Genomic DNA, 110,888 nt, shown 5'->3' with positions numbered 1-110,888 from the left:
CCGATGACGGCGAAGAGCGTTCCCTGTTCAGCCCGCAGGAACTGACGGTAATGAAGTATTGGATGGCGGAAATGCCCAACTACCGCATCGCGAAAAAGCTGCAGATCAGCTCACATACGGTATACGTGCACAAGCGCCACATCACGGAGAAGATCAACGCGCGCAACCGGCTGGAGTTCTACTCGCTGTATAACGTGCTGCGTTATTTCTACCCGCCGAACACGCCAACGAACTCGACGCCGTTGGCGCTGCTGGCGGTATGACATCAAGCCTGCGATAACGCAGGCTTTTTTATCGCCATTCTTCCAGCACTCATGCGCGGCGCGCTATAAAAGACGCCGAGAAAAGGACTATAATCAAAGGTCTCTTTCTTCTGGCGGCTGAAATGTTAAACCGAATACTGGCGGCTATCGTCAACAACGTGCGTGAGCACCTGGTGCTGTATCTTTGCCTGTGGCTGGTGCTGCTGGCGCTGGATGTCTACTTTTTCTTCGTACTGTAACCCATGCCGTCGTCATTTCCCCGATTGAGCTTCAACCGCTTCGGCGATCCCGCCCAGGTGCTGACGCTGCAGCAGGTGAACAGGCCGCCGCTGCGCCCCGGCCGGCTGCTGCTGCAGATGCGCTATGCCCCGATCAATCCTTCCGACCTGATCCCGATTCACGGCCAATACGCGCACCGTATCGCCCTGCCGCAGGTGCCGGGCTATGAAGGCGCAGGCGTCATCGTCGATCCGCAGAGCGGGCGCTCGACCGGCCGACGCGCGCTGGCGGTAGCGGGTGACGGCAGCTGGCAAACCTTCGTCACGCTGCCTGAGGATCGGGTGGTGTGGGTGCCGGACGACATCGACGACAACGACGCGGCGCAGATTTACATCAACCCGCTCACCTGCTGGGTGTTGCTGACGCAATGGCTGCCGCTCAACGCCGGCGACGTGCTGTTGCTCAACGGCGGCGGCTCCGCCGTTAGCCTGCTGTTGGCGCAGCTGACGGCGCTGCGTGGTATTCGTCTGGCGGTGGTGGTGCGCAACGCCGCCCATCGCCAGGCGCTGCTGGCCGCCGGCGCCTGGCGCGTTATCGAAGCGCCGCAGTTGGCGCAAATGACCCATTTTGGCGCCCGCGCCGCCATCGACTGCATCGGCGGAGAAGACGGATTGCAGCTGGCGCGAGCGGTTCGCTCCGGCGGCGATTTCGTGGCGCTGGGTCTTTTAGGCGGGCGCCAGGTGGACTGGCGGCGCGTAGTGGACGAGTTAAAGCTGCGCGCTTCGCTGTTCCACCTGCGTAAATGGAATGCGCAGGCGGCGCCGGCGCAGTGGCAAACGGCGTTTTATCAGCTATTCCAGCTGCTGCGCCGCGGCCAGTTGGCGCTGCGCCCGCCCGCAGCGATTTACCCTCTGCATCAGTACGCAGCGGCGCTGCAACACGCCGCGCAGCCCGGCGTCAGCGGAAAAATCTTCTTCACTCCGGCGCCGCCGGAGGCTGGCGCGGCGGGCGGCCGTCCCCCAGGATAACCGCCAGCCGATAGCCGCCCTCGGTGGTCTCCAGCGCGATGCGCGCCACGATCGTCAGCGGCACCGACAGCAACATGCCCACCGGGCCGAGCAGCCAACCCCAAAAGATCAGCGACAGGAACACCACCAGCGTCGACAACCCCAGCCCGCGCCCCATCACCCGCGGTTCGAGGATATTGCCGATCACCATGTTGACAGCGATAAAGCCGCCCGCCACCACCAGCGCATCGCCCAATCCGTTGAACAGCAGCGCCTGAATCAACGGTGGAATGGCGGCCAATACCGAGCCGATATTGGGGATATAGTTGAGCAGAAACGCCAGCAGCCCCCAGATAAAGGCGAAGCGCACCCCGACCGCCGCCAGGAAGATCCAGACGATCACGCCGGTGGCCAGGCTGATGATGGTTTTAATCACCAGATAGCGCGTCACGCCGTCCAGCGCCCGCCGCATCGCGGCGAGGCCTTCGTTCGGCTTATCCAACGCCTGCTGCAGCTTATAAGGCAGCAGCTGCACTTCAAACAGCATAAACACCACGGTCATCAGCAGCAGGAAGACGTTGGTCATGGCGCCAGACAGGTGCCCCAGCATGCGGGTAACCAGATTCATCGCCGCGCTGGGATCGACATACTGCAGCATCGCTTCGCTGGAGAGGCTGATATTGAAGCGATCGGCGTAATGCTGCAGCTCGCGCAGTTTCTCGATCATCATGCCGCGGTACTGCGGCAGCGAGCGGGCGAACTCGTTCAGCGAAGCGCCCAGCATGCCGATAAACAGCATCACGACCACGATCACCGCCGTCACCAGCAGCGTCACCCCAAGGATGCGCGGCACCCGGCGGCGTTCCAGCATCGTCACCAGCGGGTTCAGCACCATGGCGAGGAATACCGCCAGTAGAAACGGCACCACGATGTCGGCGGCGGCTTTCACCCCGGCCAAAATGATCACCAACATCGCCAACAGGACGGCCAAACGCAGGCTGCTGTCGGTTACTCGGGTTCGGCCCATGACGTTTCCTTGTTATTTCACTGGGTTAACCGGCCACAAAGAGCCGACTCTTGGCGCTAATGGTAGCAAAGTCGGCCGTCACGCCGCAGAGGATTTAGCGTAACCGTTCGAATAATTTAATCTTTCCGCCCTGCTCTTCGCCGCAAGAAATAGGCATAACCTTTGCCAACCAATAATCCCGCCCAGCAATCCATGAACGGTTTACGTAAAATGACAAAAGCTGACATTAATAGATAATAAGCCTAATTTTCAACAACTAGCATAATCGCCACGTGAAAGAAATCATATCATCTTCAACGATTTATCTGATGAACCCCGAACATCTCAAACAAATTCACTGACTAATATTTCTAAGAAGTAACATAGTTAAATTTATTATTGATTTTATGTTTCCTAAAGTTTAATTATTGCAGCCAGCCAATCGGTAATCGAAGGAAACAGGATGCTCTGGAAAAATACCGCCGATCGTTTCGGCCATGTGTCAGTGTTGATCCACTGGCTGGTGGCGCTGACGGTGTACGGCATGTTCGCCCTCGGCCTGTGGATGGTCACGCTGGGCTATTACGACGTCTGGTACCACCAGGCGCCGGAGATCCACAAAAGCATCGGCACGCTGCTGTTCATCGTGATGGTGATCCGCGTGATCTGGCGCTTTGTCTCGCCGCCGCCCAAGCCTCTGGCCAGCTATGGCCGCCTCACTCGCGTCAGCGCCATTCTCGCGCATCTGGCGCTGTATGCCGTGCTGTTCGGCATTCTGATCAGCGGCTATCTGATCTCGACCGCCGACGGCCAACCGATCAGCGTATTCGGCTGGTTCGACGTACCCGCCACCGTGACCGGCATGGCGGAGCAAGCCGACACCGCCGGCGCCATACACCTTTACCTGGCCTGGGCCGTGGTAGTGCTCTCGGTACTGCACGGGCTGGCCGCGCTTAAACATCACTTTATCGATCGTGATGTCACTTTGAAACGGATGCTGGGTAGCAGCGCCGATTAACCTTTGGATTTATGGAGATTGCTATGTTGAAAAAGACCGTATTGGGCCTGACCGCAGGCGCCCTGCTGCTGAGCGCCGGTTCCGCACTGGCGGCGGACTACAAGATCGACAAACAGGGCCAGCACGCCTTTATCGAGTTCCGCATCCAGCACCTGGGTTACAGCTGGCTGTACGGCAGCTTTAAAGACTTCGACGGCGGCTTCACCTTCGACGAAAAAGATCCGTCCAAGGACAAAGTCAACGTGACCATCAATACCGCCAGCGTCGACACCAACCACGCCGAGCGCGACAAGCACCTGCGCAGCGCCGAGTTCCTCAACGTGGAGAAGAACAAGCAGGCCAAGTTTGAATCCACCGAAGTGAAGAAAAGCGGCGACGGTTATGCGGTGGTCGGTAACCTGACGCTGAACGGCGTGACCAAACCGGTTACGCTGGACGCCAAACTGATTGGCCAGGGCAACGATCCGTGGGGCGGCTACCGCGCCGGCTTTGAAGCCAACGGCAAGATCAAGCTGAAAGATTTCGGCATCACCACCGATCTGGGCCCGGCGTCGCAAGACGTTGAGCTGATCATCTCCGTAGAAGGCGTGCGCGAGAAATAAGTAAAAAAGCCCGGCTTGGCGGCCGGGCTTCTCATTTCCTCAGGCTCAGCGGGCTGGGCCTTCTTCTTCCGGTGCCGGAATGTGCATCGTAGTCTGCAACAGGCCTTTCGACTTATTGAAGATCTTGACGCCGTTTTCACGGCCGGCACGGCGCGCGCGCTGCTCTTCGCGCGGCAGCTTCAGCTCTTCGCGGCAAATCTCGCTGCAGCACCCTTCAAACTTGGCGGCGCAGCTCGGGCACTGAATGAACAGCAGGTGGCAGCCGTCGTTTTTGCAGTTGGTGTGGGTATCGCACGGCGCCCCGCACTGGTGGCAGTTAGCGATCACATCCTCGGAAATGCGCTCGCCCATGCGCTCATCGAACACGAAGTTTTTGCCGATAAACTTCAGCGGCAGCCCCTGCTCTTTCGCTTTGCGGGCGTACTCGATGATCCCGCCTTCCACGTGGTAGATGTTTTTAAAGCCGTTGTGCAGCATATAGGCGCTGGCTTTTTCACAGCGAATGCCGCCGGTGCAGTACATGACGATGTTTTTGTCTTTGCTGTCCTGCAGCATCTCCACCGCCATCGGCAGCTGATCGCGGAAGGTATCCGACGGCACCTCGATGGCGTTTTCGAAGTGACCGACTTCGTACTCATAGTGGTTGCGCATGTCGACGAACACCGTATTCGGATCGTCGATCATCTGATTGACGCGATCGGCCTGCAGATATTCGCCGACGTTGCTTGGGTCAAAGCTCTCGTCATCGATGCCGTCGGCCACGATGCGCTCGCGCACCTTGAGGCGCAGCACCCAGAAGGATTTGCCGTCGTCTTCGAGCGCGATATTCAGGCGAACCTGATCCAGCGCCGGGTGCGAGGCGAACAGCGCGGCTTTGAACGCGTCGAAGTTATGCTGCGGCACGCTGATCTGCGCGTTGATGCCCTCTTTCGCCACGTAGATGCGGCCGAACACCTTCAATTTTTCGAACTGAACGTACAGGCTGTCGCGAAACGCTTTGGGATCGTCGGTGGAGAAATATTTGTAAAAAGAAACTGTGGTGCGCGGCTCGGTTTCCGCCAGCATGCGCGCCTTCAGTTCCTCATTAGAAATTCGGTTATGTAACACTGGCATGGTGTACTTTCCTGTCTTTCGGGAGGTGACTGATCATCGCGCGCAGCCTGCCGGCCCGCGCGCGGCGCACATCATACCCGAAAAACCGCCGCCGCGCAGCCCTGGCGCAAACGCCCCGTTCAGCGTCCGCCGCCTTCGGTAAACGCGGAAGCCAGTATACCGAGCGCCATCATCACGCCGGCGAGCGCCAATATCGCGTTCACCTGCAGATGCGCGCCGACGCTGCCGACCGCCGCGCCCAAAACCAGCAGCCCCGCACTGATCCATGGTGCCAACATATTTACCCTCTGAATAATTACCAGCAATAATATCGCCATTATCTTTGGCAGGAAAGATTGTGGAAAAATTCGGCATTCGATGCATATTTAACGCCCAAAAAGGGATTTTAATGCGTTGTGTTTTCCCGGATCGCCAGAAAAATGCCACAATAGTCGCAAACAAACGGCAGAAACGAACCTTGCCGCCGAGCTCACCCGGCTGCCAGACCATGCTATGACTCTGTCATTACACTTAAACAACCGTATTCAAACAGAGAACCCATGACTCAAGTTCCTACTTTCAATCGTTCCTTATTGCACCCGCGCTACTGGCTGACCTGGGTCGGCATCGGCTTGCTGTATCTGCTGGTGTTGCTGCCTTATCCCGTCATCTACTGGCTCGGCACCTCGATTGGGCGATTTTCCATGCGCTTTCTCAAGCGACGCGTTGCTATCGCCCAGCGTAACCTCGAGCTCTGTTTTCCCGACATGCCGCAGGCCGAACGCGATGCGCTGGTGATAAAGAATTTCGAATCGGTCGGCATGGGGCTGTTTGAAACCGGCATGGCGTGGTTCTGGCCCAACTGGCGCATCGAGCGCTGGTTCAAGGTCAGCGGCCTGGAGCACATCCAAAAGGCGCGCGACAACCAGCAGGGCGTGTTGCTGATTGGCCTGCACTTTTTGACGCTGGAGCTGGGCGCGCGCATCTTCGGCATTCACAACCCGGGCATCGGCGTTTACCGCCCGCACGACAACAAGCTGATGGACTGGCTGCAAACCTGGGGCCGCATGCGTTCCAACAAATCGATGCTGGATCGCAAAGACATCAAAGGCATGATCCGCGCCCTGAAACAGGGCGATATCATCTGGTATGCGCCGGATCACGACTACGGCCCGCGCAGCAGCGTATTCGTGCCGCTGTTCGCGGTAGACAAAGCCGCCACCACCACCGGCAGTTACGTGCTGGTGCGGATGGGCAAACCGGCGATCATTCCGTTCACCCCGCGCCGCCTGCCGGACGGCAAAGGCTATGAGCTGATCATGCAGCCGGCGGTGGAAAACTTCCCGCTGGATAACGAACTCGATGCCGCCGCCTTTATGAATAAAGTGGTGGAAAAAGAGATCCTGATGGCGCCGGATCAATACATGTGGCTGCATCGCCGCTTCAAGACCCGCCCGGAAGGCGAGCCTTCGCTCTACTGATAAAGCAAACCCGCCGCCGGCGGGTTTTTTATTGCGCGCCTCTTGAGAATCGACGGCGAGGGTGGGATGGTAAAGCCTTTGCCGCCAACCCCGGAGCCGCCATGTACATTGTCAGCCTGACCTACCATCGCCCGATCGCCGACGTCGACAGCCACCTTGACGGGCACATCGCCTGGCTTAAGAAATATTTTCAGGACGGCACCTTCATCGCCTCCGGCCGCAAGAATCCCCGCACAGGCGGCGTGATCCTGGCCAAGGGCATTGAGCGTGCGCGGCTGGACGCCATCCTGGCCGAAGATCCGTTTAACGCCGTGGCCCACTACGAGATCACTGACTTTAGCGCCACCACCACCGCCGCCGGTTTCGAGGCGCTGGCCGGCCTATAAAACGCTGAAAATTCCGCGCGCCAAGCGCGGAATAAGGTTTAAGCGTCATTTTTAAAACTTTATTTCATTTTTCGCCCTATTTCCGTCCTCTGGTTTGCCGTAGCCGCGCCGGCGGCGCATACTTATCAGGCTAACTTTCACGTTTTGCCCCTCATCTTTTTGCCGCCGGCAAAACGCGTCACCTTTCGGCAATGGACATTTATGGCTTCGGCAGCAGAACCCGTTAACTGGAAACGCAACCTTTTCGTCGCCTGGGTAGGGTGCTTTCTCACCGGCGCCGCCTTCAGCCTGGTGATGCCGTTTCTGCCGCTGTACGTCGAGACCCTGGGCGTAACCGGCCATCAGGCGCTCAACATGTGGTCCGGTCTGCTGTTCAGCATTACCTTCCTGTTTTCCGCTATCGCCGCGCCTTTCTGGGGCGCCCTGGCCGACCGACGCGGCCGTAAACTGATGTTGCTGCGCTCGGCGTTGGGCATGGCGATCGTCATGGTGCTGATGGGCATGGCGCAAACAGTCTGGCAGTTTCTCGCGCTGCGGGCGGTGCTGGGGTTGCTTGGCGGGTTCATACCCAACGCCAACGCGCTGATCGCCACCCAGGTGCCGCGCAACCGCAGCGGCTGGGCGCTCGGCACCCTGTCTACCGGTGGCGTCGGCGGTGCGCTGGTCGGCCCGCTGATCGGCGGCCTGCTGGCCGATCTGTACGGCCTGCGTCCGGTGTTTTATATCACCGCCGCGGTGCTGTTCGTCTGCTTCGTGCTGACGCTGCTGTATGTTAAAGAGCAATTCACCCCGGTGCAAAAGCGCGACATGTTGCACGCACGGCAGGTGTTCGCCTCGCTGAAGAACCCGAAGCTGGTGCTCAGCCTGTTCGTCACCACCATGATCATCCAGATCGCCACCGGCTCAATTGCCCCGATCCTGACGCTGTATGTGCGCGATCTGGCCGGCGCGACCCATAATCTGGCGTTTATCAGCGGGCTGATCGCCTCGGTGCCCGGCGTCGCGGCATTGATAAGCGCCCCACGGCTGGGCAAGCTGGGCGATCGCATCGGCCCGGAACGCATTCTGGTCTTTATGCTGATCGTCTCGGTGCTGCTGCTGATCCCGATGGCGTTCGTGCAAACGCCGTGGCAGCTCGGCGTACTGCGCTTTCTGCTGGGGGCGGCCGACGGCGCGCTGCTGCCGGCGGTACAGACCCTGTTGATTTATAACTGCACCAATCAGGTCGCCGGCCGAATTTTCAGCTACAACCAGTCGTTCCGCGACGTCGGCAACGTCAGCGGCCCGCTGCTCGGCGCCGCGGTCTCCGCCGGCTACGGTTTTCGCGCGGTCTTCGCCGTCACCGCTTTGGTGGTACTGTTCAACGCCGGTTATTCCTGGTGGTGTCTGCGGCGGCGGCCGGGCTATATGCGGGAAGACACGCTGCAGGAAGAGTAATAGCTGCATTTATCGCCAATTTCCGCGATTGGCCGGATCAACCTCGCGTTTCCCCTACTTTTAATAATGCTTCCTGCGGGCCGGCGAATTTTCGCCCCAATCGGAATATTCTTACTACAACATCTTGTTTATCAACAATTAATTAACCTTCAGCGCATAAAACCCGCTGTCAATCATATTCCTGCCACAACCAACAGAAAAACCAGAAAAGGAGATGCTTGTCGACTTTTCGTCTAAAAAATGGGATACAGGTACTAGACAAAACCAACGACCAGTTATCAAATGGTTAAATAATATCATGCCAGATGTGAACCATCGGCCAAGTGAAGAAAAGGTCAGCACGCTTTCCACGGTTTATCAGCGTTGCAGCCGCGGTTTTGTCGGGTAATCCGCATTGGGCGGATCGCCTTCATTAAATACACATACAACCACAGTACGGGCTGCAGCCATGCAGCGCCTTTTTATTGGGAAATCGTTATGCAATCCTCTGTCAATAAGTCAGAAAGCCGGACCTTCTTCGGCCATCCCTATCCGCTGGGTTCTCTGTTCTTCACCGAAATGTGGGAGCGCTTTTCGTTCTACGGCATCCGTCCGCTGCTGATCCTGTTTATGGCCGCCACCGTATACGACGGCGGTCTGGGTCTGGCGCGCGAGAACGCGTCGGCGATCGTCGGCATCTTCGCCGGCAGCATGTACCTGGCGGCGCTGCCGGGCGGCTGGCTGGCGGACAACTGGCTCGGCCAACGCAAGGCCGTTTGGTACGGTTCGATTCTGATCGCCCTCGGCCACCTGTCGATCGCCCTGTCCGCGGTGATGGGCACCAACCTGTTCTTCATCGGCCTGATGTTCATCGTGCTCGGTTCCGGCCTGTTCAAGACCTGTATCTCGGTGATGGTCGGCACGCTGTACAAGAAAGGCGATGCGCGCCGCGACGGCGGTTTCTCGCTGTTCTACATGGGCATCAACATCGGTTCGTTCATCGCCCCGTTGATCTCCGGCTGGCTGATCAAGTCACACGGCTGGCACTGGGGCTTCGGCATCGGCGGTATCGGGATGCTGGTGGCGCTGGTGATCTTCCGCGTGTTCGCCGTCCCGGCGATGAAACGCTATGACCGCGAAGTGGGCCTGGATTCCACCTGGAACAGCCCGGTGGCGAAGAAAAAAGGCGTCGGCGCCTGGCTGCTGGCATTGGCGGTAGGCCTGGCTGCGGTCATCGTGCTGATCGCTCAGGGCACCATCGTCATCAACCCGGTCGAAGTAGCCAGCGTGCTGGTGTACGTGATCGCCGCGTCGGTCACCCTGTATTTCATCTATCTGTTCGCCTTTGCCGGCCTGAGCCGCAAAGAGCGCGCTCGCCTGCTGGTGTGCTTTATCCTGCTGATCTCCGCCGCGTTCTTCTGGTCGGCGTTTGAACAGAAACCGACCTCGTTCAACCTGTTCGCCAACGATTACACCAATCGCATGGTCGGCGGCTTCGAGATCCCGGCGGTGTGGTTCCAGTCGATCAACGCCCTGTTCATCATCCTGCTGGCGCCGGTGTTCAGCTGGGCCTGGCCTGCACTGGCGCGCAATAACGTGCGCCCGAGCAGCATTACCAAGTTCGTGATCGGTATCCTGTGCGCCGCCGGCGGTTTCGGCCTGATGATGCTGGCCGCGCAGAATGTGCTGAGCAACGGCGGCGCCGGCGTATCGCCGATGTGGCTGGTGGGCAGTATCCTGATGCTGACGCTGGGTGAGCTGTGCCTGAGCCCGATCGGCCTGGCCACCATGACGCTGCTGGCGCCGGAGAGAATGCGCGGGCAAATGATGGGGCTGTGGTTCTGCGCCAGCGCGCTGGGCAACCTGGCGGCCGGTCTGATCGGCGGTCACGTCAAGGCCGACCAACTGGATATGCTGCCGGATCTGTTCGCTCGCTGCTCAGTCGCGCTGCTGATCTGCGCCGCCGTGCTTATCGTGCTGATCGTGCCGATTCGCCGCATGCTGGAAAATACCCAGACCAAGAGCGCGCAGAAACCGGCGACCAGCGCCTGACGGATACCCCTTTTTTATCTCGCAAACCGGCGCTCAAGGCGCCGGTTTTTTTTATCCTTGCCAGGCCTGATGTTGCAGGACCACCCGGTAGCCGTCAGGATCTTCAAAGGTTTGCCCCGCCCTATCCCAATAGGGGTTATAGGCGGTGACCGCCAGGAATCCTGCCGCCCGCATCCGCTCGCACGCGGCTCGCCATGCGTTCTCATCAGGCAGATAAAACACCAGCAGATGATCCTGCGTCGGCGCCTGCCCGACCCGCACCCCGCGATGCTGCGTGAACTCCAGATGATAGGCATGCTGCGGATGGCCGATCATCATGCCGTCAAAGCCCTGATGATCGACAAACTCGCCCAGCTTTTCGAACCCCAGCCCGCGACAATACAGCGCGGCAATCTCTTGCAACCGATCGGTCGGGCGCGCGATGCGCAACACCGCCTTGGCTATCGACATGTACGCCTCCGCCTCATGATAATCTCATACAGCGCCATGCCCGCCAGCATCGCCAGCAGGAACGGCCATACCCGCTGTATCTCCGCCCCCGCCAACACCCAGGCGGGGCCAGGGCAAATGCCCGCGATGCCCCAACCGACGCCGAACAGCGCGCTGCCCGCCAGCAAACGGCGCTCCACACGCCCGGCGGCCGGGATCTGCAGCGGTTCGCCCAACAGGCTCCGCTCGCGTCGCCGCGCCCACAAGAAGGCCGGCGCCGCCACCGCGATCGCCCCAACCATCACCAGCGCCAGCGAAGGATCCCACTGGCCGGTAACGTCGAGAAACGCCAACACTTTGGCCGGATTGGCCATGCCGGCGACGATCAGCCCCAGACCGAAAATCACGCCGCTCAGCAGCGCCAACAGGGATTTAAACATCTCACCCTCCCAGCAGGTGGCGCATCAGCCACACGGTCGTAAAGCCCAGCAGCATAAACACCGCCGTGGCGGCCAGCGAACGCGGCGCCAGCCGCGCGACGCCGCACACGCCGTGCCCGCTGGTGCAACCGCTGCCCAATCGTGTCCCCACCCCCACCAATAGCCCCGCAACCGCCAGCCCGCCGCTGCCGGCCGCGATCTCAGCAGACGGCAAAGCCGCTGCGGCAGCATACAGCCAGGGGGAAATCAGCAACCCGCCAAGAAATGTGGCGCGCCAGCCCCGCTCGCGGCCACCCGCGCTCAATAAACCGCCGGTAATGCCGCTGATGCCGGCGATCCGGCCGTTGAACAGCAGCAGCAGCGCCACCGCTGCGCCGATAATGGCTCCGCCCGCCAGCGCGGAATACGGCGTGAAGTGTTGCCAGTCAATGGTCATCGCGGTTCTCCGGCTGTGGGCAATAGAGTTGATACAGGGTATGGAGCAGCGCCAGCGCTTTGGCGTCGGCCACCGCATAGTAAATCTGCTTACCGGCGCGTCGGGTGGAGACCAATCCCTCCTCGCGCAGCACGCCAAGCTGCTGGGACAGCGTCGGCTGGCGGATATCCAGCGCCTGCGCCAGCTCGCTCACCGCCATCTCGCCCTGGCTGAGCCGGCACAGCAGCAGCAGCCGATCTTCGTTGCCCAAGGTGCGCAGCATCGCGCCAGCCTGCGCCGCCGCCTTGCGCATCGCGTCAATATCCATTGCTCCTCCATCAATTTATAAAATTATATAATATTATTTTATAAACCATTTCGCCGTACCGCGCCACAGACTGGTGTGAAACAGCGCCGCATGGCATGCTGTCTTCCCCCTTTTGCCGCGCGGAGCCTGCTTACCATGCTGTTGTTTCACGACGTTCTGCCGCCCGACCAGCCTGTCCGGCCGTTGGCCAAGGATTATCGCCACGGCGACAGCGAGCCGGATCACTACCATCACTGCGCGCAACTGATTCACAGCCTGAGCGGCGTGGTGCAGGTCACGACCCGGCTCGGCAGTTGGGTGGTGCCGCCCGGCCGCGGCGTCTGGGTGCCGGCTAAGGTGGTGCATAGTCTGCGCATTACCGGCCAGGTGGCGGCCAGGACGCTGTTCGTCGATCCGCTGGCGCGCGCCGATCTGCCGGCCCAATGCCAGGTGGTGCAGGTTTCTCCGCTGCTGCGCGAGTTGATTATCTGTGCGATGGAGATTGCGCCCGATTACCCGAGCGGCGGACGCGATGAGCGCGTCATGGAACTGATTCTGGATGAGTTGCGGATGCTGCCGATCCTGCCGCTGCACCTGCCTGAACCGCGTGAGGCATCGCTGCTCGCCCTGTGCCGCCATATCCAGGCTACGCTGGCGCAGCCCTGGACGCTGGAACAGGCGGCCGCTCATCTCAGCGTCAGCGGACGCACCCTGTCGCGGCGCTTCCAGCGCGAAACCGGGCTGCATTTTAGCGATTGGGTGCGACGCGCCCGTTTGCTGGCGGCGCTGAACGCGCTGGCGACCGGCCGCTCGGTGTTGGAAGTGGCGCTGGATCTCGGCTATGACAGCCCCAGCGCGTTCAGCGCCATGTTTCGCCGGGTGCTGGGGGTCGCGCCCAGCGACTATTTCAGCCCGGCCGCGCCGACGTTGACGCCAGATAGCGCCCGGCGACGTTGAGCAGCGCCTGCAGCGAGGCGCTGGCGGAGTCGACGTCGATGCCAACGCCGTAGGTCGCCTCACCCTGCGGCAACGAGCAGCGAATATAGGCCACCGCCCGGCTGTCGCTCTGGTGCCCCAGCGTATGCTCGTGGTAATCCTCGATCGCCAGCGGCAAGCCGAAGCGCTGGCGCAGCGCATCCACCGCGCTGGAAAGCAGGCCATTGCCGGCGCCCTGCAGCCGCAGCGGCTCTCCCTCACAGGCAACCCGCGCATTGAAGCTGTAGGCCTCTACGCCGTGGCTTTCCGTCTGGTAGCTCAGCAGCTGCAAGCGCGGTTGCTCCACCAGCCCATAGGTGTCGCGGAATAAGCGCCACAGCTGCGCGCCGCTCATTTCCTTGCCGCTGCCGTCGGTCGCGCGCTGCACCACCTGGCTGAAATCAATCTGCAAACCGCGCGGCAACGCCAGCCCGTGATTTTGTTCCAACAGCCAGGCGGCCCCGCTTTTGCCGGACTGGCTGTTGACCCGGATCACCGCCTCATAGCTGCAGCCGACATCGGCGGGATCGAGCGGCAGGTAAGGCACCTGCCACCAGCCATCCTGGCGCTGGCGCTGGGCGGCGAAGCCTTTTTTAATCGCATCCTGATGCGAACCGGAGAAGGCGGTAAACACCAACTCGCCGGCATAAGGATGGCGAGGGTGCACCGGCAGCTGATTGCACAGCTCCACCACCTCCACCACCTGCTTCAGGCGGCTGAAGTCCAGGCCCGGCGCCACGCCCTGGGTATAGAGATTCAACGCCAGCGTAACCAGATCGACATTGCCGGTGCGCTCTCCGTTGCCGAACAGGCAGCCTTCGACCCGATCGGCGCCGGCCAACAGCGCCAGCTCCGCGCAGGCCACGCCGGTGCCGCGATCGTTATGCGGATGCACGCTGATCGTTACATCGGCGCGGCGGCTGAAGTGGCGACAGAACCATTCAATCTGATCGGCATACACGTTGGGCGTGCTCACTTCCACCGTCGCCGGCAGATTGATGATCATCGGCCGCTGCGGCCCCGGTTGCCACACCGCCGCCACCGCTTCGCAGATCTCCAGCGCGAACGCCAATTCAGTAAAACAGAAGGTTTCCGGCGAATACTCGAAGCACCAGGCGGTATCGGGCTGTGCCTCGCACTGCCGGCGAATGCGCCGCGCGCCGTTCACCGCCAGCGCCACGGTGGCGGCCTTATCCTGGCGGAACACGATGTCGCGAAACATCGGTGCCGTGGCGTTGTACAGATGCACGATAGCCCGTGGCGCCCCCTGCAGCGCCTCGAAGGTGCGGTCGATCAGATCGTCGCGCGACTGCGTCAGCACCTGAATCGTGACGTCGTCCGGGATCAGCTGCTCGTCAATCAGCGTGCGCACAAAATCGAAATCCGTTTGCGACGCCGAAGGAAAAGCCACTTCAATTTCTTTAAAACCACACTGCAACAGCAATTGATAGAACTCGCGCTTGCGCGCGTTATCCATCGGTTCCGCCAGCGCCTGGTTGCCGTCGCGCAGATCGCTGGAGCACCAGCGCGGCGCCTGCCGCAGCGTACGCGCAGGCCATTGGCGGTCCGGCAAAGCCACCGGCGGGAACGGTCGATATTTGCTTGAAGGGTCGATTAACATGGGCTTCTCCTGACGCCTGAATGAACGATGACGCCATTATTTCCCGCCCTCGCCGCCTCTTCTCCCGCTTTGCGGACAACCATCGTCGCAATGCGGACAACAAAAAAATTTGCATCCTGCGCCAGTGAGACAACAATTAGGTTTGACGTTTCCCCCACCGCACCGGCAGTGCCGCCGGGCGCTCTACTCTCATTGTCAACGGAGGCGAACATGAGCCTGTATGCAACCCTGGAAGAAGCCATCGAGGCCGCACGCGAAGAGTTTATCGACACCGCCGAAGGCGGCGGCGATGACGAACCGCCGGTGCCGCAGCAGTTCAATCTGCAAAAGTACGTGATGCAGGATGGCGACACGATGTGGCAGGCCGAGTTCTTCGAGGAAGAAGGCGAAGCGGTGGAATGCCTGCCGCTGCGCAGCGGTGCGGCGGCGCAGGCGATCTTCGACGGTGACTACGACGAGGTGGAGATCACCGCCGAGTGGATAGATGAAAACACCCTGTACGAATGGGAAGAAGGCGACTTCCAGCTCGAGCCGCCGCTGGATACCGAAGAAGGCCAGGCCGCGGCCGATGAATGGGATGAACGTTAACCCGCACTACGCACTCATCGCCAAGGAGGCAGCATGAATATTCGCCGGGCTCGCCCCACCGACTACCCCGCCATTTTGCAGCTGCAGGGGGAAAACGTGCCGGAAGCGCTCGACGAGCGCCAAAAACGGCAGGGATTTATCGTATCGCGCATGAATGAGGTGCAGCTGGCGGCGATCAACCGCGGCATCGGCATACTAGTGGCTGAACAGGAAAACCAACTGGCGGGCTTTGTTTGCCTGATGCCCGCCGACGTGCAACCACGCCCGCCGGTGGTGGACGCGATGCTGGCGACGCTCGCCACGCAATCCTTCGCCGGACGCGCGCTGAATGAACTGCGGGTGTTTCTCTACGGCCCGGTCTGCCTCGCCGCCGCCTGGCGCGGCAAAGGCGTGCTGAAGCGCCTTTACGCCGCGGTCAAAGCGCACACCAGCCATGACTACGACGTGGGCGCGCTGTTTATCGACGACGACAATCCGCATTCGTTGGCCGCTCACGTGCAAGGGCTTGGCATGACGGCGCTGGCGCCTTTCCATTGCGGGCAGAAAGGCTATCAGCTGGTGGTGTTCGCCACCCGCTGAGCGGGTTTATTCATAGGGGCCGTGCTGCGCATCGAACGGCAGCATAAAGGTGTCCACCACCATCGACAGCGGCACGTCTATCACCGTGACGTAGCGCCAGGGCGTATCGCGCAGATCCCACTGCACGCCGGGATAGTACTGGTGGCCATGCCCCGCGCCGGGCACGGTGCGGCTGATAATGCTGCCGCAGCCGGTCAGGGCCATCACGCCGGCCGCCACGCAGGCCAGCCGAAGATAGGAAGAGAGATTCACAACATTGACTCTGAGCAAGGGGGTTGTTTCGCGAGTGAACAACGCATCGGCCGCAGTCTACCACAGTTCCCTTTCTCCGCCGGCACCGGCGCACGTAAGCAAAAGGTAAAAAAACGGGGAATGCGCCATGCACATTCCCCGTCTGGGCGTTGCCGTTCAGCGATTAACGCCGGCCCGTTGGGTGCGCCAGCGGGTTGTGCGGCAACTGCTGATAGTGCTCACGCCAGGCGGCGCCTTCCGGCAACAGCCAGACGCGCTGGTGCAAACGAGCCAGCGTGACCGGATCGCTCAGCAGCTCCAGACGTTTGCCCTTCGCCAGCTTCTCCGGCCCCAGCTGCAGCGCTTCGTTCACCCGCTCCTCGCGGTTGCGATCGAGCGTCGCGCGCAGATGGTGACGCGCCGTCGCCAACGCCGTCGCCAGCGCGTTGAAGGACGGGTTGACCACCGCATGCATAAAGCCGTTGGTCAGCGCGCGATTGCGGTTGAGATGCAGGTATTCTTCCGTCGCCAACAGCTCACGCGGCGGGTTGTACTCTTCCGGGATCAGGAACAGCTTGGCGCGTTTGCTCTTCATGCCCAGCGTCGCGCGGCTCGACAGCACCGACACGAACGGCGACAGGATCAGCGAGAACACGATCGGCGCCAACCACCACAGGAAGCGCAGATCCAACCACGCCATGCCGCCGGCCCACACCAGGCCCAGCAACATCTGCGAGCCATGGCGGCGGAAGGCTTCGCCCCACGGCGTATCGTCGTCGTCACGCTGCGGCGAATTCCACACCACTTCCCAACCGAGGAAGGCGCTCACCACGAACACGGTATGGAACAGCATGCGCACCGGTGCCAGCAGCACCGAGAACAGCATTTCCATCAGCATCGAAATGAACAGCCGGAACGCCCCGCCGTACTCTTTCGCGCCCTTGGCCCAGATCAGCACGATGCTGAGCAGCTTCGGCAGGAACAACAGCACCAGCGTGGTGGAGAACAGCGCTATCGCCAGCTCGGGCCGCCACTGCGGCCAGACCGGGAACAGCTGCCGCGGCTGCAGGAAGTATTGCGGTTCCATCAGGGTGTGCACCACCTGCAACGCGGTGGAGAGCGCCAGGAACATGAACCACAGCGGCGCCGACAGGTAGGACATCACGCCGGTGAGGAACACCGCGCGGTGCACCGGGTGCATGCCCTTCACCAGGAACAGGCGGAAGTTCATCAGGTTGCCGTGGCACCAGCGACGGTCGCGTTTCAGCTCGTCCAGCAGGTTTGGCGGCAGCTCTTCGTAACTGCCCGGCAGATCGTAAGCGATCCACACGCCCCAGCCGGCGCGGCGCATCAGTGCCGCTTCAACGAAGTCATGCGACAAGATTGAACCGGCGAAGGAGCCCTCGCCCGGCAGCGGCGCCAGCGCACAGTGCTCGATAAACGGCTTCACGCGGATGATGGCGTTATGGCCCCAGTAGTGCGACTCGCCCAACTGCCAGAAATGCAGGCCGGCGGTAAACAGCGGCCCGTAAACGCGGGTAGCGAACTGCTGCACGCGCGCATACAGGGTATCCATGCCGGACGCCTTCGGCGCGGACTGGATGATGCCGGCGTTCGGGTTGGCTTCCATCAGACGCACCAGCCCGGTGAGGCATTCGCCGCTCATCACGCTGTCGGCATCCAGGATCACCATGTAGCTGTACTCACCGCCCCAACGACGGCAGAAGTCGTCGATGTTGCCGCTCTTGCGTTTGACGCGGCGGCGGCGACGGCGATAGAAGATGCGGCCGTGGCCGTCGACATCGCGGCACAGCTCCATCCACGCCTTTTGCTCCGCCACGCAGATGTCCGGATCGTAGCTGTCGCTCAAGACGTAGATATCGAAGTGTTCCAGCTGACCGGTCGCGGCGACGGACTCATAGGTCGCACGCAGGCCGGCGAAAACGCGTTCGACGTCTTCGTTGCAGATCGGCATGATCAGCGCGGTGCGGTGCGCCGGATTGATCGGCTCATCGCCCTTGATGGTGGAGGAAATGCTGTATTTGTCCTTGCCGATCAGCAGCTGCAGGAAGCCCATCAGCGCGGTCCAGAAACCGGCCGAGACCCAGCAGAACAGTATGGCGAACAGGATCAGAATGCCGGTTTGCAGCACATATGGCAGCAGTTGCAGCACCGACTGCATCAGATCCTGATCCAGCATGGCGATAGGATCGATCAGCGCCCAGCCCTGATAAGGCAAGATGGTTTTCATGTACCAGGTGGCGATGCCGGTTTGCACCAGCATCAGCACCAGCAGCACATAACGGCGCATGGAGCCGACGGTACGCCAGCGGTTCTCGGCCTCGGCCTCCTCTTTGGTGGCGTGCCGGTTGTGCGGCGAACGCCCCAGCAGAGAATCCCAGAAGCGCGCCACCGGGTTGGTGCGCCAGGCTTCCGGGAACATGGTGGTTCGTTTGATCGGCGGCGTCGCCTTCAGAATGGCGCGCCCTTCGGCGTCGGTATCGAAGTCGTCATCGCTGACCGCATCCGGCCAGGCGTTTTCGATACGCGGTTTGACCGAGGCCAGCGCCACGTCATCCGCCGACAGGCTATTGACGTTGGCGTCGGCGGCGCCCATCTGCCGATGGAGCGCCTCCAGTGCCTGAGCGTCATCCGCCGTTTGAGGGTTGAGCGCCTCCGACCGCTCGGCGGTCAGAGGCAGCGCCGCAAGATAATCCTGGGCGGGTTGAGTAGGCTTATTCATTGGCAGGTAGCTGATAGCTCCAGGTTTCCGACAGAGTCTTATCGCCATTGACCAGCGCCGCGCGCATTTCTACCGGCTTCTTGTCGTCTTTCACTTTCAGACGCACCGTCAGGCGCCAGCCTTTGGTCACTGGGTTATAGCGGACGTTGTTTTCCACCATTTCACCGTTGTCGCCGATGCTGATCTGAGAGGCGACCGGGGTATTGGCGTCCAGCCCTTTCAGCACCGGGCCGACGAAGTCGACCAAGAAGGCCACGCTGCCGTCTGGCTCGCGAATCAGGTTGGACTGTTTCACGTCACCGGTCGAACGCATGGTGCGGGCCACATAGGCGATGTCCTGCGAATGCAGTTTGTCTTCATCGCGGGTGAAGTTCAGGCGGTAGCTCAGCGTCAGCGGCTTTTTGGCTTCCGGCAGCGTATCCGGTGTCCAGAACGCGACGATGTTGTCGTTGGTTTCATCCGCCGTCGGGATCTCCACCAGCTCAACCTTGCCTTTGCCCCAGTCGCCCTTCGGTTCAATCCAGGCGCTCGGACGCAGATCGTAACGATCGTCCAGATCTTCATATTCTTTGAAGTTGCGGCCGCGCTGCAGCAGACCGAAGCCTTTCGGATTCTCGACGGTATAGGTGCTGACGGACAGGTGTTTAGGATTGTTCAGCGGGCGCCAGATCCACTCGCCGTTGCCGGCATGGATAGACAGGCCGTTGGAGTCGTGCAACGCCGGACGATAGTTCAACGTCGGCGACGGCTGGTTCGGCCCGAACAGGAACATGCTGGTCAGCGGCGCCAGGCCCAGTTTGCCCACCTTGTCGCGCAGGAACACTTTGGACTCGACGTCCACCGTGGTGTCGCGGCCCGGGATCACCGTGAAACGGTAAGCGCCGGTGGCGCGCGGGGAATCCAGCAGCGCATAGATCACCAGGTGCTTGTCGCCCTGCTTCGGACGCTCAACCCAGAATTCGCGGAAACGCGGGAACTCTTCGCCGGACGGCAAAGCGGTATCGATGGCCAGGCCGCGAGCGGAAAGCCCGTAAACCTGCCCTTTACCCACCACGCGGAAATAGCTCGCGCCAAGCAGGCTCATGATCTCATCGTTTTTGTCGGCGCTGTTGACCGGGTAGAGCACCTTAAAGCCGGCAAAACCGAGATTTTTCACCGATTCAGGATCGTGTTTGACCGAACCGAAGTTGAAGTAATCCGGGCTGTACTTGATCTGTTTTACGCTGGTGGAGGTGACTTCATTGATTTTCACCGGCGTGTCGAAATACATCCCCTGATGATAAAACTCAAGCTTGAAAGGGGTTTTCAGCTTGCTCCAATAGGCTTTATCGTGATTGAACTGAATCTGCTGATAGTCTGCGAACTTCATCTCGCGGAACTGAGAAGGAAGGTTGCTCTTCGGGGCTTCGAAACCTTTCGCCGCCAGATCCTGCGCCTGCTTGGCCACATCATCAATAGAAAAGGCCCATGCCGGCGAACTGAACAGCGTGAACAATACGGTAGCACCTAACCAACGAACGCTCGCGGCGCGTGGTTGTCCGGATAATATATTAACTAGCACATCCCCCCCTATTCGTGTGCTCAAATCATTTAAATCCATATTAATGGATTACTCAGCTTTCCGACAACATGATAAATGGATGGTTCATGTTTACGGCTCATTGTTTAAGCAGCTGATGGAACACCAGCGTAGCAAGCCGCGCAACAAGACGCTATGGAAAAATGCGGGGGGCTATAGTAGGGTTCCGGATAACAATTTAACGTTTGACGACTTATTAAGCGTGTTAATGAACACTCGATTAAATCACCAGCGGTAATCTATGACTAAAGGCAGCAAACAGCGCGAGTTTTTTCTCGACTCCATCAGAGCCTATTTGATGTTGCTCGGCATCCCGTTTCACCTCTCCCTGATCTATTCCAGCCACGCCTGGGCGGTGAACAGCCCGTCGCCCTCTTTCTCGCTCACGGTGCTGAACGACTTCATCCACGCCTTCCGCATGCAGGTGTTCTTCGTGATCTCCGGCTACTTCTCCTACATGCTTTACGAGCGCTACGAGCGCCACCAGTGGCTGAAGGTCAGGCTGGAGCGGGTGGCGATCCCGCTGTTGAGTTCCATCCCGCTAATCACGGTGCCGCAGTTTTTCATGCTGAAATATTTCACCGATAAATTAAACGGCTGGGATGAGTTTTCTCTCTATCAGAAAATAAATGTAACAGTTTGGGAATTGGTGTCTCATCTTTGGTTCTTATTGACCCTGTCATTGTTAACCTGCGCCTGCTTTTATGTGTTCCGCAACATCAAGCGTCAACCCCGTGAACATATTCCTGCATTAATAAACAGAATGCGTGGATTAGGAAACATCTCACTGTATTTCTTTATTTATGCGATATGCTATTCGGCCGCGCACCGCATTATTTTAATTTTTGCACCGCAGCTATTATCCAACGGCCTGTTCAATTTCGTGGTGATGGAGACGATGTTCTACCTGCCGTTCTTCATCCTCGGCGCTTATGCGTTTAAGTATGTGTGGCTTAAGGAGATTTTTCTGCGCCGCTCACCGCTGGCGCTGCTCGGTTCGCTGCTGCTGTTTATCGCATATATGCTGAACCAAAAGCTGCTGGCGCACAGCAGCTATATGTTCGAGCTGGAAGTGGTGATCAAAACCCTAATGGGGATCCTGATGACCAACGTGGCGTTCTCTTTCGGGCATAACCTGCTGAATTATCACTCGCCGCGCATCACCTATCTGGTCAACGCCTCGCTGTTTATATATCTGGTGCACCATCCGTTGACCCTGATATATGGCGCTTTCGTGACGCCTTATATCGGCAACAACCTGTTGGGATTCTTGCTGGGCCTGCTGTTTGTGTTCTCGCTGGCCTTCGCGTTATATGAACTGCACAAACGCGTTCCGCTGCTGCGCTTCCTGTTCTCCGGCAAGCCGCAATAACCTTGGCCCCTGTAACCCAGAACATTTGCAGGGGCTTTCTGTCATATTACCGCCGCGCAAAAAGCCTATACTGGTCGTTTGCATGCAGAGCACACATTGCTCAGCCTGACGTCGCCCGTTAGGGCAAAGTGATACGGCTGCATAGATAACCTAGCCGTTATAACTGCAATGCATAAGTAGAAATCCGGATCCCTGCCTTACGGTAGTGATTGGGCTCAACACCCCCGAAGGGCTGCGCGATCGTTTAATTCATTCGATGGCGTTAGCTGCATCTCCCTTCCGTCACGACAGAGAGGATTTTGAATGACCGACAAGAACACCCCGGCTCAGGAAGCCATAGCGGAAAACGCCACCCTGCTGAAGATCCTCGGCAGGTTGCTGTCCGCGCTGGACGCTTCGATCAGCGGCAAAGAACGCAGCATTCTGGTCGCTGAGCTCTCCAACTTCAATCTCGACGGCATTTCCGAAGCGGAAAGCAAGCTGGCCTCCGAGCTGATCAAACGGGCGCTGGAATCGCTCGATCATTAATCCTACCGCGCCTGCAAACCATTAAGCCTGCCTGCGCGGGCTTAATGGTTTTTCCCTCAGCCACGATCGAACATTGTTGCCGAAGCAGAAATACAGCAGCCTGATAATGTTGGATAAAAGGCAGGAATCTCCCTCTTCTCCTCACTTTCTTCGTTTAATCACACCAAAGGGCAATAATTGATCGGTTGTTTTCGCAATCAGCCTTGGCGTTTTACCCACTAAACACGTTATCATCGACACACTCGCAGTGCCCCCTATCCCCCAGCCTCAGGAGAGCGATATTTTGGATGCCAGCACCATTAACAGTTTGTTCGTCATCGGTGCCGTGCTGGTGGGGGCAAGCATTCTGCTCAGCTCATTTTCTTCCCGGCTCGGCATTCCGATCCTGGTGATCTTCCTGGCGATCGGCATGTTGGCCGGCGTCGATGGCCCCGGCGGCATCGTCTTCAGCAATTACCCCGTCGCTTATCTGGTCAGCAACCTCGCGTTGGCGGTGATCCTGCTCGACGGTGGCATGCGTACCCGGGTCAGCTCTTTCCGCGTCGCCCTATGGCCGGCGCTGTCTCTCGCCACCATCGGCGTGGTGATCACCGCCGGTCTGACCGGCATGGCCGCCGCCTGGCTGTTCAATCTCGATCTGCTGCAGGGGCTGCTGATCGGCGCCATTATCGGTTCCACCGACGCCGCCGCGGTATTCTCCCTCTTGGGGGGCAAAGGTTTGAACGAACGCGTCAGCGCAACGCTGGAGATCGAATCCGGCAGCAACGATCCGATGGCGGTGTTTCTCACCATCACGCTGATTGCGATGATCGCCGCCGGGGAAACCGCGCTGAGCTGGGCCTTCCCGCTGCATCTGATGCAGCAGTTCGGTATGGGCATCGTCTTCGGTCTGGGCGGCGGCTGGCTGCTGCTGACGCTGATCAACCACATCAAACTGGCGGACGGCCTCTATCCGCTGCTGGCGGTGAGCGGCGGCATTCTTATTTTTGCGCTGACCACCGCGCTGGACGGCAGCGGCATTCTGGCGGTGTATCTGTGCGGCCTGCTGCTGGGCAACCGGCCGATCCGCAACCGGCACGGCATCGTACAAACCTTCGACGGCCTGGCATGGCTCAGCCAGATCGGCATGTTCCTGGTGCTTGGCCTGCTGCTCAACCCGCACGAGCTGCTGCCGATCGCCATCCCTGCCCTGCTGCTGTCGCTGTGGATGATCCTGTTCGCCCGTCCGCTGTCGGTGTTTATCGGCCTGCTGCCGTTCCGCAGCTTTACCCTGCGCGAGCGCGGCTTTATTTCCTGGGTCGGCCTGCGCGGCGCGGTGCCGGTGATCCTGGCGGTGTTCCCGATGATGGCCGGGCTGCCCAACGCCCAGCTGTTTTTCAACGTGGCGTTCTTCGTGGTGCTGGTCTCCCTGCTGCTGCAAGGCACCACGCTGTCGTTTGCCGCCAAAAAAGCCAAGGTGATCGTGCCGCCGGCGCTGACGCCGATCTCCCGCGTTGGGCTGGACGTGCACCCGGAGAACCAGTGGGAACAGTTCGTGTATCAGCTTTCGGCGGAAAACTGGTGCGTCGGCGCGGCGTTGCGGGAGCTGAAGATGCCACCCAATACCCGCATCGCCGCCCTGTTCCGCGGCAAAGAACTGCTGCATCCAAGCGGCAGTACCCGCCTGCGGGAGAACGATATTCTGTGCGTTATCGGCCATGAGCACGACCTGCCCATCCTCGGCAAACTGTTCAGCCAGGCGCCGGCCGTGACGCTCGACGAGCGCTTCTTCGGCGACTTTATCCTGCAGTCCGATGCCCGTTTAAGCGACATCTCGCAGCTTTATGGCCTCAATCTGCAAGACGACGTGGACGAGCAGCAGACGCTGGGCCAGTTCGTCATTCAGCTGATCGGCGGCGAACCGGTGATCGGCGACCAGGTGGAATGGGACGGCCTGACCTGGACCATCGCCGAAATGGACGGCAATCAAGTCAGTAAGATAGGCGTGCGGATCGTAACCGACTGACGCTGCCGCACCGGCTGCGCTATCAGACGAGGGAACTTCTGGCCTTAAGAACGTTCTTAATCACTATCATGATGCATGAAATAGGGCGTCGCTGAATTATATCCCTTTGATATAAAAACTTAACAGCGGCGTCCACAGGGATTAAGGACGTGAACGGCAAGACTCGATTTCTTTCGGTAATGATGCTTATGGCGCTGGGCGTAGCGGCGCTCGATCTCAGCATCGCCGGTTTAGTCCATAGACTTTTAATTGGATAATTTCAACGTGACGCAGCAGGAACAAGAAAAAGACATTCTGGGGAAAATACTGGTGACGGTGTCCGCGCTTTGCCTGATTCTGGTGGCGACGTTGCTGATCTGGGGATTCGTGCTGGATTGACACCCCACGACGCTCAGACATAAAAAAAACCGCCGCGGCGGTTTTTTTTATGGGGCAGGCGATCAGATCTTGCAACCTTCGCAGTCCGCTTCGTCTTCGAGGAACTCAGGGACCTCTTTTACCTTCTGCGCCGCTTTTTCTTCGGCTTTCGCCAGTTCGGCATCGATATCAAAATCGAAAATATCATCACTCATCGCTTGATCCTCATTCTGCTTCGCGTTCAAACGCTGAGTATAATCGACAAGCCGCCGGCCGGAAACCTTTCAGTTTGCCGCCGCCAGCTGCGGCTGCTCATCCTGCGGCTTTTTTCCGTACGCCATGTCGTACACGTCGTAGAAGTCGATTTCGCCCTTGTTGCCGATGATCACGCGCATCTTCTGTTTCAGCGCGGCGCCGATGGACGGCTCCTCCAGCAGTTGCTGCACCGCATAGGGCGACAGCGCGCGGGTAAAGTACCACTCGCCGTTGTAGCAAACCCGCAGATCGAGCACCCCGATGTCCTCGAAGCGGTATACCGGCCGGATCTCGATCAGCAGCATGGCGAACATGAACAGCACAAAAGCGGTGAAGCCCAGGAAAGCATATATCCCCATGTACGGCACCTGGTACATCACGGCGATCACCGCGAAATAACCGGCGAACATGGCAAGGCACAGATAGCGGTGAGTGCGAGCGAATTCGCTGTTGAAGCGCGGCTTGCCGTCACGCCCTTCGCGCCGATTGATCTGTTCAATCTCTTTAACCAAGATGCTTTTAATCGCGTCCATCGTTACAACCTTATGCTGGAAACAGCATTGCCATCAAATCTCACCGCTAAAAGTACCACAAGTACAGTTTCGCCAGGTAGATCAGTTAGCCAACTTAATGGCTGCAACTGTTATAGTTCGGCTTCAGCGCGGTTGGGCGGCCTTGCCTTGCGCAAACATGAACATGCGCTGGGCCACATCGTCGGCCTGTTTGATTTTCTGCTTTTGCGGTTCGTTGCTGCGTTGAATGGCGCGGGCGTAGGCGATTTCATGGGCCTGATCGATCATCGCGATGATCCGATCGCGTTCGGTCTTTTCCATATTGCCCAACATGGTGGTGATAATCGCCTGATAAGCGTTGGACGCGGCGCTCAGCGCTTTCTCTCTCGCCTCGAGGGCGGCGACGCGTTGCAAGAGTTCCTGCAGTTGCTCGGAGTGAGACATATCGACCTCCTGTTGCCGGGCAGCAAGCCTGCCTGATTACAGTTTAGCAAAGGATCGAAAGAGAAAGAGGAAGGAAAGCCAGCGGTTACGGTAAAGCACACCCGAAAATCCCAACGAGGAGCCGATAGTGCAAATCAACCCGGGTGCGCTTTACGGTAAGCGCGGTGAGATGAAGGGAAGAAAGCTGGCGCGCTATGCAGGACTCGAACCCGCGTCTATCAATTTTCAAGCCAAAACAAGCCATTATAAAACCAATCACTCTGCCAACTGAGTTAATAGCGCGTTCCTTCGCTTCGGGGCGTCATTATCCATAACAACATTATGGACTCAAGCTATTTTAGCATAATGCGCTGAATTTACAGATAAGTCTTAGACTATCGACAGCGTTATGGCATTACGGCAGCTCAATAATCCGATAATTGCCGGCCATGAGCGGCTTGCACAAAATCTTGTAGCCATCGCTGTCAAAATGGCTGGCCGCACTCTGTAGCCGCTGCGCCTGCGCCAGGCTGCTGACCGAGCCCAGATAAAACCAATTGTGAATCACATGGTACTGACGCAGCGTCTCGCCCTGTTCTTCCAACGCCACGCGCCCGGCGAATGGCCAACAGGCGATGCGCAGCTGTTCAAGCACCGCGCTGAGCCGCCGCGCATGTTCCTGCGCCGACTCCACGCCGCAGCAGGCGCCGGCGCACTTGCGCAGGCTGTAGCGGAAGCAGGCTCGCCCCGCGGGCAGCTTGTCGATCCCCAGCTTGCCATAACATAAACGATGCTCGTCGGCGATGGCGCGCAGTTTTTCCAGCGCGGCATGGCGATTGGCAAACAGCCCGTAGAGGTGGGGCGTGACGGCGAAATCGATCTCTTTGGCGTGGGCAATCGTCACCGTGTCCGCCTGCAGACGCAGCGCACACAGCTGTTTCGAGCGCCGCAGGCGTTTGTTGAACAACGGTTGTTGCTGCTTGATCAACTGCGCCTCCAGCAGCAATGCGCCCAACTCGCCGGCGGTCTCGATAAAGCTGATGCGCCGGGTTTGGCGCAGCATTTTCGCCTCGTCCTGCGCGCGAAAATGCGCCATCACCCGGCTGCGTACGTTGACGCTTTTACCGATGTAAAGCGGCAGGCTTTCGCTCTCGCCGTGGAACAGATAGACGCCCGGCCCCTTGGGCAACGGCGCCAGACAGGCGCGCAGGTGCTCCGGGTATTGGTAAATGTCGAGTTCCGGCTCGAGGCGGTTTGGCATCATGGCGGCGGCGTTATCCTGCTGATGAATGAATACTGGTTTTTTACCCAGTATAACGCGCCACACAGCCGGTTGCACCCCGAAGGATAATAACTCGCCGTGATCTTTAGCGGGAAAGCCTTTACTATCTCCTTTCCAGCGGGAAAGCGCCTCACGTTTAGCGCCAGTTCAAGCTGGCGCTGCCATGATGGCAGACTGGAACCGCCGCTTTTATCGTTATGGAAAACCTGGGCATGACTTCACTGAAACTCACCCCCCGTCGTCTGGCGTTGATCGCCGTCATCATTTTCATCTGCGTCGCCATCGCGCTGGCCCTCTATTGGCAACGCCCGCCGCAGCAGGATTACGTTACCGCAACGGCCCGCCTGGGCGATATCGAGAACGCCGTGCTGGCCACCGGGCGACTGGATGCCGTCGAACGCGTTAACGTCGGTGCGCGGGTCTCCGGTGAAGTGAAATCGCTGAAGGTCAAACTGGGCGATCGCGTCACCAAAGGGCAACCGATCGCCGACATCGACGATCTGCAACAGCGCAACGATCTGCGCAACGCCGAGGCGGCGCTGAACGTCATCAAGGCCGAACTGCAGGCCAAACAGGCGCAGCTGAAACAGGCCGAGTCGCGTTTCAAACGCCAGCGCCGCATGCTGAACGACGAAGCCAGCTCGCGGGAGGACTTCGAAACCGCCGAAGCCACGCTCGCCACCACCCGCGCCGAGCAGCTTTCGCTCAATGCCCGCCTGGTGCAGGCGCAGATTGAAGTCGACAAGAAAAAAATCGATCTGGGCTATACCCGCGTGGTCGCGCCGATGGACGGCATCGTCATCGCCGTGGTTACGCAGCAGGGGCAAACGGTCAACTCCAGCCAAAGCGCGCCGACCATCGTCAAGCTGGCGCGGCTGGATATGATGACCATCAAGGCGCAGATCTCCGAAGCCGACATCACCCGCATTTCACCGGGGCAAAAGGCGTACTTCACTATTTTTTCCGATCCGGATAAACGCTACGACGCCACGCTGCGCACCATCGAACTGGCGCCGGAATCGGTAATGAAAGACGACTCGCTCGCCGGCACCAGCTCCGCCTCCGGTTCCGGCACCTCGAACGCGTCGGTCTATTACAACGCGCTGCTGGACGTGCCCAACCCGGAAAACCGCCTGCGCATCGCCATGACCGCGCAGGTGTCCTTGCTGCTCGGCGAAGCGAAGCACACCCTGCTGGTGCCGATCCAGGCAGTGCATAAAATCGATGGCAAAGAGCAGCAGGTGCAGGTGCTGACCCAAGACCAGCGGCTGGAAACGCGCCAAGTGACCACCGGCATCACCAACAACGTCGACATTCAGATCCTCAGCGGCCTGAAAGCCGGTGAAACCGTGGTGCTGTCGCAGCCCGCCGCCAAGCCGGCTGAGGATGGCATCTTCCTGTGAACGCGATCATCGAGCTAAAAGGCATCAGCCGAACCTACACCAACGGCGGCCAGGCGCTGACGGTGTTGAAAGACATCGATTTGACCATCGCCGCCGGCGAACTGGTGGCGATCATCGGCGCCTCCGGTTCCGGCAAATCGACGCTGATGAACATCATGGGCTGCCTCGACGTGCCGGATCGCGGTGACTACTACATCAGCGGTCAGAACGCCGCCCACCTGTCGCCGGACGAACTGGCCCGCCTGCGCCGCGAGCATATCGGCTTTATCTTCCAGCGTTACCACCTGATGCCCGATCTCAGCGCGCTGGGCAACGTTGAAATTCCGGCCATCTACGCCAACGCCCGGCGCGATCAGCGGCGGCAGCGAGCGGCGCAACTGCTGGCGCGGTTGGGCCTGGAGGGGCGCGAAGACCACAAGCCCGGCCAGCTTTCCGGCGGCCAGCAGCAGCGCGTCAGCATCGCGCGCTCGCTGATCAACGGCGGCGAAATTATCCTGGCGGACGAACCGACCGGCGCGCTGGACACCCAATCCGGCCAGGAAGTGCTGGCGATCCTCAGCGAGCTGAACCAACGCGGCCACACCGTGGTGATCGTCACCCACGATATGAAAGTGGCGCAACATGCGCAGCGCGTCATCGAACTGCAAGACGGCAAAATCATCGCTGACAGCGGCCGCCAATCGGCACCCGCCGTCGCGCTACCGCCGCCGAACCGCAGCCGGCAAAGCGGCTGGCAAAGTCTTATCGACCGCACCCGCGAGTCGCTGCACATGGCGCTGAAGGCGATGAACGCCCACCGCCTGCGCACCGCGTTGACCATGACCGGCATTATCTTCGGCATCGCCGCCGTGGTCACGGTGGTGGCGCTGGGCGAAGGCGCCAAACAGCGCACGCTGGAGAATATCAAGGGGCTCGGCACCAACGTGGTGAGCATCTATCCGGGGCGTGACTTCTTCGACGACGCCATCGACAGCATCCGCACCCTGGTGCCGGCCGATGCCGACGCGCTGGCGCAGCAAAGCTTCGTCGACAGCGTCAGCCCGGAAGTCAGCGCGTCCGACAGCATCCGTTTTCGCAGCAAATCCGCCACCGCGTCAATCACCGGCGTCGGCCGCGACTATTTCCGCGTCAACGGCATCACGCTGGTGCAAGGCGCCACCTTCCGCGACGATCGCAACGCGCTGCAGGAAGTGATCATCGACGACAATGCGCGCCAGGCGCTGTTCGGCGATTTCGGCGTCGAGCCGCTCGGCCAGATCGTGTTTCTCGGCTCGGTGCCGGCACGGGTGGTCGGCGTCGCCAAAAGCGAACACAGCTACGCGCCCAACCGCATCAGCGTTTGGATGCCCTACAGCACGGTGATGTACCGTATGGTCGGCAAAACCACGCTCAGCGGCATCACCGTGCGCTTGAAGGATGACGTCGCCAGCGAAGCCGCCGTCAGCGCCATCACGCAGTTGCTGACTCAGCGCCATGGCGTAAAAGATTTCATGACGTTCAACCGCGATCAGTTCCGTAAATCGATCGAGCGCACCTCGATGACGCTCAGTTTGCTGATCCTGATGGTGGCCTCGATCTCGCTGGTGATCGGCAGCCTGGGCGTGATGAACATCATGCTGGTCTCGGTGACCGAGCGCACCCATGAGATCGGCGTGCGCATGGCGGTCGGCGCAAGGCGCGGCGACATCATGCAACAGTTCATGATCGAGGCGGTGCTGGTCTGTTTGATCGGCGGCGCATTGGGCATCGCGCTGTCGTTCGCCGCCGGGTCGCTGTTCACCTCGCTGGCGGGCGGCATGTTCACCGCCATCTATTCCTGGCAAGCCGCCGCGACGGCGTTTTTCTGTTCAACCTTAATCGGCATGATCTTCGGTTATCTCCCCGCCCGCAAAGCGGCAAGGATGGATCCGGTCGTTTCATTGGCCAGCGAGTAACCCATGAAAATTTTATCTCCCCTGGCGTTAAGCCTCGCCGCCCTGCTCACCGCCGGCTGCGGCAATGCCCTGAAAAGCGACTACCGGGCGCCGCAGGTCAACTATCCGACGAGCTGGCAGCACGCCGCCGACAATGCCGCGCCGACGCCGTTCGACTGGCGCGATTTCCACGATCCCGAGCTCGATCGCTGGCTGCAACAGGTGATGGCCAGCAACAACGATCTGGCCGTCGCCGTGCTGCGCGTCTACCGTGCGCGGCTCGAGGCGGAACGCGTCGGCATCAGCACCGCCCCCGACGTCAACGCCTCGTTGAACAGCGGCATCAATCGCCCGCTGTCGGAGTCCTCCGCCTGGAATAAAACCAGCGGCGCGACGCTCTCTACGAGCTATGAAGTCGACCTTTGGGGCAAACTGGCGCGCCAGCGCGATGCCGCCGAGTGGGCCAGCCAGGCTTCCGCGCAGGATCTGCAGACGGCGCGCCTGACGCTGCTGGCCAACGCCGCCACGAATTACTGGCGCATCGGCTTCCTCAATCAGCAGATCGGCGTCAGCCAGGCGAGCATCGCCTACGCCAAACAGACGCTGCGGCTGGCCAACGCCCGCTACCGGGCCGGCAGCATCTCGGCGCTGGACGTGGTGAACGCGGAACAAAACGTGCTGACGCAGGAAAGCCGGCTGCTGGCGTTGCAACACGATCGTCAACAGGCGCTGAATGAACAGGCGGTGCTGCTGGGCGCGCCTACAGGCCAGGCCACCATCGCGCCCGCACGCCTGCCGACGACGGCGATGCCGCAGATCAACACCGGCATTCCCGCCAGCGTCTTGAGCCGGCGCCCGGATCTCAGCGCCAAAGAGCTGCGGTTGCGCGCCGCCCTGGCCAACGTCGACGAGAAACGTCTGCAGTACTATCCCGCGTTCAGCCTGACCGGTTCGCTGGGCGCCAGCAGCAGCGCGCTGCTGGAGTTCCTGCGCAACCCGACGGGCAGCCTCGGTGCCAGCCTGACGCTGCCGTTCCTGCAATGGCGGCAAATGGGGGTGGATATCAAGATCGCCCGTAACGACTACGAACAGCAGGTGCTGGAATTCAGGCAGGCGCTGTACAAGGCGATGGGCGATGTGAATAACGCCCTGTCGCTGCGCGCACAGCTGCGGGCGCAAGAGACGCAGCTGCAGGCCTCGCTGGCATTGGCGCGCAAATCGGAGCGGCTGAACGAGGTGCGTTACCGGCAGGGCGCCGTCACCATTACCGACTGGCTAAATGCTCAGGAGCAGCGCCGTCAGGCGGAACTGGCGGTGGACGAGAACCGCTTCGCGCAGTACCAGAACCTGGCGAAAATTTATCTGGAATTCGGCGGTTCGTCGGCACCCTAAACCAAACAGCCTGGCCATCCTCCGGCCAGGTGATTTTTTAGCGGTGAACACATCAATTTTTCCTGTTTTATCTCCCGTACTCTCTATACTTCAAACATTCCTAATCAGACGAAAAACCGTCAAATCGCACAATTATTAGACCATTCTCGCACCAAATCGGTGCAAACACTTAAGTTAAACTGCTGGATTTGATCGGCGCAAGATATAACGTTAAGCTATAGATGCAAAATAATTAGTCACCTAAATGACATAACCTTGGTATAAACGACGATATTTTGTGATCCACATCCCAACTTAAATGTGGATAATGAATCGTCTTGAACCGCGATTCGATTAGCCGATTTGATAACTCGAAAACAACAGTGAACGGAGATTACGCTTTCACGAACAACGAATAATTCATTAAGGGATGATTATATGAAGTTAAGAAAAAAACGACATAAACCGATGCACATTAACGACATCACCATCATCGATGACAGCAAACTCAAGAAGGCGATCACCGCGGCGGCCCTGGGCAACGCGATGGAGTGGTTCGACTTCGGCGTATACGGCTTTGTCGCCTATGCGCTTGGCCAGGTCTTCTTCCCAGGCGCCTCTCCCGGCGTGCAAATGATCGCCGCGCTGGCGACCTTCTCCGTGCCCTTCCTGGTGCGTCCGCTCGGCGGCCTGTTCTTCGGCGCCATGGGCGACAAGTTCGGTCGCCAGAAAGTGCTCTCGATCACCATTATCATTATGGCGGTCAGCACCTTCTGTATCGGCCTGATCCCGTCCTATGCGTCGATCGGCATCTGGGCGCCGATCCTGCTGCTGCTGGCCAAACTGGCGCAGGGCTTCTCCGTCGGCGGTGAATATTCCGGTGCGGCAATTTTCGTCGCCGAATACTCGCCGGATCGCAAACGCGGTTTTATGGGTAGCTGGTTAGACTTCGGCTCCATCGCCGGCTTTGTGATGGGTGCAGGCGTGGTGGTGCTGATCTCCAGCATCGTCGGCGAAGCCAACTTCCTCGACTGGGGCTGGCGTATCCCGTTCTTCATCGCCGCACCGCTGGGCCTGATCGGTCTCTATCTGCGCCATGCGCTGGAAGAAACCCCGGCGTTCCAGCAGCACGTGGACAAGATGGAAAAAGATGACCGCAACGCCATCGAAAATCCGCCGAAAACCTCGTTCAAAGAGATCGCGGCCAAACACTGGAAAAGTTTGCTGGTGTGCGTCGGTATCGTCATCTCCACCAACGTGACCTATTACATGCTGCTGACCTACATGCCGAGCTACCTGTCGCATAACCTGCACTACTCGGAAGATCACGGCGTTCTGATCATCATCGCCATCATGATCGGCATGCTGTTCGTACAGCCGGTGATCGGCCTGACCAGCGACCGCATCGGCCGTAAGCCGTTCATTATCGGCGGCAGCATCGGCCTGTTGGCGCTGGCGATCCCGTGCTTCATTCTGATCAACAGCAACGTGATTGGCCTGATCTTCGTCGGTCTGCTGGTGCTGGCGGTGCTGCTCAACTCCTTCACCGGGGTGATGGCCTCGATTCTGCCGGCGATGTTCCCGACGCACATCCGTTACAGCGCGCTGGCGATTTCGTTCAACATTTCGGTGCTGATCGCCGGTGCGACGCCGACCGCCGCCGCTTGGCTGGTCGAAGCGACCGGCAACCTGTACATGCCGGCCTACTACCTGATGGTGGTGGCGGTGATCGGTCTTATCACCGGTCTGTACATGAAAGAAACCGCCAACAAGCCGCTGCGCGGCGCGACGCCGGCCGCTTCGGATCGCTCAGAAGCGAAAGAGCTGCTGCAGGAGACCTACGACAACATCGAACAGAAAGTCGAGGACATCAACGCGCAGATCGCCGAATTGGAAAAGAAAAAGCAGATCCTGATCGACCAGCATCCCAAGCTGGATTGATCGGCGCGAAAACACAAAAGCCACCCGTTTGGGTGGCTTTTTTACTTTGATTTCAAAAGGAATAATGCGCAGCGCATTTTATGGCAAGCGGGATTGGTGGCACGCTTTGCCGCACACCTTTATTAATGAAGAACATAATCATGAGCACGATGGACCTTTCCATCATCATCGGCATCCTGGTTATGCTCGCCCTGTGGCTTGGCGCACTCTTCAACATCGGTGATATCACCTTGAGCATTTCACGTCTGTTCCACTGGATTGAAAGCCAACGCGGCTAACCCCATGCCGACGGCGGAAAACATCGGCTATGATTGAAAGACCTTACCGCCATTTTCCGAGACTGTCGCTCGCGATAAAGAGGACCGCATCATGACCGACTATGCGTTCTACAATCAGATCCTGACCCGGCTGGCCGCCAATCACCCCGGCACGCTGGATGAAAAAACCTATGAACTGTGGAAACAAGACGCCACCAGCCCGCACGCCTTCGCCGATCCCTTCTCTTATCTCAAAACCAAGGGCCTGATACAGGCCTATGTGATGAGTGACATCGACGAGAACAACTATGATATCGACCCGCATCAAACGCGGATCACCGCCGCCGGTCTCGAGTTCATTCGCAACGGCGGGTTCAAATAAGGGCGACACGCGCCAACAAAAAACCGCCAGACGGCGGTTTTTTTACTCTAAAAGCCGGCGAACCGGCTCAGGCGGGGAAAGGCCGGTAAAAAATGCGCAGCACTTCGTTGTCGCCCTGGCGTAAAAAACCGCCTTCCGGCTGCCAGCGCAGATCGCGCGCCAGATTGAGATTTTCCCAGCCGACCGCGCCCCCCACGCCGATGCAAAGATTTTTATTGCCGGCGGCAAAGCCTGCACCGGTGCCGATCATGGCATGCAGCAAGCGGGGCGCCGTCGCGTCACGCAGGGAAAATATGCCGATAAAACATCCCTGCGGCGCGCGCAACATATCCGCCATGGTGCGGATCTCGGTATCGTCCGGGCTGACGAAATGTTTGTATTGCTTATCGAATACCGTCTGCCACAGCTGCTTGTATTTCGCCTTGCTGAGCGCGCCTGAACGGTGGGCGCACAGCACCACCGCATCCCAGCACATCTCCCCGCTCAGCGAAAGATACTCTTCCGTATCGGCTTGCGGCTTGTCGGCGTAATGCCGCGCAAATTCAGCCGCATTCAAATGCGGCGGCACGGCCTGTTTGGCAACGTCACTCTTGTAGCGTTTGAAATTCAACCAATGCATGGGAAGTATCCTCTTCATCCGCTAGATTTATGAAGCTGAAGCCGTGAACGAGACGAGCCATCAAATCCAGGGCGTCGTCGGCGATGGCCGTTTCGTCGTCATTCAACCCCTGTTCCACCGACCGCTCAATCGCGTTCATCACCGCCGGAGCGCTGGTTTCCTCCCCCTGCGCCACCACGTCTAATACGGCTTTGCCGATCGCCAGACAAAGCTCATGATCAAACTCAACCTCTTTATACGGCTGCATAATCACTCCGATAAATTTTTACTCAAGAATACTAGACCACAATGGCGTATCGCGCCTGTCATCGTAGCGTAGCAATCTATGCAGCCGAAGAGAAATGCATCGGGCCCCGGGTTGATAGCCCGAAGCCCGATAACGAGCAGGTTATTGCGGTGCTTGTTCGGTGGGGCGAATGATAAAACAAGTGGCGGTTGCCGAAGCCAGCAGCTTCCCTCCTGCCGTTTTGAGCGTGCCTTCAGCGAAAGCGACGTTCTTCGCCGCATAGACCAGACGCCCCTCGGCGATCAGGTCACTCTCCTTCGGCACAGGGCGCAGCATTTTTACCTGCAGATCGACGGTGCCGTAACCTACGCCTGCGCCCAGCGTACTGTGCACCGCGCAACCGGTCACCGAGTCCAATACCGTGGCGGCAAAGCCGCCATGTACGCCACCCAGCGGATTCAGATGGCGCCCGTCTGCCCGCGCCACGATGCGGATATACCCTTCTTCCACCGCAACCGGCTTCATGGGCACGGTTTCAGCGATCGAGGCCGCTGGGATCTTGCCGGCCATTGCAGCCTGTAACAGCGCCAGCCCGGTCATTTTTGTCGGGTCCATGGTTTTCTCCTCGGATCAGTAAACCTTTCATATAGTAGAGGTCTGACCTGTTGGCTTGCTTTTTCGTGCTGGTGGCTTCTTCCCCCTTGATTCACTGAGTGTGAGCACCATCACTCTTTAGCGTTAATAACCACAATTTTTTAGCGCCTTTAGATTTAAAACAACTTTCTGTTGTAACCGCCGCCGGAAACTGAACGCAGTTAAGTTCAACATTATTAAGGCGCATCTATCATGGATTTCTTTCTGCAATTAGCGGTTATATTGGCATGCCTGCTGTATGGGGCGCGCAAGGGCGGCATTGCGCTGGGGTTACTGGGCGGTATCGGGTTGATGATCCTGGTGTTCGGCTTTCACCTGCAGCCCGGCAAACCACCGGTAGACGTAATGCTGGTGATCATCGCGGTGGTGGCGGCCTCCGCCACCCTGCAGGCCTCTGGCGGGCTGGACGTGATGCTGCAAATCGCCGAACGGATGCTGCGGCGCAACCCACGTTACGTCTCGATCATCGCACCGTTCGTGACCTGCATTCTCACTATTCTGTGCGGCACCGGGCACGTGGTGTACACCATCTTGCCGATCATTTATGACGTGGCGATCAAAAATAACATCCGCCCGGAACGGCCGATGGCGGCCAGTTCGATCGGCGCGCAGATGGGCATTATCGCCAGCCCGGTTTCGGTAGCGGTCGTTTCACTGGTGGCGATGCTCAGCAGCTATACCTTCAATGGCCGCCATCTGGAATTCCTCGATCTGCTGTCGATCACCATTCCTTCCACCCTGTGCGGCATTCTGGCGATCGGCATCTTCAGCTGGTTCCGCGGCAAAGACCTGGACAAAGATCCGGAGTTCCAGAAATTCATCTCGGTGCCGGAGAACCATCGCTACGTCTATGGCGATGCCGCCACCTTGCTGGACCGGGTGCTGCCACGCAGCAACTGGATCGCCATGTGGATTTTCCTCGCTACCATCGCCCTGGTGGCGGTGCTGGGGGCATTTTCCGAGCTGCGGCCCAGCTTCGGCGGCAAGCCGCTCTCCATGGTCCTGGTGATCCAGATGTGCATGTTGATGGCCGGGGCGCTGATCGTCATCATTACCCGCACCAACCCGGCGTCTATCTCTAAAAACGAAGTGTTCCGCTCCGGCATGATCGCCATTGTGGCGGTGTATGGCGTCGCCTGGATGGCGGAAACCATGTTCGGCGCGCACCTGGCGCAGATCGAAGCCACCCTGGGCGTGCTGGTGAAAGAGTACCCCTGGGCCTATGCGCTGATCCTGCTGCTGGTGTCGAAATTCGTCAACTCGCAGGCCGCCGCGCTGGCGGCACTGGTGCCGGTGGCGCTGGCGATCGGCGTCAACCCGGCCTATATCGTCGCTTCGGCGCCGGCCTGCTACGGCTATTACATTCTGCCAACCTATCCCAGCGATCTGGCAGCGATCCAGTTCGACCGCTCCGGCACCACCCGCATCGGCCGCTTCGTGATCAACCACAGCTTTATTCTGCCCGGCCTGATCGGCGTTAGCGTCTCCTGCGTCTTCGGCTGGATCCTCGCTGCGGCGTTCGGTTTCTTATGATTGGTACTGCGGAGCCCTGCGGGGCTCCCTGCAAGCAGGATGACAATCCATGGGCATGGGGTATGACAAAAAAGGGAAGAATACAGGTGTAACGCGAATTTCAGGCACAAAAAAACCGCCTCTCGGCGGTCTACGACATTACTATTTATTGCTTTGATTATTCGGTATTTTCGTTCCCTGGTACCCGGGGCGGGACTTGAACCCGCACAGCCATAAGCCGAGGGATTTTAAATCCCTTGTGTCTACCGATTTCACCACCCGGGCTCGGGAAAGTTGGAGGCGCGTTCCGGAGTCGAACCGGACTGGACGGATTTGCAATCCGCTACATAACCGCTTTGTTAACGCGCCTTTATTCTGTTTGCCTTTTCAGGCCAAAGCCGGTGATTCACCCACTTCGTTTTGTTCTTTTGATCGGCGATGTTGAAATCGCTTATCTTAATCATCTGATTCTTAAGTAATTTATTTCGTTACCGCCGAATCGATGGACTGCATTATGGACTAAACCCCCCACCTTGGCAACCCCCCGAAATAGCAAAAAGTTCTCTAACGCTTTCAACTGCTTATTTTGTGGGCGCACTGTTCACAATGCCAACGGAAAGGCAAGCGAAATGTTGATTTTATATGCATCGGTTCAGGGATTCACGGGCAAATCGGATCTTTTTTCTCGGCAGGAATCGCTTACCCGCGCCCTCTGCGGCTTTTCACTTGCTTATGGTGATGGGATATCAGGCATAACATTATCATGAATCTCCGGTGCCGCTGCCCCGAACGGCCAACGCAACTGCAAGGCTGGAGACTGACGTCAGATTGTACACCGTACGGCGCCCAATCAAATGTGCCTGATTGCACCATGCAACGGATGCATCCTGGGTATGAAAACGACAGCAGATATAGTGGCAATAATCGAGGTAGCAGGATGAAGAAGGGTTTCACCGGACGGCAAAGGAATAGAAAACGAAAAAGGGGCCGAAGCCCCTTTTCGCTTACCTGCCGAATCACGGGGATTCAACAGGATAATGTTTGGAGCGGGAAACGAGGCTCGAACTCGCGACCTCAACCTTGGCAAGGTTGCGCTCTACCAACTGAGCTATTCCCGCATTACCAGAACTGACTGATTTATTTGCTATCTTTCGGCAATTCATCGTTGTCGTCTGATGCGATGCATTCTACTTGCCTGACGTGATGAGTCAATAAAATTGTTGGCTCATCACGATCGTTTGCCGATTTTTGCAGCGTATCGATCACGGTTCCAGCAGATCGTTGCGCGCCGCTTTCAAATATTGGAACATCGACCAGAAAGTCAGCACCGCCGCGATATACAGCAAGCCAATCGCCACATACTCTACGGAGCGATCCGGCCGCCACAGCAAACCCACCAGCGACATCATCTGCGCCATGGTTTTCACTTTGCCGATCCAGGATACCGCCACGCTGCTGCGCTTGCCAATTTCCGCCATCCACTCGCGCAGCGACGAAATGATGATTTCACGGGCGATCATGGTGGCCGCCGGCAGCGTGATCCACCAGCTGTGGTAGTGCTCCGCCACCAGCACCAGTGCCACCGCCACCATCACTTTGTCCGCGACCGGATCCAAAAACGCCCCGAAGCGCGTCGTTTGTTTCCAGCGGCGTGCCAGAAAGCCGTCAAACCAGTCGGTGACGGCGGCGAACACAAAGATAACGGCGCAAACCATCGGAGCCCAGTTGAACGGCAGATAAAACGCCAGCACAAAGAATGGGATCAGAACTACGCGAAACAGGGTAAGCCAAGTCGGTATATTCAATTGCATAATGCTACGGTAACTATCTGGCTAGAGTGGAAATTAAGAGTATGTTGCTACATTGCCCTCAGTGTTTCAATGCATTGTAGATCTTTTCTGCCAATGCTTGTGAAATACCCGGCACTTTTGCAATTTCCTCCACGCTGGCGTTCAACAAAGGTTGCAGTCCGCCCATATACTTCAACAGCACCTGGCGCCGTTTCGGCCCAACGCCTTCAATCAGCTCCAATGCGCTGGTATTTCTGACTTTCGCCCTTCTCTGCCGGTGGCCGGTAATCGCATGATTGTGCGAATCGTCGCGGATGTGTTGGATCACATGCAGCGCCGGCGAATCCGGCGGCAGCGAAATCCCCTCGCCTTCCGGCACGAAGAACAACGTTTCCAATCCGGCCTTGCGATCAGCGCCTTTGGCGATGCCAATCAGCAGCGGCTTATTCTTGTCCCAGGTGACGTTCAGCGATTTGAAGACGTCGATCGCCATGCCGAGCTGCCCTTTACCGCCGTCGATAAAGATGACATCCGGGATCTTTTTCTCTTCCAGCGCCTTGCCGTAACGGCGCTTCAGCACCTGCGTCATCGCCGCGTAGTCATCGCCGGGAGTGATGCCGCTGATATTGTAGCGCCGATACTCCGCTCGCACCGGGCCGTTACCGTCGAACACCACGCACGAAGCCACGGTCTGTTCGCCCATAGTGTGGCTGATATCGAAGCACTCCATGCGGTTGATTTCAGTCAGGTTCAGCACCTTGGCCAATTCCGCCAGCCGCTGATGAATAGTCGACTGTTGCGAAAGCTTGGTGGTCAACGCCGTTGCCGCGTTGGTACGCGCCAGCTTCAGATAACGGGCGCGGTCGCCGCGCGGTTTGCTTTGAATTTGGATCTTGCGCCCCGCCAACTCGGAGAGCGACTCCGCAAGCAGGTCTTTTTCCGGCAGGCTGAAATCCAGCAGGATCTCACCGGGCAGCGTGCGCGCCTGGCTGCCCTGCAGATAGAACTGACCGACAAAGGTCTGCACCACTTCGCTCATATCCGTGCCGCCCGGCACTTTAGGGAAATAGCTGCGGCTGCCCAGCACCTTGCCCTGACGGATGAACAGCACGTGCAGGCACGCCATACCGGCATCGAACGCCACGCCGATCACGTCCAGATCGTCGCTGTCGCCCGACACGAACTGCCGCTCGGTGACGCGGCGCACGGCCTGAATTTGATCGCGAATGCGCGCCGCCTCTTCGAAATTAAGCAGTTTGCTGGCTTCTTCCATACGCGCAATCAGCTGGTGCAATACCTGCTGATCTTTGCCCGAAAGAAACAGCCGTACATAGTCCACCTGCTGCCGGTATTCTTCTTCGCTCACCAGGCCGGCAACACAAGGCCCCAGACAGCGGCCGATCTGATACTGCAGGCACGGGCGCGACCGGTTGCGATATACGCTGTTTTCGCACTGGCGGATCGGGAACAGCTTCTGCAGCAGCGCCAGCGTTTCGCGTACGGCGTAAGAGTTGGGAAAAGGCCCGAAATATTCGCCCTTGGCGTGTTTGGCGCCGCGATGCACCGCCAAACGGGGATGGGTATCCGCACTGAGAAAAATCAGCGGGTAAGATTTATCGTCTCGCAAAAGAACATTATATCGCGGTTGGTACAATTTAATGTAGTTATGTTCCAACAGCAGCGCTTCCGTTTCGGTGTGGGTAACCGTTACGTCTATTTGCGCGATATTTTTAACCAGCGTCTCGGTTTTACGGCTGCTGACCTGCTGCCGAAAATAGCTGGCGAGACGCTTTTTCAGGTCTTTGGCTTTACCGACGTAGATCACCGTACCCGTGGCGTCGTACATACGATAGACGCCGGGCTGGCTGGTGACGGTACTCAAGAAGGCTTTGGCATCAAAACGGTCATTCACTGCTTAACAACGTCTCCGCATTGAACAATCCATGTCGGATGGCCAGGTGAGTCAATTCGACGTCGCCGCTGATATTCAGTTTGCTGAACATGCGGTAACGGTAGCTGTTCACCGTTTTCGGGCTGAGACTCAGTTGCTCCGAGATCTCATTCACCTTTTTGCCTTTGGTGATCATCAACATGATCTGTAACTCGCGTTCAGACAGGCAGCTGAACGGCGTTTCAGCCTGCGGCTCCAGCTGACTCAGGGCCATCTGCTGGGCGATATCAGACGCGATATAGCGCTGCCCCGCATGCACGGAACGCAAGGCGTTAATCACTTCCTGCGGCGCGGCGCCCTTGCTCAGGTAACCGGCGGCACCCGCCTGCATCACCTTCGCGGGCAAAGGATTTTCAGTATGGATGGTCAACATGATGACTTTGACGTCGGGTGCATAACGCACAATCTTGCGCGTGGCTTCCAGCCCGCCAATGCCCGGCATATTCATGTCCATCAGCACGATATCGACAGCGTTGCCACGGCACCATTTTACGGCGTCTTCACCGCACTGAGCCTCACCGACAACTTTTATACCTTTGATATCTTCAAGAATGCGTCGTATCCCTGCGCGCACCAGTTCGTGGTCATCAACAAGAAGAACGCTAATCAAGGAAAAATCTCCAAAAAAAGGGAGTAACGCAATCGGCCTCTGTTTTCGCCAGAGATATTACTTGTTTTTCAGACAAGAATGAACACAGATTAATACATACTTTCGAATAACTTTGCGGAGCAGAGCTGATTTTTCAATTTTAGCCGTCTATGCCGCCGATAAATCGTCACGTTGGAAAAGATCGGACGACGAAAATAATTGCGCGGCGCTGCACCAAACACAGGATAGCGCGACAATCATGTTGCGCGTGAGAAATCTGTGTAAGCAATCGCGACATGCATAATATTAACACGGCCATTGGCTGTTTGTAATCATTTGATATTTAAAGGCGTAACGAAATCCGCCGCCAACGTGGGTTTGGCAACCCGCGTTCGAAACTATTATTCTCGGCAAACGCCGGTAAAATCGGTGTTCCCCGCCCAAATAATTATAATCCCCCCCATTGTTCAACAATAACGTGCCGGACAAATACTTGTTAACCACCTCGAAATAACTGGCCGACAGCGGATGATTCAGCATGGCAATGAGCGAACGTTGCCCGCCCGCATGACCGGAGCAAGCCCGGTGCAGATGACGGACGCATGCTATGCTATACTCCGCGCCCAGTTAAATTCGCCGCTGCGCGCGGGGCAACGTTTAGCCCGCGCGCGGTGCGCCAAAGCAGCTTGTATCAGGCTACGGCCTCAAAAAATCAGGAGAGAAAATGAGCAACGTTGATTTCACTACGTCTGCAAACCCGGAAATCTTGGCGACCGAGGTTGCCTGCCTCAAAGCTACGCTGACGCTGATCTTGAAGTCGATCGGCCAGGCCGACGCCGGGAAAGTCATCATCAACATGGAACGTTTCATCGCCCAGATTGAAGATCCTACCCAGGCGGAAATCTTCAAGAACAGCATTCAGCAAATCAAGCACGCTTACCGTCAGTAAGCGTTGCGTCCCAGACCCGCACTTCTTGTGGGTCTGCTTTTCACCGCGCTACGCCACACCCCATTGATCTTGCACGTGCTTTCGGGCAGTGTGTTGACTTTCCCCCACACCCGAGACCGTTATGGCCATCCTTGTCAAAGCGCTGATCGGCGCGCTGGTCGTGGTTCTGATCGGCCTGTTGGCCAAAACGCGCAACTATTATATCGCCGGTTTAGTCCCGCTCTTTCCCACTTTCGCCCTGATTGCGCATTACATTGTCGGCAACGAGCGTTCCATTGCGGCGCTGAAAACCACGCTGATTTTTGGCATGTGGGCGGTGCTGCCCTACCTGGTGTATTTGATCTCGCTGTATTTCCTGATCAACAGTTTGCGGCTGTCGTTGGCTCTGGGGGCGGCGGTATTGTGCTGGATTGCGGCAGCGTGGCTACTCATTACGCTGTGGGGATGGTGGCAAGGGCGTTAACGCCCTTGCCAGGGCAGATTACGGTCGCCCCGCCTGCAAAACAAAGCCACGCTGCCGATCGCCGGCGATACGCAGATAGCGGCTTTCACCGGCGCGTAGCGTCATCGGTATACTGCCGCCGGTCTCACGCCAAATACACAGGTGATTCTCGATCATATCTTGCCCGATACTGACCGAAACATTGCCTGGCGGCACGCGAAACTCTGCTTTTTCTTTCGCCTCCAGCGAAGCGGCAAACTCCCCATTCACATAGACGCCGGTGCGGCAGCTGCCCGCCAGCATTCCGCTGTCGCGCACCACCACCACCGTGGCGTAAGGCGTATCCGGGATATTCTGATAGAGCATCAGACGGCTTGGGGGGGGCAACTCAGCCTGTTGCGGCGGCACGGCTTGGGTCGCACATCCCGTCAACAGTGCAGAGGCAAATAACAACGCGGCGTAATGCTTCATCCTTGGCTCCTGAAGAAAATAATGCTTATCGTAACAAGAGAATAGCTGTCTCCAGTAGCATTCATACCGCAGAGACGAAAAAATCGGATAACTTCCCACTCCTCCCACGAACCTGCAGGGATAAGAAGATTCTGCATTAAAGCCATTGAAATGAAGGCGATTCTTGCAGATTTAAAACTTGATCATGCCACGTTGAATATCTGCAGCAAAAGCGCCACTGACGTAACTGAAACCATCCTGCGTGACGTAAACCCGGGTATGGCCGGTCTCTGATAACACCGCCACCATATATCCCAGGGCGATCATTTCATGAGACGGAACGTTCATCGGAGTTAGAAATCCGCGGCTACGGCACCACTGATAAAAGCGAGTTCGCCCATATCCCAACACGGAGCCAACATCGGAGAGGTGCTTAAAAGTATCATAATCCTCTGATGGTGCAGGTAAACCGTCATGACTTTCAGGCGTTTTCTTTATCCCTGACAAAATAAACTCCTTTTTTGTAGCTGTCGCGAACGGTTATCCTTCCTCTGAACTGAATTTAAAAAATCCAAAATTAAAATGCAAATGAATTCCCTGTAACTAAAAATTCTCTTCTGGATAAAATCCGAAAATAAAACCCCATTAAAAAAACAGAAATAAAAAAATAGGGTATTAATACCGAGAATTAAATCCTTGGCATGGGTAAATATCCTAAATAAAGATAATATTCAAACCAGCTAAGAACATGCTTAGCCTGCATATTATTTCTCTACTCATAACGATGCAATGATGCTCGGATCCTTGCGGCAAAAAGAGAATGAATAAAACCAGCGCCACATCGGCCTGCCCTCGCCATGAGGTCGCCGCTTCCTACAGACTTCACTCAATGCGCCACATCCTCTCTCAACGCGGCACTTCCTCAATCATACCTAAACAATAACCATTATCATTTCCAATTATTGCGCCAGTTTATTACACTGCCCTACCTCACCGGTTAGGAACATTCCTAGTCAGCGAGCCTCAGGATAGAGAAAGAGTTAGGGACACCATGAAGAATTGCCGTTGTTTGATTGCCTTACCGTTATTGATGTTGACCGCCTGCACCCAATGGGAAAGGCCCGGCGCGGTTGAGAGTACCCGAAATGCCGAATATGCCGAATGCCGCAGTCGCGGCTACGAACGTTTTCCGCCGGACGTGGTGCGGGACGTGGAGTTCAGCTACGAAAACAAATACATTCCTTGCGAGAAAAATAAGAAAGACTGTCCATCGGGATACCGCTATGACAAGGAACCGTCGATTAAAACAGTGCAAACCGATCGCAATCAGTCCGCACGAGACGCCACCATCGAAGCCTGCATGTACGGCAAAGGCTGGCGAGAGAAAACCTACTATTGGCCGCAATGGTGATATAGCGGCGTTTGCCGGGTGCGGAATGCCCGCTAACCCATTCAGCCGTCGTCGTCATCGCCAAGCAGCCCCAGCGCAACCAACGTTTCCGCTCTGACCGGCGTTAAAGGCACACGCGGCGGCGGCAAAGGCCAGCCAAAAAGCTGCCTCGCCGCCGTCGCACAGACTTTACCCTGACATGCCCCCATGCCACAGCGGCTGCCCAGCTTGGCCGTGTGCCAATCCGGCTGATGACGCACCTGTTCCAGCATGACGTCTTCACAGCGGCACAGCAGCGTTTGTGGTTTGGCCAGCGAATCCAAGCGCTCATCGAGAGCGAAGGCACTGGCCGCCGCCGTGGCGAAACGCTGCCATCGCCGCCGCTGCGCCGCCAGGCGATCCGCCTTTTCCCGTTGCCCGGTGGCAGCATAACCGGCAATGGCGCCCTCGGTGAGCGCCAATTCACTGCCGCCGATGCCGGTACATTCCCCAGCAGCAAAAATTTGCACCTGGCTGGTTTGCTGCCAATGATCCACCGCTACGGCGTCGTGTTCTATCCGACACCCCAGCAGCATCGCCAACTCAATGTTCGCCACCAGACCAAAACCGCAGGCCAACCTGTCGCAGGCGATCGTTCTTTCCCGCCCGCCGTTATTGACGCGCACCGCGGTTAAACGTTCTTGCCCCAACGCCGCCTGCACCCGGCTACCGGCACGGTAACGATGCGGCATCAGAGAAAACGCCTGACGCAGCTTGCCTGACCAACGCCACAGGCCGCCGGCGAACGCCGCCAACCGCCAAAGCGGCGCCTGCTCAGCCACCAGCACCACCTCGCCTCCGGCCTGTTTCACGCTGTTCGCCACCGCCAACAGCAGCGGCCCGCTGCCGGCTATCGCCACTCGTTCGCCGCGGATAGCCAGCCCCTGCTTGATTTGCGCCTGTAGACCACCAGCGCCGGTCACCCCCGGCAGCGTCCAGCCGGGGAACGGCAGCAGAAGTTCACGCGCGCCATTGCATAGAATCAGCTTTTGATAGCGAATCACGCCGCAGCCTTCGGCGTCTTCATATGCCAATCGGTTAGCGCCACACTGCGCCACCAGCTTGCAACCGTGCTGCAGCGCAATATTTTCCTTCGTCGCCACCGCCTGCCGATAGCGGTTCGCCGTTTCAGGCAAAACCACCTGTGGCCCATCGCGCCAAATTTGCCCGCCGGGATGCGGATTATCATCAATCATTCGCACTTGGCCACCGCTTTCCGCCGCGGCCAGCGCCGCCGCCATGCCGGCCGGCCCGGCACCGACGATCAGCACCTCACAGTCTAAGTTACTCATCATCGCTCCTCTCAATGCGCATGCCGGCTTGGCACAGCGTTTGGCACGCCAGGCGACGCAGACCGTTAATGGTCACACGGCATTCCTGACAAACGCCCATGCCGCAAAAGGGAGCGCGCGGTTGATGTGAAACAGACAACCGACAACGATCGTCGCCGCACAGGCTGAGCGCCGCAGCAACGCTGAGACCAACCGGCACCCGCCGGTGCTCGCCATCGATGCTCAACGTGATCGTGTTTTGTCTTTCATTCATACAGGCAGCTCCTCGGCGGCAAACGCCCGCGCCGCCAAATACGGGGAATCGTCAATCTCCGGCGTTTGCCGGCCGATCTGCGCAGCGATCAGCGCAGCGCTGCCGAGGGCGGTCGTGACGCCCAATCCCTCGTGCCCCAGTGCCAGCCACAGCCAGGAATACCGTGGATGCGCGCCCAACAGCGGCAGCCCGTCGGCGGAGGCGGCGCGCAGCCCGGTCCAGCAGCGAATGATGTTCATCTGCGCCAGTGCGGGCAAGAAATGCTGCGCACGCGCAAGCATCGCCGCCAACAGCGGCATGTCCAACGCCGAATCGACGGCGCCGAACTGGCGAGAAGAACCGATCAGCCATTGCCCGGTGGGCCGTGCCTGCACATTGAATGCCACCGACGTGCCGTCGCTGGCATGCGCGCTGGCTCCATACCCCAACTCCACCAGTTGATGCCGCACCCGCGGTGGGTAGCGATCGGTGATCGCCAGATGGCCCTTTTTGGCGTACAGCAAAGTCTGCGGCAATAGGCCATTGGCCCCAAGGCCGCAGGCCAGGAGCACCACCGGCGCGGCCAGGCGCCTGCCGTCCGCCAGCCGCACGGCTCCCTCTTCCAACGCTGCCGCTTCGCCGTGCACCACGTCGATTGCCGCACCACCGTCGGCCAACAGCCAGCGAGCCGCGAGCGGCGCATACAGAATGCCGTCGCCCGGCACCCGCAGCCCACCGGCCAGGCCGTGCCGCAGCATCGGCTCCATGGCGGCGATCTGTTCCGCCGTCAGCAGTTCCGCGGCCACACCCTGCTCCGCCAGCCGCACCCGCTTTTGCTCGGCGATGGCCATTTCATCCGCTTTATCCGCCAGCCATAGCGTTCCGCAGCCGCGCCAGGCACACGCTTGCGGCATGCGCCCCGTCACTTCACGCCATAACCGCAGCGAATAAGCGCTCAACGCCAGCTCGGCCGGATTATCGTCCATGCACACCAGATGCCCCATGCCGGCGGCGGTGGTGCCGGCGCGGCGATCGTCCACCACCGAGACGCGATAGCCTTCCCGCGCCAACCGCCAGGCGCAGGCGGCGCCGATGATGCCGGCGCCGACCACGATGACATCGGCTCCCCGCTCGGCGCCCATCAGCGTATTCCCCAGACGAAGGGATCGCGTTCGTCGAGCAGCAGCTGGCTATCGGCGCACACGTAGGCCTGCCCGCGAATAAAGGGGGCAATGCGATCGCCGTTCCAACGATAATAGGCCTGGAATTCGCTGCCGATCACGCTGGCCTGCCGCCACTGCGTGTCCGGCGGCAGTTTGCCGTCCGCCGCCAGACACGCCAGTTTGGCGCTGGTGCCGGTGCCGCACGGGGAACGATCATAGGCTTTACCGGGGCACAGCACGAAGCTGCGGCTGTCGGCCTGCGGATCGTCACCGAACAGTTCGATATGGTCTATCGCTCCGCCGTCTTCACCGTGAATGCCCGCCTGTTCCAACGTCTGCCGCACCGCCCAGGTGAACGCGGTCAACGCCTCCAGATTTTGTTTATCGATGGGCAACGGCGACTCGCCGATCAGGAAGAACCAGTTGCCGCCCCAGGCGATGTCACCGGTCACCGGCCCGTAACCCGCCACCTCAAGCCGCACCTGGCGGCGGTAACGATAAGCCGCCACGTTCTCTACCGTGACGCTGCCGTCCTCGTGCAGCGTGGCGTTTACCGGGCCGACCGGGGTCTCTATCAGGTGACGCCCGGCGTGGATGCGCCCCAGGTGCGCCAGCGAAGCGATCAGCCCGATAGTGCCGTGCCCGCACATGCCCAGATAGCCGCTGTTGTTAAAGAAGATCACCCCGGCGGTGGCCTGTGGCGAGCAGGGTCGGCACAGCAACGCCCCCACCAGCACGTCATTGCCGCGCGGTTCGAGCATCACCGCGCAGCGCCAATCATCATAATGTTGCGCGAAGCGCGCCCGCCGTTCCGCCATGCTGCCCGCGCCGAGATCGGGAAAACCTTCCACGATCAGGCGGGTCGGCTCTCCGCCGGTATGAGAATCGATCGCCCGCAAAGCGGTGATATGCGCAGAAAGTGCCATCGGCGTCTCCTGAGTTAATGAGATGTTACCAATAGCGTTAGCCTGAACGAATGTGGGCTTAACGGCTTGATGCGTTTCGGCGCGGCGAATGAAGAAATCAGCATAGTGACAAAAGTCAGGCCTGACGCGTTGCGGGCATGATATTAACGAATGCCATAACAATAACTTATTTATCATGGCGTTACTTTCATGCTAAATCTCCGCATGACGAGAAACGCCGCAGTTTTCAAGCAACCGCCACGCGCCGTCCGGCAAAAGTATGCGGCAATCCGCATATTTGGCAGGTGGCCGGAAATAGCGCTTGATTCGTTACAGAAAAGTTAATATTGATGCGAAGACATCAACCTGACCCGCCTGTTTTCCCGGCTAACGACCGAAAAGGGACTGCTATGAGATCCACTTCAGACTATCAGCCTCCGGTTTCTCTCTCGCCGCCTTCACTCGTGGGGCTGCCGGAGCAGGAGGACGTTTTTGCCGTCGAACATCTGTCACGCCTGTGCGACGGGCTGGCGCAGCAGCGCCCGAACAACCTGCGCGATCTGCTGAATACGCTGGCGCTGATCGCGCCGTTGCTGAACGCGATCCCCAACGTGGTGTTCTTTATCAAAGACGCCCAGGCCCGCTACCTGCTGGCCAACCTCACGCTGGCCAGGCGCTGCGGTTTCAAAACCGTCACGCCGCTGCTGGGCAAAACCTCCGCCGACGTTTTTCCCGCTCAGCTCGGATCCGGCTATACCGAACAGGATCTGCGGGTATTGCGCCACGGCGTGCTGATCCAGGATCAACTGGAAATGCACCTGTACAACGGCCGAGAAACCGGCTGGTGCCTGACGCAAAAGCTGGCGCTGTATGATGCGCAGGGAAAAATCATCGGTATGGCGGGTATTTCTCACGATCTGCAGGAGGCCAGGGCCAATCACCCGGCCTACCAACGGCTGGCGGCGATCGACGTACACATCCGCCGCCACTATGCCCGGCCGATCGCGCTTGAGGAGCTGACGGCGCTGACCGGGTTGTCGGTGGCGCAGATCGAACGCTACTGCAAACGTATCTTCCACCTCACCCCGCGCCAGATGATCCATAAAGTGCGGCTGGAAAAGGCCACGGAACTGCTGGCCGGCGATCTGCCGATCACCGACATCGCGCTGCAGTGCGGCTACACCGATCACAGCGCCTTCAGCCGTCAGTTCAAAGCGATAACCGGCTCCACGCCGCGCGATTTCCGCCTGACGCTTTCCGCTTAACGCGCTGATTTATCTGGTTACCCCCCTCTTTTCACGGTGCGCCGGCGCCCGGATTTTTCACGCCCGCGTTCCGCCGGCATTGTGCCAATTTCGTCGCGGCAATCGGCGAAAAGCGTCAAGCCTCCCTGCGCAATACCGGTCAATCTGTCGGTGAGCCTTACCAAAGATTCACTTTTCATTAACACTTACGGACGACAGGACAAAGACGATGAGCCATAAAGCCATAAGCTGGAGCGGCGTATTCCCGGCGGTGACGACCCAGTTCCGCAACGATTTCTCTCTGGATCTCGACGCCACCCATACAGTGATCAAAAACCTGGTGCGCGACGGCGTCTCCGGCCTGGTGGTGTGCGGCACCGTCGGTGAAAATACCTCAATGACGGTGCAGGAAAAGCTGGCGGTGATCGAAGTGGCGAGAGACGCCGCCGACGGTAAAGTGCCGGTGATCGCCGGCATCGCCGAGTTCACCACCGCCTTCGCGCAGAATATGGCGCGTGAAGCGCAAAAGGCCGGCGTCGACGGGATTATGGTGATGCCGGCGCTGGTCTACTCCGCCAAGCCGCACGAAACCGCCGCGCATTTCCGCAGCGTCGCCGGCGCGACCGACCTGCCGATCATGGTCTACAACAACCCTCCCATTTACAAAAATGACGTCACGCCCGACATCCTGACCTCGCTGGTCGACTGCGAGAACATCGTGTGCTTCAAAGACTCGTCGGGCGACACCCGCCGCTTTATCGATCTGCGCAACGAAGTCGGCGATCGCTTCGTGCTGTTCGCCGGGTTGGACGATGTGGTGCTGGAAAGCATCGCCGTCGGCGCGCAAGGTTGGATCTCCGGCATGTCCAATGCCTTCCCGCGCGAAGGGGAAACCCTGTTCCGGCTGGCGAAGGAAAAACGCTATGAGGAAGCATTGGCGCTGTACCGCTGGTTCATGCCGCTGCTGCACCTCGATGCCCGCCCTGACCTGGTGCAGTGCATCAAGCTTTGTGAGCAGCGAGTCGGCCGCGGCAGCGCCGTCACTCGTCCGCCGCGCCTGGCGCTGCAGGGGGAAACGCTCAGCGAGATCAACGCCATGATCGATAAAGCGCTGGCCACTCGCCCGGCGCTGCCGAACGTCGGCCTGTAACGCCTTCACCGCCCGGCCATGCCGGGCGTCATGCTTTCTCTACCGGGGGAACCGATGCCCAACGCTCGCTATGCCGCCATCAGCGGCCAACAATTTATCGGCGGCCAGCGCCGCGCCGAAGGGGAAGCGGCGCTGCTCAGCCTGCGCGCCGACGACGGTCAGCCGACCGGCTACCGCTTCCACCAGGCCACGGCGGCAGAAACCGCCGCCGCCGCCGAAGCCGCCGCCGCGGCTTTTGCGCCCTATTCGCAGCTCAGCGCGGAACTACGCGCTAACTTTCTCGACGCCATCGCCGAGGAGATAGACGCGTTGGATGATGTTTTCTTCGCCTTCGCCATGCAGGAAACGGCCTTGCCCCAGGCGCGGTTGAGCGGCGAACGTGCCAGAACCAGCGGCCAGATGCGGCTGTTCGCCACGCTGCTGCGGCGCGGCGACGTCGAGGGCGTGCGCATCGACTGCGCGCTGCCGCAGCGTTCCCCCCTGCCGCGCCCCGATCTGCGTCAATACCGCACGGCGCTCGGCCCGGTGGCGGTCTTCGGCGCCAGCAACTTCCCGCTGGCGTTTTCCACCGCGGGCGGCGACACCGCCGCCGCGCTCGCCGCCGGCTGCCCGATCGTGTTCAAGGCGCACAGCGGCCATATGATCACCGCGGAGCTGACCGCTCAGGCGATCGAGCGCGCACGGGAACGCACCGGGATGCCCGCCGGCGTCTTCAACATGATCTTCGGCAACCGCGTGGGGGCCGATTTGGTACAACATCCGGCGATTCAGGCGGTGGGATTCACCGGCTCGCTGCAAGGTGGCCGGGCGCTCTTCGATCTGGCGACGCAACGCCCTCAACCTATCCCGGTCTTCGCCGAAATGTCGAGCATCAACCCGGTAGTGATCCTGCCCAAGGCGCTGGCGCGGCGCGAGCAGCGCATCGCGCAGGAACTGGTCTCTTCCTTCACGCTCGGCTGCGGTCAGTTCTGCACCAAGCCCGGCGTGATAGTCGCGCTGCGCGGCGCCGCCTTCGATCGGCTGGCCGAAACGATGAGCGCCCTAGTCAACGCCGCCGAGCCGCAGCCGATGCTGAATGCCGGCACGCTGGAGCACTACCGTCACGGGCTGGCGGCCCTCGATGCCCACCCGGGTATGCGGCATCTGGCAGGCCGCAGCGAAACGCCCGCTCTTCGCGCGGCAGCGCAGCTTTATCAGGCGGAGGGGGCGCTGCTGCTGCAGGCCGACCCGCTGCTGCAACAAGAGGTCTTCGGCCCGGTCAGCATCCTGGTGGCGATGGATGACGAAGCGCAGCTGCATGCGGCGCTGGCGGCATTGCAAGGCCAGTTGACCGCCACGCTGCTGGCGGACGACGACGATCTCGCGATGGCCGCCGGGCTGACGTCCCTGTTGGCGCGCAAAGCCGGTCGGGTGCTGTTCAACGGGTATCCGACCGGGGTGGAGGTGTGCGACGCCATGGTGCACGGCGGCCCTTATCCGGCCACCAGCGACGCGCGCGGCACCTCGGTAGGCACGCTGGCCATCGAGCGTTTCCTGCGGCCGGTCTGTTTGCAAAACACCCCCGCAGCGCTGTTGCCGCCGGCGCTGCAGGACGCCAACCCGCTCAACCTGCTACGGCTGGTGAACGGCGTTTACACCCGAGATCCCCTGGTTTCACCTGCCCAAAATTAGCCCGGCCGCATCTGCCTGCCACTCAATAACAAAAGGGTAATACCATGACAACCCAAGGCAAATTCAAGAAGCAGCTTACGCTCACCGATCTGACGTTCATCGGTCTGGGCGCCATCTTCGGCTCCGGTTGGCTGTTCGCCGCCAGCCATGTCTCCTCCATCGCCGGCCCGGCCGGCATCTATTCCTGGCTGATCGGCGGCCTGGCGGTGCTGCTGCTCGGCATCGTCTACTGCGAGCTGGGCGCCGCCCTGCCGCGCGCCGGCGGCATCATTCGCTATCCGGTATTCTCACACGGCGAACTGATGGGTTATCTGCTGGGATTTATCACGCTGATCGCCTTCTCCAGCCTGATCGCCATCGAAGTCGTCGCCGCCCGGCAGTACGCCGCCGCCTGGTTCCCGTTCCTCAGTCAGCCGGGTTCCGGCGACCCGACCCCGGTCGGCTGGCTGGTGCAGTTGGCGCTGCTGTGCTTTTTCTTCGCGCTCAACTATTACAGCGTCAAAACCTTCGCCAAATCCAATAACCTGATTAGCGTGCTGAAGTTTCTGGTGCCGCTGCTGGTGATCGTGGTGTTGTTCAGCTTTTTCAAACCGGAAAACCTGCACAGCCAGGGCTTTGCCCCCTTCGGTTCCGCCGGCGTTGAGGCCGCCATTTCCGCCGGCGGCATCATCTTTGCCTACCTCGGCCTGACGCCGATCATTTCGGTCGCCAGCGAGGTGCAACGGCCGCAGCGCACCATTCCCATCGCGCTGATCCTGTCGGTGGTGCTGTCCACCATCATCTATGTGCTGCTGCAGATAGCGTTTCTCGGCAGTATCCCCAGCGAGATGCTGAGCGGCGGCTGGGCCGGCATCAGCCAACAGTTCTCCCTGCCGTTCCGCGACATCGCCATCACGCTCGGCATGGGATGGCTGGCGTTTCTGGTGGTCAGCGACGCGATCGTTTCGCCGAGCGGCACCGGCAACATCTATATGAACGCCACGCCTCGCGTGATCTACGGTTGGGCACGCGCCGGTACCTTCTTCAAACTGTTCACCCGGGTGGATGGCGACTCTGGCATCCCCCGCCCGGCGCTGTGGTTGACCTTCGCTCTTTCGGTATTCTGGACGCTACCGTTCCCGTCGTGGGAAAAGCTGATCGGCGTGGTGTCCGCCGCCCTGGTGCTGAGCTACGCCATCGCCCCGGTCACCGCCGCCGGGCTGCGGCGCAATGCGCCCGATATGCCGCGTCCGTTCCGGGTGCGCGGTTTCTGCGTGCTCGGCCCGCTGTCGTTTATCATTTCGGCGCTGATCGTCTTCTGGTCCGGCTGGGACACCGTCTCCTGGCTGCTCGGCTTGCAGATCCTGATGTTCTTCATCTACATCCTGTTCAAGAATCAGGTGCCGACCCATGCCGTTAGCCTCCGGCAGCAAATTTGGTCCTCGCTGTGGCTGATCGTCTTCTATGCGCTGGTGATCGGGCTTTCCTATCTCAGCAGCTTCGGCGGCATCGGCGCTATTGCCCACCCGTGGGATACCCTCACCATGGCGGTGATTGCGCTGGCGATTTACTACTGGGGCGCCTATACCTGTTTACCCCAGGCCAATTTTATCGGCGATGAAGAAGAATGAACTCGGGGAGGACATCGAAATGACATCCATGCACGTGCTGTCGCTGGAACAGGCTTATCAACTGGCGTTGCGTACGCTGCGCAGCAACGGTTTCAATCCGGCGCATGCCGAGGCGGTGGCGCAAAATGTCACCCAGGGCGAACGCGACGGCTGCGCTTCTCACGGGCTATACCGGCTGTTGGGCTGCGTGCGATCGCTGCGGGCAGGCAAGGTCTCTGCCGATGCGATGCCCAGGTTGTTCGACCAGGCGCCGGCCATCTTGCGCGCCGACGCCGGCGGCGCGTTTTCCCTGCTGGCCTACCGCACCGCTCTGCCGGTCTTTATCGAGAAGGTGCGCGCCAATGGCATCGCCGCGCTGGCGATCAACCGCTGCGTGCATTTCTCCGCGCTGTGGGCCGACATCGAACCGCTGACCGAACAGGGGTTGGTGGCCTTGGCCTGCACACCCAGCCACGCGTGGGTGACGCCGGCCGACGGTTCGCGACCGCTGTTCGGCACCAACCCCATCGCCTTTGGCTGGCCGCGTGCGGATCGGCCGCCGTTTTTGTTCGACATGGCCACCAGCGCGGCGGCGCGCGGCGAAATCGAACTGCATCGCCGCGCCGGCACCCCGCTGCCTGAAGGCTGGGGCATTGATAAGGCGGGCAATCCGTCCACCGATGCCGCCAGCGTGCTGGAGGGTGCAATGCTGACCTTCGGCGGGCATAAGGGCTCGGCGCTGGCGGCGATGGTTGAATTGTTGGCCGGGCCGCTGATCGGCGATATGACCAGCAAGGAATCGCTGGCCTATGACGACGGCACCGGTTCGTCGCCTTACGGCGGTGAGCTGATCATCGCGTTGGATCCCGAGCGTTTTCTCGGTGCGGATAAGGCGAAATATTTCGCCGGAGCAGAGGCGATGTTTGCCGATATGCAGGCGCAAGGCGCACGCATCCCCGGCGAACGCCGTTATCGGCAGCGGCGCCAGAGCGAGCAATACGGCGTGGAAATCCCCAGGACGTTGTACGACGAAATCGTGGCGCTGTGCGATTAGCGCCGGGTTAATGCCCCGCGCCGGCAACCCGGCGCGGGGAAAGGCTTATCCTGCCTGAGCCAGATCGCTGTGCAGGCGCTTGCGCCACACCGGTTTGGTATCCCAGCGGGCAAAGTGTTTCGCCTCTTTACCCGGCTGCACCTGATGCCACATATCTTCTTGCCACCGGATCGGTTCCTTTCCTCGCAACGTTGGGCGGGTCTGCTTAATCGTCCGTTGCAAGACGCCCGCTTCCTCAGCGGTAATGGGCGGCGCCTGTCTGGCGGCATCCAGCGCCCGGCTTCCCAACGGCGCCATCACCTGATACAACACGTTGACCTGCTGCAGCGTCGCCTGCTGATTAGTGCTCATTCCCTTACCCGACCAACCGTCGAAGTTTTCGCCGGGATCGTCCCCCTGCGCGCGATATTCGTTACCTGGCCCCTCGACGATATTCCATCCTTGCCAGGTCACCAGAGTGTGTAATCCATCGCGATCCTGCAGATTTTTATTCTTGATCTGTTTGAGCACCTCGGCGCGGTTTGGCACACCGATCAGGTTCATAAACTCGTCCAGCGCGTCCCAATGCTGCCCCGCCACCAGACCATTCCAGACATTACGCAAACAGTTCCAGGGAATGGTGTGATGCCAGGTCAGCGTAATAAGCGGCTTGGTTGACGCATGTTGCCAACGGCTCGGTTCACTGCCCCGATCGCCCCTGATAATCCCATCGACTTCTAATGGCATAGCTGCCCCTCTTCTGGCTGAGATGAAGAATATGCGCAAGGCCGGTGGCCCGGTTGGCATAAAAACGTCAGCTAAAATCGTAGCAGCTCAGGCTGAGATGGCAATAAAGCGCCAGGCACGCTCTGCTGCCGGCCGGCAACCGCAGAACGCGCCCGAAAACGGTGGGCTTAAGACGGATTATCTGACCACCATTACCGAAATATTGGCATGGCGAACGATAGCGGCGGCGTTAGACCCCAGCAGATAGGTTTTCACGCTCGGGCGACGCGAACCGATGATGATCAGATCGGCGTCGATCTCTTCCGCCAGTTCCAACACCTGATCGCGTGCAGAGCCGAAGCTGACGGTATAATTGAGGCGATCCAACGGCAGATCGATTTCCGACATGATTTTCTTCAGTTTATCCACCGCCTTCACTTCCGCCTGATTCTCAAACTCCTTGAGACCGAACGAATAGGCAGTAACAAAAGCCGAGGCATCCGGTAGCGCATGGAAGAAATGCACTTTAGCGCCGGACAGCTTCGCCAAATATTCCACATGCTTCAGCGCATGCTCAGTCAACAGATCCTCTTCAATATCGATCGGCACTAAAATAGTCTTGTACATATCACGTCCTTTCTATGTAAACCGGGTGCCTACAGAATACTGCCGCGCACGGCCGCGGTGAATCGCTTTATCACGCTTTTGTGATCGGGGGGTAAATACTGAATAAGGACAGTTCTTAATTTAACAAAATATAAACATCACGCCGATAACGGATAGGGACTTAATTATTTATTACTCAAGATTAAATCAGCTGCAAATAAACCGCTTTGGCGGTGGCGGCGGTCTTATTAGCGACAGAAAGTTTTTTAATCGAGTTGCCGATATGGAAATTGATCGTGCGCTCGCTCACCCCCATCAACAGCGCGATCTCTTCCGCCGTTTTCCCTTCGCTGCACCAGCGTAAGATGTCTTTTTCGCGCAGCGTCAGCACATCTTTTATCGCGTCGTCGTTCACCGAGATCAAGGCTTCACGCAGCGTTTTATGGGCGGTTTGCGCCAGCCAAAGGAAGAAGGTTTCATTTGCCGCCCGCGCTTGCGGCGTTTGCTCGGGTAGCGCTTTGCCGGCAAACGTCAGGATCCCCAGCCGGCCATAGCAATCCTTGACCGACTGCGACCAACCGGCGCACAGGCCGAACTGCGCCATATGCCGCCAAAGCAGCGGCCGCTCGTGATAAAAGCTTTCGTCCCACTGAAACTGCAGCGTGGAATGGTGAGCGCGCTCAATAACCGGATCCTGCAAATACACCCGCTGCCGCCGATAATCTTCGAGATAGTTCGCTGAAAAATTCCCTTCGATCAGCATTTTGGGGCGGCTGGCCGGATAACAGGAAAACACGATGTAAGAGAAATAATCAAACCCCAACGCCTCAGCGCAGGGCCCCAGTTGCGTCAGAAAACGTTCTCGATCGGCCAGGCTGCCAATCACCTCCGCCATGAGCCGTTGAATGCGGGTATCCATAACGCAGGTTCTCCAGATAGCGATGCCGATTTATCGATAGGTCAGACTCACTATAGAATATCGCCGTCCGGCGTCAGTAGCCGTTTCATATAATAAAAAATACCAACGCTATAACGAAAACAGCTATTCCCCTTAAAATAAGCCTTTTTATTGCGCCGCACAGGAAAACTACGCGAATAGCATAATATCCTCGGCGCGTAAACCTGTCATTTCTACCGTTAGACAGCCAAGGCACCGCCAATTACTTTCCAGACAGGCACCCGGTGCCGCCGTAAATCCAAAGAGATAATAAGCATTTGCGAATTTCGCATGGCATACAGTGACGGGGATTTTCTATGGCAGAAAGTAATGCGGCAATTCAATCGGCTGCGATTATCGGCGCGGGAACGATGGGCAGAGGCATCGCTTATCTTTTCGCGCAAAAAGGCATTCGCACGGTGCTTTATAATCGCAACGGCAATACCCTCAATCAGGCTCGCGAATATATCGTGCAAGACCTGAACAAGAAAGTCGAACAGGGCAAGATCGCGCTGCAGGATAAAGGCGCAGTGCTGGCCAATCTGGTGTTCACCTCGGTGTTTGAGACCATTGCCGACAGCGAGCTGGTGATAGAAACCATCGCCGAGCAAGAGCAAACCAAACTTGAGGTGCTGGCGGCCATCGCCGCGGCGGTCAAGCCCGACACGCTGATCGCCACCAATACCTCCTCACTGTCGCTTAACAAGCTGGCAACCGCGGTGACGCACAGCGAGCGGTTTATCGGTTTGCACTTTTTCAATCCCGCGCCGCTGATGAAACTGATTGAAATCATCCCGGCCTACTTTACCGCACGCGCCACCACCGAACGTTGCCGTCAGCTGGTAGCCGCGTTGGGGAAACGCGATGTCGTCTGCCAGGCCACGCCGGGGTTTATCGTCAACCGCATGGCCCGCCCCTACTACCTGGAAGGGTTCCGCCTGTTGGAAGAACACGTGGCGCGCGCCGCAGATCGACCGCGCCCTCAAGGCCGGCGGGCACTTTCGCATGGGGCCGCTCGAGCTGACCGATTTTATCGGCCAGGACATCAACTATCAGGTCAGCCGGCAAATCTGGCAGGACATGCAATACGATCCGCGCTATACCCCCGGCCATCTGCAGCGTTCGCTGGTCGATGCCGGTCTGTTGGGGAAAAAGAACGGCCGCTCCTATTTTGCCGCCGAAGAAAACGCCTTACCGGTAACGGCCGCCACCGATGCAGACGTCGAGACGCTGCGCGTTTACGGCGAACACCCTTTTTTTACCCTGTTGCAACAGCGGGCCGCGCTTCAGTGGCCACGGCTGCGCGTGGAGCAACGGCCGGCCTTACCGGGCCTGGGGCCGGCCGTCCAGATCAATGAGGCTTTCACCGTCAGCGTCACCGATGGCCGCACGGCGAGCCAGTTGGCGGAGCTGACGGCGGCGGATGCCTTTGTGGTCGATGTCGCCCTGAACTACGCCGACACGGCGTATCTGGTGGCAGCGCACAACCGCCACGCCTCTGCGGCCAATAAGGCGCTGTTTTTACGCCTGCTGCACACGGCAATCCCGCAGGTTGAATTTATCAAGGACTCCCCGGCGCTGATCGTCGCCCGCGTCCTCAGCAGCCTGATCAACGAGTCGGTGATCATGGTGGAAAGCGGCGTCTGCAGCCGGGAAGACATCGATGTCGCCGCCGTCGCTGGCGTTAACTACGCCGACGGCATTTTCGGCTGGCTCGATAGCCTGGGGGAGAAAAACGTCAGGACGACGCTGAGCAACATGGCGCAGCTGCTGCACGCGGCACGCTATGCGCCGCATTACACCCTTCTGCACGCCGCGCAACCGGCGCTGATGACCACGCCTTAAGGATCCATGATGAGCATTAACGATGACGGCGTTTATCTGATCGACGGCACGCGCACGGCGATTGGCGCCTATGGCGGCAGCCTGGCGCATACCCGCCCCGACGACATGGCGGCAACAATCATTCGCAGTCTGCTGCAGCGCCATACGGCGGCGGAAGCGAAGCTGGACGAAGTGGTGCTGGGCTGCGCCAACCAGGCCGGCGAGGACAACCGCAACGTCGCCCGCATGGCGGCGCTGCTTTCCGGGCTGGATCCGTCGGTGCCGGCCATCACCCTCAACCGCCTTTGCGCCTCTGGGTTGGATGCGGTGATCTACGCCGCGGCGAAAATCCGCAGCGGCCTTAGCGAACTGATTCTGGCCGGCGGCGTGGAAAGCATGAGCCGCGCGCCCTATGTGCTGAGCAAGGGCGACACGCCGTTCGACAAGGGGGTGAAGCTGTATGACACCACGCTGGGATGGCGCTTTGTTAACCCGCGGCTGGCGGAGCGCTACGGCAGCGATCCGCTCGGCATCACGGCAGAAAACGTGGCTCAACGGCAGCACATCTCGCGCGAGGAGCAGGATCTGTTCGCGCTGGCCTCGCAGCAAAAGGCCCGCCGGGCGATCGACAGCGGCCGGCTGGCGCGGGAAATCACGCCCGTGGACGTGCCGGCGGATCGCAAGACCACGCGTACATTCGCGCAGGATGAGTTCCCGCGCCTCAGCACGCTGCAGCAGCTGCAGGCGCTGAAACCGGCGTTCTCCGCCGGCGGTTCGGTCACCGCGGGCAACGCTTCCGGCATCAACGACGGCGCCGCCGCGCTGCTGCTGGCTTCCGGGCGCTACGTGAAACGCCAAGGGTGGCAACCGCTGGCGGAGATCGGCGACAGCGCGGCCGCCGGCGTTGAACCGGCGCTGATGGGGCTGGGGCCGATCGCCTCCACCGAGCGCTTGCTGCAGCGCGGCGGGTTCACCTTGAACGACTTCGACATCATCGAGATTAACGAAGCCTTCGCCTCACAGGTTCTGGCGGCGCTGAAACACTGGCGCATCGACGCCCACGACGCGCGGGTCAACCCGAACGGCGGCGCCATCGCGCTCGGTCACCCGCTGGGGATGTCCGGCGCGCGCCTGGTGCTGTCGGCGGCGCTGGAACTACGCGATCGGCAGGCCGGCAACGCATTGGTGACGATGTGCGTCGGCGTCGGTCAGGGGCTGTCATTAAACCTTAAAGCCGTTTAACACAAGGAACATACGATGAGCGTACTGAACATTCTTGAAGAAAAGCTGGCGGAAACCAAAAAACAGGGGCGTTTTCGCGAGTTCCTCAACCTTGAACGCGGCGTGCAGGACAAACCCTGGGCCACCAGCCACGGGCACCACGGTGAGCGCCGCCTCAACGTCTGGTGCTCGAACGACTATCTGGCGATGAGCCACCACCCCAAAGTGCTGCTGGCCACCACCGAAGCGGTTAACCGGGTCGGGCTGGGCACCTGCGGCGCCCGCAGCATTTCCGGCACCTCGGTCTACCACAGTGAGCTGGAAACGCTGTTGGCCAGCGCCTACGGCAAAGAGTCGGCGCTGCTGTTCACCACCGGTTTCGGCGCCAACGACGCCACCTTGTCCACCCTGTGCGACGCCATTCCCGATCTGATCGTGTTCTCCGACGAGCTGAATCACGCCTCGATGATTTACGGTATCCGCTACAGCAAAGCGGAGAAAAAGATCTTCCGCCACAACGACGTGGCACACCTTGCCGAACTGCTGCAGGCCGCCGATCCGGCGCGGCCAAAGCTGATCGCCTTCGAGTCGCTGTATTCCATGGACGGTGACTTCGCCCCGCTGGCGCAGATCGTGGCGCTGGCGGAGCAATATCAGGCGCTGACCTATCTCGACGAGATCCACTCCGCCGGCGTCTATGGCGAACGGGGGCTGGGCTACGCCGAACAGCTGGGCCTGCTGGATAAAATCACCATTATTCAGGGTGGGTTCGGCAAATCTTACGGTGCGGCGGGCGGTTATATCGCCGCGCCCCGCTCGGTGGTGGAGGCGGTGCGCAGCTGGGCTCCGGCATTCGTCTTCAGCACCTCGTCGCCGGCGCCGGTGGTGGCCGCCGCGCTGGCCAGTTTTAAATACAACCTCGAGCATGACACCCAGCGCAAGCACCTGCTGGCGATCGTCGATCACCTGAAAACCGGCCTGCGCGCCGCCGGCATCCCGCTGGTGTCGGCCGACAGCCATATCCTGCCGCTGCGGGTCGGCGATCCGCACCGCAACAAACACATCAGCAAAGTGCTGCTCGATGAGCATGATATTTACGTGCAACCGGTCAATGCGCCGACGGTGCCCGCAGGCAGCGAGCGGCTGCGGGTGACGCCGACCTCGGCGCACTCCCATGCCGACGTGGAGACGTTCCTGGCCGCGCTGGGGCGGGTCTGGGCGGCGAACGATCTGCGGAGGGCGGGATGACGTTAGCGGATTATAACGGCCATCTGGTCACGCTCTGTCTGATGGCGACCGGCACGTTCGCCATCGGCACCGACGCCTTTATCGTCGCCGGCGTGCTCAGCGACATTTCCGACACCTTTGCCGTCAGCCCCGCGCAAGCGGGGCAGTTGATATCGGTATTCGCACTGGCTTATATGCTGTTCGCGCCGCTGACCGCCTGGCTGCTGGGCAACGTCAACCGCAAGCATATCCTGCAGCTGGCGCTGGTGCTGTTCATCGCCGGCAACCTGGCCTGCGCCTGGGCCACCAGCTACCTGCAGATCTCGCTCGGCAGAGTGCTGGCCGCATTGGGAGCAGCCTGTTACACGCCGCAGGCCGCCGCCGCCGCGGTGGGGCTGGTGGCGGAAAAACGCCGCGGCCTGGCCATTTCCATCGTCTATGGCGGCATGACGTTGGCTATTGCGCTCGGCATTCCGTTCGGTACCTTTCTCGCCAAACTGATCGGCTGGCGTGAAATCTTCCTGTTCATCGCCCTGCTGGGGGCGATTGCGCTGCTGGGCCTGTCGTTGGCGCTGCGCGCCATCGCGCCGCCGGGCAAGCATTCGCTGAAAGAGCGGCTCGCCCCGCTGCGGCAAAAGGCGGTGCTGACCACGCTGCTGATCACCTTTTTCGCCGTTTGCTCGGAACACATCGTCTATAGCTACGTCAGCGTATTGCTGAAAAACACCCAGTTCGGCCCGCAGGCGATCCTGCCCCTCGCGCTGCTGGTGTTCGGCATTGGCGCGGTGATCGGCAACTTTGCCTCCGGCGCGTTAACCGATGCCCTCGGCAGCAAGTTCGTGCTGCTGTTTTCCGTGGCGATCCAGACGCTGTCCCTGTTTCTGCTGGCCTTTTATGTCACTTCCCCCTGGTGGGTGCTGGCCATCTTCCTGGTCTGGGGCATCACCGGCTGGATGTACCTGGTGCCGATCCAGCATCACCTGTTGTCGCTGTCGAAACGCTTTGGCGCGCTGACCGTGTCGCTCAACAGCTCGGTGCTGTACGCCGGCATCGCGGCGGGCGGCATGCTGGGCGGCCTGACGCTCTACGCGCTGCCGGCCCATTACCTGCCGCTGTTTTCGCTGCCGCTCGGCGCCATCGCCCTGCTGCTGACACTGCTGTTTTTCCGGGGAGAGACCGGCAATGAGTAAAGCCCTTCCGGTGCTTTATGAGCGCCATGGCGAGCAGGTTGCGGTCATCACCCTCAATCGGCCGGAAAAAAAGAACGCCATCAACCTGCAGATGGCCGAGCTGATCCGCACTTACCTGCGGCAGGCGGATAACGATGACTCGGTGCGCGCGATCGTTCTGGCCGGTCAACCGGCGGTATTTTCCGCCGGCATGGATGTCGACGCCTTCCGTCAGGGCGAACTGCCCATCGTCACGCCGGAGGGGTTTGGCGGGCTGATCCATGCGCAGATCGCCAAGGTGATCATCGCCGCCGTTGACGGCATCGCGTACGGAGGCGGCTTTGAGCTGGCGCTGGCGTGCGATCTGATCGTCGCCGGCCAGAACGCGCGCTTCAGTTTCCCCGAAACCGGGCTCGGGTTAGTCGCCGCACAAGGCGGATGCGCGCGCTTGCCGACGCGCATTTCCCCCTATGTCGCACTCGACTGGCTACTGACCGGCAGAACCGTCAGCGCACGGGAGGCGCTGTCACACGGCGCCATTTCCCGTATCAGCGAGGGGGCGGCCCGGGAAGAGGCGCTGCGCATCGCCGAACAGATCGCCGCAAAAGATCTTGCCGCCAGCCAAACGGTGAAGGCCATCGTGCGCCAGGGGCTGGCACGGCAAGAAGCCCCCTCATTCGCTTTTCAACAAGGCCCGGTCGAGCGCCTGCGCCAGGCTGCCGCTCGCCGATAATTCTCCCGCCGGTTCGCCTGAACCGGCATTTCCCGCTTTTCCGCCACCGCTCATTTTACGCAGCCCATCTCTCGGTGCCGGGCTACACTGCCGTTAGCCCTAATGCGCTGATAAGGAAAAACAATGCGCCATTTGCCTCTGCTGACCCCCAGACTTCGCCTGCGCCCGTTCACCGCCGACGATCTGCCCGACTTTACCGCCTACCGCAGCCACCCGGACGTGGCGCGCTATCAAAGCTGGAGCGACTACAGCGCCGCCGATGCGCAGGCCTTTTTCGCACAGCAACGGCGGCTCGAATTCAACCGTGACGACAGCTGGTTTCAACTGGCGGTCGAGCGCCGCGAGGACGGCGCGTTGCTCGGCGATATCGCGGTGCATTTCTTCGATGAGGGGCGCCAGGCTGAACTGGGCGTGACCTTCGCGCCCAGCCACCAGCGTCAAGGGCTGGCGCGCGAGGCGCTGAACGCCGTCATCGCCCTGCTGTTCGGGCCGCTGGCGAAGCACCGTATTACTGCGGTGGTGGACGCGCGTAATCTTGCCGCCGCCACGCTGTTCGGCAAACTGGGTTTTCGGCGCGAGGCCCATTGGCGGCAAAACGTGTTTTTCAAAGGCGCGTGGGGCGACGAATTCGGTTTCGCTCTGCTGCAAAGCGAATGGCGGGAGAATGCAAAGCATGACGCTGCTGAATAAATACCTTGGGCAATACCAGTTCTCGGAGCGGCATGCGATCGCCATCGCCGCGCCACAGGCACGGATCCTGGCGGCCGTGGCCGCTTACGATCCCAAGCACGACCGTTTTTTCCGCAGCATGATAGCGCTGCGCGAGTTGCCCGCGCGGCTGATGCCACGCAATAAACCCAGCCCGCCGCCGTTTGGCCTGCATAACTTTTGCCTGCTTGAGCAAGATGACAGCGCGTTGGTCTATGGCCTGATCGGCCGCTTTTGGCAGGCTGAATACGGTCTGGAGCAGGTCGCTGACGGGGCGGGCTTTCTGGCCTTCGTTAAGCCCGGCGTCGCCAAACTGGCGCTGGGTTATGTCGTGAGCCCTCTGCCGGACGGCCGCTGCCGCCTGGTGACGGAAACGCGCATCTTCTGCCCCGACGACGCCAGCCGGCGGCGGTTTACTCCCTATTGGTATGCGATTCGCCTGGTCAGCGGGCTGATACGCCGCCGTATGTTGCGCGCCATTAAAACAGTCAGCGAAAAGCCGGCGGTGAATCATTCACCAGGCTGATTTATTTAAGAGCATTCTTAGAGAATGAAAATCATTATCAGCCTATTTTTTAATCACAACAAGATAGTAGTGAGAAGCCATTGACCCCGCCCCCTGCGGGGATTTTTTCGCCTATTTATCACCTGTTTCAGGAAATACCTGCATAAACAGGAAGGTGCAAGGCTTGCGCTGATGCTGGTTGATCTGCGGCACCAGCCGGGTGAAATGCTCGGTCTGGCAATGCGCATCCAGGGCGGCGCGATCCGGCCAGCTTTCGATAAAAATAAAATGCCCGGGATCCTGCTGGTCGATACACAGCTCATAACTGATGCACAAAGGTTCCTGCCGGGTTTTCTCCACCAGCTCGCGATACCATGGCATAACGGTTGCAATGTGTTCCGGGTGGATAAAATCTTCAGCGATAACCTTCAGCATGTAGCGCTCCTGTATTTTGTTTTGCCGCGTTTCACCTTATATCCCCCCCTCACGAGATGAAAGCGCCTTTCTCCGGGTCTACCACCGGGTTGCCAATTCGGTGATAGCGCACACAGATCGCGATCAAAGCGCTTGAACGCGCCATAGCCCTGTGTGAACTTTTAATTAACAAGAAAGCAACACACCATTCACCGTGGTGATGTCTGCACCAACCTGCCGGCTCGATACGCGGCGTTTTTTTCGCCCCTAAAGGCCTGACCATTAGTCCTTTAGACCTTTAAGGCTCACGAAAAAATCCGTGGTTACCGCCGTGTTGCGGGCAACGGCATCAGGACGGTCCTGTGACCGACGTTTGTCATTCTCAGAAGAGAGGTTATCGCCAGTGAATCACGCCACCTATGCCGCTCCAGCGCTCAACGCCGCCATCCGCAAAACCTGGCGCAGACTGGTGCCCTTGATGTTCGCCATGTACTTCATCGCCTTTATCGACAGGGTTAACGTCGGCTTTGCCAAGGACGCGATGGCCATCGATATCGCGCTGTCGCAATCCGCCTTTGCCCTGGGCGCCGGGATATTTTTTGCCGCCTATGCGCTGTTCGGCATCCCGGCCAACCTGCTGATGAACCGCTGGGGCGCCAAACGCTGGCTCAGCGCCACCACCGCGCTGTGGGGGGCGCTGTCGGCCTGTACCGGGCTGGTGACCAACGAACAGCAGTTTATCGTCTTGCGCTTTCTGCTGGGGATCGCCGAAGCCGGCTTTTACCCCGGCATCCTGCTGCTCGCGTCGATCTATTTTCCCAATAAGGTGCGCGCCTCGGTGATCGGCATTTTCGTGCTTGGCGTGCCGGCGGCCCTGACGCTCGGCTCGCCGCTGTCGGGAGCCTTGCTGGAGATGCACGGCGTGCTGGGCAAACCCGGCTGGTTCTGGATGTTCGTGCTGGAGGGGCTGCCGGCCGTCGCCCTCGGCGTCTTCGCCTTTTTCTATCTCGACGATAGCCCGCAGCAGGCCCGCTTTCTGACCGAGGAAGAGCGTGCGGCGCTGGTGGCACAGTTGGCCGCCGAACAGCAGCAGACCGAAACCAGCAGCGTCAAAGCGGCGATGAGAAGCGGCAAAGTTTGGCATCTGGCGTTGATCTACGGCACCCTGCAAATCGGCGTGTACGGCCTGATGTTTTTCCTGCCGTCGCAGGTCGCCTCGCTGATGGGCACCCATCTCGGCTTCAAGGCCTCGCTGGTGGCCGCCATTCCCTGGGCGTTCTCCGCGCTGGGCGTCTATTTCCTGCCGCGCTTTGCCGACAGAAACACCGCCAGAAGATTACCGATCGCCGTCGGCTGCATGATCGCGGCGGCGCTGGGGTTGGTGGTCTCTTCCTATGCCGGCCCTTTGCTCGCTATCGTCGCCCTGAGCTGTTGCGCAGTCAGTTTCCTGGCGGTACAGCCGATTTTCTGGACGTTTCCCGCTCAGGTGCTCACCGGCCCGGCGCTGGCGGCCGGCATCGGCTTTTGCACTACGCTCGGCGCCGCGTTCAGCTTTTTAGCCCCGCTTATCCGCACCGAGGCGGAACAGCGTTTTCACAGCCCGCATGCCGGGCCGCTGGTGCTGGCCGCTTTCTCGCTGCTGTGCGCCGCGCTGTTGTGGGCGCTCAGAAACCGGCGCGCCGAGGTAAGCAAGCAAGACGCAGAGATTGCCGGATAGCGGCGCGTTATTTAACCCTTATTGAACCTGCGGATGGGACACTGGCACTCAGCCCCCTCGCCCGCAGGTGTTAAATGGATGAATTGACGCACATTATCGCCAAATACAGTCCGGAGCCGGAGATGTTGCTGCTGCTGATTTTCCTGTTTGCGCTGGGTAAATCCGTGATCTTCGTTTCCTCCATCCTGCCGCCCGCTTCGGTCACGCTGCTGATGGGCATCGTTGCCGGCAAGCACGCGCTGCCCCTCGGCGCCGTTTGGGCGGCCATCGCCCTCGGCGCCGCGCTGGGATCGATCTTGTCGTTCCACTGCGGCGCGCTGCTATGCCGCCGCGATCTACGCCGCCGGCTGCCGGCACGCTTTCACGCGCCGCTGCGCAAAGCCCAGCGCGCCTTGCAAAAGAGAGGGCTGCCGCTGCTGTTCGCCTCGCGTTTTCTGGCGGTGATGCGCTATACCGTACCGCTGATGGCCGGCATGCTGAAACTGCCGCTGGGGCGCGTCTATGCCACCGCCGCGCTCTCGGCTGCCGCCTGGGCGCTGATCTTGATGTCGGCTGCGCATATATTCCCCGTACCTTGACCTGAAAGATTCTTGGGCAAATGTTCGGCCCATGCGCCGACGTTGCGCCAGCGCACAGCCTCTCTTGCCGTATAAACTGCGGTGCAACATCGCAGTTTGCGCCAGATCACCTTTCTGAACATCAGTCGAAAAATGCGAATTTTTTTGCAGAATGCGCGCTTAAAACGGCGCAATGAGGAAACAAACAGAGAAAAGTCCGAGCGTAACACGCTGATTTGGTTGGCGGGTCGTACAGAGTTCGAACCTGTGACCCATTGATTAAAAGTCAACGGCTCTAGCGACTGATCGAACAACTCAACGCGCTAAACTGTCTTACTCGCCGGCGCCGCTGTCGAACGCTTACACCCATTACTTTTTCTCATGCGAATTTTACAACCCTTTGTTTAATCAACGAGATAAGCCGCATAAGGTCTGTTAATCCCACGTTTTGAAGAGTAATCTTCCGCTCCCTGAACGTCCGATTTGCCTCCTCCGTGTAAAGATTGATCGACTTTTATCCCGCGTATAAATGTTGTAAACATGTTGCACAAAGGTGGCGTTATTGCACTACCTTACTAAAGCCGGACCAACCGGATAAATGTATAAAAAAGAGCCACTTCAGAGCTCGCGACTTCACTAATGACAGGTAAAACAGGACATCATCAGATGGTAGATCACTCTAAAATAGCGACTGACGCGACGCCCGCTTCAGAAGATCATCTACGGCGAAACCTCACTAACCGACATATTCAACTGATCGCCATCGGCGGCGCCATCGGCACCGGTCTGTTTATGGGCTCCGGTAAAACCATCAGTCTGGCCGGCCCTTCGATCATCTTCGTGTACATGATCATCGGCTTTATGCTGTTCTTCGTGATGCGCGCCATGGGCGAGCTGCTGCTGTCCAACCTGGAATACAAATCGTTCAGCGATTTCGCCGCGGACCTGCTCGGCCCGTGGGCCGGTTTCTTCACCGGCTGGACCTACTGGTTCTGCTGGGTGGTCACCGGCATCGCCGACGTCGTGGCGATCACCGCCTACGCCCAGTTCTGGTTCCCCGAGCTGTCGCAGTGGATCGCTTCGCTGCTGTGCGTGCTGTTGCTGCTCGGCCTTAACCTGGCGACGGTGAAAATGTTCGGTGAAATGGAGTTCTGGTTTGCGATGATCAAAATCGTCGCCATCGTCGGGCTGATCGTCGCCGGGCTGGTGATGATCGCCATGCAGTTCCAATCGCCGACCGGCACCGTGGCCTCATTCACCCATTTGTGGAATGACGGCGGCATGTTCCCGAAAGGCATCAGCGGCTTCTTCGCCGGCTTCCAGATTGCGGTATTCGCCTTCGTCGGCATTGAGCTGGTGGGCACCACCGCTGCGGAAACCAAGGATCCGGAAAAATCGCTGCCGCGCGCCATCAACTCGATTCCGATCCGCATCATCATGTTCTACGTGTTCGCCCTGATCGTCATCATGTCGGTGACGCCGTGGAGCTCCGTGGTGCCGGACAAGAGCCCGTTCGTTGAGCTGTTCGTGCTGATCGGCCTGCCGGCCGCGGCCAGCGTGATCAACTTTGTGGTGCTGACCTCAGCCGCCTCTTCCGCCAACAGCGGCGTATTCTCCACCAGCCGCATGCTGTTCGGGCTGGCGCAGGAAGGCGACGCGCCGAAATCGTTCGCCAACCTGTCCAAGCGCGCGGTGCCGGCCAACGGCCTTACCTTCTCCTGCATCTGCCTGCTGGGCGGCGTGGTGCTGATTTACCTGATCCCGAACGTGATGACGGTCTTCACCCTGGTGACCACCGTATCGGCGATTCTGTTCATGTTCGTCTGGACCATCATCCTGTGCTCGTACCTGGTCTACCGTAAACAGCGCCCGGCGCTGCACCAGAAATCGATCTACAAGATGCCGGCCGGCAAGCTGATGTGCTGGGTGTGCATGGCGTTCTTCGTGTTCGTGCTGGTGCTGCTGTCGCTGCGCGAAGACACCCGCCAGGCGCTGATCGTCACCCCGCTGTGGTTCATCGTGCTCGGCCTGTCTTACGTGTTCCTGCGCAAGAAGAAAACCGCGTGATGCAAAAGGGGCGGATATCTCCGCCCCTTCCTGCTTTCTATGTCTCTGCGCTAATCCGCTTCCGTCGCCACCGCCGCTTTATCCCTGCGCCGCACGCGCAGCTCGCTGACCACCACCCCGATTACAATTAACGCGCCCCCCAATAACGCCACGCCCGGTAAACGCTCGCCGGCCAACCGCCCGACGATGCCCGCCCAGACCGGTTCGCCGGCGTAAATCACCGTGGCGCGCGTCGGCGAAACGCTGCGCTGCGCCCAGTTCATGGTCAGCTGAATCAAGGCGCTGGCCAGCCCCAGCCCAATGGCGCTGTACAGCAGGTAATCCGAATACGGCGGCGGCGACTCGCCGGTCGGCGCCATCATCAAAAAGGAGGCCAGCGAGGCGGTCGCCAGCTGCACAATGGTCACTCGGCGAATATTGACCTTGCCGGCGAAGGCGCCGATCAGAATGATCTCTGCCGCCATGCCCAGGGTGCCGGCCAGCGTCAGAATTTCACCGAGGCTCAGCGTCATGTCGGTGCTGCTCGGCGCCGCCAGCAGCATCAGGCCGGTGAAGGCCAGCAGAATGCCGATCCACGACATGATGCCGGGGAAGCGCCCCAGCACCAGCCATTGCAACAGAGGCACGATCGGCACGTACATGGCGGTGATAAACGCCGATTGGCTGCTGGTGATGGTCTGTAGGCCGACGGTTTGCATGCTGTAACCGAACATGATCGCCAGCCCGATCAGCACGCCCGCCTTCAGTTCATACCGGGTCAGGCCGCGCAGCACGCGCAGCGAAAACAGCGTCAGCGCCAGCGTGGCAGTGGCGAAACGCAGGCCGACGAAAAAGAACGGCCCGCTGACCTGCATCGCGTGATGCACCGCCAAAAAGGTGCCGCCCCAGATCATGGTGATGAAAATCAACACCGCTTCCGGCAACCTGATTTGCGGAACCACGGCGGAAATAAAGGATTTTTTTGCTGCTGACACCGGCTTGCCCTTCCTGCTGAGTGCAATATAATGCACAGATCCTGCCAGTATGAGATAAAGTCCGGCGATGAGCAATACGGCGCATAACGCAAAAACCGATCCCCCCAAGGTGCTGCAATACCTGAGCAGCAATCTGCGCGGCTACCGCCAACGGGCGGGCCTGAGCCAGATGGCGCTGGCCGAGCTTTCCGGCGTCAGCCGCCGCATGCTGGCGGGCATCGAGGCCGGCGATCGCAACGTCAGCCTGGCGGTGCTCGACAAGATCGCCGCCGCCCTGGCGATTTCTTTCACCGATCTTATCCAGGCGCCGGAAGCGCGCGGCAGCCATCTGGTGGGCGAGTTGGCCTGGCAAGGCGCGCAGCCGGGCAGCCAGGCGCTGTTCGCCGCCAGCGTGCCGGCGCGGCAACGTGCCGAGCTGTGGGAGTGGACGCTGATGCCGGGCGAGCGCTATGACTCTGCCCCGGACGCCGAAGGCTGGAGCGAAATGATCTACGTGATTGCCGGTACCCTGACGCTGGAGCTGGAACAAGGCACGCTGACGCTCAGCGCCGGCGCCGCACAAACCTTCAACAGCGATCAACGCTACGCTTACGCCAACCACGGCAACCTCCCCCTGCGCTTTATCCGCAACGTCGCCTTCTGACCGCCCGCCGACCCGCGCCGGCACGCTGGCAGGAACAGCGGCTGGCGCACAAGCTGCGGCGCTTGCCCTGAATCCGCCATCCAACAAAACCAAGTTCGTCATTCGCTTCTATGCTTATCAAGGGTTTTTGTTAATCATCTGAGCGGGAGTACGGAACATGACGAAAGTGTTGGTGCTTTATTACTCAATGTACGGCCATATCGAAAGCCTGGCGCAGGCGGTGGCCGAAGGCGCGAATCGGGTTAACGGCGTGGACGTGACGATTAAACGCGTGCCGGAAACCATGACGCCGGAGGCCTTCGCCAAAGCCGGGGGCAAACAACATCAACAGGCGCCGGTCGCCACCCCGCAAGAGCTGGCGGACTATGACGGCATTATCTTCGGCACGCCGACCCGCTTCGGCAATATGGCCGGGCAGATGCGCACCTTCCTCGATCAGACCGGCGGTCTGTGGGCTTCCGGCGCGCTGTACGGCAAGGTAGGCAGCGTCTTCTCCTCCACCGGCACCGGCGGCGGCCAGGAACACACCATCAGTTCCACCTGGACCACGCTGGCGCACCACGGTTTCATCATCGTGCCGATCGGCTATGCGACCCCGGAGCTGTTTGACGTTTCGCAGGTGCGCGGCGGCACCCCGTATGGCGCCACCACCATCGCCGGCGCCGACGGCTCGCGGCAGCCGAGCAACGAAGAGCTGACCATTGCCCGCTATCAGGGCGAGCACGTGGCAAAAATCACCGCCAAGCTGAAAAGTTAAGTCCCCTCCTGCGCCTGTGATTCAAAGGGCCGCGCATTCGCACGGCCCCATCTTGTTGCCGACACGCCGCAAGGTTAGAATGCCCCTCCCCCGGCCATTCAGCGTCTGAAGGCCAGGCCCGAATTCGTTCTGCCCGTCGCTCATCCGCTTTCAGCCCGAGGACGGGCGTTCTGTTTTTTGCGCACAGCGAAGGGAATAAGTCAGTGTCTAAAGATTTTGATGAACTAATAAGAGACATGGATCTTATTATTGAAAATGTAGACAGCTTCAAGGCTCTGGCTCCGCGCGCGCCCGAGCCGGCTCCGGCCCCGCCGCCGCCGGTTCATCACTACGACTCGTTCTGCGAGAACATCGCGCTGAAAGTGGTCTTGAAGGTGCTGCTGTCTTCGGTGGACAAAATAGTCAAAGTGCAGATCGCCAACAAGGTCGAGCAGGAGATTACCCAGATCGAACAGCAGGTGGTGCGCGCCGGCGGCGGTCCGGTGTCGCCGGACGATCTGGCGCAGATGACGCACTATGTGCGCCGTACGGTCAACGACCTGCTGGAATAACGCCCCCGCCATACTTATTAGGCGATATGAATTTTTACGTTATTTTTATATCGCCTGCTTTATGCTTGATACACTTCAATAAATTGACGCATTGTCGGCAGGCATTCCGAGCAACAGTATGGTCAGAACCAAACAGATCCTGGTCGTTATTCATCTTTGCAGCTTTTTGGTCCTTCTTTACAGCCTTTCAATGATCCCGCCCCTGCTGATGGGGCTGTTGTATAAAGAAAAAAGCGCCTTCTCATTTTTCTATACCCTGGTGGTGGCCGCCACGCTCGGCGGATTGGGCTGGTTCAGCACCCGGCAGTCGAAAGTGCAGCTGCGCACCCAGGACGGTTTTCTGATCATCGTGATGTTTTGGCTGCTGTTTTCCGCGATCAGCGCCCTGCCGCTGTGGCTGGATGACACGCTGAACGTCCGGCTGGTCGACGCGATGTTTGAGGGAGTCTCCGGCATCACCACCACCGGCGCCTCGGTGCTGAATGACGTCTCGAACGTGCCCAAATCGTTCCTCTATTACCGTTCCCAGCTCAATTTTATCGGCGGCCTCGGGGTTATCGTGTTGGCCGTAGCCGTGCTGCCGCTGCTGGGCATCGGCGGCGCCAAACTTTACCAGTCGGAAATGCCCGGCCCGTTCAAGGAGGAACGCCTGACGCCACGCCTGGCCGATACCTCGAAAAACCTGTGGTTGATCTACCTTGGGCTGGGGTTGGCCTGTACCGTCGCCTTTCGTCTGGCGGGCATGCCGTGGTTCGATGCGCTGTGCCACGGCATTTCCACCGTGTCGCTCGGCGGATTTTCCACCCGCAACGAAAGCCTGGGGTACTACGACAGTTCGGCGGTGGAAATGGTCGGCGGCATTTTCTCTATGCTGGCGGCGGTGAACTTCACGCTCTATTTCATTGCCGTCGGCCGTCGCAGCCTGAAACCGCTGTACCGCAGCCCCGAGCTGCGCTTTTTCCTGTTGATTCTGGCCATCGTCGTGGCGATCGTGTGTATCGAGCTGTACCGCTCGGGCATGTACGGCGTCAAAGACGCCTTCGTGCACGGCTTTTTCCTCACCAGTTCGATGATGACCGACAACGGTCTGGCCATCGCCGATTACACCCGGATCCCGTCCCACACCATCATGCTGCTGCTGGCGGCGAGTTTCTTCGGCGGCTGCGTCGGCTCCACCTGCGGCGGCATTAAAGCGCTGCGCTTTCTGATCATGTACAAACAAAGCCGGCTCGAGATCAACCAGCTGGTGCATCCCAACGCCATGTACACCATCAAGGTCGGCAATGCGCCGATCCAGGATCGGACGCTGCGCTCCGTCTGGAGCTTCTTCTTCCTTTACGTGCTGTTCACCTGTCTGTTTATCTGGCTGCTGAACTTGATGGGCTATGATCTGGTCACCGCTTTCGCCACCGTCGCCGCCTGCATCAACAATATGGGGCTGGGGTACGGAGAAACCGCCGCCGGTTTCGGCACGCTGAACGACGCGGCAAAATGGCTGATGTGCGCCGCCATGCTGCTCGGCCGCCTCGAGATCTATCCGATGTTGATCCTCTGTTCACGCGCGTTTTGGCGTTTTTGATAGTCCGAGCGGCGTACAGGGTGCCGTTCCGCTCTGTCAACGCCGACACATTCACAACATGAATGTGTTGCATTGTTGTATTCGTTTCACTGCGATAAGTTTAATTCACTGTAAATATATACAGTATTTTTTAACTTATTGAGGATATGAATATGCGTTTTAACAACAAGATGTTGGCCCTGGCCGCCCTGCTGTTCGCCGCGCAGGCGTCGGCCGACACGCTCGAATCCATCGACAACTGCGCGGTCGGCTGCCCGACCGGCGGCAGCAGCAACGTATCGATCGTGCGTCACGCTTATACGTTGAACAACAACAGCACCACCAAGTTCGCCAACTGGGTGGCCTATCACATCACCAAAGACACGCCGGCCAGCGGCAAGACGCGCAACTGGAAAACCGATCCGGCGCTCAACCCGGCGGACACTTTGGCGCCCGCCGATTACACCGGCGCCAATGCGGCGTTGAAGGTCGATCGCGGTCATCAGGCGCCGCTGGCCTCGCTGGCGGGCGTTTCCGACTGGGAGTCGCTGAACTACCTGTCCAACATCACGCCGCAAAAGTCCGATCTGAACCAGGGCGCCTGGGCGCGGCTGGAAGATCAGGAACGCAAGCTGATCGATCGCGCCGATATTTCCTCGGTCTATACCGTGACCGGGCCGCTGTATGAGCGCGATATGGGCAAACTGCCGGGCACCCAGAAAGCGCACACCATCCCCAGCGCCTACTGGAAAGTGATTTTCATCAACAACAGCCCGGCGGTGAACCACTATGCCGCTTTCCTGTTCGATCAGAACACGCCGAAGGGTGCCGATTTTTGCCAATTCCGCGTGACGGTGGACGAGATCGAGAAACGCACCGGTCTGATCATCTGGGCCGGTCTGCCGGACGACGTGCAGGCCTCGCTGAAGAGCAAGCCCGGCGTCCTGCCGGAATTGATGGGCTGCAAAAACTGACGAAAAAACCCGCCGCGGCGGGTTTATTTTTCATACGGGCGCCGGCGGTTTATTCCGCCAGCGCTTTTTGCGCCGCGGCCAGTTCACGCTGCCGGGGCGACGCCACCGCGTGATCGCGCGCCAGCAGCGTATACACCGTCGGCAACACAAACAGGGTGAACAGCGTGCCCACCAGCATGCCGGATACGATCACCAGCCCCAGGCCGAAGCGGCTGGCGGCGCCGGCGCCGCTGGCGAACAGCAGCGGAATCAAGCCGAACACCATCGCCCCGGTGGTCATCAACACCGGCCGCAGGCGAATTTGCGCCGCCTGCAAAATCGCGGCGCGGCGCGTCAGCCCCTGATGCATCTGCAACTCGTTGGAGAACTCCACCATCAAAATGCCGTGCTTGCTGATCAGCCCGATCAGGGTCACCAGCCCGACCTGGGTATAGATGTTCATCGTGGCGTAGCCCAGCGCCAGCGGCAGCAAGGCGCCGCAGATCGACAGCGGCACGGTGATGAGGATGATCAGCGGATCTTTCAGGCTCTCGTACTGCGCCGCCAGCACCAGATAGATGATCACCAACGCCGCCAGGAACGCGAATGCCAGCGCGCTGCCTTCCTGGGTATATTGGCGCGAATCCCCCTGCCAGTCGTGGCTAAACTCGGCCGGCAGCGCATTGGCCTGCCGTTCGAGGAAGGCCACCGCTTCGCCCATCGAAACACCGGGCGCGGGAATGGCCTGCAGGGTGGCGGCGTTCTGCTGGTTGAACTGGGTCAGCTTGTTCGGCTCGACCTTAACGGCCACCGACACCACGGTGGAGAGCGGCACCAGCGTATTGTCCTGCGTGCGGACGTACTGTCGCGCCAGCGCCTGCGGCGTCAGCCGCTGTTCGCGCAGGCTCTGCGGGATCACGTCATAGGCGCGGCCGTCCATGCCGAAGCGGTTGAGGTAGTTTTCCCCCACCAGCACCGCCAGCGATTCGCCGATGTCGCTCATGCGGATCCCCAGACTGTTGGCCTTGGCGCGATCGATATGCACCTCCGCCAGCGGGTTGTTGTAGTCCAGATCGCTGTCCACCACCATAAACAGGCCGCTGTTTCTGGCATTCTGCTTCACCTCTTCCAGGGTGCGATACAGCTGCGGATAGTCCTGCGGCGTGCGCAGCACCATCTGCACCGGCAGCCCGCCGGTGGAGCCCGGTAAAGCGGGCAGTTGGAAGGCGAAAATGCTGGTGCCTTCGACGTCGTTCACCGCCCGTTGCAGATCGGCCTGCACCGCCGACGCCGAGCGCTGGCGCGCCTGCCACAGCGTCAGGTTGATGCCGCCGATGCCGGACGCCGTGCCGTCGCTGCCGTTGATGATCCAGCGGCTTTCGGTTTCCGGCATGCGGTTGTAAACCTCGTCCAGCTTGTAGGCAAAGCGTTCGACATAGTTCAGGTTGGCGTGCTGCGGCGCCTTGATGGCGGTCAGTACGATGGCCTGATCCTCGGTCGGCGCCAGCTCGCGCTGCGGCATCAGGTACAATAGCGGCAGGCTGATCATCACCAGCAACGCCAGCGCGCCGGTCAACCAACGGTGGCGCAACGAAAAATCCAGCGCGCGCGCATAGCGCCGCGTCAGACCGCCGAAGAACCACTCGGCGGCGTGCGCCACGCGCCCTTCGCTCTGTTTGGCCGGCAGCAGGAGCGAGCTCATCACCGGCGACAGCGTCAGCGCCACCACGCCGGACACCACTACCGCCCCGGCCAGCGTCAACGCAAACTCGCGAAACAGCGCGCCGGTCAGCCCGCCCATCAGGCCGATCGGCGCATAGACCGCCGCCAACGTCAGGGTCATGGCGATCACCGGCCCCGCCACCTCGCGCGCGCCGATCATCGCCGCCGCCAGCGGCGTTTTCCCCTCTTCGATATGACGATGCACGTTCTCCACCACCACGATGGCGTCGTCCACCACCAGGCCGATCGCCAGAACCATCGCCAGCAGCGTCAGCAAATTGACGCTGAAGCCGAAGGCCAACATCAGCCCGGCAGCGCCAAGGATCGACAGCGGAATGGTCACCACCGGGATCAACACGGTGCGCAGCGACCCCAGACACAGGTAGATCACCGCCACCACGATCACCAGCGCTTCGAGCAGGGTATGCACCACTTCATCGATCGAGGCCTGAATAAAGCGCGCGGTTTCGAACGCCAGCGCCATCTTCACGCCCGGCGGCTGCATCTTGTCGATCGCCGGCATCAGGTGGCGAATGCCGTCGACGATCACCAGCGGGTTGCCGGTCGGCGTAGGGAAGACGCCGAGGAACACCGCCGGTTCGCCATCCATCAGGGCGCTGGTTTCCGTGGCCGCGGCGCCCAGCTCCACGGTGCCGACGTCTTTTAAGCGCACCAGGCCATTGCCGTCGTTGCGCACCACCAGATTGCGAAATTCCTCAACGCTGGTGAGATCGGTATTCACCCGCACGTTGGCAACCACATACTGCCCTTTCACCTTGCCCGGCGCCGCCTGGTAGTTGTTGCGCCGCACCGCGTCGGCCACGTCGGCGGCGGTCAGGCCGCGGCCGGCCAGCCGATCGCTGTCCAGCCACAGGCGCATCGCCATTTTTTGCCCGCCGAACACTTCCACCTTGGCGACGCCGTCGATGGTGGTGAACATCGGCTCCACCACCCGCGTCAGGTATTCGCTCAGCGCCGGCGTGGACAGCGTTTTACTGGAAAAGCCGACATAAGCCACGGCGGTGGCCTCACCGGCGGAACGTTCAATCACCGGATCGTAAGCCTGCTCCGGCAGCTTGTAGCGCACCTGATTGACCTTGGCCATCACTTCGGTCAGCGCCTGGGTGGAGTCGCGGTTCAGCGCCATGCGCACCGTCACTACGCTGCGCCCCTGCACCGAAGAGGAAGAAAGGTAGTCAACGCCCTCGACGGAGGACACCGCCTGGGCGATCGGCTGCGTGACAAAGCCCTGCATCAGCTCGGACGACGCGCCGGGATATTCAGTGCTGATGGTAATGGTCGAGTTTTCCAGCAGCGGGTATTGGCGGATCGGCAACTTGCTGAGCGCCAGCGCGCCGAACAGCAGGATCAGGGTGCTGACCACCAGCGCCAGCACCGGCCGACGCACGAACAGATCGGTAAATGTCATCGGTCTCTCCTCAGGAACCGGCCTGGGCGGCGTTCAGGGTATCCTGCGCCACCGGCTCGGCCGCCATGCCGTCGCTCAGCTTGAGCTGGCCCGAAGTCACCACCCGATCGCCTTCCTGCAGGCCATTGACGATCTCGACGCGCCCGTCGTTGCGCTCACCCACGGTGACCGAAACGCGCTTGACCGTCATGCCCTTTTCACCCTGCTGGGCCAGAAACACGGTATCGCCGTAGGCCGTGTAGGTCAGCGCCGTTTCCGGCACCGTCAGCACCGCCACGCGCTGCTGCTGCGTGACGCGAATGCCGGCGTACATGCCGGCCTTCAGCAATCCCTCACGGTTGGTCAACGTCGCCTGCACCTGCACGGTGCGGGATTTGCCGATCATCGGGTCGATAGCGGTAATGACGGCGGGGAAAGCGCGATCGGGATACGCCCCAACCTGCACCGACACCGCCTGGCCTGGCGCCAACCCGGCGCTGCTTTGTTCGTCCAGCGAAAAGTTGACGCGCAGCGTATCGGCGTCCACCAGGTTCGCCACCGCCTCGGCGGCGTTAAGATATTGCCCTTCATGCACGCGGCGAATGCCGATGACGCCGGAAAACGGCGCGCGGATCGCCTTCTGCGCAATTTTGGCCTGCGTTTCCCGCACCGCGCCAAGCGCCATATCCCGCTCGGCCAGCGCATCGTCCAACTGTTGCCGCGCAGTGGCGTTGAGGTTCATCAGTTTTCGCATGCGCCCCAGCAGCAGATCGGCGTTGCGCAATTGCGCCTGCAGACGCACCAGCTCAGCCTGTTCGACCGCATCGTTGAGCTGCACCAGCAACTGCCCCTGCCGCACCGTTTGGCCGGATTCGAACAGGATACGCGTGATGCGGCCGCTGGTTTCCGCCGCCACCTCCACCTGGCTGGCCGCCTCCAGCTCGCCCACGCCGGCGTAGCTGCGCGCCGCCTGTTCACGCAGTGCGGGCGCCAGCGCCACTTTCACCGGCGGATAGGCCGGCGCGCCTTCGCTTTGCCGCGCGGTGGAACGCATCGCTACCGCAGCGACGACGAGTACCGCCAGCAGCGCCGCGATAATGAGATATCGTTTCATCATGCAGCCTCACGCGTGTTGGCCAGACGTTGACGCAAACGGCTGGCGATGGCCGTCACCCACAGCCCGCCGATCACCGTGATGTGTTCCAGCGCGAAGTAGAGAGAAATCTGCATATTGGGAGCGGACATATTCCAGAAGGTGTGGACGATCGCGATAGTCAGGATCAGAAACACCGACAGCATGCCGGCGCCCAGCCACACCCACCGGTTCAGCAGGATCAATACCGAACCTGTCAGCAGCACCGCCGCCGACGCCAGGTTGAACAGCCAGGCCGGATGCAAACCGGCGGCGCGCATCTCCGCCAGGCTCCCTTCGATGTCGAACAGCTTGGCGAGCCCCGACGAGATGAAAATCACCATCAAGCACAGACGTGCGAGCAGCCAAAGCCAATAACTGTCCAGAGCGGTGTTGATAAAGCGTTGCATAACGGTTTCTTCCTGATTTTACAGCCAAAGCCATCCTTCTCCCCAATAAGACGGGGGCAGGTCTCGAGAGATGCCGGTTGCCAAGCCCGGCAGGCTGAACTATAAAACCTCAGGTTAACTTGAGGTCAAGTTGAGGAAGATAAAATGGCAAGAAATGAACCGATTGACGCCAATCGGCTATTGACCGTCGGGGAAGTGGCGAAACGCAGCGGCGTGGCGATATCCGCGCTGCACTTCTACGAGAGTAAAGGGCTGATTCAGGCGACGCGCAACGCCGGCAATCAGCGGCGTTATCCGTCGGTGGTATTGCGCTATATCGCGGTGATCAAGATCGCACAGCGCGCGGGCATTCCGCTGGAAGAGATCCGCGCCGCGCTGAGCCGTTTCCCCATCGGCAGCAAGCTGACCTCAGAACAATGGGGAGTGCTGTCCTCCGCCTGGCGCAAAACGCTGGATGAGCGTATTCAACGGCTGACGGTACTGCGCGACCATCTCGATAGCTGCATCGGCTGCGGCTGCCTGTCGCTCGCCGACTGCCCGCTGCGCAACCCGAACGATATATTGGGCCGGCAAGGAGCCGGCGCGCATATTTTCGAACACCCGGATGGGCAGTGACAGGCGGCTAGGCAACCGGCATCATCGAGAGGCGGCGATTGGCTTCGGCGAATACCGCGACGCTGTGATCGATAAACGCCCGCACCGGCGGCAACAGGCCTTTGCCGCTGGTGAACACCAGATGAACAATGCTGCTCGGCGCACGCCACTGTGGCAGCAGACGCAGCAGTTGACCCGTTCGCAATTCGTTGGCACACAAATGGATCGGCAAAAACGCGACGCCCATCCCGGCAATCGCCGCACTATGCAACGTGCTGTAATCCCCGCAACACAGCCGGGGGACGTGAACGAAAGTACGTTGATTGCCTGCATTATCCTCGAATTCCCATCGATCGCGATCCAGCCACTCCCCCATCGACAACGTCGGCAAGCTGGCCAGCTGTTCGAACGACTGCGGCAAGCCGCCGGCTTTCTCCACCAGCTGCGCGCCGGCGACCAAAATGCGTTGCCGTACGCCAAGATCGCGCTTTATCAATGATTGATCCTGGTCGAAATGACTCGTAATGCGAAACGCCACATCGATCTTTTCGTTGATCAGATCCACATGGCGCTCATGGATCAACAGTTGTACGCGCACGTCCGGGTAACGCGCCATAAACCCCAACAGCAGATGGGAATTATAATACTGCATCAAACCGGGCGGCGAACTGATGCGCAGGCAGCCGCTCACTTCGTCGCGCGCACGGGCGACAATGGCATCGGTCGCCTCCAACCGCTCGATAATCGCCTCACACTGCCGATACACATCGCGGCCAATATCCGTGACGCGGAAACTGCGCGTCGAACGTTCGATTAACCGCGCACCGTAACTCGCCTCCAGACGAGCCACGCGTTTGCTGAGTTTGGATTTGGCTTCGCCGCTCGCCCGCTCGGCTGCGGCGAAACCACCATGTCGCACCACCAAAGCAAACAGTTGAAGATCGTTCAAATCCTGCATGCCCCCTCCTTATCGTTTCCAGTTTGGAAACGATGCATTACGCTTTCAGGCACTACCGCGCCGACACCTCGCTGCTTATCCTTTAGCATAACGAAACAAAAAGATTCAACCATAGCAAAGAACAAGCGTATTGCGCTTGGGGAGAACATCATGAAGAACGTCATGTTGAAAACGATGCTGCTAGGGGCTTTTGTCTTTTCAGGCGCAACAGTCGCGGCAACGCAAATCAATAGTCAACAGGCGGACGCCCTGACGCCGCGCCAGGTGATTACCGTTAGCGGTGCCGCGAATCTGAGCGATGCGGAAAAGATGTTGGCGGACAAAACCGCCAAGGCTGGCGCCCGTTACTACAAAATCATCGCGATCGTAGGCAATAACAAGCTGCACGCCAGCGCGATGACTTATCAATAACCAACCCCGGCAGCGGCGGCTGCCGGTTTTTTTGCACCCGCCCATTCATCAGGGATAAATAATGTTCAGCGTGGCCGAGGTGTTGATTTCACCCTGCGTCACGCCATCGCGCTGATAAGGGTAATAATAAGCGCCCATGCCGATGATAAAGTGACTGTTCAGGCTGCCGCCGGCGGCGACGTGAAACAATGAGGTGGCGCTGCCGCGATCGACATTGGAGGGCGACAGTATCACCGGCGAGCTCGGCATATCGCGTTTGACCAGGCGCAGCCCCACCCCTTGCGCGCCGCTCGCGTTGGCATTGGTCAGCACGCTGGCGTCGGAGGCCAGCAGGTTATTGCTGGACAGGAACATCTCGACGGTACGATCGGCGATACCTTCCTGCTGCATGTTCTGGCAGCTGATGTTCAGCGAGAACGGCGTGTAGCCGGGTTGGTTGTTATTCAGCACCTGCGCCACGCCCATTTTCGGCAATCTGACCGTCAGGCCGGCGTTGTCGAAACGGCAGGTGGTGGTTTTGGGCGCGTATTTGATGTTCATCGGCTGGCCATACATATCGCGTTCGTCATAAGGCCAGTTGCCGGTCAGGAGCCAACTGAGTATTTTCCCGACTTGCTGCAACAGCCAAATCGGCAATTCCCATATCTTTATGCCGGTAATGTCCGAGACCATCAGCGCGTCATCCAGCATCAGCGTATCCCCCGGCACCACACGGCCATTTTTGGGCTTCGATTCTAATGAGTAGCGCACGGTCATCGGCGTATTTAACTCGGCGGCGGAATGTTCGCCGCGCTTTGACAGTTCACGATCGCCAATCTTATTGACGATTTGCGCGCGTATCCACTGCGTGCCGTTGTTAAAACCAAAAATAGCCGCATTCTTATTATCGGGCGACAGCTTGAGCGTATAGGTAAATTTGCTCTTTGAAGAACTGCAGTCGAAAGTGCCGACATATTGGGTGCTGTATTGCTCCTCCCACACCGGGGTGTTGGCATTCAGCTTATCGGAGAGATCGACATTCAAAGCCGGTGCAAATGAGATCCCTTTGCCAAAACAGGTGGCATAGCTATAGCCGCTGAACAGTCCGGACAGCAGCAGCAAAAAAATCAGCCTGATCATAGGTTCGGTTATCCTGTATTAGCGGCAAACGCCGGGCGACGCGTCGAGCGCCAGAGTCGGTTTGGCGATGCGGCAACGGCCGTCGCGCAGTTGCACCGTCAACGCCGTTGGCGGCTGTTCGACGCGCAGGTACAGCACGCTGGCCTGGCCGACAAAGCCTATCGACCGGCCGTTTTCATCCAGCACTTCGGCGCCGAACGGCAGCGGTGCACCATCGGCGCGCTGCGCCCGCAGCTGGAATGGCTGACGTTGATCGGTTTCGAATTTCAGGTAGCTGACCGCGCCGTAGTAAGGCACGTGGTTGGCGACGTTGCCGCTGATTTCCGCCCCGCTGCTGTGGCCGGTATCCGACAGCGTGACCGAGTTTTGCCGGTATGGCGTGGCATAGGGCACCAGCGCCAGGCCCTGGGCGTTGGTCACGATGCTTTCATCACCGTTGACCATCAGCCCTTCGGCCTGCGGCGCCTCGACCACCGTCATGGTGTTGCCGATTTCGTTCGACGCCAGCACATGCCAGGGGATCGCCACCAGGCTGCCGCGCGCACTGAGGCCACTCTGGCGATAATCGTTGCCTTCGCTGTAGGAGACGCCAAGCGTCGAGACACGGGTGCGGTAGGCCGCATTGACGCCGGCCATGTTGTCGCCGCCGCTGCGATTGCTGCCGTTCAACGAGTAGCTCAGACGGTTGGACTCCAGCGCGTTGCCGCTCAGGCTGACCGTGCTTTGCTGATAGTGAGAGTCCGTCGCCGACAGGCCGGTGCTGAGGTAGGCGTTGTTGTCGAACACCGACAGCGGCAGGCTGAACGACAGGTAATAACGCGTCTCTTCCTCACGCTGGCTGTTGCGCACCCGGCTGGCGGAAACGGAGTAGCTGACGCGCCCCAGATTGTTGGAGTACCCCAGCTGGTATTCGCGGCTTTTCGCGTTGGCCGTCCAGTAATCGCGCTGGGAGCCGGAGAAGAACAGCGTGCCCCACCCTTCGTTAAGACGCTGGTTCAGGTTAAGCGTAAAGGTATTTTTCGGCCGGGCGGACCGTAGCGCATCCCAGGTGTTCATATCCAGTTCGGACAAACCCTCCTCGTCGCGCCAGCGGTCAAACTGCCGTTCCAGCTGGCGGTAACCGTCATTAGAGTAAATGGCGTCGGTAAAGCTGTAGTAACCGCGGGTGGAGTAACGGTAGGCCGCCAGCGTGAAGTTGGTCGCGGTGGCATCGAGAAATTTACTGTAGGCGATACGGAAGCTCTGCCCGCTTTCACGGCGGTTTTTCAGGCGGGTATCGGCATGCGTCAGGTCGATGGACACCGCCCCTATCGGCAGGTTCCAGCCGCTGCCGAGCAGCCAGGCCTGATAGTCGTCGCTCAAAATGCTGCCGGCATAGCCGGTTACCAGGTTGTTGAAACCGTACTGCAGGGTGCCCTGCACAAAGCCGGGATCGTAATCGGTATTGCTTTCGTTCACCTTGCCGGCCAGCACGCTGTATTGGCTGACGCCCTGTTTCAACATGTTGGGTACGGCGGAAAACGGCACGCTGAACGACTGTTCACGCCCATCCGCCTCTTTGACCGTTACCCACAGATCGCCCGCCGAGCCGGTCGGCTGAATGCTGTCGAGGGTAAAGGCGCCCGGCGGCACGTTTTCCTGGTAGATCACGTTGCCGTTCTGCACCACTTTCACCAGGGCGTTGGTTTGCGCCACGCCCCGCACGATCGGTGAAAAGCCCTGCTGCGAGTTGGGGCGCATGCTGATGTCCGACGCCAGCGCCACCCCGCGGATGCGCACCGAGTCGAACAGATCCCCCGGCGAATAAAAATCGCCGGCGGTCAGGTTGGATTTGATGTCGGCGAAGCCGCGCTGCAGATAGCGCGTGTTATTCTGCCAGTGGCTCCCCCGCCCGCTGCCGTGGCGAAAGCTGCTGCTGTCGCGAAATTGCCAACCGGCCAGATTGATCCCGGATTCCAGCCCGGTATAAAAATCGTCGTTGTTGCTGCGATTGCCGTCGCCGCGCGCCTCGGCGTGGTAGTACGTCGCGTTGTAGGCCAGCGTCAATGCGGAGATGCCGCGATTCCAGAAGGCTGGATCCACGTATCCCGCCTCCGATCGGTTGACCCGCGCCTGCGGCACCGTCAGCCGCAGGCTCAGCGCGCCGACGTCCATATCGAACCGGCCGCCCTGCACCAGCGTGGCGATCGACAGCGTCGTCTGGGGCGCCTGAGGCGTCGGCAATTGACTCAGATCGATGCCCAGCCGCTGCGCATCCTGGTAGTCGATTTGGATATCGTCGCGTTGGGTGCCAAACAGCAGCGCATAGCGCCCTTTCCAGTCATGGTTGACATACACATCGATCTCCTGCCGGCCGGCAGGCATGTCATTATTGAGGTAAAAACGCGAGAGATCGGAATCGCGCGATTCGCCGGCCAACAGCGACGTATCGAACGTCACCGTCCAGGCCGTATCCGGCAACAAGAATGAAGAGGCGGTCAGCAGCGAGAGGACTTTTTTATTCAGCTTCATTGTTGTTCTTTCAGGTTAGTGTGCGGTGATGGCTTTAGACTTGTAAGCCCCCAGATCGTCGATATACATCAGGTCATAACGGGCGTTTTTGCTAACCGCTCGTTTGCTGGCGGCAAACTGGGTGGAAAACGGCGCGACCATCAGCGAATCAACCAGCAGATGCTTGTCCGCACCCTGGCCTATATTCGCTACCGTAATGAAATACGGGCTTTTATTGATGACGTTGAAGCCTTTGCCATTGGCTTGCAGCGTCAGTTCTTCCAACGCATTTTCCACGCCGCGGGTTAACGCCTGCGGGCGGTAGAACAGTTTGATGCGCGACTTGATCGCCAGCTGCAGCGTATTGGTGCCCTGCAGGTTTTCCGGCGTCGGCGGGATATCCAGCACGTTGAGGTAGAACACCGATTCACGATCCGCCGCCAACGCGGCGCCAACTTTCTGAATACGCAGTTGCTGCCCGCTGTTGCCGTTCACTTTCACCACCGGCGGCGACAGCAAAAACGGCACATTGGCGGTTTCCGGGGTGGAATTGATATCGCCGTCGTCGATCCAGGCCTGAACCAGCGAGGGGTCGGTACCGTTATTCAGCAATTGGACAATCACGTCCTTGTTGTTTGCCGGGTAGATCACCCGCGTGCCGTTAACCACCACATTGGCCTGCGCGCCAACGGAACCCAGCAACAGCGCCGCTATCATCATGTATTTTTTCATCGTTCCCCCGGGTGGCCAGGCCCTATCAAGGGCCTGGCTGTCAGCGCGATTACAGGTAAGAAATGGTGTAAGTCACGTTGGAGCTCAGAGCGCCCACTTTTGCCGCTTCGGCGTTGGTTTTGTAGTAGTACGCGTCCAGCGTCAGGGTTTCTGAATCCGGCGCCTCTTTGTCGCCCATGATGTCGGTGACATAAGGCACGTTCAGCTGGATCGGGGTGGAAGAACCGGTTTCCGCCAGAGAGAAGCCTACGTTCTTCGCGACGGAAGCGTCGTTCTCGTTGACCGAGTTGTTCAGCAAATATTTGCCGTCGGTGGAGATGTTATCCGCGGAGGAGAAGTAGATTTTCAGCGGGGTGCCTGCGGTACCGGCCGCCGGCGAACAGCCGGAGAAGGTCAACGAGAAGGACTTCTTGTTCTTGGTGATTGGCCCGACGGTGTTACCCGCGTCGGTCACCGAGATCGGGCTCAGTGCTACGGTGAAATCCGCGCTCTTGCCGCCGTTAATCGTACAGGTGGTGTCGGTAATGGCGCCGGTAAAGTTAATCACGCCACCGGCGGAATTGTCTTCAGCAAAAGCCACAGGCGCAGCGACCGCGGCCGCCATGATTGCAACAGAAAGCATCTTCTTCATCATGAGATAAAACTCCATAACAGTTTGGTTTGAGAGAATAAATAAAAAGCAGCCGCTGCTGGCGGGATGAAACAATCCCTCCCCGTAATACAGAGGCAAAAGGGTGAACACATTCCTGTTTTTATAAAATCAAGCCATAGCGTTATTCATCAGCCGATAATAAAAGCGACAAAATAACGAACTCCTAGATAACCGCCGAGAAACCGGATGAAATGTCCAATAAATTGTGCACCCGATTCTTCAATCCCATTTTGCGTAATGCACTGCATTTCTGCGTGCTGACCGTTTTTACGCTTTTATCAAGCATTCGGGATACCTGGGTCACCGTATAGCCGAAAGAAAGCAAATGAAGCGTTTTCACTTCACTTTCAGTCAGGCAACTTTTCGTATTGCGGGCCGCCCCACCCTCAACGTTTCCATTTAATGCAGAATGCTGCGAAATATTAGCCAGCAGCAAAGACAATTCCTTATTCATGTCGGGAACTCGCACTCTTTTATCGAGCACCACCACATCACGCGTGACAGAAAGAAATAACAGACGACGCTTCTCTTCTGTCGTCAAAAAAATTTTCACGCCATGAATAGCAGACAATAACGCTGCCGCCATGCTGAAACGCAACAGGCTTTTTATCGCATCATCGACGATCAGAATATCCTGGCAATTTCGCCCCATGGCCAAAGGCAGATCGTCGTAGTAAGCAATAACGTGATCCTTATGAAAAATCCTTGGCGCCAATATCCTTTTCATCGCCTCTCTGAAAAAGATGTTTTCAGATACGATACCGATACTGAGCATACTTCCTCCATCCATGGCTAAAGAAAACGGCGATGCCTTGCACTAAATACCTGCCGTTTTCTTGGAAAAATCGCATTGCCGTTTGGGAGCCATCAATAAGCGCCCGGCACATAAGCAGGCGCCGTAAAACACTAAGATAATTCTGCATCAAATCATTAACAACAGGAACATTATTTTTATTAACGCAAATTTTAATTATTATAATCTAATAAATTAGATTTTTTCAGAATTTAACTCTGTTAAGCATAATAAAAAGAGCAATGCACCATGCATTCTGTTCGTCGAAGAAATAAAAAACACCCTGAATTATTTATGTTTCCCTCCCAGAACCTTGACCTGACCGACGTTTCACTAAATACTAGCCGCGACCTGGAAGCCTATACCATTATAAAAACCTGAATACATGAAATATATTATCGACCTCTGCGTAATCTATGACGCAAATGCGTGTCGTCTCCAACTCATTGATAACGATGAGTCATCGATACGGATATCCAATCCGGCCTCGCGCCTGTTAATTGAAATGCTGACTCATCCGAATATCCCATTGAAACGTGAGGTATTGATAAAAAAGGTATGGGAAGAGTATGGTTTTTCAGGCTCATCGATCAGCCTCAATGTAGCCGTCAGTGAAATAAGGAAAGCGTTCAAACTGCTGGGGAGAGAAACCTCCCCGATAAAGACCCTGGCGAAAGTCGGTTTTTGCTTTACCGCCATGATTGATATTTACCCATCACCGCAGGCAACCGTTAACGAAACTCCCCCTTATTCCGCCTCAGTGCCGCTTTCGTCTTTCCCGTCGGTTGCCGAATCACATAACACGCCGCCGCAGAAACAGGTAAATATTCGCGCTATTGCCGCTATCTGCGGCGCATTTATTCCGCTGTTGTTCGTCGCGGCGTTCTATCCTGTTGAACCGCCTGATCAACCCAGAGAAAATTTAATCTCGTTAGGGAAAAAAGACCGCTGCACCTTGTATTCTCTGGATGCAGACAAGCATATTGATGACGAACTGGAAAAGCGCATGGTCAACCAGGCGCTAGAAGATAGCGGTGTGGATTGTATAGCCAGTAAAGCGGACATCTATTTTTCCTCCGTAAAACACACGTTGACTTATAACACCTTCCTCGGTGTGTGTTATCTCGGCTCACAAGATCGATATACCCAGTGTGTTACCTACAAAATTCTCAACGGAAAATAAATGGCCGCATTGCTCAACCCCAAAATGCTGACTATCGGATTTTTGGCAGTGATTCTCTTCATTGTGCTGTTTCGCATTTTAACCCCCGCCGCGCCTGTGCATATGAATTGCCAGGCCGATACGATCACTAAAAAACGATTAGCTTCAGGCGATGACCTGGAATTAAAAGTGACGGGTAGTTTATTCATCTATGACGAACATCATGCCATGATCGTGCAGCGTGGGGACATCACCGTGAGAGGAAAAACCTACAGCCTGGATAGGAAAATAAACTTTGATATAAAGAGGTTAGATCACGGGTTTTACATGACCACCCACCGAGAAATCAGTAAAACGCCCGACGACAACGCGCCGGATGAGCTGACCCAGGAAATCCCCATGATCTCTCTCGGCATTAAGAACGGCGTTTTTTCGATGCGTAAAGCTCGGCAAGATGCGTACATCGTTCATGGCGTGCTTTTCCCGGTAACGCTATGCCGTTAACCTGAGAACAGAATGCCATAGAGAGACAGCGAAGGATCGCAATGGGGCGCGCTTATGGCAAACACGCCCCAGATACCGATTGGGGAGGAAGGGCTATTTTACCGACATATCCGTACGGACGATGCCATGGTTTTTCATCACCTCTTCCATGGTGAGGTTCTCATCATACGGCGTATCGTCCACCACGACGTCTTGCGGGCGCACATAAGGTTTGGTCGCGCGTTTGAACATCCACCACCACACGAATACCAGGAAAGCGCCGGACTTCAGAAAGATCATGGTCCATAGGGCGACTTGATACCAGTTCATCTCTGTCTCCATAAGAGCATTAAGCGAAATCGATAAGGCAGCGTTGTTTATCACCCCGGCGGTGCCTGACAGCAGCAGGCATCCGAGCAGCCAACCTTGATGACCGCATAATCTCACCGATGCGTGGCCCTTATCAATAGCCGATCGCGTTTCCTGCAAAAGCGCCTCGGTTTCTGCGCACGCAAAAACAAAAACCCCGTGCTCAGTGAGCACGGGGTCAGAATGTATGGCGGAGGAGCAGAGATTCGAACTCTGGAACGGTTTCCCGTCGACGGTTTTCAAGACCGTTGCCTTCAGCCACTCGGCCACCCCTCCGCAACGACGCGCACTATAAACAGACCTCATTCGCTTGTAAAGCCCGGGCGCGTTCAACCGCGCGAAAAATCGGCGAAGACGCAGCAAACGGCGAACAAACGCGCGTCCGCTCCTCCCTGCTGTTGCAACAATGATAACTAAGGGTAAAGATTGGTAAACAAACTTTAATCAAGCGCTTGCGCTGCCTATCATCGGGATTATTTTGTGATGGCTTGATAAGAGAGAGCATTATGGACCGCATTGTCGTCTCATCTTCTTCGCGCGACTCGCTGCTCAGCACGCATAAAGTCCTGCGCAACACCTATTTCCTGTTATCCCTGACGCTGGCTTTCTCGGCGCTGACCGCGACCGCCAGCACGATGCTGGGGCTGCCGGCACCGGGCTTGCTGCTGATGCTGGTTGGCTTCTACGGCCTGATGTTCCTGACCCATAAACTGGCCAACAGCCCGGCAGGCATTCTGGCGGCGTTTGCGCTGACCGGTTTCATGGGGTATGCCCTCGGCCCCATTCTCAGCTCGTTCCTGAACGCCGGCGCGGGCGATCTGATCATGCTGGCGCTGGGCGGCACCGCAGCGGTGTTCTTCTGCTGCTCGGCGTATGTGCTGACCACCCGTAAAGACATGTCATTCCTGTCCGGCATGATGATGGCAGGTTTTGTGGTACTGCTGGTGGCGGTGATCGCCAACCTGTTCCTGCAGATCCCTGCCCTGCACCTGGCCATCAGCGCGCTGTTCATCCTGTTCTCCGCCGGCGCGATCCTGTGGGAAACCAGCAACATCATTCACGGCGGCGAGACCAACTACATTCGCGCCACCGTTAGCCTGTACGTGTCGCTCTACAACATGTTCATCAGCCTGTTGAGCATTCTGGGCTTCGCCCGCAGCAACTGATCGCACGTTACACCAGCTTTCCAGGCCCCGCTCCGGCGGGGCTTTGTTTTTTGCGGCTGAAAAAATTTGCTAAACTGGCGGCCGTTCCGAATTATCCGTTATCGAGGCAGTATGTTGGAGTTTGAAGGTCAGGTTATCGACACTGACGCGCAGGGTTATCTGAAAAACAGCGCCGACTGGCATGAAGGGCTGGCGCCGCTGCTGGCCGCGCAGGAAGAGATCGTGCTCACCGAAGCACACTGGGAAGTGGTGCGTTTCGTGCGCGACTTCTATCAGGAATTTAATACCTCACCGGCTATCCGCATGCTGGTCAAAGCGATGGCGCAGAAATACGGCGAAGAAAAAGGCAACAGCCGCTATCTGTATCGCCTGTTCCCGAAAGGGCCGGCCAAACAAGCCACCAAAATCGCCGGATTGCCGAAACCGGTAAAATGCATTTGACCGCTCTGCCCGCAGCGCCGCTGCAGGCGAGCGTTTAATAACGAATGCCAAACCCGCTGTAATCAGCCAGGCCCTGCGGCTCCACCAGCACGCGTTCGACGCGCGCGCTGCGCGGGCCGCCCTGTTTCAACCACTCCAGCAGCTTGTCCACCTGCGCCTGTGTGCCGCAGGCCACCACCTGAACACTGCCGTCATCGAGATTGCGCGCATAGCCTGTCACCCCCAACGCCTCGGCCTGCCGCTGGGTGGAATAGCGAAACCCAACCCCCTGCACCACGCCATACACATACGCAGCAATGCAAACTTGTGTCATAATCGCCCCCTGTTATCTTGTCTAAAGAATAAGTATGTATTGAGTATAGAAACTCAATCAAAAGATAAAGAGGCAAGGAGCCAGAGGACAACAATTTGTATAATAGAGGCTTACGTAAAAAGTAGACGGCCGAGCTCCCTCGGCCGGGACAGACTTGCTATTTTTCGGCAGGTAGCCAGTTGGCCCTTTCCCCGTAAAAGAAAGAGTCGATAAATCTGCTTTTGCCACGCAAGCGGATAAATATGATGACCAGAGCGAAAATAATGGCCGTTACGCTGAGATAAAAACCTAGCGTATCCTTATCGACCATTGCTCCGACAAGCAAAATGGGTAACACATGCCAAAGATAAATAGGTAGAGATACCTGCCCCATTTTGACCACAAAGCCCTCAATTCTCAGCTTCAGGCGTTTACACAAACTCACCATCAACAGCAACAGCGCAGCATTAAAGGCAAACCATGAGGCTGCATCCAGCAGTGCCTCGTTCGGTTCATAGTACCCTAATATGCCTACGACCAACGCGATAGCGAACAACGCCAGCGGGTTACCGTGAAAATTCTTATCCCCGACCAGGAAACCTAATAAAAAGAAGGAGTAGTAATAATAGAAACGCTTATCACCAATGAATTTCAGCCAGGCATATTGGTTTTCCAGCGTGTCGGTGTAACAGTACCAGACAATAGATAACGCCGCGGAAGTGAACAGAAAGAAACCAATTAAGAAATTACTCTTGTAAATGACCATAGTATATAGCACGAATATGATCACTGCTGGGATATACCAAAGATGATAGTAGGGGTAAAGAAATAGACCGATGAACTGCTTTAAACCGACTTCTTCTGAGGAGTAAAGAGAATAAACGCTGTAAACAACGAACGCCAACATATAAGGAATTATCATGCGCCACTGATACTTTTTCAGCACGCTAATCACACCGCCATCAAGAAAATAACGCCGAACAAAGTAGCCCGTCACCCCTAGAAAAAGCGGCATATGAAAATAATATATTGCCCCACGCAAACCGACATCAGCGCTGCCTGGCAATAAATGTCCCACGATGACGAGCAAGATAAGCAACCCTTTCAAAAAATCAAACGACAAGCTTCTTTCTTTAGACATTTAAGAAAAATCCTAATATCTGCATAATAAACATCAGGTGCTCAATAACAGATTAAGTTAAGATTTTTGCCAATGAGAAAAACCCTAAAACTCACAAAAAACCTACAAATCACTTACAACTCCATCAACCAGCAGATAGATTTCCCTTCGTGAGACAAACGGAAACCTGTAGCCAATCACTCACAATCGTGCAAAAAAAAACACTAACAATCAGTCGATTAAAAAATGGTGATTTTCAATCCACGTTCTTGAACGATGAGATTGCTTACTCACAAGAAAGTGCCGTCACCCTGTCATCGTTGTTCGCACCTGACGTCGAGCTGCCACGTGACAGCGCTATTCCGCTTTCAAGTTACAGACGTCTGCCCTATCATCACTTATGGGAGAGATGATAATGGTTTTTATTTTTCAAGTTTTCAATGGGTGTTGTAACATCTGAAAAATCAATCGACTTGCGAACGACTTTCGTTTTAAAACGATCATCGTATTCGACCTGAGCACTCTTTACCTTTAAGAGCATTTCAATCATTCTGTCCGCTTGATTACCGTCGAATCCAAAAGAGCGGTTGCCGTAAAATCGCTCACCATTAATCGACACAGAACCTGAATTAGGGTTGGCAGAGGGAGGGAATGAAATCTTATAATGTCCACCCTGGACAGAAACCTTTAATACCCCATCACTTATAGCATTTTCATCTTCAATAAAAACCCACTCGTTAGCGAATGCTATGTTAGCCGAAATCAAAAAAATGAAAAATAAAAAAAATCTCACCGGTACATTCCCTTTACGTTATATTGTAAAAACATCCAAAATCTTTTTTAACGCGAATAAAAATATAACTCTTCAGCCTTACTTTCTCTACCCCCTCCTGCCGAATACTGATGGCTATAGGCAACGAAGCACCTTCACACGATAATCAACGCACCGTCATCTCTGCTTCGCTATCATACACCCATTTAAGCTGCCATTTCTTCAGTTTGAAGGCTGCACTTTCTCTCTCTTCGGTGCGACGCCCGCAGAGATAACGCGATACAATCCGAGCCAACGCGGTAGTGAACGCTGTCAGATTCAGCTATGATGACGAACTTATTTTGGCAAACGCTTAATCCAGCCAATTAACCCATTGAATAAAAAGTAGTTTAACCATGCGCTTATATCTCGCCAAAGGACGTGAAAAGTCCTTACTCCGTCGCCACCCTTGGGTGTTCTCCGGCGCCGTTCAACGCGTTGAGGGCAAAGCCCACTCCGGTGAAACCATTGATATCCTCGACAGCCAGGGTAAGTGGCTGGCACGCGGCGCCTATTCGCCCGAGTCGCAGATCCGCGCACGCGTCTGGACCTTCCAGCAAGATGAAGAGATTAACATCGATTTCTTCATTCGCCGCCTGCAGCAAGCGCAAAGCTGGCGCGATTGGGTCGCACAGCGCGACGGTCTGGACGGATACCGCCTGATCGCCGGCGAGTCCGACGGCCTGCCGGGCATCACTATCGATCGCTTCCAGAATTTCCTGGTGCTGCAGCTGCTGTCCGCCGGTGCCGAATACCAGCGCCCGGCCCTGCTTTCCGCCCTGCAGCATTGCTACCCGGAATGCTCGATCTACGATCGCTCCGACGTTGCGGTACGTAAAAAAGAAGGCCTGCCGCTGGCACAGGGCCCGGTATTTGGCGATCTGCCGCCGGAACTGCTGCCGATCACCGAACACGGCATGAAGCTGCTGGTGGACATTCAGCAGGGGCACAAAACTGGTTTCTACCTCGACCAGCGCGACAGCCGCCTGGCGGCGCGCAATTACTCCGCCGGCCGTCGGGTGCTGAACTGCTTCTCCTACACCGGCGCCTTCGCCGTTTCCGCTTTGATGGGCGGTTGCGCGCAGGTGATCAGCGTGGATACCTCGCAGGCGGCGCTGGATATCGCCAAACAGAACGTCGAGCTCAACAAGCTGGATCTGAACAAAGCGGAGTTCGTTCGCGATGACGTGTTCCAGCTGCTGCGCAACTACCGCACTCAAGGCGAAAAATTCGATCTGATCATCATGGATCCGCCGAAATTCGTCGAGAACAAGAATCAGTTGGCCAGCGCCTGCCGCGGCTACAAAGACATCAACATGCTGGCGCTGCAGCTGCTGAATCCGGGCGGCATTCTGCTCAGCTTCTCCTGCTCCGGCCTGATGCCGACCGACCTGTTCCAGAAAATTTTGGCCGACGCCGCTGTAGATGCCGGACGTGATGTACAATTTATAGAGCAGTTCCGACAGGCTGCCGATCACCCGGTGATCGCCACATACCCTGAGGGGCTGTATCTGAAAGGATTCGCTTGTCGGGTGATGTAACTTGAAATGCGCTGCCCTGCCCCCATATATGAGCAAGGCATTGTTTCTCAGGAGGTCATCATGATTGCCAGCAAATTCGGTATCGGACAACAGGTTAGGCATAAACTGCTGGGGTATTTAGGCGTCGTGATCGATATCGACCCGGAATACTCTTTGGAACAACCCAAAGCTGACGAAATAGCGGCGAACGATGAACTGCGTTCAGCCCCTTGGTACCACGTGGTGATGGAAGACGAGGAAGGCCAACCGGTACACACCTATCTGGCGGAAGCGCAGCTGGATAGCGAAGCCCAGGAGGCACACCCCGAGCAACCATCGCTGGATGAACTGGCGGAATCCATCCGTCACCAGCTACAGGCGCCACGCTTGCGCAATTGACCGCGCCAAGACCTGAGAAACCCGAGAGGGCCCGGCATCGCGCCTGGCCCTTTTTATTTAGCGCTCCAACCCTAAGCGCGGGATTTCGATTTTCGGACAGCGATCCATCACCACACGCAACCCGGCCTGTTGCGCCAGCGCTGCCGCCTGCTCGTTAATCACCCCTATCTGCAGCCAGAGCGCCCTGGCGCCGATCGCTATCGCCTCTTGCGCTACGCCGTAAGCCGCTTCTGAATTGCGAAACACGTCAACCATATCCACCGGCTGCGGGATAGCGGCCAGCGTAGGGTAAACCTGCTGCCCCAGCAGCGTCTGCCCCGCCAGTTTTGGGCTGACCGGGATCACCTGATACCCTTGCGCCAACAGATACGCCATCACCCCATAGCTGGGCCGCGATGGGTTATCGCTGGCACCGACCAGCGCGATAGTTTTCACCTGTTGCAACAGCTCAACAATCTCTTGATCTTGCATCTTCAACTCCCGTTTATCACTGCGTCACTTTCCATTTCGAGTGTAACCGATCGGCATTCGTTCGGTTAAACGCAACGCAAGGGAAACTTCACCGCAATCTTATGGTCAGAGGCTGTCGCGGTTCAGCTGCGCATGGTCATGTCTAATCGCGATAAAATATGTAAAAATGTAAACAAAATACCCGATTGAAAAATTTTGACACAACCTATGCCGTGTTCAACACTTAGCGTTACGCCACTTTATAAGGAGATAATGATGAAATTTGGTCTGGTGGTTGCGGCGTTGCTCAGCATCAGCATCAGCATGCCTGCCGCGGCTACGACCCTGAAACTCTCCCCGGACATCGACCTGCTGGTGGTCGACGGCAAGAAAATGACAGGTTCGTTGTTAAAAGGCGCCGACAGCCTTGAACTGGATGGCGGGCAGCACCAGTTGCTGTTTAAAGTGACCAAAACCGTACGTTCCGGCCAGCATACGCAGGCCTATGCTTCCTTGCCGCTGGTTGCCACCTTCAATACGCAAAAGATCAGCCAGGTGGCGATCGAACTGCCACGCATCGAGAACGATCGTGATGCGCAACGCTTTGACAGAACGTTGAATTATCTAGTGGTCGATAAGGACGGCAACACCCTGCCGTTCCGGCATGATGTGCTGCATCCCGACAGCGTCACCTTCAATACCGATTTGGAAAAGGTGATGACCGATTACAACCGCCAGAACCGCCCGGCCTCCGTTCCGAGCTTTGTTCAGGCGAACACGGGCAATGCCTCAGCCCTCGCGTTGGCCGGCGCGCCGATAAACGCCCCGACGGTGACGTTGAAAGGTGAAAACGTGTCGGAACAAATGCTGCAATACTGGTTTCAACAGGCCGACAAGGAAACACAGAAGCGTTTTCTGCGCTGGGCCAATAAACAACCGATTCGCTGATCCCTCCCGGCGCCTTTCCCCGTAAAGGCGTCTTTTCTTCGCATTTTCAAGCGCAAACGCTAGGCAGTGAAAAACAGTTTCAGTAATCTGTCGCACATTCCCCGATTAGCGAAGGACACCGAGATGGAATTGACCACCCGCACTATCGCCGCGCGCAAACACATTGCGCTGGTGGCGCACGATCACCGCAAACAGGCCCTGCTGGAGTGGGTAGAAAGCCACAAGACCATTCTGGCGCAGCACCAGCTGTACGCCACCGGCACTACCGGTAATCTGATCCAGCGCGCCAGCGGCATTCCCGTCACCAGCATGCTGAGTGGCCCGATGGGCGGCGATCAGCAGGTTGGCGCACTGATTGCGGAAGGCAAGATAGACATGCTGATCTTCTTCTGGGATCCGCTGAACGCGGTGCCGCACGATCCGGACGTGAAGGCGCTGCTGCGGCTGGCGACCGTATGGAATATTCCGGTGGCCACCAACCGCTCGACCGCCGACTTTCTGATCGACTCTCCGCTGTTCAAAAGCGAGGTGGAGATCGCCATCCCCGACTATCAGCGCTACCTGCAAGACCGCCTGAAATAGTCCTCGCGGCCTGGCAGCCGCCAGGCTCAGGCTTACGGTTTTTTCTGCACCGGTACGCCAAGATCTTGCAGGTGTTCAACGAACACCGAAGGACGTTCACGATCCTGCAACAGCCATACCTGATGTTTAGCGCGCGTCAACGCGACATACAGCAGACGGCGCTCTTCGGCATCCGGGAAATCCTCCGGCTGCGGCAGCAGCACCTCTTCCAACACCGACTCGCGCGCCACGGCGGGGAAGCCGTCACGCCCATCATGCAAACCGGCGATGATGACGTATTCCGCCTGCTGCCCCTTGCTGGCGTGGATGGTCATAAATTCCAGATCCAGCTTGGGCCAGCGGGTGGCCGCCTTCGCCAGCGCTTCCGGTTTCAGATGATGGTAGCGCGCCAGCACCAGGATGCGCTCATCCGGCTTGGCGTAGCCGCTCAGTTTATCCAGCAAGGGCTCCAGCTGCTCGTGCGGCAGGATCGCCACCGACTTTTTATTGCCCTTGCTCAGGCTGTTGAGCGGTTTTTTCAGCTGGTGCGGGTTCTGCTGCACGAACCGGTTGGCCACCTCACCGATACGTTCGTTGAAGCGATAAGTGGTGTCCAGCGCGCACTGCGCCCCTTCGCCGAAGTGGGTGGCAAAAGCCGTGGTTAACGTCAACTCTGCGCCGCTGAAGCGATAAATCGCCTGCCAGTCATCCCCCACCGCAAACAGGCAGGTCTGCTTGTTCTGCCGACGCAGCGCCGCCAGCAACAGCGCACGCTGCGGCGAGATATCCTGAAACTCATCGACCAGAATATGTTTCCACGGGCTGACGAAGCGCCCCTTGTCGAGAATGTTGACCGCCTGATGAATAAGGCCGGAAAAGTCCACCGCTCCTTCCTCTTTCAAGGCGCTTTTCCAGGCTTTCAACAGTGGCGCCATCAGCCGGATGCGTTTCGAAAACAGATCGCGGATTTCTTCATCCGCCTGCTCAATCATTTCCGCCTGGCTGCCGCCGTGCATGCGCATCAGCCCCAGCCAGCGTTCCAACCGGCCCGCCAGCCGGTCCGCCAGGCGTTTATCCTGCCAGAAGTCGCCTTCCGGCACGTCCCATTCCAGCTCCTCGGTCAACCATTGACGCCACCCCTTCGCCTGGGCTTTTTTCTCTGCACATTGCTCGCGCCAATGGGCAATCAGCAACGCTTTGCGCGCGCTGGCATCGGTTTCCAACCGGCTGATCGCCGGGGCTTTGCGGCTGCCTTGTTGAATGATCTGCAGCGCCAATGCATGGAATGTTTTGGCCTGAATACCTACATCGCCCAAACGTTCTTTGATGCGATCATTCATCTCACTCGCAGCCTGACGGCCGAACGCCAACAGCAAGATTTGGCCCGGCTCCGCCTCCTGACGGCGCAGCAGCCAGCCGGCGCGCGCCACCAGCACCGACGTCTTGCCGCTGCCGGCCCCCGCCAATACCAGGACGGAATCCTCGCCGTTGACCACCGCACGGCTCTGAGAGTCATTGAGCGGTGAGCTCTCGACGGTCTGGAAGAAGTCGTGATGTTGCTCCAGCATGCGATCGGCCCACTGCCGGTTGCGTTGGTCGACACTGCGTTGCCCCTGCTGCAGCCATTGCAGACACAGATGGTAATCGACCCGGCAGTTATCGAATTCCTCCAGGCGCACCACCGGCATTGGCAGCGCGGAGAAGGCTTCACGGATTTGCTGCTGCAGCTTGCCCAGCTCAGACTTTTTGAACCATTTATCTTGCTGCTCAATGCGCTGAATCTGTGCCACCTGCTGTTGCAACACGCCGGCACTGACCTCACTCATTTCGGCGCTCCACTGCTGCCACGCCTGCTGCAGATAGTGATAAAAACGCTGCGTTTCCTGCCACTCGGTGCCGTGCAGTCGCACCACTTTTTCGTCCGGCAATTCAAATTCCAGCTCGCCCCAGACGATGCCGCGCTTGCACCTGACCTGAATCAGTTGATTGAAGGGGATCAGGTATTCATGTTTTTCCCCGCTCACCTCAACGCCGGCGTGCAGCAACCGCACGCGGTTATAAGGGTGCTGAGCCAGGTGTTTCCCCAGCGATGTCGCTTTAAGTTCCATATCGTCGCGCCATGACTATGTTGAGATTAAATAACGGATATCTGCCAGTTTACCTGCGATAAGCAGTGGCACTCTAGCGCTAAAAAAAGGGTAGAATAGATTTTGCGTTTTTATCGTGAATACGCCCGCATCGCGGTTTGGCCAACATTAGAGCAGAATGACGTCTATGCGTACTGTACTGAATATTCTTAATTTTGTGTTGGGCGGTTTCTTCACCACGCTGGGTTGGCTCATCGCCACGGTGTTCAGCGTGCTGCTGGTCATCACGCTGCCGCTCACCCGCTCCTGCTGGGAAATCACCAAGCTGTCGCTGGTGCCGTTCGGCAATGAGGCAATCCACGTCGATGAGCTCTACCCGGAAAAAAGCAATGCGCTGCTCTCCGCCGGCGGCTCACTGCTCAACGTTATCTGGCTAGTGCTGTTCGGCTGGTGGCTGTGCCTGTCACACATCGCCGCCGGTATCGTGCAGTGCGTTTCGATCATCGGCATTCCGGTCGGCATCGCCAATTTCAAAATTGCCGCCATCGCGCTGTGGCCGGTGGGGCGCCGCGTCGTCTCGGTAGAAATGGCTCAGCAAGCGCGTATTGAGAATGCTCGCCGCCACTATCATCAGCGTTAATTTTTTCTCCGTTTGAGGAGTTTTTCGTGCGCTCTTTTGCACCCGCAGTACGTCGTTACACCTATAACAGCAATCTGCTGTATCACCTGCGCATCCTTATTGCGCTGATCGGCACCACCGCCGTTCCCTGGTGGCTGGGCATTCCCAAGCTGACCATCCCGCTGACGCTGGGCGTGGTGGCAGCGGCCCTGACCGACTTGGATGACCGCCTGGCCGGCAGGTTACGCAACCTGCTGATCACGCTGGTGTGCTTCTTTGTCGCCTCAGCTTCAATCGAGCTGCTGTTCCCCTATCCCTGGTTGTTCGCCCTTGGCTTAACCACGTCGACCTGCGGTTTTATCCTTCTGGGCGCCTTGGGGCAACGTTACGCCACCATCGCCTTCGGCGCACTGCTGATCGCGGTTTACACCATGCTCGGCACCGCCATGTACGATGCCTGGTATCAGCAACCGCTGCTGCTGGTGATCGGTGCGCTGTGGTACAACCTGCTGACGCTGGCGGGCCACCTGCTGTTCCCTATCCGGCCACTGCAAGAGAACCTGGCGCGCTGCTACGATCAACTGGCCAACTATCTGGATGCCAAAGCCAACCTGTTCGATCCCGACGCCGAACGCGACGCTGACCTGCCATGGATGGATGTTGCGATGGCCAACAGCGCGTTGGTCGCGTTGCTTAACCAGACCAAAGCCTCGCTGCTGACGCGCCTGAAAGGCGATCGCGGCCAGCGCGGCACCCGCCGTACCTTGCACTACTATTTTGTCGCGCAGGATATCCACGAACGCGCCAGCTCTTCCCACGTTCAGTATCACGCGCTCAGCCGGCAATTTCGCCACAGCGATATTTTATTCCGCTTCCAGCGTTTGCTGAGCATGCAGGCGCGCGCCTGCCGCCAACTGGCACAATCGATCCTGCTGCGGCAAAAATACCAGCACAACCCGCGTTTTGAGCCGGCCTTCAGCCGCATTCAGGAGGCCTTGGCGCGCATCGCCGAAACCCAGGGCAATTCAGAACAAACCAAGGCGCTGGCGCACCTGCTGAAAAACCTGCATGCGATCGATGCGCAGCTGGCCAATATTGAGTCAGAGCAGACGCTGGCAAACGGGCAAGCGGAAGAGAACAGCCTGGCCGACGATCGCTTAACCGGCTGGAGCGACATCCGTCTGCGCATCAGCCGCCATTTGACGCCGCAATCGGCCCTGTTCCGCCACGCGATCCGCATGTCGGTGGTGCTGTGCGTGGGTTACGCTTTCATCCAGTTCACCGGCATGCAGCACGGTTACTGGATCCTGTTGACCAGCCTGTTCGTCTGTCAACCGAACTACAACGCTACCCGCCGACGCCTGGCGCTGCGCATCATCGGCACCCTGGCCGGTATCCTGATCGGCCTGCCGATCCTCTATTTCGTGCCTTCACTGGAAGGACAGCTGGTGTTGATCGTCATCACCGGCGTTCTATTTTTCGCTTTCCGCACCGTCCAGTATGCCCACGCCACCATGTTCATCACGCTACTGGTCTTGTTATGCTTTAACCTGTTGGGTGAAGGATTCGAAGTAGCCGCCCCGCGCGTTTACGACACCTTGTTGGGCTGCGCCATCGCCTGGGCGGCGGTCAGCTTTATCTGGCCGGACTGGAAATTCCGCCAACTGCCGGCGGTGGTGGATAAAACCCTGAATGCCAACTGCCGTTATCTGGACGCCATTCTGGTGCAATACCACCAGGGTAAGGATAACGGCCTCGCCTACCGCATTGCGCGGCGAGATGCCCACAACAGCGATGCCGAACTGGCTTCGGTCATCTCCAACATGTCCGCCGATCCCAAGGTCGACAAGGAATTGCAGGAAGCCGCCTTCCGCCTGCTTTGCCTAAACCACACTCTCCTGAGTTATATCTCGGCGTTGGGGGCGCACCGCGAGCGGCTGAATACCCCTGTCACCCTCGATCTGCTCAATGATGCCGTGTGTTACGTGGACGGCGCCTTGCATCAGGAAGAACGGAACAGCCAGCGCATTGCGCAAGCGCTGGAACAGCTGGCGGAGCGCATTCGCAGAGCCGTTCCGGAACCTGAAAGCAAAGAGCAGTTGGTGTTGCAACAGGTGGGGTTGATGCTCGAACTGCTGCCGGAGCTCACCGCACTCCACGCCCAAATCAATAAGGCAATCTAATTATTCAGGGCTCGCTCGATGGGCCCTGAACCACTGGCTCATGCCCATGGCGGCGCATCGCCATCGTATGATCGAACCAGCGCACCAGTTCGTTGCGCAATTCGGTCGGCAACGCCGCCTGATGATAACCGGCTATCGCGCCGCCCAGCGACAGCAGCACGCGCAGCCCCAGATTGGTCTGCTGTTGCAGCAGGCGGAGATAGCTGCGTTTAGCGCCTTGCAGCCGCAGGTCATAGGCGTTGCGGATACCCGCTCGCCATAGCAAGCGCTCCATGTTGACATCGATATTCGGCAACGCCTTCAATCGACCGTGATCGCCGGCCTTAAGCCGCTGCTCTCGACGCGCTTCCCTGACGGCCTGCCAGGCCAGCCCCACCAGCTCGTTGCGTTCCCGCCACAGCGACTCGTCAACCCAGTAATAACGCAAAGTGATGGGCACTCCGCGCTTGGAATAGACCATATTGACCATCCCTCTGGCGCGAAAAGCCGGTTCCATGCTCGCCGTAGCCCGCAGGTACAATTCTCCTTCCGCTATCACTGCAAACATTACCCCCTCGGCCAGCAGGCCGTAGCCGCCAAACTGTGACCGCGTGGTGATGGCGCCCAGCGCCGCGAAGCAATTTTTAGCCTGTGCGATCCTTCGTATCGACATCCTTTTCATAGCGTTTCTCCTTTTTAGGTTCTGACCGTATTATTTCTCTCATCAATGAAAAAAGTAACGTGAACAACTAATTAGAAAAATACGCACTATCCGCCCGCCTGCCAATCACAAAAACCGCCGGTACAAAAAATGATCGCAATTATGCGAGCCGCTACGAAAATTTGGGTTGATCTTATCCTAAATCAGAGATACTGTATAAACATACAGTAACACGACGGGCGGGAACTTTATGCGTACTCAATCACTCTACCAACCTCATTTCGGCCATGGCTCTTATACAACGCGCAATGTTGCGAAGAACACGGATGTCGGCAAAGAGAATGGCTTGATCAGTGAACTTGTTTACAGCGAGCGCCAGCCCGCAGTGGCTCAATTGCTGTTACCCCTGCTGCTGCAATTGGGCAAGCAGTCTCGCTGGCTTCTGTGGCTGACACCGCAGCAAAAATTAAGCAAGCAATGGCTGCAGCAATCCGGCCTGCCTGTAGATAAGATGGTGCAATTGAGCCAGATCAGCCCGGTGAATACGGTCGAGGCGATGGAAAAAGCACTGCAAACGGGAAATTACAGCGTGGTTCTCGGTTGGTTGCCCGAGCTAACGGAGGAGGATCGTCTAAAATTAAGACGTGCGGCAGAATTGGGTAATGCCTATGGGTTTATCATGCGGCCTCAACGTGACATTAACCCGACTCACGGACACTGTTCCACCCTAAAAATTCACTCTTCTTTGTATCATTAAGTAAATTTAGGATTTTTCCCATCATTTTCGCACCCCATAAGCAGAACCTTTGCATGGGAAGGCAAAAAGCGAGTCCGGCTGCGGTTTGGCAGGCAAAAACGTTCGATGAATCGCCGTTTTTTTAGGCTAAGAATGTTAGCAAATATGTACGATTCCGCGTTTTTTTTTAGAGCCTTATCACATCACACTTGTAACTTTCGCGCCACGTTGTAGACTTTACATCGCCAAGGTTGCTCTATAACGTCAGAAAAACTGGCGAGTAACAAACGAGGGCTTAAACCTTGGCGAAGGAATTTAACCAAGGGCTTAAACAGCTTTAAAGCTCATTGCCTATTTGGATGATAACGAGGCGCAAAATGAAAAAGACAGCTATCGCATTAGCAGTGGCACTGGCAGGTTTCGCTACCGTAGCGCAAGCCGCTCCAAAAGATAACACCTGGTACACCGGTGCTAAACTGGGCTGGTCCCAGTACCACGACACTGGTTTCTACGGTAACGGCTACCGCGTAGACAACGATGCACGTAAAGACCAACTCGGTGCTGGTGCATTCTTGGGCTATCAAGCTAACCAATACCTGGGCTTTGAAATGGGTTACGACTGGTTGGGTCGTATGAAATATACCGGCCGTAACACCGGTTCCTTCAAAGCACAAGGCGTTCAATTGGCCGCTAAACTGAGCTACCCAATCGTTGACGATCTGGACATCTACACCCGTCTGGGTGGTATGGTATGGCGTGCAGACAGTGACGGCGTAGGCTCTAACGGCGGTAACCACGACACCGGCGTTTCTCCGCTGGCTGCTGTTGGTGTTGAATACGCACTGACCAAAAACTGGGCTACTCGCCTGGATTACCAGTTCGTAAGCAACATCGGTGACGCAGGTACCGTTGGCGCACGTCCAGACAACACCATGCTGAGCCTGGGCGTTTCTTACCGCTTCGGTCAGGATGACGTAGTTGCTCCAGCACCAGCTCCGGCTCCAGCTCCAGTTGTTGAAACCAAGCGTTTCACTCTGAAGTCTGACGTGCTGTTCAACTTCAACAAGTCTACTCTGAAAGCAGAAGGCCAACAGGCTCTGGATCAGCTGTACAGCCAGCTGAGCTCCATGGATCCTAAAGACGGTTCCGTAGTTGTTCTGGGTTACACCGACGCCGTTGGTTCTGACCAGTACAACCAGAAACTGTCCGAACAACGTGCACAGAGCGTTGTTGACTACCTGGTCTCCAAAGGCATCCCGTCAGACAAAATTTCTGCACGTGGTATGGGTGAAGCAGATGCAGTTACTGGCAACACCTGTGGCTACAAATCTGGCCGCGCTACCAAAGCTCAGATCGCTTGCCTGGCACCAGATCGTCGCGTAGAGATCGAAGTTAAAGGTATCAAAGACGTTGTAACTCAGCCTCAGGGCTAAGTTTACTCGCCTAATAAAAACCCCGCATAGCGGGGTTTTTTTTCGTCCTATTGTTGAAACCAAGCGCAACAAAGGCGCGCTCACGCACTTACTTGGGATCTTTGCCAAGAATCGCCTTCAAGTCTTCTTTCAACGACGACATCTGGTTCGCATACTTTTCTTTGCGTTCAGCGTCTTCGATAAGCTGCACGACGGTTTCCGACAGCGTAACGCCACGTCGGCGCGCCAGGGCAGCCAATCGTTGCCAAACCAAAAACTCCAGATCGATAGATTTTTTACGCGTATGCTGATGTTCTGCGTTAAAATGACGTTTACGGCGGGCGCGGATCGTTTGTTTCATCCGGTTATCCAGTTCCGGATTCATGTGAGCGGCAATCCATGCAAGTACCTTTACCGGCTCATTTTCCAGCTTCAGCAGCTCGTTAACCGCCTCCTGAGCAGCGCTGTTTTCAATGTAGCGGGTAATGAGTTCCCCTTCCCGATGCTTCTTCACCAGGTACTTCCATTTCCAACCGCTCTCCAGATTTTCCAGTTGCTGATATTTCATCTTGAGCTCTTCAGTGACCGCGTAACTTCAAATAAGCATAACAGCTTTGCGCCAAATTTCCCCGGCAATTAAGCCGTCTTTTAGACTGTTTTTTGCACAGTCACCGCGCGATGTCAAACTCCCTGATGCCAACTGGCACTCCGCATGTATCAAGCCGCCGTTATTCTTGTATAATCGCCCTTTCCCTTTTTAACGATTGCATCTAACACTTTGACCAATAACCGACTTGAATGGCAATCTTTATTGCCGGACGTAACGCCTTATCAGGCGATATTTGATACCGCCGCTCAGTTGGCACCCGTGCCCTTTTCCGCCATTCAGCCTCGGCTGGAAAATGCCCTGACGCTATTTTGCCACCCCCAATCGCCACCGCGTTTCATGCTGTTGAAGGCGCAAGAAACACGAGAGTATCTGGAACTGATCGCTCACGCCGTCACGCCACTGCTGCCGAAAAACACGGCATGCTGCGGCAGCCACTATGTCATTCAGGATGGCAAAGTCAGCGTAGAGCCGGCCAGCCGTGGCGATGAACCTTTTGCCGCCGGCGGCGCTTGCCTGTTCCAGGAGTGGGTTGAGCCGGAGCAACTGTTTGGCTGCGTACGGATCCACAATGGCGACATCACCCTGCAGCCGGGTCTGGTGCACCAGGCCAACGGCGGCATTTTGATTCTGTCGGCCCGCGCCCTGTTGGCTCAGCCGTTGCTATGGCTGCGGCTGAAGCAAATGATCGGCCAACGTCAGTTCCATTGGGTTTCGCCAGACGAAACCCGCCCGCTGCCGGTAGCCATTCCGCCAATGCCGCTGGAGCTGCGGCTGATTGTGGTCGGCGATCGCCACGGCCTGGCCGATTTTCACGATATCGAGCCGGAACTGAGTGAACAAGCGGTCTACGGTGAATTCGAAGACGATCTGCAGCTGACTGAAGTTGATGATATGGCGCAGTGGTGCGGCTACGTCAACGGCGTGATTGCCGACCAGCAGTTGCCGGTGCTGGCGAGCGACGCCTGGGCGCCGCTGATCGTTCAGGCCGTGCGTTACAGTGGCGACCAGGGCATCCTGCCACTCTCGCCGGTTTGGCTTGGCCAGCAGCTGTCCGAAGCCGCACTGTATGCCGAAGAAGATCGCATTACGGCCAAAGCGTTCGAAGCGGCGTTAAATGCCCGCGAATGGCGTGAAAGCTATCTGGCCGAACGTATGCAGGATGAAATCGAGCTGGGCCAGATTCTGATTGAGACCGAGGGTGAAGTGATAGGGCAAATCAACGGCCTGTCAGTCCTGGATTATCCCGGCCATCCACGCAGTTTTGGCGAACCGTCGCGCATCAGTTGCGTTGTGCACCTCGGCGATGGCGAGTTCACCGACGTCGAGCGCAAAGCCGAACTGGGCGGCAACCTGCACGCTAAAGGCATGATGATCATGCAGGCGTTCTTGATTGCCGAACTGGATCTGGATCAGCAGTTACCCTTCTCCGCTTCCATCGTCTTTGAGCAATCTTACGGTGAAGTAGACGGCGACAGCGCCTCGCTGGCTGAACTGTGCGCGTTGATCAGCGCCCTGTCACAGCAACCGATCACCCAGCAGATCGCCGTCACCGGCTCCGTCGACCAATTCGGCAACGTACAGCCGATAGGTGGCGTTAACGAAAAGATCGAAGGTTTCTTCGAGGTTTGTTTGCGCCGCGGCCTGACGGGTAAACAGGGCGTCGTATTGCCCGCGACCAACGTGCGCCACCTGTGCCTGCGCCAGGATGTCGTCGACGCGGTACGCGAAGGGCAATTCCATCTGTGGGCGGTAGAGAGCGCGGCGGAAGCCTTGCCTTTGCTCACAGGTTGCCTCTACTCTGACGAACAACAGCCGAACTTGTTGGCGGCCATTCAGGAACGGATTGCGCAGGTGAGCCTGCAGGAACGCCGTCGTCCGTGGCCGCTGCGCTGGCTCAACTGGTTCAACCACGGCTGATCGGACTTGTTCAGCGTACACGTGTTAGCTAACCTGCGTCCTTCATTAAAATAAGGCTTACTGAGAACATGGTAGATAAACGCGATTCCTATACGAAAGAAGACCTCGAAGCATCCGGCCGTGGCGAGCTGTTCGGCGCCGGTGGCCCACCGTTGCCGGCAGGTAACATGTTGATGATGGACCGCGTGGTCAAGATGACCGAAGACGGCGGAACTCACAACAAAGGTTATGTGGAAGCGGAGCTGGATATTAATCCGGACCTATGGTTCTTCGGTTGCCACTTTATCGGCGATCCGGTCATGCCAGGCTGCCTGGGCCTGGATGCGATGTGGCAGCTGGTCGGTTTCTACCTCGGTTGGCTGGGTGGCGAAGGCAAAGGCCGCGCGCTGGGCGTCGGTGAAGTCAAGTTTACCGGCCAGGTGCTGCCAACCGCGAAGAAAGTGACCTACCGCATTAACTTCAAACGCGTCATCACCCGCAAGCTGATCATGGGCGTCGCCGATGGCGAAGTGCTGGTTGACGGCGAAGTGATCTATACCGCCACCGATCTGAAAGTGGGCCTGTTCAAGGACACCACGGCGTTCTGATCACGCTGAGGAGAAGGCGGCCATCGTCTTGTTTTCTAATCCTCTTCGCATGCCATCACGCCTAGCGTGATGGCATTTCTTTCACTTCTCGTTTAAAGACTACTCACCTCCTTTAATTGCCCGCTGCCGAAACGTTTTTTCCCCCTGTCTCCACCCTATTCCTACCCGAACGCAGGCCAGTTGAGCGAGGCCCCTCCCCGCAGCCCGCACCGACGCGATAGCGGTTTTTTGCATCCGGTCATTTTCTTGCCCCTCAAAATCGCCTAGTATAGCCATCATGTAACTACAATAAATGTATCCACAAAGAGGCGATATGCAAAAAACCCGCTTTAGCGATACACCTTGCCCCGTCGCACGTTCGTTAGATCGCGTCGGAGAATGGTGGAGCATCCTGATCCTGCGTGATGCCTTTCAGGGATTGTCCAAGTTCGACGAATTCCAACAAAGTCTGGGGATTTCACCCACTCTCCTGGCCCGACGCCTGAAGGATTTAGTGGCCCACGGCATTCTGCATAAGCAACGTTATCAAACGCGGCCGGTTCGCTATCAATATCTGCTCACCGAACGCGGCAACGATTTTCTTCCCGTACTGGCCGCTCTCTCACAATGGGGCAATCGCCATTTGATCGACGGTGACATTAGCGCCTTGTTAGTCGACGGCCGCACCGATCGGCCGATCCAGGTCCAGTTGATCAACGTCGAGACCCAACAGCAGGTGCCGCCGCAGTTTATTACGTTGGCACCGGGGCCTGCGGCAAATGACGGCATACGTCAACGCGCCGAACTAATGCGGCAGCGGCGCCTCGCCGATTTATCCGAACTCACCAAGGAGCAGTCATGAGCAATCGTCGTATCGTTATTACCGGCATGGGCGCCGTTTCACCGTTAGGGTGCGGCGTGGAGACCATCTGGCAACGTTTATTAAAAGGAGAGTCCGGCATTCGGGCTTTGCCTGACGAGATCGTTGCAGATTTGCCGGTCAAGGTCGGGGGGCAAGTCTCCGAACTGGCGCAAGATGCCGAGGCGGGATTCAACCCAGACGCGTCCGTCGCCCCCAAGGACCAAAAGAAAATGGATCGCTTTATACTGTTTGCCATGGCGGCGGCGGATGAAGCCGTTCGTCAGGCCGGCTGGATAGCCGATACGGAGGAAAAACAAGAGCGAACCGCCACCGTCATCGCCTCGGGCATTGGCGGCTTCCCGGCCATTGCCCAGGCAGTGCGCACTACGGACAGCCGCGGCGCCAAGCGCCTGTCGCCATTCACTATCCCCTCTTTCCTGGTCAATCTGGCGGCCGGTCACGTTTCCATCAAGCATCACTTCAAAGGCCCGATTGGCGCACCGGTCACCGCCTGTGCGGCCGGCGTGCAGGCCATTGGCGACGCGGTGCGTATGATCCGCAATGATGAGGCCGATATCGCCCTGTGCGGCGGTACCGAAGCGGCTATCGACACCGTAAGCCTGGGCGGATTCGCCGCCGCGCGCGCCATGTCCACCGCACCGGCCGAGTTGGCGCGACAGGCCTCCCGGCCTTTCGACAGCGCCCGGGACGGTTTTGTCATGGGGGAAGGCGCCGGCATGCTGGTGATTGAAACGCTGGAGCATGCGCGGGCGCGCGGCGCTACGCCGCTCGCGGAAATCGTCGGCTATGGCACCAGCGCCGACGCCTACCACATGACCTCCGGCGCTGAAGACGGCAACGGCGCCTATCGGGCGATGAAAATCGCGTTGAAGCAGGCGAATGTCGCCCCAGAAGAGGTTCAGCATTTAAACGCGCACGCGACTTCGACACCCGTAGGCGATTTAGGCGAAATCAATGCCATCAAGCACCTGTTTGGCACCGCCGGGACTGTCGCCGTGACCTCGACGAAATCAGCGACCGGGCACCTGCTCGGCGCCGCCGGCGGGCTGGAAACCATCTTTACCGCCCTGGCTCTGCGCGATCAGATAGCTCCTGCAACGCTGAATCTGGACAATCCCGATCCGGCGGCGGCAGGCTTGCATCTGGTCGCGAAACGGGCTGAATCGATGGACATGACCTACGCCTTATCAAACGGCTTCGGCTTTGGCGGCGTGAATGCGAGTATTTTACTGAAACGCTGGCAGGACAAATAAACGGCACAAACAAAAACCTCCGCCAAGGGCGGAGGTTATTCCTTTTATTTGACAGGGAGCCGCTTAAGCGGTCACAGCCCTGTCTTCCATGGCTTCTCGCCAACCTCCCAGCCATTGAGACCGGGCGTCCACCGATGATTGGTAGGGACAATGTTCCCTGGAACGCCCTAAAATACCTGCCTGATACCCTCTCGAATGCGCCCTTTCCAGACGATCGCGTTTCTGTCTCTTCATGCCTCGTTTCCCTCATTTTGGTCTGGTGGAAAGAAAACAATGGCTGCTTTTTGCGCAGCCACGAGTAATCAATAGCGCTAAAAGAAGAGAAGATCAATGCGCAAAATTCACGCCAATGTCATATTTGTGAGCTACGCCCGAGGAAAGTGCTAAGTGGCTGATCTGCCGGGGAAGGGTTTAACCTTTTGAAATTAAATAGAAATCCCTGCCAGCGAAAAAAAACGAATTTTCACGCTGACAGGGATTAGACGATTTTAGACCAAATTATGACTAAATGCCGCCCATCTGTGCTGCGATAGCCTGAGCTTCCTGCTGCCAGCCCTGCGCCAGGGTGCGCACCAGGGCATCATAGCCGTCCTCGCCCTGTTTCAATTCCAGGCTGAAAGGCCGTTTGATCAAGCGCCCCTGGCGGTTCAGC

At 58.3% G+C, this 110,888-nt stretch carries 114 protein-coding genes, 6 tRNA genes and 3 pseudogenes (1 of these 123 running past the window's edge); 66 read left to right on the top strand and 57 right to left on the bottom strand.

Annotation, left to right across the window (positions count from 1 at the left end; genetic code table 11):
• From ABTW55_RS21135 to ABTW55_RS21125, 3 genes are all read left to right on the top strand, one after another.
• Positions 1-263, top strand: the 3' portion of a protein-coding gene (locus ABTW55_RS21135) for a LuxR C-terminal-related transcriptional regulator (protein ID WP_033646453.1). It extends 364 nt beyond the left edge of the window; 263 of the gene's 627 nt are visible here — the last part of the coding sequence; its start codon lies beyond the left edge, outside the window; its stop codon occupies positions 261-263.
• Positions 264-385: 122 nt separating this feature from the next.
• Complete coding sequence (locus tag ABTW55_RS21130) at positions 386-502, top strand: DUF2770 family protein (RefSeq protein WP_033638034.1); 117 nt, start codon at positions 386-388, stop codon at positions 500-502.
• 3 nt (positions 503-505) lie between these two features.
• Positions 506-1,510 carry a zinc-dependent alcohol dehydrogenase family protein gene (locus ABTW55_RS21125; RefSeq protein WP_060420575.1) on the top strand — a complete coding sequence of 335 codons (1,005 nt, stop codon included), beginning with the start codon at positions 506-508 and terminating at the stop codon, positions 1,508-1,510.
• Here the strand turns inward: ABTW55_RS21125 and ABTW55_RS21120 are convergent.
• A complete protein-coding gene (locus ABTW55_RS21120) occupies positions 1,458-2,516 on the bottom strand; it encodes an AI-2E family transporter (protein WP_033646455.1) in 1,059 nt (352 codons plus the stop codon). The two genes, ABTW55_RS21125 and ABTW55_RS21120, sit on opposite strands and share 53 nt — an antisense overlap.
• A gap of 442 nt (positions 2,517-2,958) precedes the next feature.
• Between ABTW55_RS21120 and ABTW55_RS21115 the strand changes: the two genes are divergently transcribed.
• Both ABTW55_RS21115 and ABTW55_RS21110 read left to right on the top strand, forming a co-directional pair.
• Complete coding sequence (locus ABTW55_RS21115) at positions 2,959-3,513, top strand: cytochrome b (protein ID WP_004927830.1); 555 nt, start codon at positions 2,959-2,961, stop codon at positions 3,511-3,513.
• A gap of 23 nt (positions 3,514-3,536) precedes the next feature.
• Positions 3,537-4,115 carry a YceI family protein gene (locus tag ABTW55_RS21110; RefSeq protein WP_016928208.1) on the top strand — a complete coding sequence of 193 codons (579 nt, stop codon included), beginning with the start codon at positions 3,537-3,539 and terminating at the stop codon, positions 4,113-4,115.
• 45 nt (positions 4,116-4,160) lie between these two features.
• On the opposite strand, the gene ABTW55_RS21105 is transcribed toward ABTW55_RS21110, so the two are convergent.
• The gene (locus tag ABTW55_RS21105) at positions 4,161-5,228 is read right to left on the bottom strand and encodes a rhodanese-related sulfurtransferase (RefSeq protein WP_060420572.1); all 1,068 of its coding nucleotides are present in this window, start codon (positions 5,226-5,228) and stop codon (positions 4,161-4,163) included.
• Positions 5,229-5,347: 119 nt separating this feature from the next.
• The gene (locus tag ABTW55_RS21100) at positions 5,348-5,506 is read right to left on the bottom strand and encodes a hypothetical protein (protein ID WP_033655068.1); all 159 of its coding nucleotides are present in this window, start codon (positions 5,504-5,506) and stop codon (positions 5,348-5,350) included.
• Between the two features lie 261 nt (positions 5,507-5,767).
• On the opposite strand from ABTW55_RS21100, the gene ABTW55_RS21095 reads away from it, so the two are divergent.
• The 4 genes from ABTW55_RS21095 to ABTW55_RS21080 all read left to right on the top strand — a co-directional run bounded on the left by ABTW55_RS21095 (position 5,768) and on the right by ABTW55_RS21080 (position 10,542).
• Positions 5,768-6,688, top strand: a complete 921-nt coding sequence (locus ABTW55_RS21095; RefSeq protein ID WP_060420569.1) for a Kdo(2)-lipid IV(A) acyltransferase — start codon at positions 5,768-5,770, stop codon at positions 6,686-6,688.
• Positions 6,689-6,789: 101 nt separating this feature from the next.
• A complete protein-coding gene (locus ABTW55_RS21090; RefSeq protein ID WP_060420566.1) occupies positions 6,790-7,074 on the top strand; it encodes a YciI family protein in 285 nt (94 codons plus the stop codon).
• Between the two features lie 201 nt (positions 7,075-7,275).
• A complete protein-coding gene (gene mdtG, locus ABTW55_RS21085; RefSeq protein WP_060420561.1) occupies positions 7,276-8,511 on the top strand; it encodes a multidrug efflux MFS transporter MdtG in 1,236 nt (411 codons plus the stop codon).
• A 477-nt stretch (positions 8,512-8,988) separates the two neighbouring features.
• Positions 8,989-10,542, top strand: a complete 1,554-nt coding sequence (locus ABTW55_RS21080) for a peptide MFS transporter (RefSeq protein WP_033638027.1) — start codon at positions 8,989-8,991, stop codon at positions 10,540-10,542.
• Positions 10,543-10,593: 51 nt separating this feature from the next.
• Here the strand turns inward: ABTW55_RS21080 and ABTW55_RS21075 are convergent, their stop codons facing one another.
• Genes ABTW55_RS21075 through ABTW55_RS21060 form a run of 4 tightly spaced genes read right to left on the bottom strand, consistent with a single transcriptional unit; the run spans position 10,594 to position 12,154 of the window.
• Entirely contained in the window at positions 10,594-10,992 is a 399-nt protein-coding gene (locus ABTW55_RS21075; RefSeq protein ID WP_060420558.1) for a VOC family protein, read from the bottom strand.
• Entirely contained in the window at positions 10,983-11,411 is a 429-nt protein-coding gene (locus tag ABTW55_RS21070) for a YeeE/YedE family protein (protein WP_033655073.1), read from the bottom strand. Before ABTW55_RS21070 ends, ABTW55_RS21075 begins: the two co-directional genes overlap by 10 nt.
• A 1-nt stretch (position 11,412) precedes the next feature.
• The gene (locus ABTW55_RS21065; protein WP_060420556.1) at positions 11,413-11,847 is read right to left on the bottom strand and encodes a YeeE/YedE family protein; all 435 of its coding nucleotides are present in this window, start codon (positions 11,845-11,847) and stop codon (positions 11,413-11,415) included.
• On the bottom strand, positions 11,837-12,154 hold the full coding sequence (locus ABTW55_RS21060) for a helix-turn-helix transcriptional regulator (RefSeq protein ID WP_033638023.1): 318 nt from the start codon (positions 12,152-12,154) through the stop codon (positions 11,837-11,839). The genes ABTW55_RS21065 and ABTW55_RS21060 overlap by 11 nt, the downstream gene beginning before the upstream one ends.
• Before the next feature lie 135 nt (positions 12,155-12,289).
• Here ABTW55_RS21060 and ABTW55_RS21055 point away from each other — a divergent pair, with 135 nt between their 5' ends.
• Positions 12,290-13,090, top strand: coding sequence for a helix-turn-helix transcriptional regulator (locus ABTW55_RS21055; RefSeq protein WP_033654140.1), 801 nt, complete (start codon positions 12,290-12,292; stop codon positions 13,088-13,090).
• Here ABTW55_RS21055 and leuA read toward each other — a convergent pair.
• Positions 13,041-14,729 carry a 2-isopropylmalate synthase gene (gene leuA, locus ABTW55_RS21050; RefSeq protein WP_041034614.1) on the bottom strand — a complete coding sequence of 563 codons (1,689 nt, stop codon included), beginning with the start codon at positions 14,727-14,729 and terminating at the stop codon, positions 13,041-13,043. The genes ABTW55_RS21055 and leuA overlap by 50 nt on opposite strands.
• A gap of 210 nt (positions 14,730-14,939) precedes the next feature.
• Here leuA and ABTW55_RS21045 point away from each other — a divergent pair, with 210 nt between their 5' ends.
• Together ABTW55_RS21045 and ABTW55_RS21040 are read left to right on the top strand one after the other, a co-directional pair.
• Positions 14,940-15,317, top strand: coding sequence for a MysB family protein (locus ABTW55_RS21045; RefSeq protein WP_033638020.1), 378 nt, complete (start codon positions 14,940-14,942; stop codon positions 15,315-15,317).
• Positions 15,318-15,350: 33 nt separating this feature from the next.
• A complete protein-coding gene (locus ABTW55_RS21040) occupies positions 15,351-15,896 on the top strand; it encodes a GNAT family N-acetyltransferase (RefSeq protein ID WP_060420553.1) in 546 nt (181 codons plus the stop codon).
• A gap of 6 nt (positions 15,897-15,902) precedes the next feature.
• Here the strand turns inward: ABTW55_RS21040 and ABTW55_RS21035 are convergent, their stop codons facing one another.
• The 3 genes from ABTW55_RS21035 to mdoG all read right to left on the bottom strand — a co-directional run bounded on the left by ABTW55_RS21035 (position 15,903) and on the right by mdoG (position 20,431).
• Entirely contained in the window at positions 15,903-16,148 is a 246-nt protein-coding gene (locus ABTW55_RS21035) for a YceK/YidQ family lipoprotein (RefSeq protein ID WP_033638018.1), read from the bottom strand.
• Between the two features lie 163 nt (positions 16,149-16,311).
• Positions 16,312-18,870 (bottom strand): glucans biosynthesis glucosyltransferase MdoH, encoded by a 2,559-nt coding sequence (gene mdoH, locus ABTW55_RS21030; protein WP_033654143.1) that lies wholly within the window; start codon positions 18,868-18,870, stop codon positions 16,312-16,314.
• Complete coding sequence (mdoG, locus tag ABTW55_RS21025) at positions 18,863-20,431, bottom strand: glucans biosynthesis protein MdoG (RefSeq protein WP_170310366.1); 1,569 nt, start codon at positions 20,429-20,431, stop codon at positions 18,863-18,865. Before mdoG ends, mdoH begins: the two co-directional genes overlap by 8 nt.
• A gap of 259 nt (positions 20,432-20,690) precedes the next feature.
• Here mdoG and mdoC point away from each other — a divergent pair, with 259 nt between their 5' ends.
• The 4 genes from mdoC (at position 20,691) to ABTW55_RS21005 (ending at position 24,732) form a co-directional block, all read left to right on the top strand.
• Positions 20,691-21,821 carry a glucans biosynthesis protein MdoC gene (gene mdoC / locus ABTW55_RS21020; protein WP_041034608.1) on the top strand — a complete coding sequence of 377 codons (1,131 nt, stop codon included), beginning with the start codon at positions 20,691-20,693 and terminating at the stop codon, positions 21,819-21,821.
• Between the two features lie 303 nt (positions 21,822-22,124).
• The gene (locus ABTW55_RS21015; RefSeq protein WP_033638012.1) at positions 22,125-22,349 is read left to right on the top strand and encodes a hypothetical protein; all 225 of its coding nucleotides are present in this window, start codon (positions 22,125-22,127) and stop codon (positions 22,347-22,349) included.
• A gap of 283 nt (positions 22,350-22,632) precedes the next feature.
• Positions 22,633-24,354, top strand: coding sequence for a potassium/proton antiporter (locus ABTW55_RS21010; RefSeq protein ID WP_033638011.1), 1,722 nt, complete (start codon positions 22,633-22,635; stop codon positions 24,352-24,354).
• Positions 24,355-24,603: 249 nt separating this feature from the next.
• Positions 24,604-24,732 carry a hypothetical protein gene (locus ABTW55_RS21005; protein ID WP_033638010.1) on the top strand — a complete coding sequence of 43 codons (129 nt, stop codon included), beginning with the start codon at positions 24,604-24,606 and terminating at the stop codon, positions 24,730-24,732.
• Positions 24,733-24,794: 62 nt separating this feature from the next.
• Here the strand turns inward: ABTW55_RS21005 and ABTW55_RS21000 are convergent, their stop codons facing one another.
• The 5 genes from ABTW55_RS21000 to cho form a co-directional block, all read right to left on the bottom strand.
• Positions 24,795-24,926 (bottom strand): hypothetical protein, encoded by a 132-nt coding sequence (locus ABTW55_RS21000; protein WP_015377413.1) that lies wholly within the window; start codon positions 24,924-24,926, stop codon positions 24,795-24,797.
• Positions 24,927-24,995: 69 nt separating this feature from the next.
• Positions 24,996-25,499, bottom strand: a complete 504-nt coding sequence (locus ABTW55_RS20995) for a YlaC family protein (protein WP_033638009.1) — start codon at positions 25,497-25,499, stop codon at positions 24,996-24,998.
• Between the two features lie 123 nt (positions 25,500-25,622).
• The gene (locus ABTW55_RS20990) at positions 25,623-25,922 is read right to left on the bottom strand and encodes a sigma-S stabilization anti-adapter protein IraP (protein WP_016928230.1); all 300 of its coding nucleotides are present in this window, start codon (positions 25,920-25,922) and stop codon (positions 25,623-25,625) included.
• Positions 25,923-26,107: 185 nt separating this feature from the next.
• A tRNA-OTHER gene (locus tag ABTW55_RS20985) sits at positions 26,108-26,204 on the bottom strand.
• A 112-nt stretch (positions 26,205-26,316) separates the two neighbouring features.
• Positions 26,317-27,165, bottom strand: coding sequence for an excinuclease Cho (gene cho, locus ABTW55_RS20980; RefSeq protein ID WP_060422282.1), 849 nt, complete (start codon positions 27,163-27,165; stop codon positions 26,317-26,319).
• 239 nt (positions 27,166-27,404) lie between these two features.
• Between cho and ABTW55_RS20975 the strand changes: the two genes are divergently transcribed.
• The 6 genes from ABTW55_RS20975 to ABTW55_RS20950 all read left to right on the top strand — a co-directional run bounded on the left by ABTW55_RS20975 (position 27,405) and on the right by ABTW55_RS20950 (position 34,450).
• Positions 27,405-28,586 (top strand): efflux RND transporter periplasmic adaptor subunit, encoded by a 1,182-nt coding sequence (locus ABTW55_RS20975; RefSeq protein ID WP_060422280.1) that lies wholly within the window; start codon positions 27,405-27,407, stop codon positions 28,584-28,586.
• A complete protein-coding gene (locus ABTW55_RS20970) occupies positions 28,583-30,520 on the top strand; it encodes a MacB family efflux pump subunit (protein WP_033646466.1) in 1,938 nt (645 codons plus the stop codon). Before ABTW55_RS20975 ends, ABTW55_RS20970 begins: the two co-directional genes overlap by 4 nt.
• 3 nt (positions 30,521-30,523) lie before the next feature.
• Positions 30,524-31,891 (top strand): TolC family protein, encoded by a 1,368-nt coding sequence (locus ABTW55_RS20965; protein WP_060420550.1) that lies wholly within the window; start codon positions 30,524-30,526, stop codon positions 31,889-31,891.
• Positions 31,892-32,308: 417 nt separating this feature from the next.
• Positions 32,309-33,811 (top strand): glycine betaine/L-proline transporter ProP, encoded by a 1,503-nt coding sequence (proP, locus tag ABTW55_RS20960; RefSeq protein ID WP_033638006.1) that lies wholly within the window; start codon positions 32,309-32,311, stop codon positions 33,809-33,811.
• Positions 33,812-33,951: 140 nt separating this feature from the next.
• Positions 33,952-34,089: a hypothetical protein gene (locus tag ABTW55_RS20955; protein WP_162062229.1), complete on the top strand. Its 138-nt coding sequence runs from the start codon at positions 33,952-33,954 to the stop codon at positions 34,087-34,089.
• A gap of 91 nt (positions 34,090-34,180) precedes the next feature.
• A complete protein-coding gene (locus ABTW55_RS20950) occupies positions 34,181-34,450 on the top strand; it encodes a hypothetical protein (RefSeq protein ID WP_033654147.1) in 270 nt (89 codons plus the stop codon).
• 67 nt (positions 34,451-34,517) lie between these two features.
• On the opposite strand, the gene ABTW55_RS20945 is transcribed toward ABTW55_RS20950, so the two are convergent.
• The 3 genes from ABTW55_RS20945 to ABTW55_RS20935 form a co-directional block, all read right to left on the bottom strand.
• Positions 34,518-35,069, bottom strand: coding sequence for a hypothetical protein (locus tag ABTW55_RS20945; protein ID WP_033638004.1), 552 nt, complete (start codon positions 35,067-35,069; stop codon positions 34,518-34,520).
• Positions 35,035-35,316, bottom strand: coding sequence for a hypothetical protein (locus ABTW55_RS20940; protein WP_033638003.1), 282 nt, complete (start codon positions 35,314-35,316; stop codon positions 35,035-35,037). The genes ABTW55_RS20945 and ABTW55_RS20940 overlap by 35 nt, the downstream gene beginning before the upstream one ends.
• A 141-nt stretch (positions 35,317-35,457) precedes the next feature.
• Positions 35,458-35,910 (bottom strand): PaaI family thioesterase, encoded by a 453-nt coding sequence (locus tag ABTW55_RS20935; RefSeq protein ID WP_033638002.1) that lies wholly within the window; start codon positions 35,908-35,910, stop codon positions 35,458-35,460.
• 231 nt (positions 35,911-36,141) lie between these two features.
• Between ABTW55_RS20935 and ABTW55_RS20930 the strand changes: the two genes are divergently transcribed.
• The gene (locus tag ABTW55_RS20930) at positions 36,142-37,482 is read left to right on the top strand and encodes an anaerobic C4-dicarboxylate transporter (RefSeq protein ID WP_033646470.1); all 1,341 of its coding nucleotides are present in this window, start codon (positions 36,142-36,144) and stop codon (positions 37,480-37,482) included.
• Positions 37,483-37,660: 178 nt separating this feature from the next.
• On the opposite strand, the gene ABTW55_RS20925 is transcribed toward ABTW55_RS20930, so the two are convergent.
• The 6 genes from ABTW55_RS20925 to uvrY form a co-directional block, all read right to left on the bottom strand.
• Positions 37,661-37,746: transfer RNA gene (locus ABTW55_RS20925), tRNA-Leu, on the bottom strand.
• 10 nt (positions 37,747-37,756) lie between these two features.
• Positions 37,757-37,830, bottom strand: a tRNA-Cys gene (locus ABTW55_RS20920).
• Between the two features lie 673 nt (positions 37,831-38,503).
• A tRNA-Gly gene (locus ABTW55_RS20915) sits at positions 38,504-38,579 on the bottom strand.
• 144 nt (positions 38,580-38,723) lie between these two features.
• Positions 38,724-39,272 (bottom strand): CDP-diacylglycerol--glycerol-3-phosphate 3-phosphatidyltransferase, encoded by a 549-nt coding sequence (gene pgsA, locus ABTW55_RS20910; RefSeq protein WP_033637960.1) that lies wholly within the window; start codon positions 39,270-39,272, stop codon positions 38,724-38,726.
• Positions 39,273-39,330: 58 nt separating this feature from the next.
• A complete protein-coding gene (gene uvrC, locus ABTW55_RS20905; protein ID WP_048233314.1) occupies positions 39,331-41,163 on the bottom strand; it encodes an excinuclease ABC subunit UvrC in 1,833 nt (610 codons plus the stop codon).
• Positions 41,156-41,812, bottom strand: a complete 657-nt coding sequence (gene uvrY, locus ABTW55_RS20900; protein WP_004927947.1) for a UvrY/SirA/GacA family response regulator transcription factor — start codon at positions 41,810-41,812, stop codon at positions 41,156-41,158. Before uvrY ends, uvrC begins: the two co-directional genes overlap by 8 nt.
• Positions 41,813-42,515: 703 nt before the next feature.
• Here uvrY and ABTW55_RS20895 point away from each other — a divergent pair.
• Positions 42,516-42,740, top strand: a complete 225-nt coding sequence (locus ABTW55_RS20895; RefSeq protein ID WP_004927950.1) for a DUF2594 family protein — start codon at positions 42,516-42,518, stop codon at positions 42,738-42,740.
• A 121-nt stretch (positions 42,741-42,861) separates the two neighbouring features.
• The gene (locus ABTW55_RS20890) at positions 42,862-43,203 is read left to right on the top strand and encodes a GlpM family protein (protein WP_033637958.1); all 342 of its coding nucleotides are present in this window, start codon (positions 42,862-42,864) and stop codon (positions 43,201-43,203) included.
• 18 nt (positions 43,204-43,221) lie between these two features.
• Here ABTW55_RS20890 and ABTW55_RS20885 read toward each other — a convergent pair whose 3' ends face one another.
• Positions 43,222-43,653 carry a hypothetical protein gene (locus tag ABTW55_RS20885; protein ID WP_047568120.1) on the bottom strand — a complete coding sequence of 144 codons (432 nt, stop codon included), beginning with the start codon at positions 43,651-43,653 and terminating at the stop codon, positions 43,222-43,224.
• A gap of 171 nt (positions 43,654-43,824) precedes the next feature.
• A complete protein-coding gene (locus tag ABTW55_RS20880; RefSeq protein ID WP_033637956.1) occupies positions 43,825-44,139 on the bottom strand; it encodes a hypothetical protein in 315 nt (104 codons plus the stop codon).
• Positions 44,140-44,683: 544 nt separating this feature from the next.
• Here ABTW55_RS20880 and ABTW55_RS20875 point away from each other — a divergent pair.
• Positions 44,684-45,043 (top strand): hypothetical protein, encoded by a 360-nt coding sequence (locus ABTW55_RS20875; RefSeq protein WP_033637955.1) that lies wholly within the window; start codon positions 44,684-44,686, stop codon positions 45,041-45,043.
• A gap of 41 nt (positions 45,044-45,084) precedes the next feature.
• On the opposite strand, the gene ABTW55_RS20870 is transcribed toward ABTW55_RS20875, so the two are convergent.
• The 4 genes from ABTW55_RS20870 to ABTW55_RS20855 are packed head-to-tail and all read right to left on the bottom strand — an operon-like array spanning position 45,085 to position 48,674.
• The gene (locus ABTW55_RS20870) at positions 45,085-46,353 is read right to left on the bottom strand and encodes an FAD/NAD(P)-binding oxidoreductase (protein ID WP_060422277.1); all 1,269 of its coding nucleotides are present in this window, start codon (positions 46,351-46,353) and stop codon (positions 45,085-45,087) included.
• Positions 46,346-46,606 carry a (2Fe-2S)-binding protein gene (locus ABTW55_RS20865; protein WP_033637952.1) on the bottom strand — a complete coding sequence of 87 codons (261 nt, stop codon included), beginning with the start codon at positions 46,604-46,606 and terminating at the stop codon, positions 46,346-46,348. The genes ABTW55_RS20870 and ABTW55_RS20865 overlap by 8 nt, the downstream gene beginning before the upstream one ends.
• Positions 46,603-47,727: an FAD-binding oxidoreductase gene (locus tag ABTW55_RS20860; protein WP_060420547.1), complete on the bottom strand. Its 1,125-nt coding sequence runs from the start codon at positions 47,725-47,727 to the stop codon at positions 46,603-46,605. The genes ABTW55_RS20865 and ABTW55_RS20860 overlap by 4 nt, the downstream gene beginning before the upstream one ends.
• On the bottom strand, positions 47,727-48,674 hold the full coding sequence (locus ABTW55_RS20855; protein WP_060420544.1) for a 4-hydroxyproline epimerase: 948 nt from the start codon (positions 48,672-48,674) through the stop codon (positions 47,727-47,729). The genes ABTW55_RS20860 and ABTW55_RS20855 overlap by 1 nt, the downstream gene beginning before the upstream one ends.
• Before the next feature lie 389 nt (positions 48,675-49,063).
• On the opposite strand from ABTW55_RS20855, the gene ABTW55_RS20850 reads away from it, so the two are divergent.
• The 5 genes from ABTW55_RS20850 (at position 49,064) to ABTW55_RS20830 (ending at position 55,361) form a co-directional block, all read left to right on the top strand.
• Positions 49,064-49,918, top strand: coding sequence for an AraC family transcriptional regulator (locus ABTW55_RS20850; protein ID WP_060420541.1), 855 nt, complete (start codon positions 49,064-49,066; stop codon positions 49,916-49,918).
• 208 nt (positions 49,919-50,126) lie between these two features.
• Complete coding sequence (locus tag ABTW55_RS20845; protein WP_033654192.1) at positions 50,127-51,047, top strand: dihydrodipicolinate synthase family protein; 921 nt, start codon at positions 50,127-50,129, stop codon at positions 51,045-51,047.
• A 54-nt stretch (positions 51,048-51,101) separates the two neighbouring features.
• The gene (locus tag ABTW55_RS20840) at positions 51,102-52,718 is read left to right on the top strand and encodes an aldehyde dehydrogenase (NADP(+)) (RefSeq protein ID WP_060387558.1); all 1,617 of its coding nucleotides are present in this window, start codon (positions 51,102-51,104) and stop codon (positions 52,716-52,718) included.
• Between the two features lie 44 nt (positions 52,719-52,762).
• Complete coding sequence (locus ABTW55_RS20835; RefSeq protein ID WP_033646537.1) at positions 52,763-54,328, top strand: APC family permease; 1,566 nt, start codon at positions 52,763-52,765, stop codon at positions 54,326-54,328.
• Positions 54,329-54,347: 19 nt separating this feature from the next.
• Positions 54,348-55,361, top strand: coding sequence for an Ldh family oxidoreductase (locus tag ABTW55_RS20830; RefSeq protein ID WP_060420538.1), 1,014 nt, complete (start codon positions 54,348-54,350; stop codon positions 55,359-55,361).
• Positions 55,362-55,406: 45 nt separating this feature from the next.
• On the opposite strand, the gene ABTW55_RS20825 is transcribed toward ABTW55_RS20830, so the two are convergent.
• The 3 genes from ABTW55_RS20825 to ABTW55_RS20815 all read right to left on the bottom strand — a co-directional run bounded on the left by ABTW55_RS20825 (position 55,407) and on the right by ABTW55_RS20815 (position 57,591).
• Positions 55,407-56,087 carry a hypothetical protein gene (locus ABTW55_RS20825; protein ID WP_033637942.1) on the bottom strand — a complete coding sequence of 227 codons (681 nt, stop codon included), beginning with the start codon at positions 56,085-56,087 and terminating at the stop codon, positions 55,407-55,409.
• A 177-nt stretch (positions 56,088-56,264) separates the two neighbouring features.
• Positions 56,265-56,693 (bottom strand): universal stress protein, encoded by a 429-nt coding sequence (locus tag ABTW55_RS20820; protein ID WP_033637941.1) that lies wholly within the window; start codon positions 56,691-56,693, stop codon positions 56,265-56,267.
• 181 nt (positions 56,694-56,874) lie between these two features.
• Entirely contained in the window at positions 56,875-57,591 is a 717-nt protein-coding gene (locus ABTW55_RS20815; RefSeq protein ID WP_047568131.1) for a LuxR family transcriptional regulator, read from the bottom strand.
• 335 nt (positions 57,592-57,926) lie between these two features.
• Here ABTW55_RS20815 and ABTW55_RS20810 point away from each other — a divergent pair.
• From ABTW55_RS20810 to ABTW55_RS20770, 9 genes and pseudogenes are all read left to right on the top strand, one after another.
• Positions 57,927-58,427: pseudogene (locus ABTW55_RS20810) on the top strand (3-hydroxyacyl-CoA dehydrogenase family protein); the annotation flags it as partial.
• Positions 58,428-58,473: 46 nt separating this feature from the next.
• Positions 58,474-58,719: pseudogene (locus ABTW55_RS20805) on the top strand (3-hydroxyacyl-CoA dehydrogenase family protein); the annotation flags it as partial.
• 195 nt (positions 58,720-58,914) lie between these two features.
• Entirely contained in the window at positions 58,915-59,454 is a 540-nt protein-coding gene (locus tag ABTW55_RS20800; protein ID WP_350429314.1) for a 3-hydroxyacyl-CoA dehydrogenase family protein, read from the top strand.
• A gap of 9 nt (positions 59,455-59,463) precedes the next feature.
• A complete protein-coding gene (locus ABTW55_RS20795; RefSeq protein ID WP_060420532.1) occupies positions 59,464-60,675 on the top strand; it encodes an acetyl-CoA C-acyltransferase in 1,212 nt (403 codons plus the stop codon).
• Between the two features lie 15 nt (positions 60,676-60,690).
• Entirely contained in the window at positions 60,691-61,902 is a 1,212-nt protein-coding gene (gene hemA / locus ABTW55_RS20790) for a 5-aminolevulinate synthase (RefSeq protein WP_033637936.1), read from the top strand.
• Positions 61,899-63,071, top strand: coding sequence for an MFS transporter (locus tag ABTW55_RS20785; RefSeq protein WP_047568142.1), 1,173 nt, complete (start codon positions 61,899-61,901; stop codon positions 63,069-63,071). Before hemA ends, ABTW55_RS20785 begins: the two co-directional genes overlap by 4 nt.
• Positions 63,064-63,783: an enoyl-CoA hydratase-related protein gene (locus ABTW55_RS20780; RefSeq protein WP_033654198.1), complete on the top strand. Its 720-nt coding sequence runs from the start codon at positions 63,064-63,066 to the stop codon at positions 63,781-63,783. Before ABTW55_RS20785 ends, ABTW55_RS20780 begins: the two co-directional genes overlap by 8 nt.
• 123 nt (positions 63,784-63,906) lie before the next feature.
• Complete coding sequence (locus ABTW55_RS20775; protein ID WP_060420529.1) at positions 63,907-64,473, top strand: GNAT family N-acetyltransferase; 567 nt, start codon at positions 63,907-63,909, stop codon at positions 64,471-64,473.
• A complete protein-coding gene (locus tag ABTW55_RS20770) occupies positions 64,457-65,017 on the top strand; it encodes a hypothetical protein (protein ID WP_033654200.1) in 561 nt (186 codons plus the stop codon). The genes ABTW55_RS20775 and ABTW55_RS20770 overlap by 17 nt, the downstream gene beginning before the upstream one ends.
• 111 nt (positions 65,018-65,128) lie before the next feature.
• On the opposite strand, the gene ABTW55_RS20765 is transcribed toward ABTW55_RS20770, so the two are convergent.
• The gene (locus tag ABTW55_RS20765; RefSeq protein WP_033637930.1) at positions 65,129-65,431 is read right to left on the bottom strand and encodes a putative quinol monooxygenase; all 303 of its coding nucleotides are present in this window, start codon (positions 65,429-65,431) and stop codon (positions 65,129-65,131) included.
• 382 nt (positions 65,432-65,813) lie between these two features.
• On the opposite strand from ABTW55_RS20765, the gene ABTW55_RS20760 reads away from it, so the two are divergent.
• Together ABTW55_RS20760 and ABTW55_RS20755 are read left to right on the top strand one after the other, a co-directional pair.
• Positions 65,814-67,127 (top strand): MFS transporter, encoded by a 1,314-nt coding sequence (locus tag ABTW55_RS20760; protein ID WP_033646546.1) that lies wholly within the window; start codon positions 65,814-65,816, stop codon positions 67,125-67,127.
• A 74-nt stretch (positions 67,128-67,201) separates the two neighbouring features.
• Positions 67,202-67,705 (top strand): DedA family protein, encoded by a 504-nt coding sequence (locus ABTW55_RS20755; protein ID WP_033646548.1) that lies wholly within the window; start codon positions 67,202-67,204, stop codon positions 67,703-67,705.
• Between the two features lie 220 nt (positions 67,706-67,925).
• Here ABTW55_RS20755 and ABTW55_RS20750 read toward each other — a convergent pair.
• Positions 67,926-68,001 (bottom strand) — tRNA-Lys (locus ABTW55_RS20750).
• Positions 68,002-68,350: 349 nt separating this feature from the next.
• On the opposite strand from ABTW55_RS20750, the gene cycA reads away from it, so the two are divergent.
• Positions 68,351-69,751, top strand: coding sequence for a D-serine/D-alanine/glycine transporter (gene cycA / locus ABTW55_RS20745; RefSeq protein ID WP_033637927.1), 1,401 nt, complete (start codon positions 68,351-68,353; stop codon positions 69,749-69,751).
• Positions 69,752-69,801: 50 nt separating this feature from the next.
• Here cycA and ABTW55_RS20740 read toward each other — a convergent pair whose 3' ends face one another.
• Positions 69,802-70,725 carry a DMT family transporter gene (locus tag ABTW55_RS20740; protein WP_033637926.1) on the bottom strand — a complete coding sequence of 308 codons (924 nt, stop codon included), beginning with the start codon at positions 70,723-70,725 and terminating at the stop codon, positions 69,802-69,804.
• Positions 70,726-70,792: 67 nt separating this feature from the next.
• Here ABTW55_RS20740 and ABTW55_RS20735 point away from each other — a divergent pair, with 67 nt between their 5' ends.
• The 5 genes from ABTW55_RS20735 to ABTW55_RS20715 all read left to right on the top strand — a co-directional run bounded on the left by ABTW55_RS20735 (position 70,793) and on the right by ABTW55_RS20715 (position 75,208).
• Positions 70,793-71,368: a helix-turn-helix domain-containing protein gene (locus ABTW55_RS20735; RefSeq protein WP_033654204.1), complete on the top strand. Its 576-nt coding sequence runs from the start codon at positions 70,793-70,795 to the stop codon at positions 71,366-71,368.
• Positions 71,369-71,525: 157 nt separating this feature from the next.
• Positions 71,526-72,125: an NAD(P)H:quinone oxidoreductase gene (gene wrbA, locus ABTW55_RS20730; protein ID WP_033637924.1), complete on the top strand. Its 600-nt coding sequence runs from the start codon at positions 71,526-71,528 to the stop codon at positions 72,123-72,125.
• A 236-nt stretch (positions 72,126-72,361) separates the two neighbouring features.
• Positions 72,362-72,676: a hypothetical protein gene (locus ABTW55_RS20725; protein ID WP_033637923.1), complete on the top strand. Its 315-nt coding sequence runs from the start codon at positions 72,362-72,364 to the stop codon at positions 72,674-72,676.
• Positions 72,677-72,794: 118 nt separating this feature from the next.
• On the top strand, positions 72,795-74,255 hold the full coding sequence (locus ABTW55_RS20720) for a TrkH family potassium uptake protein (RefSeq protein WP_060420526.1): 1,461 nt from the start codon (positions 72,795-72,797) through the stop codon (positions 74,253-74,255).
• Between the two features lie 152 nt (positions 74,256-74,407).
• A complete protein-coding gene (locus ABTW55_RS20715; RefSeq protein WP_015377376.1) occupies positions 74,408-75,208 on the top strand; it encodes a DNA/RNA non-specific endonuclease in 801 nt (266 codons plus the stop codon).
• 49 nt (positions 75,209-75,257) lie between these two features.
• Here the strand turns inward: ABTW55_RS20715 and ABTW55_RS20710 are convergent, their stop codons facing one another.
• From ABTW55_RS20710 to ABTW55_RS20700, 3 genes are read right to left on the bottom strand one after another with little or no spacing between them, the layout of a single operon-like run.
• On the bottom strand, positions 75,258-78,338 hold the full coding sequence (locus tag ABTW55_RS20710) for a MexW/MexI family multidrug efflux RND transporter permease subunit (protein WP_350429304.1): 3,081 nt from the start codon (positions 78,336-78,338) through the stop codon (positions 75,258-75,260).
• 10 nt (positions 78,339-78,348) lie between these two features.
• Entirely contained in the window at positions 78,349-79,434 is a 1,086-nt protein-coding gene (locus ABTW55_RS20705; protein WP_033646555.1) for an efflux RND transporter periplasmic adaptor subunit, read from the bottom strand.
• Positions 79,431-79,859: a DoxX family protein gene (locus ABTW55_RS20700; protein ID WP_033654208.1), complete on the bottom strand. Its 429-nt coding sequence runs from the start codon at positions 79,857-79,859 to the stop codon at positions 79,431-79,433. Before ABTW55_RS20700 ends, ABTW55_RS20705 begins: the two co-directional genes overlap by 4 nt.
• 144 nt (positions 79,860-80,003) lie before the next feature.
• Between ABTW55_RS20700 and soxR the strand changes: the two genes are divergently transcribed.
• A complete protein-coding gene (gene soxR / locus ABTW55_RS20695; protein ID WP_033637918.1) occupies positions 80,004-80,474 on the top strand; it encodes a redox-sensitive transcriptional activator SoxR in 471 nt (156 codons plus the stop codon).
• Positions 80,475-80,481: 7 nt separating this feature from the next.
• Here the strand turns inward: soxR and ABTW55_RS20690 are convergent, their stop codons facing one another.
• Complete coding sequence (locus ABTW55_RS20690) at positions 80,482-81,411, bottom strand: LysR substrate-binding domain-containing protein (RefSeq protein WP_033646557.1); 930 nt, start codon at positions 81,409-81,411, stop codon at positions 80,482-80,484.
• A 150-nt stretch (positions 81,412-81,561) separates the two neighbouring features.
• Between ABTW55_RS20690 and ABTW55_RS20685 the strand changes: the two genes are divergently transcribed.
• Entirely contained in the window at positions 81,562-81,822 is a 261-nt protein-coding gene (locus ABTW55_RS20685; protein WP_033637916.1) for a DUF1471 domain-containing protein, read from the top strand.
• A gap of 48 nt (positions 81,823-81,870) precedes the next feature.
• On the opposite strand, the gene ABTW55_RS20680 is transcribed toward ABTW55_RS20685, so the two are convergent.
• From ABTW55_RS20680 to ABTW55_RS20660, 5 genes are all read right to left on the bottom strand, one after another.
• Complete coding sequence (locus ABTW55_RS20680; RefSeq protein ID WP_033654211.1) at positions 81,871-82,941, bottom strand: fimbrial protein; 1,071 nt, start codon at positions 82,939-82,941, stop codon at positions 81,871-81,873.
• A gap of 18 nt (positions 82,942-82,959) precedes the next feature.
• Entirely contained in the window at positions 82,960-85,452 is a 2,493-nt protein-coding gene (locus ABTW55_RS20675) for a fimbria/pilus outer membrane usher protein (RefSeq protein WP_060420523.1), read from the bottom strand.
• 15 nt (positions 85,453-85,467) lie between these two features.
• The gene (locus tag ABTW55_RS20670; protein WP_033637911.1) at positions 85,468-86,163 is read right to left on the bottom strand and encodes a molecular chaperone; all 696 of its coding nucleotides are present in this window, start codon (positions 86,161-86,163) and stop codon (positions 85,468-85,470) included.
• A 49-nt stretch (positions 86,164-86,212) separates the two neighbouring features.
• Positions 86,213-86,797, bottom strand: coding sequence for a fimbrial protein (locus ABTW55_RS20665; protein ID WP_033637910.1), 585 nt, complete (start codon positions 86,795-86,797; stop codon positions 86,213-86,215).
• A 181-nt stretch (positions 86,798-86,978) separates the two neighbouring features.
• Positions 86,979-87,590, bottom strand: coding sequence for a response regulator transcription factor (locus ABTW55_RS20660; RefSeq protein WP_060420521.1), 612 nt, complete (start codon positions 87,588-87,590; stop codon positions 86,979-86,981).
• Between the two features lie 403 nt (positions 87,591-87,993).
• On the opposite strand from ABTW55_RS20660, the gene ABTW55_RS20655 reads away from it, so the two are divergent.
• Both ABTW55_RS20655 and ABTW55_RS20650 read left to right on the top strand, forming a co-directional pair.
• A complete protein-coding gene (locus tag ABTW55_RS20655; RefSeq protein WP_060420519.1) occupies positions 87,994-88,791 on the top strand; it encodes a winged helix-turn-helix domain-containing protein in 798 nt (265 codons plus the stop codon).
• Positions 88,792-89,274, top strand: a complete 483-nt coding sequence (locus tag ABTW55_RS20650; protein ID WP_033654214.1) for a hypothetical protein — start codon at positions 88,792-88,794, stop codon at positions 89,272-89,274.
• 93 nt (positions 89,275-89,367) lie between these two features.
• On the opposite strand, the gene ABTW55_RS20645 is transcribed toward ABTW55_RS20650, so the two are convergent.
• Both ABTW55_RS20645 and ABTW55_RS20640 read right to left on the bottom strand, forming a co-directional pair.
• Entirely contained in the window at positions 89,368-89,583 is a 216-nt protein-coding gene (locus ABTW55_RS20645) for a hypothetical protein (protein WP_016928277.1), read from the bottom strand.
• A gap of 227 nt (positions 89,584-89,810) precedes the next feature.
• Positions 89,811-89,898: transfer RNA gene (locus ABTW55_RS20640), tRNA-Ser, on the bottom strand.
• A gap of 230 nt (positions 89,899-90,128) precedes the next feature.
• Between ABTW55_RS20640 and yccA the strand changes: the two genes are divergently transcribed.
• Entirely contained in the window at positions 90,129-90,788 is a 660-nt protein-coding gene (gene yccA, locus ABTW55_RS20635; RefSeq protein WP_004928091.1) for an FtsH protease modulator YccA, read from the top strand.
• Positions 90,789-90,899: 111 nt separating this feature from the next.
• On the top strand, positions 90,900-91,229 hold the full coding sequence (gene tusE / locus ABTW55_RS20630; protein WP_004928095.1) for a sulfurtransferase TusE: 330 nt from the start codon (positions 90,900-90,902) through the stop codon (positions 91,227-91,229).
• A 34-nt stretch (positions 91,230-91,263) separates the two neighbouring features.
• Here tusE and yccX read toward each other — a convergent pair whose 3' ends face one another.
• From yccX to ABTW55_RS20615, 3 genes are all read right to left on the bottom strand, one after another.
• The gene (yccX, locus tag ABTW55_RS20625) at positions 91,264-91,542 is read right to left on the bottom strand and encodes an acylphosphatase (RefSeq protein ID WP_033646563.1); all 279 of its coding nucleotides are present in this window, start codon (positions 91,540-91,542) and stop codon (positions 91,264-91,266) included.
• Positions 91,543-91,699: 157 nt separating this feature from the next.
• Positions 91,700-92,662 carry an acyltransferase family protein gene (locus ABTW55_RS20620; RefSeq protein ID WP_060420516.1) on the bottom strand — a complete coding sequence of 321 codons (963 nt, stop codon included), beginning with the start codon at positions 92,660-92,662 and terminating at the stop codon, positions 91,700-91,702.
• Positions 92,663-93,035: 373 nt separating this feature from the next.
• Positions 93,036-93,434 carry a hypothetical protein gene (locus ABTW55_RS20615; protein WP_146224402.1) on the bottom strand — a complete coding sequence of 133 codons (399 nt, stop codon included), beginning with the start codon at positions 93,432-93,434 and terminating at the stop codon, positions 93,036-93,038.
• A gap of 374 nt (positions 93,435-93,808) precedes the next feature.
• Between ABTW55_RS20615 and rlmI the strand changes: the two genes are divergently transcribed.
• Both rlmI and hspQ read left to right on the top strand, forming a co-directional pair.
• Positions 93,809-94,993 carry a 23S rRNA (cytosine(1962)-C(5))-methyltransferase RlmI gene (rlmI, locus tag ABTW55_RS20610; protein ID WP_060420513.1) on the top strand — a complete coding sequence of 395 codons (1,185 nt, stop codon included), beginning with the start codon at positions 93,809-93,811 and terminating at the stop codon, positions 94,991-94,993.
• Between the two features lie 60 nt (positions 94,994-95,053).
• Positions 95,054-95,371, top strand: a complete 318-nt coding sequence (gene hspQ / locus ABTW55_RS20605) for a heat shock protein HspQ (protein WP_033637900.1) — start codon at positions 95,054-95,056, stop codon at positions 95,369-95,371.
• A gap of 57 nt (positions 95,372-95,428) precedes the next feature.
• Here hspQ and ABTW55_RS20600 read toward each other — a convergent pair whose 3' ends face one another.
• Positions 95,429-95,842 (bottom strand): CoA-binding protein, encoded by a 414-nt coding sequence (locus ABTW55_RS20600; RefSeq protein ID WP_033637899.1) that lies wholly within the window; start codon positions 95,840-95,842, stop codon positions 95,429-95,431.
• A gap of 255 nt (positions 95,843-96,097) precedes the next feature.
• Here ABTW55_RS20600 and ABTW55_RS20595 point away from each other — a divergent pair, with 255 nt between their 5' ends.
• Positions 96,098-96,769, top strand: a complete 672-nt coding sequence (locus ABTW55_RS20595) for a DUF2057 family protein (protein WP_060420509.1) — start codon at positions 96,098-96,100, stop codon at positions 96,767-96,769.
• A gap of 123 nt (positions 96,770-96,892) precedes the next feature.
• On the top strand, positions 96,893-97,351 hold the full coding sequence (locus ABTW55_RS20590) for a methylglyoxal synthase (protein ID WP_015377363.1): 459 nt from the start codon (positions 96,893-96,895) through the stop codon (positions 97,349-97,351).
• A 32-nt stretch (positions 97,352-97,383) separates the two neighbouring features.
• Here ABTW55_RS20590 and helD read toward each other — a convergent pair whose 3' ends face one another.
• Positions 97,384-99,438 (bottom strand): DNA helicase IV, encoded by a 2,055-nt coding sequence (helD, locus tag ABTW55_RS20585; protein ID WP_060420506.1) that lies wholly within the window; start codon positions 99,436-99,438, stop codon positions 97,384-97,386.
• A gap of 166 nt (positions 99,439-99,604) precedes the next feature.
• Here helD and ABTW55_RS20580 point away from each other — a divergent pair, with 166 nt between their 5' ends.
• Both ABTW55_RS20580 and yccS read left to right on the top strand, forming a co-directional pair.
• The gene (locus ABTW55_RS20580; protein ID WP_033637896.1) at positions 99,605-100,057 is read left to right on the top strand and encodes a YccF domain-containing protein; all 453 of its coding nucleotides are present in this window, start codon (positions 99,605-99,607) and stop codon (positions 100,055-100,057) included.
• Positions 100,058-100,083: 26 nt separating this feature from the next.
• Positions 100,084-102,219: a YccS family putative transporter gene (yccS, locus tag ABTW55_RS20575; protein ID WP_060420502.1), complete on the top strand. Its 2,136-nt coding sequence runs from the start codon at positions 100,084-100,086 to the stop codon at positions 102,217-102,219.
• Between the two features lie 4 nt (positions 102,220-102,223).
• Here the strand turns inward: yccS and ABTW55_RS20570 are convergent, their stop codons facing one another.
• A complete protein-coding gene (locus ABTW55_RS20570) occupies positions 102,224-102,880 on the bottom strand; it encodes a TfoX/Sxy family DNA transformation protein (RefSeq protein ID WP_060420500.1) in 657 nt (218 codons plus the stop codon).
• A 229-nt stretch (positions 102,881-103,109) separates the two neighbouring features.
• On the opposite strand from ABTW55_RS20570, the gene sulA reads away from it, so the two are divergent.
• Both sulA and ompA read left to right on the top strand, forming a co-directional pair.
• A complete protein-coding gene (gene sulA, locus ABTW55_RS20565; RefSeq protein ID WP_060420497.1) occupies positions 103,110-103,616 on the top strand; it encodes an SOS-induced cell division inhibitor SulA in 507 nt (168 codons plus the stop codon).
• Positions 103,617-103,972: 356 nt separating this feature from the next.
• Complete coding sequence (ompA, locus tag ABTW55_RS20560; protein ID WP_033654269.1) at positions 103,973-105,028, top strand: porin OmpA; 1,056 nt, start codon at positions 103,973-103,975, stop codon at positions 105,026-105,028.
• 88 nt (positions 105,029-105,116) lie between these two features.
• On the opposite strand, the gene matP is transcribed toward ompA, so the two are convergent.
• A complete protein-coding gene (matP, locus tag ABTW55_RS20555) occupies positions 105,117-105,575 on the bottom strand; it encodes a macrodomain Ter protein MatP (RefSeq protein WP_004928138.1) in 459 nt (152 codons plus the stop codon).
• Positions 105,576-105,785: 210 nt separating this feature from the next.
• On the opposite strand from matP, the gene ABTW55_RS20550 reads away from it, so the two are divergent.
• The 4 genes from ABTW55_RS20550 (at position 105,786) to fabF (ending at position 110,236) form a co-directional block, all read left to right on the top strand.
• On the top strand, positions 105,786-107,534 hold the full coding sequence (locus tag ABTW55_RS20550; protein WP_060420491.1) for a Lon protease family protein: 1,749 nt from the start codon (positions 105,786-105,788) through the stop codon (positions 107,532-107,534).
• A gap of 68 nt (positions 107,535-107,602) precedes the next feature.
• Positions 107,603-108,121 (top strand): bifunctional 3-hydroxydecanoyl-ACP dehydratase/trans-2-decenoyl-ACP isomerase, encoded by a 519-nt coding sequence (gene fabA / locus ABTW55_RS20545; protein WP_004928144.1) that lies wholly within the window; start codon positions 107,603-107,605, stop codon positions 108,119-108,121.
• 313 nt (positions 108,122-108,434) lie between these two features.
• Positions 108,435-108,962, top strand: coding sequence for a helix-turn-helix domain-containing protein (locus ABTW55_RS20540; RefSeq protein WP_033637890.1), 528 nt, complete (start codon positions 108,435-108,437; stop codon positions 108,960-108,962).
• The gene (gene fabF / locus ABTW55_RS20535; RefSeq protein ID WP_060420487.1) at positions 108,959-110,236 is read left to right on the top strand and encodes a beta-ketoacyl-ACP synthase II; all 1,278 of its coding nucleotides are present in this window, start codon (positions 108,959-108,961) and stop codon (positions 110,234-110,236) included. The genes ABTW55_RS20540 and fabF overlap by 4 nt, the downstream gene beginning before the upstream one ends.
• 63 nt (positions 110,237-110,299) lie before the next feature.
• Here fabF and rmf read toward each other — a convergent pair whose 3' ends face one another.
• Both rmf and ABTW55_RS20525 read right to left on the bottom strand, forming a co-directional pair.
• Positions 110,300-110,470 (bottom strand): ribosome modulation factor, encoded by a 171-nt coding sequence (gene rmf / locus ABTW55_RS20530; protein ID WP_004928150.1) that lies wholly within the window; start codon positions 110,468-110,470, stop codon positions 110,300-110,302.
• Positions 110,471-110,740: 270 nt separating this feature from the next.
• Positions 110,741-110,888 (bottom strand): annotated as a pseudogene (locus tag ABTW55_RS20525) (ABC-type transport auxiliary lipoprotein family protein); the annotation flags it as partial.

The sequence above is a fragment of the Serratia sp. SM04 genome (assembly GCF_040280225.1).
Taxonomy (GTDB): domain Bacteria; phylum Pseudomonadota; class Gammaproteobacteria; order Enterobacterales; family Enterobacteriaceae; genus Serratia; species Serratia sarumanii.
This window is presented reverse-complemented; position numbering and strand designations above follow the sequence as displayed.

What these genes read in the sequence shown, in the direction of transcription:
- ABTW55_RS20700 (WP_033654208.1), bottom strand. Translation starts at nt 79,859, where the DNA reads ATGCAACGCTTTATCAACACCGCTCTGGACAGTTATTGGCTTTGGCTG.
- ABTW55_RS21015 (WP_033638012.1), top strand. Translation starts at nt 22,125, where the DNA reads ATGACCGACAAGAACACCCCGGCTCAGGAAGCCATAGCGGAAAACGCC.
- ABTW55_RS20835 (WP_033646537.1), top strand. Translation starts at nt 52,763, where the DNA reads ATGACAACCCAAGGCAAATTCAAGAAGCAGCTTACGCTCACCGATCTG.
- ABTW55_RS20935 (WP_033638002.1), bottom strand. Translation starts at nt 35,910, where the DNA reads ATGGACCCGACAAAAATGACCGGGCTGGCGCTGTTACAGGCTGCAATG.
- rmf (WP_004928150.1), bottom strand. Translation starts at nt 110,470, where the DNA reads ATGAAGAGACAGAAACGCGATCGTCTGGAAAGGGCGCATTCGAGAGGG.
- cycA (WP_033637927.1), top strand. Translation starts at nt 68,351, where the DNA reads ATGGTAGATCACTCTAAAATAGCGACTGACGCGACGCCCGCTTCAGAA.
- ABTW55_RS20660 (WP_060420521.1), bottom strand. Translation starts at nt 87,590, where the DNA reads ATGCTCAGTATCGGTATCGTATCTGAAAACATCTTTTTCAGAGAGGCG.
- ABTW55_RS21065 (WP_060420556.1), bottom strand. Translation starts at nt 11,847, where the DNA reads ATGACCATTGACTGGCAACACTTCACGCCGTATTCCGCGCTGGCGGGC.
- mdoC (WP_041034608.1), top strand. Translation starts at nt 20,691, where the DNA reads ATGACTAAAGGCAGCAAACAGCGCGAGTTTTTTCTCGACTCCATCAGA.
- ABTW55_RS20840 (WP_060387558.1), top strand. Translation starts at nt 51,102, where the DNA reads ATGCCCAACGCTCGCTATGCCGCCATCAGCGGCCAACAATTTATCGGC.
- ABTW55_RS20680 (WP_033654211.1), bottom strand. Translation starts at nt 82,941, where the DNA reads ATGATCAGGCTGATTTTTTTGCTGCTGCTGTCCGGACTGTTCAGCGGC.
- ABTW55_RS20675 (WP_060420523.1), bottom strand. Translation starts at nt 85,452, where the DNA reads ATGAAGCTGAATAAAAAAGTCCTCTCGCTGCTGACCGCCTCTTCATTC.
- ABTW55_RS20875 (WP_033637955.1), top strand. Translation starts at nt 44,684, where the DNA reads ATGAAGAATTGCCGTTGTTTGATTGCCTTACCGTTATTGATGTTGACC.
- ABTW55_RS20955 (WP_162062229.1), top strand. Translation starts at nt 33,952, where the DNA reads ATGAGCACGATGGACCTTTCCATCATCATCGGCATCCTGGTTATGCTC.
- ABTW55_RS20690 (WP_033646557.1), bottom strand. Translation starts at nt 81,411, where the DNA reads ATGCAGGATTTGAACGATCTTCAACTGTTTGCTTTGGTGGTGCGACAT.
- fabA (WP_004928144.1), top strand. Translation starts at nt 107,603, where the DNA reads ATGGTAGATAAACGCGATTCCTATACGAAAGAAGACCTCGAAGCATCC.
- ABTW55_RS21125 (WP_060420575.1), top strand. Translation starts at nt 506, where the DNA reads ATGCCGTCGTCATTTCCCCGATTGAGCTTCAACCGCTTCGGCGATCCC.
- rlmI (WP_060420513.1), top strand. Translation starts at nt 93,809, where the DNA reads ATGCGCTTATATCTCGCCAAAGGACGTGAAAAGTCCTTACTCCGTCGC.
- ABTW55_RS20775 (WP_060420529.1), top strand. Translation starts at nt 63,907, where the DNA reads ATGCGCCATTTGCCTCTGCTGACCCCCAGACTTCGCCTGCGCCCGTTC.
- tusE (WP_004928095.1), top strand. Translation starts at nt 90,900, where the DNA reads ATGTTGGAGTTTGAAGGTCAGGTTATCGACACTGACGCGCAGGGTTAT.
- ABTW55_RS20850 (WP_060420541.1), top strand. Translation starts at nt 49,064, where the DNA reads ATGAGATCCACTTCAGACTATCAGCCTCCGGTTTCTCTCTCGCCGCCT.
- ABTW55_RS21095 (WP_060420569.1), top strand. Translation starts at nt 5,768, where the DNA reads ATGACTCAAGTTCCTACTTTCAATCGTTCCTTATTGCACCCGCGCTAC.
- ABTW55_RS20705 (WP_033646555.1), bottom strand. Translation starts at nt 79,434, where the DNA reads ATGATGAAACGATATCTCATTATCGCGGCGCTGCTGGCGGTACTCGTC.
- ABTW55_RS20855 (WP_060420544.1), bottom strand. Translation starts at nt 48,674, where the DNA reads ATGGCACTTTCTGCGCATATCACCGCTTTGCGGGCGATCGATTCTCAT.
- ABTW55_RS21000 (WP_015377413.1), bottom strand. Translation starts at nt 24,926, where the DNA reads ATGAGTGATGATATTTTCGATTTTGATATCGATGCCGAACTGGCGAAA.
- ABTW55_RS21070 (WP_033655073.1), bottom strand. Translation starts at nt 11,411, where the DNA reads ATGTTTAAATCCCTGTTGGCGCTGCTGAGCGGCGTGATTTTCGGTCTG.
- ABTW55_RS21130 (WP_033638034.1), top strand. Translation starts at nt 386, where the DNA reads ATGTTAAACCGAATACTGGCGGCTATCGTCAACAACGTGCGTGAGCAC.
- ABTW55_RS20885 (WP_047568120.1), bottom strand. Translation starts at nt 43,653, where the DNA reads ATGAAGCATTACGCCGCGTTGTTATTTGCCTCTGCACTGTTGACGGGA.
- ABTW55_RS21045 (WP_033638020.1), top strand. Translation starts at nt 14,940, where the DNA reads ATGAGCCTGTATGCAACCCTGGAAGAAGCCATCGAGGCCGCACGCGAA.
- ABTW55_RS20820 (WP_033637941.1), bottom strand. Translation starts at nt 56,693, where the DNA reads ATGTACAAGACTATTTTAGTGCCGATCGATATTGAAGAGGATCTGTTG.
- leuA (WP_041034614.1), bottom strand. Translation starts at nt 14,729, where the DNA reads ATGTTAATCGACCCTTCAAGCAAATATCGACCGTTCCCGCCGGTGGCT.
- ABTW55_RS20950 (WP_033654147.1), top strand. Translation starts at nt 34,181, where the DNA reads ATGACCGACTATGCGTTCTACAATCAGATCCTGACCCGGCTGGCCGCC.
- ABTW55_RS20650 (WP_033654214.1), top strand. Translation starts at nt 88,792, where the DNA reads ATGGCCGCATTGCTCAACCCCAAAATGCTGACTATCGGATTTTTGGCA.
- ABTW55_RS21055 (WP_033654140.1), top strand. Translation starts at nt 12,290, where the DNA reads ATGCTGTTGTTTCACGACGTTCTGCCGCCCGACCAGCCTGTCCGGCCG.
- ABTW55_RS21110 (WP_016928208.1), top strand. Translation starts at nt 3,537, where the DNA reads ATGTTGAAAAAGACCGTATTGGGCCTGACCGCAGGCGCCCTGCTGCTG.
- ABTW55_RS20795 (WP_060420532.1), top strand. Translation starts at nt 59,464, where the DNA reads ATGAGCATTAACGATGACGGCGTTTATCTGATCGACGGCACGCGCACG.
- sulA (WP_060420497.1), top strand. Translation starts at nt 103,110, where the DNA reads ATGCGTACTCAATCACTCTACCAACCTCATTTCGGCCATGGCTCTTAT.
- ABTW55_RS20940 (WP_033638003.1), bottom strand. Translation starts at nt 35,316, where the DNA reads ATGCAGCCGTATAAAGAGGTTGAGTTTGATCATGAGCTTTGTCTGGCG.
- ABTW55_RS20770 (WP_033654200.1), top strand. Translation starts at nt 64,457, where the DNA reads ATGACGCTGCTGAATAAATACCTTGGGCAATACCAGTTCTCGGAGCGG.
- ABTW55_RS20600 (WP_033637899.1), bottom strand. Translation starts at nt 95,842, where the DNA reads ATGCAAGATCAAGAGATTGTTGAGCTGTTGCAACAGGTGAAAACTATC.
- ABTW55_RS20580 (WP_033637896.1), top strand. Translation starts at nt 99,605, where the DNA reads ATGCGTACTGTACTGAATATTCTTAATTTTGTGTTGGGCGGTTTCTTC.
- yccA (WP_004928091.1), top strand. Translation starts at nt 90,129, where the DNA reads ATGGACCGCATTGTCGTCTCATCTTCTTCGCGCGACTCGCTGCTCAGC.
- mdtG (WP_060420561.1), top strand. Translation starts at nt 7,276, where the DNA reads ATGGCTTCGGCAGCAGAACCCGTTAACTGGAAACGCAACCTTTTCGTC.
- ABTW55_RS20890 (WP_033637958.1), top strand. Translation starts at nt 42,862, where the DNA reads ATGGCCATCCTTGTCAAAGCGCTGATCGGCGCGCTGGTCGTGGTTCTG.
- ABTW55_RS20570 (WP_060420500.1), bottom strand. Translation starts at nt 102,880, where the DNA reads ATGAAAAGGATGTCGATACGAAGGATCGCACAGGCTAAAAATTGCTTC.
- hemA (WP_033637936.1), top strand. Translation starts at nt 60,691, where the DNA reads ATGAGCGTACTGAACATTCTTGAAGAAAAGCTGGCGGAAACCAAAAAA.
- ABTW55_RS20815 (WP_047568131.1), bottom strand. Translation starts at nt 57,591, where the DNA reads ATGGATACCCGCATTCAACGGCTCATGGCGGAGGTGATTGGCAGCCTG.
- ABTW55_RS20780 (WP_033654198.1), top strand. Translation starts at nt 63,064, where the DNA reads ATGAGTAAAGCCCTTCCGGTGCTTTATGAGCGCCATGGCGAGCAGGTT.
- ABTW55_RS20755 (WP_033646548.1), top strand. Translation starts at nt 67,202, where the DNA reads ATGGATGAATTGACGCACATTATCGCCAAATACAGTCCGGAGCCGGAG.
- ABTW55_RS20895 (WP_004927950.1), top strand. Translation starts at nt 42,516, where the DNA reads ATGAGCAACGTTGATTTCACTACGTCTGCAAACCCGGAAATCTTGGCG.
- ompA (WP_033654269.1), top strand. Translation starts at nt 103,973, where the DNA reads ATGAAAAAGACAGCTATCGCATTAGCAGTGGCACTGGCAGGTTTCGCT.
- ABTW55_RS20710 (WP_350429304.1), bottom strand. Translation starts at nt 78,338, where the DNA reads ATGACATTTACCGATCTGTTCGTGCGTCGGCCGGTGCTGGCGCTGGTG.
- ABTW55_RS20870 (WP_060422277.1), bottom strand. Translation starts at nt 46,353, where the DNA reads ATGAGTAACTTAGACTGTGAGGTGCTGATCGTCGGTGCCGGGCCGGCC.
- ABTW55_RS20685 (WP_033637916.1), top strand. Translation starts at nt 81,562, where the DNA reads ATGAAGAACGTCATGTTGAAAACGATGCTGCTAGGGGCTTTTGTCTTT.
- ABTW55_RS20620 (WP_060420516.1), bottom strand. Translation starts at nt 92,662, where the DNA reads ATGTCTAAAGAAAGAAGCTTGTCGTTTGATTTTTTGAAAGGGTTGCTT.
- wrbA (WP_033637924.1), top strand. Translation starts at nt 71,526, where the DNA reads ATGACGAAAGTGTTGGTGCTTTATTACTCAATGTACGGCCATATCGAA.
- ABTW55_RS20590 (WP_015377363.1), top strand. Translation starts at nt 96,893, where the DNA reads ATGGAATTGACCACCCGCACTATCGCCGCGCGCAAACACATTGCGCTG.
- mdoH (WP_033654143.1), bottom strand. Translation starts at nt 18,870, where the DNA reads ATGAATAAGCCTACTCAACCCGCCCAGGATTATCTTGCGGCGCTGCCT.
- ABTW55_RS20765 (WP_033637930.1), bottom strand. Translation starts at nt 65,431, where the DNA reads ATGCTGAAGGTTATCGCTGAAGATTTTATCCACCCGGAACACATTGCA.
- ABTW55_RS20725 (WP_033637923.1), top strand. Translation starts at nt 72,362, where the DNA reads ATGGATCTTATTATTGAAAATGTAGACAGCTTCAAGGCTCTGGCTCCG.
- ABTW55_RS20965 (WP_060420550.1), top strand. Translation starts at nt 30,524, where the DNA reads ATGAAAATTTTATCTCCCCTGGCGTTAAGCCTCGCCGCCCTGCTCACC.
- ABTW55_RS20995 (WP_033638009.1), bottom strand. Translation starts at nt 25,499, where the DNA reads ATGGACGCGATTAAAAGCATCTTGGTTAAAGAGATTGAACAGATCAAT.
- ABTW55_RS20990 (WP_016928230.1), bottom strand. Translation starts at nt 25,922, where the DNA reads ATGTCTCACTCCGAGCAACTGCAGGAACTCTTGCAACGCGTCGCCGCC.
- ABTW55_RS21080 (WP_033638027.1), top strand. Translation starts at nt 8,989, where the DNA reads ATGCAATCCTCTGTCAATAAGTCAGAAAGCCGGACCTTCTTCGGCCAT.
- ABTW55_RS20655 (WP_060420519.1), top strand. Translation starts at nt 87,994, where the DNA reads ATGAAATATATTATCGACCTCTGCGTAATCTATGACGCAAATGCGTGT.
- ABTW55_RS20860 (WP_060420547.1), bottom strand. Translation starts at nt 47,727, where the DNA reads ATGGGCGCCGAGCGGGGAGCCGATGTCATCGTGGTCGGCGCCGGCATC.
- ABTW55_RS20930 (WP_033646470.1), top strand. Translation starts at nt 36,142, where the DNA reads ATGGATTTCTTTCTGCAATTAGCGGTTATATTGGCATGCCTGCTGTAT.
- ABTW55_RS21040 (WP_060420553.1), top strand. Translation starts at nt 15,351, where the DNA reads ATGAATATTCGCCGGGCTCGCCCCACCGACTACCCCGCCATTTTGCAG.
- ABTW55_RS20735 (WP_033654204.1), top strand. Translation starts at nt 70,793, where the DNA reads ATGAGCAATACGGCGCATAACGCAAAAACCGATCCCCCCAAGGTGCTG.
- ABTW55_RS20945 (WP_033638004.1), bottom strand. Translation starts at nt 35,069, where the DNA reads ATGCATTGGTTGAATTTCAAACGCTACAAGAGTGACGTTGCCAAACAG.
- ABTW55_RS20645 (WP_016928277.1), bottom strand. Translation starts at nt 89,583, where the DNA reads ATGAACTGGTATCAAGTCGCCCTATGGACCATGATCTTTCTGAAGTCC.
- ABTW55_RS20720 (WP_060420526.1), top strand. Translation starts at nt 72,795, where the DNA reads ATGGTCAGAACCAAACAGATCCTGGTCGTTATTCATCTTTGCAGCTTT.
- ABTW55_RS20540 (WP_033637890.1), top strand. Translation starts at nt 108,435, where the DNA reads ATGCAAAAAACCCGCTTTAGCGATACACCTTGCCCCGTCGCACGTTCG.
- ABTW55_RS21120 (WP_033646455.1), bottom strand. Translation starts at nt 2,516, where the DNA reads ATGGGCCGAACCCGAGTAACCGACAGCAGCCTGCGTTTGGCCGTCCTG.
- ABTW55_RS21115 (WP_004927830.1), top strand. Translation starts at nt 2,959, where the DNA reads ATGCTCTGGAAAAATACCGCCGATCGTTTCGGCCATGTGTCAGTGTTG.
- cho (WP_060422282.1), bottom strand. Translation starts at nt 27,165, where the DNA reads ATGATGCCAAACCGCCTCGAGCCGGAACTCGACATTTACCAATACCCG.
- ABTW55_RS20595 (WP_060420509.1), top strand. Translation starts at nt 96,098, where the DNA reads ATGAAATTTGGTCTGGTGGTTGCGGCGTTGCTCAGCATCAGCATCAGC.
- ABTW55_RS20715 (WP_015377376.1), top strand. Translation starts at nt 74,408, where the DNA reads ATGCGTTTTAACAACAAGATGTTGGCCCTGGCCGCCCTGCTGTTCGCC.
- ABTW55_RS20665 (WP_033637910.1), bottom strand. Translation starts at nt 86,797, where the DNA reads ATGATGAAGAAGATGCTTTCTGTTGCAATCATGGCGGCCGCGGTCGCT.
- matP (WP_004928138.1), bottom strand. Translation starts at nt 105,575, where the DNA reads ATGAAATATCAGCAACTGGAAAATCTGGAGAGCGGTTGGAAATGGAAG.
- yccX (WP_033646563.1), bottom strand. Translation starts at nt 91,542, where the DNA reads ATGACACAAGTTTGCATTGCTGCGTATGTGTATGGCGTGGTGCAGGGG.
- ABTW55_RS21090 (WP_060420566.1), top strand. Translation starts at nt 6,790, where the DNA reads ATGTACATTGTCAGCCTGACCTACCATCGCCCGATCGCCGACGTCGAC.
- proP (WP_033638006.1), top strand. Translation starts at nt 32,309, where the DNA reads ATGAAGTTAAGAAAAAAACGACATAAACCGATGCACATTAACGACATC.
- ABTW55_RS20865 (WP_033637952.1), bottom strand. Translation starts at nt 46,606, where the DNA reads ATGAATGAAAGACAAAACACGATCACGTTGAGCATCGATGGCGAGCAC.
- fabF (WP_060420487.1), top strand. Translation starts at nt 108,959, where the DNA reads ATGAGCAATCGTCGTATCGTTATTACCGGCATGGGCGCCGTTTCACCG.
- ABTW55_RS21100 (WP_033655068.1), bottom strand. Translation starts at nt 5,506, where the DNA reads ATGTTGGCACCATGGATCAGTGCGGGGCTGCTGGTTTTGGGCGCGGCG.
- ABTW55_RS21075 (WP_060420558.1), bottom strand. Translation starts at nt 10,992, where the DNA reads ATGTCGATAGCCAAGGCGGTGTTGCGCATCGCGCGCCCGACCGATCGG.
- hspQ (WP_033637900.1), top strand. Translation starts at nt 95,054, where the DNA reads ATGATTGCCAGCAAATTCGGTATCGGACAACAGGTTAGGCATAAACTG.
- soxR (WP_033637918.1), top strand. Translation starts at nt 80,004, where the DNA reads ATGGCAAGAAATGAACCGATTGACGCCAATCGGCTATTGACCGTCGGG.
- pgsA (WP_033637960.1), bottom strand. Translation starts at nt 39,272, where the DNA reads ATGCAATTGAATATACCGACTTGGCTTACCCTGTTTCGCGTAGTTCTG.
- ABTW55_RS20830 (WP_060420538.1), top strand. Translation starts at nt 54,348, where the DNA reads ATGACATCCATGCACGTGCTGTCGCTGGAACAGGCTTATCAACTGGCG.
- ABTW55_RS21060 (WP_033638023.1), bottom strand. Translation starts at nt 12,154, where the DNA reads ATGGATATTGACGCGATGCGCAAGGCGGCGGCGCAGGCTGGCGCGATG.
- ABTW55_RS21105 (WP_060420572.1), bottom strand. Translation starts at nt 5,228, where the DNA reads ATGCCAGTGTTACATAACCGAATTTCTAATGAGGAACTGAAGGCGCGC.
- ABTW55_RS20845 (WP_033654192.1), top strand. Translation starts at nt 50,127, where the DNA reads ATGAGCCATAAAGCCATAAGCTGGAGCGGCGTATTCCCGGCGGTGACG.
- helD (WP_060420506.1), bottom strand. Translation starts at nt 99,438, where the DNA reads ATGGAACTTAAAGCGACATCGCTGGGGAAACACCTGGCTCAGCACCCT.
- ABTW55_RS20785 (WP_047568142.1), top strand. Translation starts at nt 61,899, where the DNA reads ATGACGTTAGCGGATTATAACGGCCATCTGGTCACGCTCTGTCTGATG.
- ABTW55_RS20825 (WP_033637942.1), bottom strand. Translation starts at nt 56,087, where the DNA reads ATGCCATTAGAAGTCGATGGGATTATCAGGGGCGATCGGGGCAGTGAA.
- ABTW55_RS20670 (WP_033637911.1), bottom strand. Translation starts at nt 86,163, where the DNA reads ATGAAAAAATACATGATGATAGCGGCGCTGTTGCTGGGTTCCGTTGGC.